Annotated in this window: 114 protein-coding genes and 1 tRNA gene (1 of these 115 cut by a window edge); 58 read left to right on the top strand and 57 right to left on the bottom strand. The window is 67.7% G+C overall.

The window, feature by feature from the left end; genetic code table 11:
• Positions 1-164: 164 nt before the first annotated feature.
• The 5 genes from dapB (at position 165) to HRV97_RS01700 (ending at position 3095) form a co-directional block, all read left to right on the top strand.
• Positions 165-893: a 4-hydroxy-tetrahydrodipicolinate reductase gene (gene dapB, locus HRV97_RS01720; protein WP_174191970.1), complete on the top strand. Its 729-nt coding sequence runs from the start codon at positions 165-167 to the stop codon at positions 891-893.
• Positions 894-896: 3 nt separating this feature from the next.
• Positions 897-1565 (top strand): endonuclease III, encoded by a 669-nt coding sequence (gene nth / locus HRV97_RS01715; protein WP_174191969.1) that lies wholly within the window; start codon positions 897-899, stop codon positions 1563-1565.
• A gap of 3 nt (positions 1566-1568) precedes the next feature.
• Entirely contained in the window at positions 1569-1955 is a 387-nt protein-coding gene (locus HRV97_RS01710; RefSeq protein WP_174191968.1) for a hypothetical protein, read from the top strand.
• Positions 1956-2001: 46 nt separating this feature from the next.
• Positions 2002-2078, top strand: a tRNA-Arg gene (locus tag HRV97_RS01705).
• A gap of 525 nt (positions 2079-2603) precedes the next feature.
• A complete protein-coding gene (locus HRV97_RS01700; RefSeq protein WP_174191967.1) occupies positions 2604-3095 on the top strand; it encodes a hypothetical protein in 492 nt (163 codons plus the stop codon).
• A 145-nt stretch (positions 3096-3240) separates the two neighbouring features.
• Here the strand turns inward: HRV97_RS01700 and HRV97_RS01695 are convergent, their stop codons facing one another.
• The 3 genes from HRV97_RS01695 to HRV97_RS01685 all read right to left on the bottom strand — a co-directional run bounded on the left by HRV97_RS01695 (position 3241) and on the right by HRV97_RS01685 (position 6435).
• On the bottom strand, positions 3241-4623 hold the full coding sequence (locus HRV97_RS01695) for a Coenzyme F420 hydrogenase/dehydrogenase, beta subunit C-terminal domain (RefSeq protein WP_174191966.1): 1383 nt from the start codon (positions 4621-4623) through the stop codon (positions 3241-3243).
• A complete protein-coding gene (locus tag HRV97_RS01690) occupies positions 4616-5686 on the bottom strand; it encodes a polysaccharide pyruvyl transferase family protein (protein ID WP_174191965.1) in 1071 nt (356 codons plus the stop codon). The genes HRV97_RS01695 and HRV97_RS01690 overlap by 8 nt, the downstream gene beginning before the upstream one ends.
• 83 nt (positions 5687-5769) lie before the next feature.
• On the bottom strand, positions 5770-6435 hold the full coding sequence (locus tag HRV97_RS01685; protein WP_174191964.1) for a nitroreductase: 666 nt from the start codon (positions 6433-6435) through the stop codon (positions 5770-5772).
• Positions 6436-6516: 81 nt separating this feature from the next.
• Between HRV97_RS01685 and HRV97_RS01680 the strand changes: the two genes are divergently transcribed.
• The 4 genes from HRV97_RS01680 (at position 6517) to HRV97_RS01665 (ending at position 10037) form a co-directional block, all read left to right on the top strand.
• A complete protein-coding gene (locus HRV97_RS01680; protein WP_174191963.1) occupies positions 6517-7698 on the top strand; it encodes an acetyl-CoA C-acetyltransferase in 1182 nt (393 codons plus the stop codon).
• A 21-nt stretch (positions 7699-7719) separates the two neighbouring features.
• On the top strand, positions 7720-8502 hold the full coding sequence (locus HRV97_RS01675) for an SDR family NAD(P)-dependent oxidoreductase (protein ID WP_174191962.1): 783 nt from the start codon (positions 7720-7722) through the stop codon (positions 8500-8502).
• A gap of 427 nt (positions 8503-8929) precedes the next feature.
• Entirely contained in the window at positions 8930-9391 is a 462-nt protein-coding gene (locus HRV97_RS01670) for an acyl-CoA thioesterase (RefSeq protein WP_174191961.1), read from the top strand.
• Between the two features lie 88 nt (positions 9392-9479).
• Positions 9480-10037 carry a hemerythrin domain-containing protein gene (locus tag HRV97_RS01665; protein WP_174191960.1) on the top strand — a complete coding sequence of 186 codons (558 nt, stop codon included), beginning with the start codon at positions 9480-9482 and terminating at the stop codon, positions 10035-10037.
• A gap of 24 nt (positions 10038-10061) precedes the next feature.
• On the opposite strand, the gene HRV97_RS01660 is transcribed toward HRV97_RS01665, so the two are convergent.
• Complete coding sequence (locus HRV97_RS01660; protein WP_174191959.1) at positions 10062-10868, bottom strand: crotonase/enoyl-CoA hydratase family protein; 807 nt, start codon at positions 10866-10868, stop codon at positions 10062-10064.
• A gap of 115 nt (positions 10869-10983) precedes the next feature.
• Here HRV97_RS01660 and HRV97_RS01655 point away from each other — a divergent pair, with 115 nt between their 5' ends.
• Both HRV97_RS01655 and HRV97_RS01650 read left to right on the top strand, forming a co-directional pair.
• Positions 10984-11466: a PaaI family thioesterase gene (locus HRV97_RS01655; RefSeq protein ID WP_246248476.1), complete on the top strand. Its 483-nt coding sequence runs from the start codon at positions 10984-10986 to the stop codon at positions 11464-11466.
• Positions 11463-11846, top strand: a complete 384-nt coding sequence (locus tag HRV97_RS01650) for a PaaI family thioesterase (protein WP_174191958.1) — start codon at positions 11463-11465, stop codon at positions 11844-11846. The genes HRV97_RS01655 and HRV97_RS01650 overlap by 4 nt, the downstream gene beginning before the upstream one ends.
• A gap of 20 nt (positions 11847-11866) precedes the next feature.
• On the opposite strand, the gene HRV97_RS01645 is transcribed toward HRV97_RS01650, so the two are convergent.
• Positions 11867-13102, bottom strand: a complete 1236-nt coding sequence (locus tag HRV97_RS01645) for a PQQ-dependent sugar dehydrogenase (RefSeq protein WP_174192600.1) — start codon at positions 13100-13102, stop codon at positions 11867-11869.
• Positions 13103-13321: 219 nt separating this feature from the next.
• Between HRV97_RS01645 and rimP the strand changes: the two genes are divergently transcribed.
• From rimP to HRV97_RS01610, 7 genes are all read left to right on the top strand, one after another.
• Positions 13322-13882, top strand: a complete 561-nt coding sequence (gene rimP, locus HRV97_RS01640; RefSeq protein WP_174191957.1) for a ribosome maturation protein RimP — start codon at positions 13322-13324, stop codon at positions 13880-13882.
• 1 nt (position 13883) lies between these two features.
• Positions 13884-15527, top strand: a complete 1644-nt coding sequence (gene nusA, locus HRV97_RS01635; RefSeq protein ID WP_174191956.1) for a transcription termination factor NusA — start codon at positions 13884-13886, stop codon at positions 15525-15527.
• The gene (locus HRV97_RS01630; protein WP_174191955.1) at positions 15527-15769 is read left to right on the top strand and encodes a tautomerase family protein; all 243 of its coding nucleotides are present in this window, start codon (positions 15527-15529) and stop codon (positions 15767-15769) included. Before nusA ends, HRV97_RS01630 begins: the two co-directional genes overlap by 1 nt.
• Complete coding sequence (locus HRV97_RS01625; RefSeq protein ID WP_223176538.1) at positions 15750-16481, top strand: DUF448 domain-containing protein; 732 nt, start codon at positions 15750-15752, stop codon at positions 16479-16481. The genes HRV97_RS01630 and HRV97_RS01625 overlap by 20 nt, the downstream gene beginning before the upstream one ends.
• Complete coding sequence (gene infB, locus HRV97_RS01620) at positions 16478-19333, top strand: translation initiation factor IF-2 (protein ID WP_174191954.1); 2856 nt, start codon at positions 16478-16480, stop codon at positions 19331-19333. Before HRV97_RS01625 ends, infB begins: the two co-directional genes overlap by 4 nt.
• 123 nt (positions 19334-19456) lie before the next feature.
• Positions 19457-19843, top strand: a complete 387-nt coding sequence (gene rbfA / locus HRV97_RS01615; RefSeq protein ID WP_174191953.1) for a 30S ribosome-binding factor RbfA — start codon at positions 19457-19459, stop codon at positions 19841-19843.
• Positions 19844-19855: 12 nt separating this feature from the next.
• Positions 19856-20434, top strand: a complete 579-nt coding sequence (locus HRV97_RS01610) for a thymidine kinase (protein WP_174191952.1) — start codon at positions 19856-19858, stop codon at positions 20432-20434.
• A gap of 499 nt (positions 20435-20933) precedes the next feature.
• Here HRV97_RS01610 and clpA read toward each other — a convergent pair whose 3' ends face one another.
• Both clpA and HRV97_RS01600 read right to left on the bottom strand, forming a co-directional pair.
• On the bottom strand, positions 20934-23243 hold the full coding sequence (gene clpA / locus HRV97_RS01605) for an ATP-dependent Clp protease ATP-binding subunit ClpA (protein WP_174191951.1): 2310 nt from the start codon (positions 23241-23243) through the stop codon (positions 20934-20936).
• Positions 23244-23595: 352 nt separating this feature from the next.
• Positions 23596-23793: a DUF1192 family protein gene (locus tag HRV97_RS01600; protein ID WP_174191950.1), complete on the bottom strand. Its 198-nt coding sequence runs from the start codon at positions 23791-23793 to the stop codon at positions 23596-23598.
• Between the two features lie 67 nt (positions 23794-23860).
• On the opposite strand from HRV97_RS01600, the gene HRV97_RS01595 reads away from it, so the two are divergent.
• Entirely contained in the window at positions 23861-24862 is a 1002-nt protein-coding gene (locus HRV97_RS01595; RefSeq protein ID WP_174191949.1) for an NAD(P)H-quinone oxidoreductase, read from the top strand.
• Between the two features lie 96 nt (positions 24863-24958).
• Here the strand turns inward: HRV97_RS01595 and HRV97_RS01590 are convergent, their stop codons facing one another.
• Complete coding sequence (locus tag HRV97_RS01590) at positions 24959-25219, bottom strand: hypothetical protein (protein ID WP_174191948.1); 261 nt, start codon at positions 25217-25219, stop codon at positions 24959-24961.
• Positions 25220-25504: 285 nt separating this feature from the next.
• Between HRV97_RS01590 and HRV97_RS01585 the strand changes: the two genes are divergently transcribed.
• The 8 genes from HRV97_RS01585 (at position 25505) to HRV97_RS01550 (ending at position 33852) form a co-directional block, all read left to right on the top strand.
• The gene (locus HRV97_RS01585) at positions 25505-26431 is read left to right on the top strand and encodes a UDP-2,3-diacylglucosamine diphosphatase (RefSeq protein WP_174192596.1); all 927 of its coding nucleotides are present in this window, start codon (positions 25505-25507) and stop codon (positions 26429-26431) included.
• A 7-nt stretch (positions 26432-26438) separates the two neighbouring features.
• Entirely contained in the window at positions 26439-27461 is a 1023-nt protein-coding gene (locus HRV97_RS01580; RefSeq protein ID WP_174191947.1) for a glycosyltransferase family 4 protein, read from the top strand.
• Positions 27462-27667: 206 nt separating this feature from the next.
• Positions 27668-28351, top strand: a complete 684-nt coding sequence (locus tag HRV97_RS01575) for a DUF1013 domain-containing protein (protein WP_174191946.1) — start codon at positions 27668-27670, stop codon at positions 28349-28351.
• A gap of 541 nt (positions 28352-28892) precedes the next feature.
• Positions 28893-29990 carry an MBL fold metallo-hydrolase gene (locus HRV97_RS01570; protein ID WP_174191945.1) on the top strand — a complete coding sequence of 366 codons (1098 nt, stop codon included), beginning with the start codon at positions 28893-28895 and terminating at the stop codon, positions 29988-29990.
• 17 nt (positions 29991-30007) lie between these two features.
• Positions 30008-30787, top strand: coding sequence for an exonuclease domain-containing protein (locus HRV97_RS01565; RefSeq protein ID WP_343044404.1), 780 nt, complete (start codon positions 30008-30010; stop codon positions 30785-30787).
• Positions 30788-30859: 72 nt separating this feature from the next.
• The gene (locus HRV97_RS01560) at positions 30860-32374 is read left to right on the top strand and encodes a sensor histidine kinase (protein ID WP_174191944.1); all 1515 of its coding nucleotides are present in this window, start codon (positions 30860-30862) and stop codon (positions 32372-32374) included.
• Positions 32371-32820, top strand: a complete 450-nt coding sequence (locus HRV97_RS01555; protein WP_174191943.1) for a response regulator — start codon at positions 32371-32373, stop codon at positions 32818-32820. The genes HRV97_RS01560 and HRV97_RS01555 overlap by 4 nt, the downstream gene beginning before the upstream one ends.
• Positions 32821-32826: 6 nt before the next feature.
• Positions 32827-33852: a response regulator gene (locus HRV97_RS01550; protein ID WP_174191942.1), complete on the top strand. Its 1026-nt coding sequence runs from the start codon at positions 32827-32829 to the stop codon at positions 33850-33852.
• 46 nt (positions 33853-33898) lie between these two features.
• On the opposite strand, the gene HRV97_RS01545 is transcribed toward HRV97_RS01550, so the two are convergent.
• From HRV97_RS01545 to HRV97_RS01515, 7 genes are all read right to left on the bottom strand, one after another.
• Positions 33899-35269, bottom strand: a complete 1371-nt coding sequence (locus HRV97_RS01545; RefSeq protein ID WP_174191941.1) for a cytochrome P450 — start codon at positions 35267-35269, stop codon at positions 33899-33901.
• 88 nt (positions 35270-35357) lie between these two features.
• A complete protein-coding gene (locus tag HRV97_RS01540) occupies positions 35358-35753 on the bottom strand; it encodes a cytochrome c-type biogenesis protein CcmH (protein ID WP_174191940.1) in 396 nt (131 codons plus the stop codon).
• Positions 35750-36217: a DsbE family thiol:disulfide interchange protein gene (locus tag HRV97_RS01535; protein WP_174192594.1), complete on the bottom strand. Its 468-nt coding sequence runs from the start codon at positions 36215-36217 to the stop codon at positions 35750-35752. Before HRV97_RS01535 ends, HRV97_RS01540 begins: the two co-directional genes overlap by 4 nt.
• 77 nt (positions 36218-36294) lie before the next feature.
• Entirely contained in the window at positions 36295-38229 is a 1935-nt protein-coding gene (locus HRV97_RS01530; RefSeq protein WP_174191939.1) for a heme lyase CcmF/NrfE family subunit, read from the bottom strand.
• Positions 38230-38617: 388 nt separating this feature from the next.
• Positions 38618-40036 (bottom strand): glycoside hydrolase family 130 protein, encoded by a 1419-nt coding sequence (locus HRV97_RS01525; RefSeq protein WP_174191938.1) that lies wholly within the window; start codon positions 40034-40036, stop codon positions 38618-38620.
• A gap of 180 nt (positions 40037-40216) precedes the next feature.
• Positions 40217-41557, bottom strand: coding sequence for an amidohydrolase family protein (locus tag HRV97_RS01520; RefSeq protein ID WP_174191937.1), 1341 nt, complete (start codon positions 41555-41557; stop codon positions 40217-40219).
• The gene (locus tag HRV97_RS01515) at positions 41554-42993 is read right to left on the bottom strand and encodes an amidohydrolase (RefSeq protein WP_425505712.1); all 1440 of its coding nucleotides are present in this window, start codon (positions 42991-42993) and stop codon (positions 41554-41556) included. The genes HRV97_RS01520 and HRV97_RS01515 overlap by 4 nt, the downstream gene beginning before the upstream one ends.
• A 300-nt stretch (positions 42994-43293) precedes the next feature.
• Here HRV97_RS01515 and HRV97_RS01510 point away from each other — a divergent pair, with 300 nt between their 5' ends.
• Positions 43294-43803, top strand: coding sequence for a Ros/MucR family transcriptional regulator (locus HRV97_RS01510; protein WP_425505711.1), 510 nt, complete (start codon positions 43294-43296; stop codon positions 43801-43803).
• 37 nt (positions 43804-43840) lie between these two features.
• Complete coding sequence (locus HRV97_RS01505) at positions 43841-44653, top strand: oxygenase MpaB family protein (protein ID WP_343044403.1); 813 nt, start codon at positions 43841-43843, stop codon at positions 44651-44653.
• 114 nt (positions 44654-44767) lie between these two features.
• On the opposite strand, the gene pal is transcribed toward HRV97_RS01505, so the two are convergent.
• The 8 genes from pal to HRV97_RS01465 form a co-directional block, all read right to left on the bottom strand.
• Positions 44768-45292 (bottom strand): peptidoglycan-associated lipoprotein Pal, encoded by a 525-nt coding sequence (pal, locus tag HRV97_RS01500; protein WP_174191935.1) that lies wholly within the window; start codon positions 45290-45292, stop codon positions 44768-44770.
• A 69-nt stretch (positions 45293-45361) separates the two neighbouring features.
• Positions 45362-46777 carry a Tol-Pal system beta propeller repeat protein TolB gene (tolB, locus tag HRV97_RS01495; RefSeq protein ID WP_425505725.1) on the bottom strand — a complete coding sequence of 472 codons (1416 nt, stop codon included), beginning with the start codon at positions 46775-46777 and terminating at the stop codon, positions 45362-45364.
• On the bottom strand, positions 46768-47877 hold the full coding sequence (locus HRV97_RS01490; protein ID WP_174191933.1) for a cell envelope biogenesis protein TolA: 1110 nt from the start codon (positions 47875-47877) through the stop codon (positions 46768-46770). The genes tolB and HRV97_RS01490 overlap by 10 nt, the downstream gene beginning before the upstream one ends.
• Positions 47877-48308 (bottom strand): protein TolR, encoded by a 432-nt coding sequence (tolR, locus tag HRV97_RS01485; protein ID WP_174191932.1) that lies wholly within the window; start codon positions 48306-48308, stop codon positions 47877-47879. Before tolR ends, HRV97_RS01490 begins: the two co-directional genes overlap by 1 nt.
• Before the next feature lie 12 nt (positions 48309-48320).
• A complete protein-coding gene (gene tolQ, locus HRV97_RS01480; RefSeq protein ID WP_174191931.1) occupies positions 48321-49013 on the bottom strand; it encodes a protein TolQ in 693 nt (230 codons plus the stop codon).
• Positions 49010-49483, bottom strand: a complete 474-nt coding sequence (locus tag HRV97_RS01475; protein WP_174191930.1) for a YbgC/FadM family acyl-CoA thioesterase — start codon at positions 49481-49483, stop codon at positions 49010-49012. The genes tolQ and HRV97_RS01475 overlap by 4 nt, the downstream gene beginning before the upstream one ends.
• 92 nt (positions 49484-49575) lie before the next feature.
• Positions 49576-50370, bottom strand: coding sequence for a hypothetical protein (locus HRV97_RS01470; protein WP_174191929.1), 795 nt, complete (start codon positions 50368-50370; stop codon positions 49576-49578).
• Between the two features lie 115 nt (positions 50371-50485).
• Positions 50486-51517: an NAD(P)H-dependent flavin oxidoreductase gene (locus HRV97_RS01465; protein WP_174191928.1), complete on the bottom strand. Its 1032-nt coding sequence runs from the start codon at positions 51515-51517 to the stop codon at positions 50486-50488.
• Positions 51518-51554: 37 nt separating this feature from the next.
• On the opposite strand from HRV97_RS01465, the gene HRV97_RS01460 reads away from it, so the two are divergent.
• Entirely contained in the window at positions 51555-51971 is a 417-nt protein-coding gene (locus tag HRV97_RS01460) for a secondary thiamine-phosphate synthase enzyme YjbQ (RefSeq protein ID WP_174191927.1), read from the top strand.
• Between the two features lie 246 nt (positions 51972-52217).
• Here HRV97_RS01460 and HRV97_RS01455 read toward each other — a convergent pair whose 3' ends face one another.
• Positions 52218-53486, bottom strand: coding sequence for an aspartate kinase (locus HRV97_RS01455; protein ID WP_174191926.1), 1269 nt, complete (start codon positions 53484-53486; stop codon positions 52218-52220).
• A 53-nt stretch (positions 53487-53539) separates the two neighbouring features.
• Between HRV97_RS01455 and ubiG the strand changes: the two genes are divergently transcribed.
• Positions 53540-54367 (top strand): bifunctional 2-polyprenyl-6-hydroxyphenol methylase/3-demethylubiquinol 3-O-methyltransferase UbiG, encoded by an 828-nt coding sequence (ubiG, locus tag HRV97_RS01450; protein ID WP_174191925.1) that lies wholly within the window; start codon positions 53540-53542, stop codon positions 54365-54367.
• A gap of 202 nt (positions 54368-54569) precedes the next feature.
• Here the strand turns inward: ubiG and HRV97_RS01445 are convergent, their stop codons facing one another.
• Entirely contained in the window at positions 54570-54803 is a 234-nt protein-coding gene (locus tag HRV97_RS01445) for a hypothetical protein (RefSeq protein WP_174191924.1), read from the bottom strand.
• A gap of 144 nt (positions 54804-54947) precedes the next feature.
• On the opposite strand from HRV97_RS01445, the gene HRV97_RS01440 reads away from it, so the two are divergent.
• Together HRV97_RS01440 and HRV97_RS01435 are read left to right on the top strand one after the other, a co-directional pair.
• The gene (locus HRV97_RS01440; protein ID WP_174191923.1) at positions 54948-56780 is read left to right on the top strand and encodes an ABCB family ABC transporter ATP-binding protein/permease; all 1833 of its coding nucleotides are present in this window, start codon (positions 54948-54950) and stop codon (positions 56778-56780) included.
• Positions 56781-57041: 261 nt separating this feature from the next.
• Positions 57042-59288, top strand: a complete 2247-nt coding sequence (locus HRV97_RS01435; RefSeq protein WP_174191922.1) for a M3 family metallopeptidase — start codon at positions 57042-57044, stop codon at positions 59286-59288.
• A gap of 54 nt (positions 59289-59342) precedes the next feature.
• Here the strand turns inward: HRV97_RS01435 and HRV97_RS01430 are convergent, their stop codons facing one another.
• Positions 59343-59615, bottom strand: coding sequence for a GNAT family N-acetyltransferase (locus tag HRV97_RS01430; RefSeq protein WP_174191921.1), 273 nt, complete (start codon positions 59613-59615; stop codon positions 59343-59345).
• A 103-nt stretch (positions 59616-59718) separates the two neighbouring features.
• Here HRV97_RS01430 and recQ point away from each other — a divergent pair, with 103 nt between their 5' ends.
• From recQ to HRV97_RS01410, 4 genes are all read left to right on the top strand, one after another.
• Entirely contained in the window at positions 59719-61488 is a 1770-nt protein-coding gene (gene recQ, locus HRV97_RS01425; RefSeq protein ID WP_174191920.1) for a DNA helicase RecQ, read from the top strand.
• A 250-nt stretch (positions 61489-61738) separates the two neighbouring features.
• Positions 61739-62185 (top strand): protein tyrosine phosphatase family protein, encoded by a 447-nt coding sequence (locus HRV97_RS01420; RefSeq protein ID WP_174191919.1) that lies wholly within the window; start codon positions 61739-61741, stop codon positions 62183-62185.
• Positions 62186-62207: 22 nt separating this feature from the next.
• Positions 62208-62555 carry a hypothetical protein gene (locus tag HRV97_RS01415; protein WP_174191918.1) on the top strand — a complete coding sequence of 116 codons (348 nt, stop codon included), beginning with the start codon at positions 62208-62210 and terminating at the stop codon, positions 62553-62555.
• Between the two features lie 62 nt (positions 62556-62617).
• Positions 62618-62788: a hypothetical protein gene (locus HRV97_RS01410; RefSeq protein WP_174191917.1), complete on the top strand. Its 171-nt coding sequence runs from the start codon at positions 62618-62620 to the stop codon at positions 62786-62788.
• A gap of 209 nt (positions 62789-62997) precedes the next feature.
• Here HRV97_RS01410 and HRV97_RS01405 read toward each other — a convergent pair whose 3' ends face one another.
• On the bottom strand, positions 62998-64617 hold the full coding sequence (locus tag HRV97_RS01405; protein ID WP_174191916.1) for a cisplatin damage response ATP-dependent DNA ligase: 1620 nt from the start codon (positions 64615-64617) through the stop codon (positions 62998-63000).
• A complete protein-coding gene (locus HRV97_RS01400; RefSeq protein ID WP_174191915.1) occupies positions 64584-65876 on the bottom strand; it encodes a glycosyltransferase family 87 protein in 1293 nt (430 codons plus the stop codon). The genes HRV97_RS01405 and HRV97_RS01400 overlap by 34 nt, the downstream gene beginning before the upstream one ends.
• Before the next feature lie 158 nt (positions 65877-66034).
• On the opposite strand from HRV97_RS01400, the gene HRV97_RS01395 reads away from it, so the two are divergent.
• Positions 66035-66898, top strand: a complete 864-nt coding sequence (locus HRV97_RS01395) for a metallophosphoesterase (protein ID WP_174191914.1) — start codon at positions 66035-66037, stop codon at positions 66896-66898.
• Here the strand turns inward: HRV97_RS01395 and HRV97_RS01390 are convergent.
• The 4 genes from HRV97_RS01390 to HRV97_RS01375 form a co-directional block, all read right to left on the bottom strand.
• Positions 66879-67064: a DUF1328 family protein gene (locus HRV97_RS01390; protein ID WP_174191913.1), complete on the bottom strand. Its 186-nt coding sequence runs from the start codon at positions 67062-67064 to the stop codon at positions 66879-66881. The genes HRV97_RS01395 and HRV97_RS01390 overlap by 20 nt on opposite strands.
• Positions 67065-67127: 63 nt before the next feature.
• Positions 67128-67568, bottom strand: coding sequence for a Dps family protein (locus tag HRV97_RS01385; protein WP_174192591.1), 441 nt, complete (start codon positions 67566-67568; stop codon positions 67128-67130).
• A 216-nt stretch (positions 67569-67784) separates the two neighbouring features.
• Positions 67785-68351: a TMEM165/GDT1 family protein gene (locus HRV97_RS01380; RefSeq protein WP_174191912.1), complete on the bottom strand. Its 567-nt coding sequence runs from the start codon at positions 68349-68351 to the stop codon at positions 67785-67787.
• Positions 68352-68368: 17 nt separating this feature from the next.
• Entirely contained in the window at positions 68369-68692 is a 324-nt protein-coding gene (locus tag HRV97_RS01375) for a hypothetical protein (protein WP_174191911.1), read from the bottom strand.
• A gap of 190 nt (positions 68693-68882) precedes the next feature.
• On the opposite strand from HRV97_RS01375, the gene rpmG reads away from it, so the two are divergent.
• Complete coding sequence (gene rpmG / locus HRV97_RS01370) at positions 68883-69050, top strand: 50S ribosomal protein L33 (protein ID WP_019516727.1); 168 nt, start codon at positions 68883-68885, stop codon at positions 69048-69050.
• 196 nt (positions 69051-69246) lie between these two features.
• On the opposite strand, the gene HRV97_RS01365 is transcribed toward rpmG, so the two are convergent.
• Positions 69247-69609 (bottom strand): response regulator, encoded by a 363-nt coding sequence (locus tag HRV97_RS01365; protein ID WP_174191910.1) that lies wholly within the window; start codon positions 69607-69609, stop codon positions 69247-69249.
• 40 nt (positions 69610-69649) lie between these two features.
• On the opposite strand from HRV97_RS01365, the gene HRV97_RS01360 reads away from it, so the two are divergent.
• The 4 genes from HRV97_RS01360 to HRV97_RS01345 all read left to right on the top strand — a co-directional run bounded on the left by HRV97_RS01360 (position 69650) and on the right by HRV97_RS01345 (position 72553).
• Entirely contained in the window at positions 69650-69940 is a 291-nt protein-coding gene (locus HRV97_RS01360; RefSeq protein WP_174191909.1) for a DUF3572 domain-containing protein, read from the top strand.
• The gene (locus tag HRV97_RS01355) at positions 69937-70584 is read left to right on the top strand and encodes an HAD family hydrolase (RefSeq protein WP_174191908.1); all 648 of its coding nucleotides are present in this window, start codon (positions 69937-69939) and stop codon (positions 70582-70584) included. Before HRV97_RS01360 ends, HRV97_RS01355 begins: the two co-directional genes overlap by 4 nt.
• A 32-nt stretch (positions 70585-70616) precedes the next feature.
• The gene (locus HRV97_RS01350; protein ID WP_174191907.1) at positions 70617-71087 is read left to right on the top strand and encodes a RidA family protein; all 471 of its coding nucleotides are present in this window, start codon (positions 70617-70619) and stop codon (positions 71085-71087) included.
• 335 nt (positions 71088-71422) lie between these two features.
• The gene (locus HRV97_RS01345; RefSeq protein WP_174191906.1) at positions 71423-72553 is read left to right on the top strand and encodes a GNAT family N-acetyltransferase; all 1131 of its coding nucleotides are present in this window, start codon (positions 71423-71425) and stop codon (positions 72551-72553) included.
• A gap of 73 nt (positions 72554-72626) precedes the next feature.
• On the opposite strand, the gene HRV97_RS01340 is transcribed toward HRV97_RS01345, so the two are convergent.
• Together HRV97_RS01340 and HRV97_RS01335 are read right to left on the bottom strand one after the other, a co-directional pair.
• Positions 72627-74285, bottom strand: a complete 1659-nt coding sequence (locus tag HRV97_RS01340) for a hypothetical protein (RefSeq protein ID WP_174191905.1) — start codon at positions 74283-74285, stop codon at positions 72627-72629.
• Between the two features lie 127 nt (positions 74286-74412).
• On the bottom strand, positions 74413-75630 hold the full coding sequence (locus tag HRV97_RS01335; RefSeq protein ID WP_174191904.1) for an argininosuccinate synthase: 1218 nt from the start codon (positions 75628-75630) through the stop codon (positions 74413-74415).
• 418 nt (positions 75631-76048) lie between these two features.
• Here HRV97_RS01335 and HRV97_RS01330 point away from each other — a divergent pair, with 418 nt between their 5' ends.
• Positions 76049-76603 carry an EF-hand domain-containing protein gene (locus HRV97_RS01330; protein ID WP_174191903.1) on the top strand — a complete coding sequence of 185 codons (555 nt, stop codon included), beginning with the start codon at positions 76049-76051 and terminating at the stop codon, positions 76601-76603.
• A 98-nt stretch (positions 76604-76701) separates the two neighbouring features.
• On the opposite strand, the gene HRV97_RS01325 is transcribed toward HRV97_RS01330, so the two are convergent.
• The 4 genes from HRV97_RS01325 to HRV97_RS01310 all read right to left on the bottom strand — a co-directional run bounded on the left by HRV97_RS01325 (position 76702) and on the right by HRV97_RS01310 (position 80244).
• Positions 76702-77316 carry a PAS-domain containing protein gene (locus HRV97_RS01325; RefSeq protein ID WP_174191902.1) on the bottom strand — a complete coding sequence of 205 codons (615 nt, stop codon included), beginning with the start codon at positions 77314-77316 and terminating at the stop codon, positions 76702-76704.
• A gap of 121 nt (positions 77317-77437) precedes the next feature.
• Complete coding sequence (locus HRV97_RS01320; protein ID WP_174191901.1) at positions 77438-78664, bottom strand: SAM-dependent methyltransferase; 1227 nt, start codon at positions 78662-78664, stop codon at positions 77438-77440.
• Positions 78665-78718: 54 nt separating this feature from the next.
• The gene (locus HRV97_RS01315; RefSeq protein ID WP_174191900.1) at positions 78719-79474 is read right to left on the bottom strand and encodes a molybdopterin-dependent oxidoreductase; all 756 of its coding nucleotides are present in this window, start codon (positions 79472-79474) and stop codon (positions 78719-78721) included.
• Positions 79471-80244 carry a cytochrome b/b6 domain-containing protein gene (locus HRV97_RS01310; RefSeq protein ID WP_174191899.1) on the bottom strand — a complete coding sequence of 258 codons (774 nt, stop codon included), beginning with the start codon at positions 80242-80244 and terminating at the stop codon, positions 79471-79473. Before HRV97_RS01310 ends, HRV97_RS01315 begins: the two co-directional genes overlap by 4 nt.
• A 27-nt stretch (positions 80245-80271) precedes the next feature.
• Here HRV97_RS01310 and HRV97_RS01305 point away from each other — a divergent pair, with 27 nt between their 5' ends.
• Positions 80272-80889, top strand: a complete 618-nt coding sequence (locus tag HRV97_RS01305) for a flavin reductase family protein (RefSeq protein WP_174191898.1) — start codon at positions 80272-80274, stop codon at positions 80887-80889.
• Between the two features lie 92 nt (positions 80890-80981).
• On the opposite strand, the gene HRV97_RS01300 is transcribed toward HRV97_RS01305, so the two are convergent.
• The 4 genes from HRV97_RS01300 to HRV97_RS01285 form a co-directional block, all read right to left on the bottom strand.
• On the bottom strand, positions 80982-81737 hold the full coding sequence (locus tag HRV97_RS01300; protein WP_174191897.1) for a sulfite exporter TauE/SafE family protein: 756 nt from the start codon (positions 81735-81737) through the stop codon (positions 80982-80984).
• A 250-nt stretch (positions 81738-81987) separates the two neighbouring features.
• The gene (locus HRV97_RS01295; protein WP_174191896.1) at positions 81988-82527 is read right to left on the bottom strand and encodes a DUF1003 domain-containing protein; all 540 of its coding nucleotides are present in this window, start codon (positions 82525-82527) and stop codon (positions 81988-81990) included.
• A gap of 146 nt (positions 82528-82673) precedes the next feature.
• Positions 82674-83882: a dual-specificity RNA methyltransferase RlmN gene (rlmN, locus tag HRV97_RS01290; protein ID WP_174191895.1), complete on the bottom strand. Its 1209-nt coding sequence runs from the start codon at positions 83880-83882 to the stop codon at positions 82674-82676.
• A 63-nt stretch (positions 83883-83945) separates the two neighbouring features.
• Positions 83946-84518 carry a hypothetical protein gene (locus HRV97_RS01285; RefSeq protein WP_174191894.1) on the bottom strand — a complete coding sequence of 191 codons (573 nt, stop codon included), beginning with the start codon at positions 84516-84518 and terminating at the stop codon, positions 83946-83948.
• A 66-nt stretch (positions 84519-84584) separates the two neighbouring features.
• Between HRV97_RS01285 and HRV97_RS01280 the strand changes: the two genes are divergently transcribed.
• Positions 84585-86231, top strand: a complete 1647-nt coding sequence (locus HRV97_RS01280; RefSeq protein ID WP_174191893.1) for a hypothetical protein — start codon at positions 84585-84587, stop codon at positions 86229-86231.
• Positions 86231-86539, top strand: coding sequence for a hypothetical protein (locus HRV97_RS01275; RefSeq protein WP_174191892.1), 309 nt, complete (start codon positions 86231-86233; stop codon positions 86537-86539). The genes HRV97_RS01280 and HRV97_RS01275 overlap by 1 nt, the downstream gene beginning before the upstream one ends.
• A 137-nt stretch (positions 86540-86676) precedes the next feature.
• Here HRV97_RS01275 and HRV97_RS01270 read toward each other — a convergent pair whose 3' ends face one another.
• From HRV97_RS01270 to HRV97_RS01255, 4 genes are all read right to left on the bottom strand, one after another.
• Positions 86677-87684 (bottom strand): zinc-dependent alcohol dehydrogenase family protein, encoded by a 1008-nt coding sequence (locus HRV97_RS01270; RefSeq protein WP_174191891.1) that lies wholly within the window; start codon positions 87682-87684, stop codon positions 86677-86679.
• Positions 87685-87894: 210 nt separating this feature from the next.
• Positions 87895-88563, bottom strand: a complete 669-nt coding sequence (rpiA, locus tag HRV97_RS01265) for a ribose-5-phosphate isomerase RpiA (RefSeq protein ID WP_174191890.1) — start codon at positions 88561-88563, stop codon at positions 87895-87897.
• A gap of 39 nt (positions 88564-88602) precedes the next feature.
• Positions 88603-89493, bottom strand: a complete 891-nt coding sequence (locus tag HRV97_RS01260) for a crotonase/enoyl-CoA hydratase family protein (protein WP_174191889.1) — start codon at positions 89491-89493, stop codon at positions 88603-88605.
• A gap of 73 nt (positions 89494-89566) precedes the next feature.
• Positions 89567-90646 (bottom strand): alcohol dehydrogenase catalytic domain-containing protein, encoded by a 1080-nt coding sequence (locus HRV97_RS01255; RefSeq protein WP_174191888.1) that lies wholly within the window; start codon positions 90644-90646, stop codon positions 89567-89569.
• A gap of 105 nt (positions 90647-90751) precedes the next feature.
• Here HRV97_RS01255 and HRV97_RS01250 point away from each other — a divergent pair, with 105 nt between their 5' ends.
• Positions 90752-91513 carry a helix-turn-helix transcriptional regulator gene (locus HRV97_RS01250; RefSeq protein ID WP_174191887.1) on the top strand — a complete coding sequence of 254 codons (762 nt, stop codon included), beginning with the start codon at positions 90752-90754 and terminating at the stop codon, positions 91511-91513.
• A gap of 9 nt (positions 91514-91522) precedes the next feature.
• Here the strand turns inward: HRV97_RS01250 and HRV97_RS01245 are convergent, their stop codons facing one another.
• The 3 genes from HRV97_RS01245 to HRV97_RS01235 all read right to left on the bottom strand — a co-directional run bounded on the left by HRV97_RS01245 (position 91523) and on the right by HRV97_RS01235 (position 95234).
• Positions 91523-91879, bottom strand: coding sequence for a hypothetical protein (locus HRV97_RS01245; protein ID WP_174191886.1), 357 nt, complete (start codon positions 91877-91879; stop codon positions 91523-91525).
• Positions 91880-91908: 29 nt separating this feature from the next.
• The gene (locus HRV97_RS01240; protein WP_174191885.1) at positions 91909-94056 is read right to left on the bottom strand and encodes a TonB-dependent receptor; all 2148 of its coding nucleotides are present in this window, start codon (positions 94054-94056) and stop codon (positions 91909-91911) included.
• A gap of 140 nt (positions 94057-94196) precedes the next feature.
• Positions 94197-95234, bottom strand: a complete 1038-nt coding sequence (locus HRV97_RS01235) for a bile acid:sodium symporter family protein (protein ID WP_174191884.1) — start codon at positions 95232-95234, stop codon at positions 94197-94199.
• 195 nt (positions 95235-95429) lie between these two features.
• Between HRV97_RS01235 and HRV97_RS01230 the strand changes: the two genes are divergently transcribed.
• The gene (locus tag HRV97_RS01230; protein WP_174191883.1) at positions 95430-97469 is read left to right on the top strand and encodes a DNA methyltransferase; all 2040 of its coding nucleotides are present in this window, start codon (positions 95430-95432) and stop codon (positions 97467-97469) included.
• 25 nt (positions 97470-97494) lie between these two features.
• On the top strand, positions 97495-98310 hold the full coding sequence (locus tag HRV97_RS17745) for a type IIL restriction-modification enzyme MmeI (protein ID WP_343044435.1): 816 nt from the start codon (positions 97495-97497) through the stop codon (positions 98308-98310).
• A gap of 58 nt (positions 98311-98368) precedes the next feature.
• Here the strand turns inward: HRV97_RS17745 and HRV97_RS01220 are convergent, their stop codons facing one another.
• The gene (locus HRV97_RS01220) at positions 98369-98548 is read right to left on the bottom strand and encodes a hypothetical protein (RefSeq protein WP_174191881.1); all 180 of its coding nucleotides are present in this window, start codon (positions 98546-98548) and stop codon (positions 98369-98371) included.
• 232 nt (positions 98549-98780) lie between these two features.
• On the opposite strand from HRV97_RS01220, the gene HRV97_RS01215 reads away from it, so the two are divergent.
• The 3 genes from HRV97_RS01215 to HRV97_RS01200 all read left to right on the top strand — a co-directional run bounded on the left by HRV97_RS01215 (position 98781) and on the right by HRV97_RS01200 (position 103479).
• Positions 98781-99065 carry a hypothetical protein gene (locus HRV97_RS01215; protein WP_174191880.1) on the top strand — a complete coding sequence of 95 codons (285 nt, stop codon included), beginning with the start codon at positions 98781-98783 and terminating at the stop codon, positions 99063-99065.
• Positions 99066-99159: 94 nt separating this feature from the next.
• Positions 99160-102069 carry an excinuclease ABC subunit UvrA gene (gene uvrA, locus HRV97_RS01210; RefSeq protein WP_174191879.1) on the top strand — a complete coding sequence of 970 codons (2910 nt, stop codon included), beginning with the start codon at positions 99160-99162 and terminating at the stop codon, positions 102067-102069.
• Between the two features lie 537 nt (positions 102070-102606).
• Positions 102607-103479 (top strand): Kiwa anti-phage protein KwaB-like domain-containing protein, encoded by an 873-nt coding sequence (locus HRV97_RS01200; RefSeq protein WP_174191878.1) that lies wholly within the window; start codon positions 102607-102609, stop codon positions 103477-103479.
• 17 nt (positions 103480-103496) lie between these two features.
• Here HRV97_RS01200 and HRV97_RS01195 read toward each other — a convergent pair whose 3' ends face one another.
• Positions 103497-103778 (bottom strand): BrnA antitoxin family protein, encoded by a 282-nt coding sequence (locus HRV97_RS01195; RefSeq protein WP_174191877.1) that lies wholly within the window; start codon positions 103776-103778, stop codon positions 103497-103499.
• On the bottom strand, positions 103738-104010 hold the full coding sequence (locus tag HRV97_RS01190; protein WP_174191876.1) for a BrnT family toxin: 273 nt from the start codon (positions 104008-104010) through the stop codon (positions 103738-103740). Before HRV97_RS01190 ends, HRV97_RS01195 begins: the two co-directional genes overlap by 41 nt.
• Positions 104011-104299: 289 nt before the next feature.
• Between HRV97_RS01190 and HRV97_RS01185 the strand changes: the two genes are divergently transcribed.
• From HRV97_RS01185 to HRV97_RS01170, 4 genes are read left to right on the top strand one after another with little or no spacing between them, the layout of a single operon-like run.
• Entirely contained in the window at positions 104300-104491 is a 192-nt protein-coding gene (locus HRV97_RS01185; protein WP_174191875.1) for a hypothetical protein, read from the top strand.
• Positions 104488-105951 (top strand): hypothetical protein, encoded by a 1464-nt coding sequence (locus HRV97_RS01180; RefSeq protein ID WP_174191874.1) that lies wholly within the window; start codon positions 104488-104490, stop codon positions 105949-105951. Before HRV97_RS01185 ends, HRV97_RS01180 begins: the two co-directional genes overlap by 4 nt.
• 9 nt (positions 105952-105960) lie before the next feature.
• Positions 105961-106572 (top strand): SOS response-associated peptidase family protein, encoded by a 612-nt coding sequence (locus tag HRV97_RS01175; protein WP_174191873.1) that lies wholly within the window; start codon positions 105961-105963, stop codon positions 106570-106572.
• A gap of 7 nt (positions 106573-106579) precedes the next feature.
• Positions 106580-106954 carry a hypothetical protein gene (locus HRV97_RS01170; protein WP_174191872.1) on the top strand — a complete coding sequence of 125 codons (375 nt, stop codon included), beginning with the start codon at positions 106580-106582 and terminating at the stop codon, positions 106952-106954.
• Between the two features lie 20 nt (positions 106955-106974).
• On the opposite strand, the gene HRV97_RS01165 is transcribed toward HRV97_RS01170, so the two are convergent.
• Complete coding sequence (locus HRV97_RS01165; protein WP_174191871.1) at positions 106975-107616, bottom strand: TIGR02117 family protein; 642 nt, start codon at positions 107614-107616, stop codon at positions 106975-106977.
• Positions 107617-107641: 25 nt separating this feature from the next.
• Here HRV97_RS01165 and phhA point away from each other — a divergent pair, with 25 nt between their 5' ends.
• Positions 107642-108511 carry a phenylalanine 4-monooxygenase gene (gene phhA, locus HRV97_RS01160; RefSeq protein ID WP_174191870.1) on the top strand — a complete coding sequence of 290 codons (870 nt, stop codon included), beginning with the start codon at positions 107642-107644 and terminating at the stop codon, positions 108509-108511.
• An 18-nt stretch (positions 108512-108529) separates the two neighbouring features.
• Here phhA and HRV97_RS01155 read toward each other — a convergent pair whose 3' ends face one another.
• The 3 genes in view from HRV97_RS01155 to HRV97_RS01145 are tightly spaced (at most 48 nt apart) and all read right to left on the bottom strand, a layout consistent with a single transcriptional unit that may run on beyond the window.
• Positions 108530-109474, bottom strand: a complete 945-nt coding sequence (locus tag HRV97_RS01155) for a 50S ribosomal protein L11 methyltransferase (RefSeq protein WP_174191869.1) — start codon at positions 109472-109474, stop codon at positions 108530-108532.
• Positions 109464-110162 carry an SDR family NAD(P)-dependent oxidoreductase gene (locus HRV97_RS01150; protein WP_174191868.1) on the bottom strand — a complete coding sequence of 233 codons (699 nt, stop codon included), beginning with the start codon at positions 110160-110162 and terminating at the stop codon, positions 109464-109466. The genes HRV97_RS01155 and HRV97_RS01150 overlap by 11 nt, the downstream gene beginning before the upstream one ends.
• A 48-nt stretch (positions 110163-110210) precedes the next feature.
• A protein-coding gene (locus HRV97_RS01145) for a methyl-accepting chemotaxis protein (protein ID WP_246248475.1) crosses the window boundary here: on the bottom strand, positions 110211-111543 show its 3' portion. Its footprint extends 44 nt past the window's final position; 1333 of the gene's 1377 nt are visible here — the last part of the coding sequence; its start codon lies off the right edge, out of view; its stop codon occupies positions 110211-110213.

The raw sequence follows: 111543 nt of genomic DNA, 5'->3' as shown, positions 1-111543 counted from the left end.
CGCTCGCCGACCTGACAGCGATGCCGCCCTCTCCACTTTCGCTCAACCACCGACTAATTTTTGCCGCCCCAAGTGTCGCTCGTGTCACATCGCTGTGCCATAGCGCGCGACATGACAGCGCTTCCCTGCTCGCCGCTCCGCAACCTTCTGCCGGTCGCGACGCGATGACCGCAATCGGCATCTACGGCAGCAACGGCCGCATGGGTCGCGCGATCGCGACGATCATCGGTGACGAGGGCGGCACGATTGCGGGCGGCGTCGACGCCGGCGGCGATCCCGCGCCGCTAGCAGGCGACGCCGACGTGCTGGTCGATTTCTCCACCCCCGCCGCGCTCGAGCCGCACCTCGCCGCCGCGGTCGCTGCCGGCACGCCGATCGTGATCGGCACCACCGGGCTGTCCGCGACGCACCAGGCGCTGATCGACGCCGCGGCGCAGCGGATCGCGGTGCTCCAGACCGGCAACACCTCGCTCGGCGTCACCTTGCTCGGTATCCTGGTGCGCGAGGCGGCGGCGCGGCTCGGCAGCGACTGGGACATCGAGATTGTCGAGATGCACCACCGCCACAAGGTCGACGCGCCGTCGGGCACCGCGATTCTGCTCGGCGAAGCGGCGGCGCAGGCGCGCGGCACCTCCTTGTCCGAGGTGCGCGTCGACGGGCGCGCGGGCCTGGTCGGCGCGCGCACGGAGGAAACGATCGGCTTCTCCTCGCTGCGCGGCGGCAGCGTGGTGGGCGATCATCAGGTGATCTTCGCTGGCGAAGGCGAACGGATCGAGCTCGGCCACCGTGGCGAGGATCGCTCGATCTTCGCGCGCGGTGCGGTCAAGGCGGCGCTGTGGCTCGCCGGCCGCGCGCCGGGACGCTACCAGATGGCCGAGGTGCTCGGGCTCTAGTTTATGAAGAAAGCCGACATCGTCGACTTCTACGCCCGATTGGCGGAGGCGAACCCGCATCCCGAAACCGAGCTGGAGTTCGTCAACGCCTACACATTGCTGGTCGCAGTGGCGTTGTCGGCACAGTCGACCGACGCGGGTGTCAACAAGGCGACGCGCGCGCTGTTCCGCATCGCCGACACGCCCGCCAAGATGGTCGCGCTCGGGCTCGACGGGCTGAAGGAGCACATCAAGACGATCGGGCTGTACAACAACAAGGCGAAGAACGTCATCGCGCTCAGCCAGATGCTGATCGACCATCACGGCGGCGAGGTGCCCGCGAACCGCGACGCGCTGGAAACGCTGCCGGGCGTCGGGCGCAAGACCGCCAATGTGGTCATGAACTCGGCGTTCGGCGCGGAAACCTTCGCGGTCGACACGCACATCTTCCGTGTCTGTAACCGCACGGGTCTCGCGCGCGGCAAGACGCCGCTGGCGGTGGAACTGAAACTCGACAAGGCGACGCCGCAGCCGTTCCGGCTTCACGCGCACCATTGGCTGATCCTGCACGGTCGCTACACCTGCAAGGCGCGCAAGCCCGAATGCTGGCGCTGCATCGTATCCGACCTGTGCGCGTTCAAGCCTAAGACGCTGCCGCCTCCCGTTAAGGGTGCGCCGCCACCGGGAGAGTGAACCATGCGCCTGCCCGTTCTCGCCGCCTGCTGCCTCCTCGCATGCGCCGCACCGGGTGCCGCGCGCGACCGCAATGCGGTGCCACCCGCGACCCCGACCGGCGCGCCGCGCAACTGCGTGCCGATCACGCAATTGCGCGAGAGCCTGGTGCGCAACGACCGCGTCATCGATTTTCGCACGACCGGCGGGCGCGATCGTTATTACCGCGTGACGCTGCCGCAATCATGCCCCGGCCTGGGGTTCGAACGCCGCTTCTCCTACGCCACCTCGCTCAGCCAATTGTGCGCGCAGGACATCATCACCGTGCTCTACCAGACCGGCCCGATGCGCGGCGCGAGCTGCGGCCTTGCCCCGTTCCAGCCAGTGACGATCGCGCGCACGCGCCGGTAGATTGTGGTGGCGCCGCGGTCGCCCGCCTGCTAACCGAAGCGCCCAGGCACCCGTAGCTCAGCTGGATAGAGCGCTGCCCTCCGAAGGCAGAGGCCACAGGTTCGAATCCTGTCGGGTGCACCATCTCAGACATGCACGTTCTCACGCGTGAGCGGTCGATTGCCGTTCGCGCACGCCGGTCCCGTGCCGATGCGCATGGGCGACGACGGCATCCATCGTTCCGACCACCGACGCGGACGCGGACACGCTGGCGCCACTGCTGCAACAAGTCATCGTCACTCGATTGGCGTCGCACGAACAACCCAGACACCTCCGCTTCGGCAACGCGCTGGGCGAGTCAAACGACTGGTCATGATACACGCTCTGATCACGGCGACGGTTGCGCGGCGCGCCACGCCGCTCGGGCTGGCCGACGCCTGTCACGGTTGCCGCACCAGTGCGCCGCTGCCGAGCGTCACGTGTCGCTCGACACCGCGCCCGTGGCTGACTGAGCCGCGCGGCGATAGCCCCGACCTCCCGACCTCCCGGCGTCAAAGGTGGCATCTGCGACACCCCATTAGGTGCCGCTGCGACCTGGACGTATATACTGTAAGGATCTGCGACTATGCAGATGATGAGCGCGCACAAGACCCGGTACCGGGATCGGCGATGGCAGCGAAACAGACCAGTGCCATATTCGTACCGTGTCGGATCACGGCCGGCACGACGTGGGGCAATGCCTGCATCCACGCGGTCGGGCCCAAGCTGGTGGTGATCTCCAGCACGTTGCCGCTGCCGGTCGGCGGCTACGTCGACATACGCCGGGGTACGTTGGTCGTCATCGGCCGCGTGCTGTTGTTGCGCGACGACCGGTTCGGCATCCGTACGCAGGACCCGGTCAGCGCCACTGCGCTCGTCAACGAACCGCGGCTGGCGCAGCGGCCGGCCGCCGGCGACCAAGTTGATCGTCGCCACGGATCACGCGAGCGACCGCCGCTCTCCCTTGCCGCGCAAGCCGAACGAAGCCGCCGCCTGTCCGCCACGCTGCAATTCGCCGCGCTGACCGCTGCCGCATCGGGTGGGGCGTACCTGCTTGCCTCGCATCTCTATCTCGCGCTGGCGGTGCCGTTCACGCGCATCTCGGCGGTGCTCGGCAGCTGAACGACGGACGACACGGTCGATCCTCGCGGGGCGGTGATGTTCGACTGTCGTGGCCAACGAACGACGCTGCTCGGCTATCGAAACGGCATCGTCGCGAACCGTCGTACCCGCGGCTGCAGGCGATCCGTCGCTATCGGCTTTCGTTCTAGCCGCGCTTCTCCAGCCGATCGAACCAGGCGCCCAACTTCCCCTGCGACCAGGCGAGCGCCTGGTAGAAGGTCAGCGCGCGCTTGGCGGGGCGCAGGTAGATGCCGTGCCAGCCGGTCGTGCGCCCGAGCCAGAACAGCCGATGGCTCCACCACGCGATCACCGCGCGCGTGCGGTACACCAGGCGGCGGCGCGGCGTGAGCGTGCCGACACCCGGCGCGACGCGCTTCACCGGCGTGATGCCGCGCCGCCGCCACGTCAGCCGGTAGGCCAGCCCCTCGCGCCGGTGGCGGAACCCCGCCGCCTGCGTGCCGACGATGTAATCTGCGTCGACTTGCCGGAGCGCGAGCCGCCCGTCCGCCACCGCGTCGGCGACCATGCGGCCGAGTTCTGCCGAGCGAACCACCGCAACGTTGCTGCCGCGGCCGTCCGAGGAATAAGGCTCGACCCAGGCGTCGCCGAACGCGATATCAGCGGTTTCCGCCACCACGTCGTCGCACATGTTGCACGCGGAGTTCTGGAAATAGCCCGCGCCCCAATCACCGTCGGCCAGATGCCACCAATCCTGTGCGCGCGCGCTACCATCGGCGAGTTCGAGGTGTGCGCGGTACCAGTTCGCCGGCCGCCCTTCGTCCTTGATGCGATAATCGACGCTGCGCACCTGCTCGATCGGCGTATCCAGCTGCCAGGCGAAGCTCTCAACCAACCGCGCGCTCTTCATGTGGCCGCAGAACAGCCCAAGCGTATGCGTCACCCGCTCGGCGATGACGGGATCGCTGCGACGGAGCAATTGTATCGCCTTGATGAAGCACGGTACGCCGACGATCGCATAGCGGCCCGGCGTTTCGCGGATCTCGGCGATGATCTCGGACAGGTCGATCGGGTAATAACGGGACTTGGCGCCTTCCGCGATCTCGGCACGGGTACGCGACAGGCGGTAACGGAAGAAGCGCGCGCCCTCGCCCGCCGGATCGGTCGCGACGACGTGCGCGACCGCGTCGACGCGGCCGGTGCGCAGCAGCTCGTTGGCGACCCAACTCACCATGCCACCCGAGCTGCCGTCGCTGCGGAACGTGTCCTCGGCCACGTGCCCGACCCAGGCATGCTCGTAGCGCCCGATCCGCGCGTCGCTGTGCGGTGCATCGGGCAATTGCGCGACCGCGATCACATCCTCGTTCGCGGCGCTGGGCGAGAAAGGACAGCGCGCGGCGAAGGTCACGCTCGGCTCGGCATACCAGTCCGCCGGCCCCTCGGGCTTCAACTGCCCGAACCGATCCCACGCCATCGTCGCGCGCGGCTCGTCCGCCGCGCAACCTCCGCAACCGATGCACAGGCCGGAGCGGACGATGTCGCGCGGGGCGAGCGCGGGTGCCTCAGCCAAGCGCGCGGTCCAGGAAGGCGTTCGACTGTTCCCGCAAGCCAGCGATCGCGGTGGCCACCTTGGGCGCGGGCGGCGTGCCGAGCAGACGGTCGAACGCGGTCGCGTCGCTGTCGGCGGTGACGACGTGCTCGCGCGCGTCGAGCGCGTTGGTCAGGTCGCGCACCTTGTTGAAGCGATACTCGCTCGGCGAGGTGACGAGCGGCTTGCCGCCCACCAGCGCGAAGACGCAGCCGTGGAAGAAGTTGGTTACCACCGCGCTCGCCCCCGCCATCATTTGCGCGAACTCCAGCGGCCCCGCCTCGATCAGGTGACGATCGACCCAATCGTTGCGATAGCCGAGACTCACCAGTTCGACGCCGCTGCGCCGGCTCCACGCGGTCACCTGCTCCTGCAACCACGTCGGGAATACGTGGCCGTAAACCAGCGCGTACGGCCGGTCGGACGCAGCCGGCGCGGCGCGCGCGACTTCGGGGAATTGCAGGCACGGATCGAGCACCATTGCGGGCTCCTGCCCCAGCGCCTCGACCACCAGCCGACGCGCATTCTCGTCGCGCACCGACACCGCGGTGAAGCGCGCCAGCCGCGCCGCCCACTCAGGACCGATCCCGTCGGTGGCATCGTGGTTGCCGAAGCTGGCGGCGTAGGAGACGAGCCGCGGCACGCGCAACCCTTCGCCGAAAAAGATCGACTTGCCGCCGTACCAGGGGTGGCGGAAATTCCACACCTCGTCGCTGCCGACAACGACCGCGTCATAGCCCGCCAGCGTCTCGGGCTGGTCGAGCCGGAAGCGCGCGCTCTGCGGCAACGCGTCGAATGCGGCGAGGAACTTGCGCCCTTTCTCCTTGTAGCGCGGCAGGTCTTCGATCCGCGAACGCTCGGGCAGGCTCGGCTGGAACGCGCAACGCCACTCGGCACGCGACACGTCGTCGTCGTGATGATCGAGCAGCACCGCGTCATGCCCGCGCGCGCGCAATCCCTCCACTAGGCAGCGCGCCTGCCAGTAGGAGCCGTAGTTGATGCAACGATGAAAGGTGAGAACGCCGACGCGCAGAGAAGAAGTCATTGCCGCCCTCATGGCAGCAAGTGTGTCGTGTTCCAACCGCGTCGGCGATCAGTCCGAAGCAAATTTCGCGCAGCTGGAAACCATCACGCGCGGATCGTCAGCCACTCCTCCTCGGGCGCGCGCGCCGATCGCGTCAGATTGGCGCTGTCGTCCACGTCCTCATATCCGATCGCGACGCCGCAGAAGAGCATCCGCTCCGCCGGCGTTTCCAGGAACGCTTCCACCGTCTGCGGGAACATCGCCCAGCATTCCTGCGGGCACGTCGCCAACCCGTGCTCGACGGCAAGCAACATCAAGTTCTGCAGGTACATGCCGAGGTCGGCCCATTGCGGCGGTCCCATGCGGCGGTCGACCGTGACGAAATAGGCGGCGGGCGCGCCGAAGAACTGGAAGTTGCGCGCGAACCAAGTCGCGCGTGCGCGCTTGTCCTCGCGCGGGATGCCGAGCCGGCCGTACATTTCCTCGCCGATCGCAAAGGTGCGCTGGCGATAGCGGTCGTCCATTGCCTTTGGGTAGATGTCGTAGCCCGGCGTCTCGGTTTCGCGGCGCGCGGTCTTGCCCGCCATGATCTCTTTGAGGCGCTGCATCGTCTCGCCGTGGATGATATCGACGTGCCACGGCTGGATGTTGCCGCCGGTCGCCGCGCGCGCCGACTTGATCGCGATGTCCTTGAGCAGCGCCGGGTCGACGGCGCGGTCGAGGTAGCCGCGTACGGAACGCCTGGCCGCGATCGCGTGTGTCACATCCATTCGCACCGTCTCCGCTCTTGCCGTTCGCGTCAATTTGCGTAACTAGAACGCGGGATAACATCTGTTATGGAGAGGCGGAAGATGGCCGAGGCTTTTATCGTCGATGCGGTGCGCACCGCCGGGGGGCGGCGCGGCGGCAAGCTGGCGGGGGTCCACCCGGTCGATCTCGCGGCGCACGTGCTCGACGCGCTGGTGGAGCGTAGCGGTATCCCGCCCGAAGCGATCGACGACGTCGTGATGGGCTGCGTCAGCCAGGGCGGCGAGCAGGCGGGACAGGTCGGGCGCAACGCGGTGCTCGCCTCGAAGCGGCTGCCGCAATCGACCCCGGCGGTGACGATCGACCGCCAGTGCGGCTCGTCGCAGCAGGCGATCCAGTTCGCGGCGCAGGCGGTGATGTCGGGCACGCAGGACGTGGTGATCGCGGCGGGCGTGGAAAGCATGACGCGCGTGCCGATGGGCTCGACGTACAAACTGTTCCACGACGCCGGGCTCGGCAAGAACAAGTCGCCGAGGCTGGAGGAGAAATACCCCGGCATTCAGTTCAGCCAGTTCACCGGCGCGGAGATGATCGCGCGCAAATACGGCTTCTCGCGCGAGGACACCGATGCTTACTCGCTGTCCTCGCACCGTAAGGCCATGGCGGCGAACGAGGCAGGCCGCTTCGCCGACGAGATCGTGGCGGTCGAGATCGAGACGCCGGAAGGCAGCGCGCAGCACGCCAGCGACGAGGGCATCCGCTACGACGCGAGCGCGGAGAGCATGGCGGGCGTCAAGCTGCTCAGCGAGGGCGGCGTGCTGACCGCAGCCTCCGCCAGCCAGATCTGCGACGGCGCGTCGGCGGTGCTGATCGCGAGCGGCGAGGCGGTGGCGAAGTATGGGCTCAAGCCGCTGGCCAGAATCGTCAACCTGACCGTCACCGCGGGCGATCCGGTGGTCATGCTCGAGGAGCCGCTGTTCGCGACCGACAAGGCGCTCAGCCGCGCCGGCCTCTCGATCAACGACATCGACCTGTACGAGGTCAACGAGGCGTTCGCGCCGGTGCCGATGGCGTGGTTGAAGCACACCGGCGCCGATCCGGACAAGTTGAACGTCAACGGCGGCGCGATCGCGCTCGGTCACCCGCTGGGCGCGAGCGGCACGAAACTGATGGCGACGCTGGTGCACGAACTGAAACGCCGCGGCGGGAAATACGCGCTGCAGACGATGTGCGAGGGCGGCGGCGTCGCCAACGTCACGATCATCGAACGCGTCGACGCGGCCTGAAAACACGAGGAAGAGGACAAGATGAAACTCGACAACAACGTATCCGCGGTCATCACCGGCGGTGCCTCGGGCTTGGGCGAGGCGACCGCGCGCGCGCTGGCGGCGAAGGGCGTCCGCGTCGCACTGTTCGACCTGAACGAGGCCAAGGGCGAAGCGGTGGCCGCGGAACTGGGCGGCGTGTTCTGCAAGGTCAACGTCATCGACGAGGCGTCCGTCGACGCCGGCTTCGAGAAAGCGCGCACCGCGAACGGGCAGGAGCGCATCCTGGTCAATTGCGCGGGCACCGGCAACGCGATCAAGACCGCGAGCCGGTCGAAGGAAGACGGCTCGATCAAGCACTTCCCCCTCGACGCATTCAACGCGATCATCCAGATCAACCTCGTCGGCACGTTCCGCTGCATCGCGAAATCGGCGGCGGGGATGATGACGCTCGACCCGCAGGAAGACGGCGATCGCGGCGTCATCATCAACACCGCCAGCGTCGCGGCGGAAGACGGGCAGATAGGTCAAGCAGCCTATTCGGCGTCGAAGGGTGGCGTCGTCGGCATGACGCTGCCGATCGCGCGCGACCTGATGAACGAGGCGATCCGCGTCAACACGATCCTGCCCGGCATCTTCAACACCCCGCTGCTCGCCGCCGCGCCGCAGAACGTGAAGGACGCGCTGTCGGCGTCGGTCCCCTTCCCCAAGCGGCTAGGCAACCCGCCCGAATACGCCAGTCTCGCGCTGACGATGATCGAGAACGGCTACTTTAACGGCGAGGACGTGCGGTTGGACGGCGGGATTCGGATGGCGCCGCGGTGAGCCGCAGCGCGGGCCCGGTCGCAGGCGCAGCCTGTGCCGCCCTCGCGCAAGGCCGGCCGGCGGGTCGGCCCCGCCGAACCCGTCCGACGGCGCGGGGCTTGCTCCCGCGCCGGTCCGCCCGGAGCGCTGCCGATCAACTGTTCGCTTTGATCGTCAACCGGAGCGCTCTTTCACCAACTCGACGCGCATCCTCTCGTCACCCCGGACTTGATCCGGGGTCCCGCTTCTTGGATGGAGCGGAAGCAGGCAGCGGGATCCCGGATCAAGTCCGGGATGACGATGAGGTAAGTGGTTCGGAAATCGCTCTAGCGACACCCGACAATCTGTGCTGCGCCAGTGACTGCCGCGCCGAACCACCCAAGCAGCCCCCCGCTCAACGCCGGGGTGACCAACCAAGCTCCCGCCCCACCCCAACCAGAAAGCCGCCATGCCCCGCCCCGCACCCTACCGCCTCGACCTCGCCAGCTATCCCGTCCGCGAGACGGTACCGACGCGCTACGGCGATCTCGACGCGATGGGGCACATCAACAATGTCGCCTTCGCCGGCTTGTTCGAGACCGCGCGGGTGCGGTTCAACTGGACGCTCGGCCACATCAATCGCGAGAATGGCTTTCGCGCGGTGGTGGCGATGAACGCGGTCAATTACCTGGCGGAAGGCAGCTTCCCCGCCGACGTCCAGATCGCGACCGGGATCGGCAAGGTGGGTCGCCGGTCATGGGAAATCCTGGCAGTCATGCACCAGAACGGTCGCGCGATCGCGACGTGCGACACCGTGCTCGTTATGACCGATCCGAAGGACGGCAGCCTGCCCGACGACTTCCGCCAAGCGCTGGCCGCGAAGACGATGCTGGCTCAGCCGGATGGCCCGGGAGCGAACAGTGCAGACTAATCTCCATCAATACATCGGTCGCCTGGTGCCCGGAACGTGCATCTAACCGCTTCGTTCGACTGCCGATTCCTTGATCGGGAGATGCACCATGACGAGCGAAACGAACAGCACCGGCCGCACCATCGCGATCGGCGCGGCGGCAGGCGTGGCAGCCGGCCTGGCGGTCAACCTCGTGCGCAAGGCCGCGGTGCAGGCGCCGACCGTCATGGCGGGCAATTGGGACGAGGCGCTAGCGGCGGAGCATGCCGCGGCGCTCAAGCTGTTCGACCTGATCGAAGCGAGCGATGACAGCGATCCCGGCCGGCGCGCGGTGCTGCTGATGCAGTTGAAGCACGCGATCGGCAAGCACGCGTTCCAGGAAGAGAATGTCGTCTACGCGATGATGCGCGACCAGGGACTGACCGAGGCGGCGGATCACCTCAATCACGAGCACGGCTACGTGAAGCAGTATTTCTTCGACCTGACCGAGATGCCGAAGAGCGATCCCGCCTGGCTGCCCAAGGTCAAGGAGTTCCGCGCGATGATCGAACAGCACATGCGCGAGGAAGAGGACGACCTTTTTCCCAAGATGCGCGCGAAACTGAGCGACAAGCAGAACAAGCACATCACGCGCGCGATGAACAAGGAAGGCCTGAAACTCGCCTGACGCGCAACGCTGCGACGGCGCGCGTCAGTCCTCGAACACGGGCGCGCGCTTCTCCATGTTGGCGCGCACGGCCTCGATCTGCTCGGGCTGGCGGATCAGCGCGACCTGCTCCTCGCTCTCCGCCAGCAGGATCGCGGCGGCGTCCATGTCGGGGACGGCGTGGAAGATGCGTTTCGATGCACGCACCGCCTTGGGGCTCCGCACGGCGATCTCGCGCGCGATGCTCATCGCGCGGGCGTGCGGATCGTCGTCGAGATGCGTGACGAGGCCCCAGCCCTGCGCCTCCGCCGCAGTGAACTCCCGGCTGGTATAGACGAGCTCGCGCAGCACGTCCTCGCGCGCGGTGCCGCGCCACAGCACGAACCCGCCCATGTCGGGAACGAGCCCCCAATAGGTCTCGCGGATCGCCATGCGCGTGGCCGGATGCGCGACGCGGATGTCGGCGCCCGACAGGAGCTGGAACCCGCCGCCCATCGCGACACCGTGGACCGCGGCGATCACCGGCGCACCCAGGTCGCGCCAGCCGGTGCAGACATATTGCGCAGTATTGGCAATACCGTGCGTCCGCTCGTCGAGTTTCAACCCCGATCCGCCGCCCGCCATCGACGCCATGTCGAGCCCGGCGCAGAAGGCACGGCCCTCTCCCGACAGGACCACCGCGCGCACCCCGCGCATCGTCTTCAACCGCTCGATCGCGTCGATCAGCGCGGCGAACATCGCGGGGTCGAGCGCGTTCATCTTGTCCGCGCGCGTCAGGCGCACGTCGGCAATGCCGTCTGCAAGCGTGATCGAGACGCGATCCGCGACCTCGCTTGGCTCAATATCGGTCATCGGCGTGGGTCCCCCGCTTAAGTCTGACGGCTTAACGGCTAGCGCGTGGGCGTGCGCGTCGCAACCGCGGCGGCGCGATGTTGCGCGGGCGCGGCAGCCGTGTAGGTGACGGCGCATGAAATGGGACCCGTTCTCGATGACGCTCGATCAGCTCGACGTGACCAGCTTCGGCGGGCACGGCGGGCGGCTCGGCATCCGCTTTCACGCGCGCGGCGATGATTGGATCGAACTTGCGCTGCCCTACTCGCCGGAGTTGATCGGCGATGAGGAAAGCGGCGTGATCGCGTCGGGGCCGATCATCGCGATGATGGACATGGCGACGAGCTTCGCGATCTGGAACGAGATCAAGGTGTTCGTGCCGCAGGCGACGCTCGACCTCCGGATCGATTATCTGCGCCCCGCCCGCCCGGAGCGCACCGTGATCGGCCGCGCCGAATGCCTGCGCGTCGCGCGCTCGATCGCGTTCACGCGCGGCATCGCGCACGACGGCGACCTGGACGACCCGGTCGCGCACGTCGCCGCCACCTTCATGATCCCGAGCGGGCAATATCCGCGCCCGACGCGCGCCTCCGCGCCGGCGAAGGAGCAGCAGGCATGAAGCTGCCGCCCTATGCCGCGGTGCTCGGCGCCGAACTGGAACATGCCGAGGACGGCACGCCCGTCATGATGATGCCGTTTCACGACGGCGTCGTCGGCCGCCCCGGCTTCCTGCAAGGCGGCGCGATCTCCGGCCTGCTCGAGGTTGCGGCGATCGCGGCGCTGCACCACGCGCTCGCGGAGGAAGGCGGCGGACGGATCAAGCCGATCAACGTCACGATCGATTTCATGCGCGGCGGGCGCGACCGCGAGACGCGCGCGGCGGGCACCATCACCCGGCTGGGCAACCGCGTCGCCAACGTCGAGGCGTTCGCGTGGCAGGACGACCGCGCGAAGCCGATCGCGGCGGCGCGGATGAATTACCTGATCGAGCGCGACTGACGCCAACGGGGACGCGCGCGTCAGCGCTTCGGGGTCAGCCGCAGCAGCTTGCCGTCGTCCTGGATCACCCAGATCGCGCCATCGGGCGCTTGCGCCACGTCGCGGATACGCTCGCCCATGGTCCACTGCTCGGCGGCGCGGGCCCGTTCGCCGTTCACCGCGACGCGGACCAGCGACTTGCTCGATAGTCCGGCGATGAACAGCGAGCCGCGATAGGCCGGGAACATCGCGGCGGTGTAGGCGATCATGCCGCCCGGCGAGATCACCGGGTTCCACCACGCGACCGGCGCCTGGAATTCGGGGCGCGAGGGGTGATCGGGTATCTCAACCCCCGAGTAATTGTCGCCGTTCGACACCAGCGGCCAGCCGTAATTTTTGCCCGGCTGGATCAGGTTGAGCTCGTCGCCGCCGCGCGGGCCCATTTCCTCCTCCCACAACCGACCGTCGGGCGTGAAGACGAGGCCGTAAGGGTTGCGATGCCCGCTCGACCAGGTCATCGCGCGCACCCCGCCCGCCTTGTACATCGGGTTGCCCGGCCATGCCGCGCCGTCGAGCGTCAGGCGCATGATCTTGCCGAGCGCTTGCTCCGGGTCCTGCGCGGGAGTGAAGCGCTGGCGCTCGCCAGAGGTCAGGAACAGCGACTTGCCGTCGGGCGCGAAGGCGATGATCGCGCCGAACTGCCCGCCCGGACCGTCCGAGCCCGCGCGCCAGATCACGCGTTGATCGCGCAGGCTAGTGCCATCGAGGCGCGCACGCATCAGCGCGAGGCTCGACCCGCCGTTGGGGCGCGGCTCGGCATAGCTCAGGTAGATCGTGCGGCTGGTCGCGAAATCGGGCGCGGGCGCGACGTCGAGCAACCCGCCCTGCCCGCCGCCCGCCACCGCGGGGACGCCCGCGATTTCGGACACGCGCCCGTCGGCGGCGCGCAGCTTGAGCGCGCCCGCCTTCTCGGTCACCAGCAGGCTCGCGTCGGGCAGGAACGCGATCGAGAACGGGTCGCCGAACTGGCCCATCACGGTGATCGTGACGGGCGGCTCGGTTGCGGCAATGTTGGCGCGTCCGGTGGTCGCGGGCACGTTGCGCGCCGTTGGTGCCGGCGCGTTCTTCGGCACGGGAGCGTTGCTGCCGGCGACTTGAGGACCTTGCGGCCCCTGCGTCACGTCGCCGGGCGCAGCGGCGGTGTTCGCGCCGGCCTGTGCCTGCGGCTCGGCGGAGCAGGCGGTCGAGGCGAGCAGCGCGGCGGTGAAGGCGATCAGGCGCACGGATTTGTTCCCCCAAGTAGCAATGTTTCTTCCGCCACAAAGACGAAGGCTACATACTTGTTCCGGCGCGGGCCTGTCACGAAGCCCCGTCACGAAGCGTTGCCGGGTTGCGAGGTAGCCGCGATCGGTCTATATCAATCGTGCTTTCTCTTACATCGCGAGGTGCAAGGGGCTGCGGGGCTCGCTCCGCGGCGGCAAGAAACGCATGTTCGGATGATCCGCTTGGACGATGTAACTGCTCTATCCACCATGATCGCGCCCGAGGCCGAGGCACTCGGTTTCGCGCTGGTGCGCGTGCGCCTGTTCGGCAAGGGCGACGAGCGCACGTTGCAGGTGATGGCCGAGCGTCCCGACACGCGCCAGTTGACGATCGACGATTGCGCCGATCTGTCGCGCCGCATCTCCGACCAGCTCGACGCGGCGGAGGAAGCCGGGCGCGATTACATCGACGGCGCCTATCGGCTCGAGGTGTCGAGCCCCGGCATCGACCGCCCGCTGACCCGGTTGCAGGATTTCGAGGATTGGAAGGGGCATGAGGCCCGCATCCACCTGACCGCGCCGGTCGATGGACGCAAGCAATTGACCGGCGACCTCGTCGGCACCGACGGCGACCGGATCACGATCGACGTGCGCAAGCATGAGGCGATGACGATCGGGTTCGACCAGGTCGCCGACGCGAAGCTGCTGCTCACCGACCGGCTGATCGCCGCCACCGTTCCGCTCTCGCTCGAGGGCGCGGAAGAAGAAGAATTCGAAGAAGAGGACAGTCAGTAAGATGGCCACGGGCGTCACTGCGAACCGCGCGGAACTGATCGCGATCGCCAATTCGGTCGCGTCGGAGAAGATGATCGACAAGGGCATCGTCATCGAGGCGATGGAGGACGCGATCCAGCGCGCGGCGCGCACGCGCTACGGCCAGGAGATGGACATCCGCGCCAAGCTCGATCCCAACAACGGCGACCTGCGCTTGTGGCGCGTCGTCGAGGTGGTCGAGCTGGTCGACGACATCTACAAGCAGGTCGACCTGAAGGGCGCGCAGAAGCTTCAGGCTGGCGCCGAGCTGGGCGACTTCCTGGTCGATCCACTGCCCCCGATCGAGTTCGGCCGCATCCAGGCGCAGGCCGCCAAGCAGACGATCTTCCAGAAGGTGCGCGACGCCGAACGCGAGCGCCAGTTCGAGGAATATAAGGACCGCGCGGGTGAGATCATCACCGGCGTCGTCAAGCGCGTCGAGTTCGGCCACATCGTCGTGGATCTCGGCCGCGCCGAGGGCGTGATCCGCCGCGACGCGCAGATCCCGCGCGAGGTGGTGCGCGTCAACGACCGCATCCGCTCGCTGATCCTGAAGGTGGTGCGCGAGAACCGCGGCCCGCAGATCTTCCTGTCCCGCGCGCACCCCGACTTCATGAAGAAGCTGTTCGCGCAGGAAGTACCCGAAATCTACGACGGCATCATCGAGATCAAGGCCGCGGCGCGTGATCCGGGCAGCCGCGCCAAGATCGGCGTCATCAGCCATGATTCGAGCATCGACCCCGTCGGCGCCTGCGTCGGCATGAAGGGTAGCCGCGTGCAGGCGGTGGTGCAGGAGATGCAGGGCGAGAAGATCGACATCATCCCCTGGTCGCCCGACACTGCGACCTTCGTCGTCAACGCGCTGCAGCCCGCCAATGTCGCGCGCGTCGTGATCGACGAGGAAGAGGACCGGATCGAGGTCGTCGTGCCCGACGATCAGCTCTCGCTCGCGATCGGTCGTCGCGGCCAGAACGTCCGCCTCGCATCGCAACTGACCGCCAAGGCGATCGACATCCTGACCGAGACCGACGCCAGCGAGAAGCGCCAGGCCGAGTTCGTCAAGAACACCGACACGTTCCAGAACGAGCTCGACGTCGACGAAACGCTGTCGCAGCTGCTGGTCGCCGAAGGCTTCACCGAGCTGGAGGAGGTCGCCTATATCGAGCTCGACGAGCTGGCGAGCATCGAAGGCTTCGACGAGGACCTCGCGCAGGAACTCCAGAGCCGCGCGCAGGAAGCGCTCGAGCGCCGCGAGACCGCGCAGCGCGAGGAGCGCCGCGCGCTGGGTGTCGAGGACGCCCTGGCCGAGCTGCCGTACATGACCGAGGCAATGCTGGTGACGCTGGGCAAGGCGAAGATCCGCACGCTCGACGACCTTGCCGACCTCGCAACCGACGAGCTGATCGAGAAGAAGCGCCAGGAACCGCGCCGCCGCAACGAGGACGCGCCCAAGCGCCCCGAGCACAAGGGCGGCGTGCTCGGTGCCTATGGCCTGACCGAGGAACAGGGCAACGAGATGATCATGGCGGCGCGCGCGCACTGGTTCGAGGACGAGCCGGCGGCCGAGGCTTCGAGCGTGGCCCATGAGGATGCCGAGCCCGCGGTGCAGGAGGCGGCGCGCGACTGATGCCGTTCGTGTCGATCAGGGTGTCGGGCTCCGCCACCAAGGAGCAGAAGGCGGGGATCGTGGCCGACGTCACGGCCTCGCTGGTCGCGCGGCTGGGCAAGAACCCGGCCGCGGTGCAGATCGTGATCGAGGAAGTGTCGACGGAGAATTACGGCGCGGGTGGGCAGTTGATCGCCGACCGCGACTCGCCCGCTCATGCTGCCGCTGCAAAGGGAGACGCGCATGCGGAACCCCGACCATGAGGCAATAGACGGCCCCACCCGCTCCTGCATCCTGACCCGCGACCGTGCGCCGCAGCACGCGCTGGTACGGTTGGTGCTCGGCCCCGATGGGCAGGTCTACCCCGACGTGCGCGCGAAGGCGCCGGGTCGCGGTGCCTGGATCGGGGTGACGCGCGGCGAACTGGAGCAAGCGCTGCCTAAGGGCCGGCTGCGCGGGGCGCTCGCGCGCGCGTTCAAGTCGAACGACGTGCAGGTGTCCGACACGCTACCCGCGGCGATCCAGGCCGCGTTGGAAAAGAACGCGCTCGACCGATTGGGGCTGGAGGCGCGTGCCGGCACGCTGCTGACCGGTGCCGAGCGGATCGAGAATGCGGCGCGCAGCGGGCAGTTGCGCGCGCTCTACCACGCCGCCGACGCGAGTGCCGACGGCGCGCGCAAGCTGGCACAGGCGTGGCGCGTCGGCTCGGAGCGTGAAGGAAGCGACCTCAAGGGTCTGGTTCTCGCCCTCCCGCGCCCCATATTGTCGTTGGCGCTGGGCCGCGAGAATGTGGTACACATCGGTGTCACCGACCGCGCGGCGGCCGACCGACTGGGCGAGGCGCTCGGTCGCTGGCTGCACTTTATCGGCCCTGATCCTATCCCGGCACCTTGCGAAACGGCCTCGCAAGGCGCATCGGCGCCCGGTCCCGACCGGATGCCTACGGCCGTGACGATGAACGAGGAATTTGAGTGAGCGAGACCGACAACGACAAGCCGAAGCTCGGAATGCGCGCGCCGCTGGGCGTGAAGCGCACGGTCGAGACCGGCAAGGTGAAGCAGAGCTTCAGCCACGGCCGTAGCAATACGGTGGTGGTCGAGGTGAAGCGTCGCCGCGTGCTCGGTCCGCAGGGTGCGGCCGAGCAGGCCCCGGCGCCTGCGCCCGAGCCGACCCCGGTCGCGGCACCCGCGCCCGCGCCGACGCCGCCGCGCGCGCCCGTCAGCAACGAGAGCGCGCAGGAGCGCCAGGCCCGCATGCTGCGCGAGGCCGACGAGCAGCGGATGCACGCGCTCGAGGAAACGCGCCGCCGCCAGGAGGTCGAGCGCCAGCAGGCCGCCGAGGCCGAGCGCGCGCGCGTCGAGGAAAAGCGCCGTGCCGAGGCGGAAGCCAAGGCAGCACCCGCGCCCGCACCGGTCGAGACGCCGGCGCCCGTCGCCGCACCGACGCCTGCGCCCGAGCCGACGCCCGCACCCGCCGCGCCGGCGCTGACCGTCGCCACCCCGATGGGTGCGCGCGGCTTCCGCCCGGTAGTCCGCGAGACGCCGCCTGCGCCGCAGCCCCAGGCAGAGGCGACCCCGGCTCCCGCGCCGACGCCCGCACCCGCGCCCGTCGAGGCAGCAAAGCCCGAGCCGACTCCGGCGCCCGCACCTGCACCGACCCCCGCACCCGCGCCGCGCCCGGCGACGCTCGCGCCGCGTCCGGTGGTGGAGCTCGGCCGCGATCCTTCGATGCCGGCACCGCGCCGCTTCTCGCCGGTCGCTCGGCCCGAAATCCCCAAGCCGCAGCCCAAGCCCGAGCCCGTGCAGCAGCCCGCGGCCGCCGCGCCGACGACCTCGTCGGCTGGTCAGACCGCACGCCCGACCGCTGGCGGTCTGTCGCCCGCGCGCACCGCGCCGCCGTCGCGCCCGACGCAGCGCGACCGCAAGTCGGACGAGCGCCGCGGCGGCAAGCTGACCGTCAACCGTGCGCTCAATGAGGACGGCGCCCGCGCGCGCAGCCTCGCCGCCTTGAAGCGTGCACGCGAGAAGGAGAAGCGTGGCTTCGGCGGTCCGCGCGAGGCGCAGGCCAAGCAGGTCCGCGACGTGCAGGTGCCCGAGGCGATCACGGTGCAGGAACTCGCCAACCGCATGGCGGAAAAGGGCGCCGACCTCGTCAAGACGCTGTTCAAGCTCGGCATGCCGGTCACCATGACGCAGACAATCGACCAGGATACCGCGGAACTGCTGGTGACCGAATTCGGCCACAACATCGTCCGCGTGTCCGACGCCGATATCGATCTGCAGGTCGACACGGCCGAGGACGTCGACACCGATCTGCAGCCGCGTCCGCCGGTCGTGACCATCATGGGCCACGTCGACCACGGCAAGACCAGCTTGCTCGACGCACTGCGCGGCACCGACGTGGTGCGCGGTGAGGCCGGCGGCATCACGCAGCACATTGGTGCCTATCAGGTGACGCTCAAGGACAAGTCGAAGATTACCTTCCTCGACACGCCGGGTCACGAGGCGTTCACCGCTATGCGTGCGCGCGGCGCCGACGTCACCGACATCGTGGTGCTGGTGGTCGCGGCCGACGACGGGCTGATGCCGCAGACGATCGAGGCGATCAACCACACCAAGGCGGCGGGCAAGCCGATGATCGTGGCGATCAACAAGGTCGACAAGCACGACGCCAACCCGCAGCGCGTGCGCGAGCGTCTGCTCGAGCATGACGTGCAGGTCGAGGAAATGGGCGGCGAGACGCAGGACGTCGAAGTCTCCGCATTGAAGAAGACCGGCCTCGACGAGCTGATCGAGAAGATCCAGCTTCAGGCCGAGTTGCTCGAACTGCGTGCCAACCCCGATCGCGCGGCCGAGGGCAGCGTGGTCGAGGCCAAGCTCGACAAGGGCCGTGGTCCGGTCGCCACCGTGCTCGTCACGCGCGGCTCGCTCAAGGTCGGCGACGTGTTCGTCGTCGGCGCGGAGAGCGGCAAGGTGCGCGCGATCGTCGACGACAAGGGGCGTCAGCTCAAGGTCGCGGGTCCGTCGATGCCGGTTGAGGTGCTGGGCATCACCGGCACACCGTCGGCAGGCGACCAGTTGCAGGTGGTCGAGAACGAGCAGCGTGCGCGCGAAGTGGCGGAATATCGCCAGGGCGTGCTGACGCAGAAGCGCACCACCTCGGCCCCGGCGAGCCTCGAGAGCATGTTCTCGGCACTCGCCGCGAACAAGGCGATCGAATACCCGCTGGTCGTGAAGGCGGACACGCAAGGCACGGTCGAGGCGATCGTCGCGTCGATCAACAAGATCTCGACCGACCTGATCCGCGCGCGCGTGCTCCATTCGGGCGTCGGTGGCATCACCGAGAGCGATGTGACGCTGGCGGGTGCGAGCGGAGCCCCGATCATCGGCTTCAACGTCCGCGCGAACGCCAAGGCACGCGAGATCGCCGAGCGGCAGAAGGTGGCGTTGAAATATTACGACGTCATCTACGACCTGATCGACGAGATCCGCGCCGGCATGGCGGGCGAGCTCGGGCCGGAAGCGTTCGAGACCGTCGTTGGTCGCGCCGAGATCCGCGAGGTCTTCTCGGCCGGCAAGCACGGTCGCGCGGCGGGTCTGCTCGTCACCGACGGTGTTATCCGCAAGGCGCTCAAGGCACGCATCACGCGCCAGGACGTCATCATCTACCAGGGCGAGATCGCGTCGCTTCGTCGCTTCAAGGACGACGTCGCCGAGGTCCGCGCCGGTCTGGAATGCGGTGTGACGTTCACGCAGAACTTCACCGACATCAAGGCAGGCGATTACCTGGAAACCTACGAAGTCGAGCTGCGCGAGCGCACGCTGTAAAATCATCTAGCCCTCTCCCCGCCGGGGAGAGGGTTGGGAGAGGGGCCGAGCTAGGCGTTGTCCTCTGCGAGGCATCGTCCCCTCACCCCACCCCTCTCCCCAGAGGGGAGAGGGAGTTTTGAAATGAACAAAGAACCGCAGGAAAAGTCCGTCCGTACGCTGCGCGTCGGCGAGCAGGTGCGCCACGTCCTGTCCGAGATTCTCCAGCGCGGCGACGTGCACGACGAGACGCTCGCCAAGCACGTCGTGAGCGTGACGGAAGTGCGCATGTCGCCCGACCTGCGTCACGCGACGGTGTTCGTAAAGTCGCTGCTCGGGCGCGATGAGGAAGCGGTGCTGAAGGCGCTGCGCACCAACACCGCCTATCTCCAGCGCGAGGTCGCGCACCGCGTGCAGAACAAATATGCCGCCAAGCTGAAGTTCCTCGCGGACGAGAGCTTCGACGAGGGCAGCCACATCGACGCGCTGCTGCGTCGCCCGGAAGTCGCGCGCGACCTCGACGCTGAATAACGCGCGCCTGCCGTGGCCAAGCTGTATTTCTACTACGCCAGCATGAACGCCGGCAAGTCGACGAACCTGCTCCAGGCCGACTTCAACTACCGCGAGCGCGGCATGGCGACGATGCTGTTCACCGCCGCGATCGATGACCGCTTCGCCGCGGGCACGATCACCTCGCGCATCGGCCTGTCCGCGCCCGCGACTCCGTTCGACGCGGCGACCGATATCGCTGCACAGGTCGCCGCACGACACGCCGACGCGCCGGTCGCGTGCGTACTGGTCGACGAGGCGCAATTCCTCACCGACGCGCAGGTCGACCAGCTCGCCTGGCTCGCCGACACGCTCGGCGTGCCCGTCCTCGCTTATGGTCTGCGCACCGACTTCCAGGGTGCGTTGTTCCCCGGCTCGGCGCGCCTCCTCGCGCTCGCCGATTCGCTCATCGAGATCAAGTCGGTCTGCGCGTGCGGGCGCAAGGCGACGATGAACCTGCGCGTCGACGATGGCGGTCGCCCGATCGCGCAGGGGCAGCAGACCGAGATCGGCGGCAACGACCGCTACGTCGCGCTGTGCCGCCGTCATTTCACCGAGGCGCTAGCGGGCTGATCGGCGGGAACGCTCGCACCGGCGAACCCGCGGTCCGACACACCGCACCAACCCTATCCACTCGTCACCCCGGACCTGACCCGGAGTCCCGCTTCTCAGCGGCGCCGCGCACAAGAAGCGGGATCCCGGATCAAGCCCGGGATGACGGTTTATGAAGGCGCAGCGTTGGTGGCGCGGACAGCCGAGTTCACGGGATCGTGGCGAACAAGGGCTTGAGCCTCGTTCTGCTCACACTGTCATAGCAGCCGCTCGATTGAGCCCGGCACAGACATCGCATCGACACGCAAGCACACTAAGCCTCGGCGCTGTTACGTTCGACACAGCCCATCATCCGACCCAATCGTCACCCCCGACCTGATCCGAAGTCCCGCTTCTCAGCGGCGCCGCGCACAAGAAGCGGGATCCCGGCTCAAGGGCGGCATGATGGCGGATCAAACAAAAGAAAGCCCCGGCCAGTTTACCCAGCCGGGGCTCATCTCACGTGTCGCTACGGCGCAAGTTACGCCTTGACCGTCTCCGCCTTGCCGCCCTTCTTCTTGGGCTTGGGCGCCGCTGGCTCGATCGCGAACGACAAAGCATTGTCCTTGAGAGTCACCGTCACCTCGCCGCCGTGGACCAGCTTGCCGAACAGCAGTTCCTCGGCGAGCGGCTGCTTGATCTTTTCCTGGATCAAACGGCCCATCGGGCGGGCGCCGTACAGCTTGTCATAGCCCTTGGTCGTCAGCCACGTCTTCGCCTCGTCATCGAGCTTGATGTGGACGTCACGGTCGGCCAGCTGCAGTTCGAGCTGGAGGATGAACTTGTCGACCACCCGGGCGACGACCTCAGGCGGCAGGTAACCGAACGGCACGATCGCATCGAGGCGGTTGCGGAACTCGGGCGTGAACATCTTCTGCACCGCCTGCTCGTCCTCGCCCTCGCGGGTCAAATTGCCGAAGCCGACCGTCTCGCGCGCCATGTCGCTCGCCCCCGCATTGGTCGTCATGATCAGGATGACGTTGCGGAAGTCGACCGTCTTGCCGTGCTGGTCGGTTAGGCGACCGTTGTCCATCACCTGCAACAGGATGTTGAACAGATCCGGGTGCGCCTTCTCGATCTCGTCGAGCAGCAGCACGCAATGCGGGTTCTGGTCGACCGCGTCGGTCAAGAGACCACCCTGGTCGAACCCGACATAGCCCGGGGGCGCGCCGATCAAGCGACTAACCGAGTGGCGCTCCATATATTCCGACATGTCGAACCGCTGGAGCGGAATGCCGAGGATCGTGGAAAGCTGCTTTGCCACCTCGGTCTTGCCGACGCCGGTCGGACCCGAGAACAGATAGTTACCAATCGGCTTCTCCGGCTCACGCAGGCCGGCGCGCGCCAGCTTGATCGCGCTCGACAGCTTCTCGATCGCCGCATTCTGCCCGAACACGACGCGCTTCAGGTCGGTTTCGAGATGCTCCAGCACCTTCTTGTCGTCGGTCGACACCGACTTGGCCGGGATGCGCGCCATCGTCGCGATGACCTGCTCGATCTCCTTGGCGGTGATCGTCTTCTTGCGCTTGTTCGGAGCCACCAACATCTGCATCGCGCCGACCTCGTCGATCACGTCGATCGCCTTGTCGGGCAGCTTGCGGTCGTTGATGTAGCGCGCCGACAGTTCCACCGCCGACTTGATCGCCTCGGGCGTGTACTTGACGGAGTGATGCGTCTCGAACGCGCTGCGCAGCCCGGCGAGGATCTTGATCGTGTCCTCGACCGACGGCTCGTTGACGTCGATCTTCTGGAACCGGCGCAGCAGCGCGCGATCCTTCTCGAAGTGGTTGCGGAACTCCTTGTAGGTGGTCGAACCGATGCAGCGGATCGTCCCGCCCGACAGCGCCGGCTTGAGCAGGTTCGACGCGTCCATGGCTCCGCCCGATGTCGCGCCCGCACCGATCACCGTGTGGATTTCGTCGATGAAGAGCACCGCGTCGGGCATCTTCTCCAGCTCGTTGACGACTGCCTTCAACCGCTCCTCGAAGTCGCCGCGGTAACGCGTGCCGGCGAGCAGCGCGCCCATGTCGAGCGAGTAGATGACGGCAGGTAGCAGCACCTCGGGCACGTCGCCCTCGACGATCTTGCGCGCCAGTCCTTCCGCGATCGCGGTCTTGCCGACGCCGGGATCGCCGACATAGAGCGGGTTGTTCTTGGAGCGGCGGCACAGGATTTGCACCGTCCGATCGACCTCAGCCGAGCGCCCGATCAGCGGATCGACCTTGCCGGTCTTCGCCTTCTCGTTCAGGTCGACGGTGAATTGCTTGAGCGCGCTCTCGCCCTTCTTGCCGTCGGCCTTTTCCTTTTTCTCTTCCTCCGCACCCTTCACGCTGGTCGCCTCCGGGGTGGCGTTGCCCTTGCCAACGCCGTGGCTGATGAAACTCACCGCATCCAGCCGGCTCATGTCCTGCTGCTGGAGGAAGTAGACCGCGTAGCTCTCGCGCTCGCTGAACAAGGCAACGAGCACGTTGGCGCCCGTCACCTCGTCGCGGCCCGAGGATTGGACGTGGAGGATTGCGCGCTGGACGACGCGCTGGAAGCCGCTGGTGGGCGACGGATCGGTGGCGGCGTCGACCTTCAACGCGCCGAGTTCGGTGTCGAGGTAATGCGCGACGGTGGTCTTGAGCTCACCCGTGTCGACGCCGCACGCGCCCATTACCTGGGCGGCATGCTCGTCGTCGATCAACGCGAGCAACAGGTGCTCGAGCGTCGCATATTCGTGGCGACGCGAGGACGCGGCCTCGAGCGCCTTGTGCAGCGTGGTCTCTAGTGCGCTGGCAAAGGAAGGCATCAGTTACTTACTCCTGTCGGACGCCGCCCGAACAGGCGATGCCCTTTCAACCCATGTCGGGAGCCGGACCGTCCGCATCAAGCCGCACCCGATCCACGCCGTGAGGAAGTTAAACTTGGGGCGCCGCCACTTGGCTCCACGATGCGCGTCACGGTTCGTCGCAACCCGCCTGTGCCCTGCAGCCATCCCTGCTGGCCGCGTCTGTCGCAGACGCCCGACGCTCACCTCCACCCGTGTCCGTCGTGACCGGGTAGAAGCGCGCTGCCGCATCATCGCGTGATGGGGTGCTTCGGCTGGGCTCTGACGGCACGCCCGTTCATGACTTGAACCCCGTTCATGACTTAAACCCCGTTCATGACTTGAACAGGGCATCCGCACTGGCGCGGTGGCTGACCGCGCCGTCGATCTTGGCGCGGCACCGCGCGATCTCGCCTTCCAGAGCCGCAACGCGCGCCTCCAGCTCGGCGACCGACAGCCGATCGAGGTCCTCGCGCAGCAAGGCCGTCAGCGGGTCGTCGCCGCGGCGACCGAGGATATCGTCCAAGTCCACGGCGATGAACGTTGACCGTGCCCGACGCGAAGTCAATAAGACCGCCGCAAAATGGGGGAAATCGGTAATGGGTGACGTGCCCGAGACGATGCTGGCGATCGACCCGGATACGCCGGGCGGACCCGAGGTGCTGGTGCCGGGCGAGCGCCCGGTCCCGTCCCCCGCGGCGGGCGAGGTGCTGATCCGCGTCGCGGCGGCGGGGGTCAACCGCCCCGACGTGCTCCAGCGCAAGGGTGGCTACCCGCCCCCGCCGGGCGCGCCGCGCACGCTCGGGCTCGAACTGTCAGGCACGATCGTCGCGGTCGGCGACGAGGTCGACGCGGCGATGATCGGCCAGCCGGTCTGCGCGTTGGTCGCGGGCGGCGCCTATGCCGAATACGCCGTCGCTCCTGCCGCGCAGTGCCTGCCCGTTCCAGAATCGCTGTCCATGGCCGAGGCCGCCGCGCTGCCCGAGACGTTGTTCACCGTGTGGACCAATTTGTTCGAGCGCGCCTTCGCGGTCGAGGGTGACACCGTGCTGGTGCACGGCGGCACGAGCGGCATCGGCACGATGGCGATCGCGCTCGCTCGACTGTTCGGCCTGACCATCATCGTCACCGCCGGGTCGGACGCCAAGTGCGAGGCCGCACGCACGCTCGGCGCGCACCACGCGATCAACTACCGCACGCAGGATTTCGTCGCCGAGGTGAAGGCGATCACCGGCGGCAAAGGCTGCGCCGCGGTGCTCGACATGGTCGGCGGCGATTACGTGCCGCGCAACCTGCAATGCCTGGCGGACGACGGCCGCCACGTCTCGATCGCGGTGCAGGGCGGCGCGACCGCGACCGTGCCGATCTTCGAGATCATGCGCCGCCGCCTGACGCTGACCGGCTCGACGCTGCGCGCGCGCGACGCGGCGTTCAAGGGCCTGGTCGCCGACGAACTGCACAAAACGGTATGGCCGCACGTCGAGGCGGGGCGCCTCAAGCCGGTGATCGACCGCAGCTTCCCACTCGCCGACGCGGCCGAGGCGCACCGCCGGATGGAGGCGGGCGACCATGTCGGTAAGATCGTGCTGACGCTCGACTGATCCTGCAACAACAAGGGCGGCGCACCCGATCAGGTACGCCGCCCACTTTGTTCGGGTCGACAATAGCCAGCGCGTCTCCGCGCCGGCCCGCGCCGATCAGTTGCTGTCGCTGTTGTCGTCGTCGTCGCCGCCGGTCGCAACCAGCACCACTGCGACGATCACCGCCAGGATACCGATGTTGATCAGCGTCGTGCCAGGTACCTGCGCGCCGATCTTGCTCGCCTTCGCGGCCGGCGTCGCGGCACGGACCGACAGCGACGCCGCCGGGTTGGTGGGCGCGGGTGCCGCGGCAGCGGCGGTGGACACGGTGAGCATTGCGGCTGCGACGCTGCCACCCAGCATGGACTTGAACGACATGATGATTTCCTCCTGTTTGTGTTCGCTTTCGCCGCGCGGCCGCGCAAGTCAACGCCGCCGCGCGCCCCTCAAGCGCTTGAGGGCGTAAAAGCAGATCGATGTTGCAAGCGTGAGACAGTTCCGCGTGGCATTACCGGCCGACGGGCCCCACCAACCGACAGTGACGCCGAACCGTCATGCCCCTGTCGTGCCGCCGTCACGGCCCTGTCGCGCCCGCGTCACGCGCCCGAGACGCGCACGTAACATGGTTGGTTTATGACCTTTCCCGACCGGGAGAGCCTCGCCATGACCGCCAAGACGATCGCGCGCCTACGTTCCGTTGCTGCACGAGACGGCAGCAGCGCCGACATCACCGACCTGCTCGATTTCGCCGCCGCACGCCCTGCGCGTCCCGAACCCGAGGGCCCAGAGGCCGAGCGGGCGCGCCGCCGTTATCGCACGATCTGGATCAGCGACGTGCATCTGGGCACGCGCGGCTGCAACGCCGACCTGCTGATCGACTTCCTCGACCATGTCGACAGCGACACGATGTACCTGGTCGGCGACATGATCGACGGCTGGCGGCTGAAGAAGCGCTTCTACTGGCCCGCGGCGCACAACGATGTTGTCTGGCGCCTGATGAAGCGCGTGCGTCGCGGCACGCGGATGATCTACATCCCCGGCAACCACGACGAGATGTTTCGCCAGTTCGCGGGCCTCGACTTTGGCGGCATCCAGATCAGGCGCAAGGCGATCCACGAGACCGCCGACGGTCGCCGCCTGCTCGTCCTCCACGGCGACGAGTTCGACGCGATCACGCTGGCGCACACCTGGCTCGCGCACGTCGGCGACGTCGCCTATCACGCGCTGATGGAGGTAAACCGCTGGGTAAACGCCTTCCGCCGCCGCGCCGGCATGCCTTATTGGTCGCTGTCGAAACACGCCAAGGCGAAGGTCAAGAACGCGGTCGCCTTCATCTCGCGCTTCGAGGAAGTCGTCGCACAAGCCGCCGGCTCGCGCGGCGTCGACGGCGTCGTGTGCGGGCACATCCACACCGCCGAGATCCGCGACATCGCCGGGGTCGCTTATTACAATGACGGCGACTGGGTGGAGGGCTGCACCGCGCTAGTCGAACATCACGACGGCCGCATGGAGCTGCTCCACTGGGCCGACGAGATCGCGCGCCGCCCGCGCGTGACGAGCGAGCCCGCACCCCTCACACTCGCGGCCTGAGCACCTCATGCGGATCGCGATCGTCACCGACGCCTGGGCGCCGCAGGTCAACGGCGTGGTGCGCACGCTGGAGGCGACGCGCGCGCACCTGCTCGCGGCGGGGCACGACGTGCTGGTGGTCGCGCCTGACGCCTTCGCCAGCCTCCCCTGCCCGACCTACCCCGAAATTCGCCTCGCGCTCGCCGGGCGTTCGGCGGTCGGCCGCCGCCTCGCCGCCTTCGCGCCGCACGCGATCCACATCGCGACCGAGGGCCCGCTCGGGCTCGCGGCCAGGCGTTGGTGCGGCGCGCGCGCGCTGCCGTTCACCACCGCTTATCACACGCAATTCCCCGATTACGTGTCCGCGCGCACCGGCATGGATCCCGAATGGGTGTGGCGCTACGTCCGCTGGTTCCACGCCGCGGCCGAGGCGGTGCTCGTCTCCACCCCGACGATCGCCGATACGCTCCACCGCCACGGTCTGCCGCATACCCGGCTGTGGGGCCGCGGCGTCGACCTCGACTGCTTCACGCCCGACGGGCCAATCGACCCGGCGATCCGCGCGCTGCCCGGCCCCGTGCTGCTCTACGTCGGCCGCGTCGCGGTGGAGAAGAATTTGGAGGCGTTCCTCAGCGCCCCTGCCGCGGGCAGCAAGGTCGTGATCGGCGACGGCCCCGCGCTCGCCCCCCTGCAGCAACGCTTTCCCGCCGCGCATTTCCTCGGCCGCCGGTCGGGCGACGCGCTTGCCGCGGCGTATCGCAGCGCCGACGCTTTCGTCTTTCCCAGCCGCACCGACACGTTCGGACTGGTGATGATCGAGGCGATCGCCTGCGGCACGCCCGTCGCCGCTTTTCCGGTGCCCGGTCCCGTCGACGTGCTCACCCCTGCCACCGGCGCGATCCACGCGGACATGACACGGGCAATCGCCAGCGCGCTGACGCTCGACCGCCACCCCTGCGCCCACGCCGCGCAACGCTTCACCTGGACCGCCAGCACCGAACAGTTCCTCGCCGCGCTGCAACCGATCGGATCAACACGGCTAGCCGCCTGACTCGTCATCCACGGCTCACCCAGCCTCACCGTCATCCCCGGCTCCACCCGGGATCCCGCTTCTTCTCTTCCGGCATCGCCGACCCGATCCGCCGCAACCGCGCCCCGCACACCCCGCTTGCCCTCGCGCGCGCCACGCACTAAGTCCGTCGGCATCATGCGGCCGCTCCGGTAAGGGGCGGCCCTTTGCATTTATGGAGTTCCCGCATGGCCCAGCCGCTCATGCCCCACGCCACCGCTTCCTGGCTGGTCGACAATACCGCCCTCTCCTTTGAGCAGATCGCCGACTTCTGCGACCTCCACATCCTCGAAGTGCAGGCGATCGCCGACGACACTGCGGCAAGCAAGCTGACCGGGCGCGATCCCGTCCGCGCGCACGAGGTGACGCAGGAAGAGGTCGATCGCGCACAGGCCGATCCCGACTACCGGATGCAGATGACCAAGGGCCCCGAGCAGGTCCGCCGCACCAAGGGCCCGCGCTACACGCCCGTATCGAAGCGGCAGGACAAGCCCGACGGCATCGCCTGGATCATCCGCAACCATCCCGAAATCTCGGACGGGCAGATCTCGCTGCTGATCGGCACCACGCGCACGACGATCGCCGCGATCCGCGACCGCAGCCACTGGAACATCGCCAACATCACGCCGAAGGACCCGGTTACGCTCGGCCTCACCAGCCAGCGCGAACTCGACGCCGCAGTCAACAAGGCGGCAAAGGCGGCTGGCATCGAGCAGCAGCAGACCGACACCCGCCTCGACGGCGATCGTCAAGCGCTGATCGCGAGCCTTCGCGCCGAGCGCGACCAGGCCGCACGCGACGCGGAGAATGGCGAGGGCTTCGACGAGGGCGCGACCGCCCGCCCGGCGTTCGAGGACCCATTCCGCCGCTGAGCCACGCGCCGGCTGTCCTACAGCCCGGCCGCGCAATACAGCGAGAGCCGCGACCGGAACCTCCGGCCGCGGCTCTTTTCATGGTCGATCCAAGCGGACCGTCATCTCGGTCCGCCGCGAACAGCAGCACCGGGTAGGAGTGTCGTACCCACCCTACCACTACCGTCATCCCGGACTTGATCCGGGATTCCGCTGCCTTCTCCTACGGTTCCCAAGAAGCGGGACCCCGGATCAAGTCCGGGGTGACGCAAGGAAAAGCGCCAAACTGTCGCAGAACGCTTCGAAGCCATCTTCCGCCCGTCAGAAACCCTCGTTGGTGTGACCTTCGCGTGACCTTCCGATCGTCCAACACCCCACGACGGTGTGACCTTCGCGTGACCTTCCGGCCATCCACACCCCGCGTTGGTGTGACCTTAGCGTAACCTTCCGCACCGCCGACCCAGCCGACACGCCTTTCCGCCACGTCACCCCCGCCCACATTAAGCCGCCCGCTTCATTATCTACGTGACGCCGCCCGCCCCCGCCCGCTAGCGTCGGGCGCATGGCGACACATCACCAGCGCGGACTGATCGGCCACGAGGGGCTCACCCCGACCAGCGCCGCCGGCCTCACCTATCCCTTCGGCGACCGCGCGCCGCAGCCGGGCGAGCTGGTGACGATCGCGCCCGGCATCCGCTGGTGGCGCGTGCCGATGTCGGGACCGCTCAAGCACGTCAACGGGCTGATCCTCGACGACCAGGACGCGAGCGGCCCCTGCCTGCTCGCGATCGACACCGGCACCGCCAGCCCGCGCACCACCGAGGCGTGGCGCACGCTGCTCGACGGACCGCTGGCAGGCGAACGGATCGGCCGCATCCTGTGCACCCACATGCACCCCGACCATCTGGGGCTCGCCGGCTGGCTGTCGCGCCGCTTCGACGACGCGCCGATCCTGATGACCCGCACCGAGTGGCTGACCGCGCGAATGCTGTCGTCGGATGCGCGAGCGGAGATGCCGGACGAGCAGCTCGCCTTCTGGCGCGGCGCGGGCTGGAACGCGGAACAGATCGCGGAAGCGAGCAAGGGCGGATCCGCGCGCTTCGCCAAGATGATCGCCGGCCTGCCGCTCGGCTACACCCGCATCCGCGACGGCGAGGTGCTGCGGATCGGCGGCGCCGACTGGCACGTCGTGGTCGGCAGCGGCCACTCGCCCGAGCACGCCTGCCTGGTCGACTATGACCGCCGCATCCTGATCGCGGGCGATCAGGTGTTGCCGCGGATCAGCTCCAACATCTCGCTTCACGCCGGCGAGCCCGGCGCCGACCCGCTCGGCGACTGGCTGGCCTCGATCGAGCGGTTCCGGCAGTTGCCCGACGACCTGCTCGTTCTGCCGGGCCACGGCGACCCGTTCCACGGCCTCCACGCGCGGCTGAATGCGTTGGAGCAGGAGCACCGCGAACGCCTCGATGCACTCGTCGCGCACATGACCGAGCCGCGCCGTGCGGTCGACTGTTTCACCCAATTGTTCCGCCGCCCGATCGGCCCCGACGTGATCGGCATGGCGACCGGCGAGGCGCTCGCGCACCTGCGCCACCTCGAAGTCACCGGCCGCGCGGTGCGCACCACGCAAGACGGCGTGTGGTGGTATTCGCGCGCCTGAACGCCCATTTACGACCCGTGTCCAGCTTCACCACCCGCCCCCGCCCGCAACCGCAGATCGTTCGCGTCATTGATCTCGAAACCACCGGCTCCGCCCCGCCCGCGCACGCGGTATGCGAGGTCGGCTGGCAGGACGTGGCGCTCGGTCAGGACGGCCGCTGGGAACTCTACGGCGACGGCGGTAACATCCTCGTCAATCCCGGCCGCCCGATGCCCCCGGTCACGCAGGCGATCCACCACATCCGCGACGAGGACGTCGCCGACGCGCCCTGGTGGCACGACGTCGCACGCCAGGTGCTCGATCCCTATCCGCGCCGCCTCGCGCTCGCCGCGCACCGTGCCGCGTTCGAGGAGCAATTCTGTACGCCGTCGTTCACGCGCAACGCCGACTGGATCTGCACCTGGAAATGCGCGCTCCGGCTCTGGCCCGACAGCCCGTCCTTCTCCAATCAGGTGCTGCGTTACTGGCGCAAGCCCAGCGGCCTCGAACATGAGCGCGGCCTGCCTGCGCACCGTGCCTTTCCCGACGCCTATGTCACTGCGCACCACCTGCGCGATCAGTTGAACGAGGCGAGCCTCGCGCAACTCGTCCAATGGTCCAACGAGCCCGGCCTCCTGCCACGCGTGCGCTACGGCCCCGACCGCGGCAAGGAGTGGCGCGAGATCGAGGAGGAGAGCCTCGTCAAGTTCATGACCGACCGCGATCCCGACATCCGCTTCACCGCCGAGACCGAGATGGCGCGGCGGCGCGGTGGCGGCCACGTCGGGCGCGCCACTGCGCAGGAATTGCTGCTTTGAGCACCGGAACCGGCGACGGGCCTAATCTATCGCACTTGTGATAGGTCCGTTTAGCTGCTTATCGCGGGCGCGATGGCCCGCTCGTCCACCTTGTTCGTGTCCCCCGCCGAGAGCCCAATTGGCAAGCGGCTCACCGCGTTCATGTCGCTCGGCTTTCTCGCGCTCGTCGCCGCCGGCATCGCCGCCGCCTGGATGACACAGCGCAATCAGGTCCACGCACGCTGGGTCGAGCACACCTACCGCGTCGAGAACACCATCCTCGACCTGCGTCGCCTGATCGAGGAAGGCGAGACGACGCGGCGCGGCTATCTGCTCGCCCCCGACGTTTCGATCCTCAAGGATGCGTATCGAAAGGCCGCGACGGCATTGCCGCAGCGACTCGCCGCGCTCAACGATCTGATCGCTGACAACGACCTGCAGCGCCGAAATCTGGTGACGCTCAACCAGCAACTCGTGCCGATCGTCGCTGCGCGAGCGCGCTCGATCGCGCTGATCGATGGGGGCGACATCGCTGAGGCACGCGCCCTGTTCCGTGCCGAAACCGCCTCGCGCCGCATGATCGGCGTGCGGCGCACGATGGACCGCATGATCGGGATCGAGCGCGTGCTGCTCGCACAGCGTGATCGCGAACTGCAGAACGCGATCCGCACGTTCTACGTCATGCTCGCCCTGACAGGCGTGCTGCTGGTTCTGGTTGCCGCAATCTCACTCGCAGCCGTCTTGTCCTATACCCGCGATCTCGCCCGCTCGCGCGACACCTTGAATGAACTCAACGCCAACCTCGAGACGATCGTGCAGGATCGCACCGCCGACCTGACGCGCGCGAATGAGGAGATCCAGCGCTTCGCCTATATCGTCAGCCACGACCTGCGCTCCCCGCTCGTCAACGTCATGGGCTTCACCGCCGAGCTCGAAGCCTCGACCCAGTCGCTCACCACGCTGATCGACCGAGCCGACGCGGAGGCGCCGCAGCTCGTCAGCGAGGACGCGCGGCTGGCGGTGCGCGAGGATTTGCCCGAGGCGATCGGTTTCATCCGCACCTCGACGCAGAAGATGGATCGGCTGATCAACGCCATCCTGATGCTGTCGCGCCAGGGCCGCCGCGTGCTGTCACCCGAACCGCTCGACATGGTCGCGCTGATGGAGAACATCCGCGACGCCATGACGCACCGCCTGACCGAGGCGAATGCCGAGGTAGTGATCGAGAAACCGATGCCCGACCTGGTCAGCGATCGCTTCTCGCTCGACCAGATCCTGTCCAACCTCGTCGACAATGCGGTCAAATACCTCAAGCCCGGCGTGCCCGGCCGGATCGTGGTGCGCGGCCGCCGCCAGGCATCGCGCGCCGTCATCGAGGTGGTCGACAACGGCCGCGGCATCGACCCGCGCGATCATTCGCGCGTGTTCGACCTGTTCCGCCGCTCCGGCACGCAGGATCGGCCGGGCGAAGGGATCGGGCTTGCCACGGTGCGCGCGCTGGTGTTCCGTCTCGGCGGACATATCGATGTATCATCGACACTTGGCGAAGGCGCCACCTTCCGCCTAACGCTTCCGCTCACGCTCGAACCGCAGGACCGCGCAGAATGAACGCTCCCCAATCCGTCAATATCGTGATGATCGAGGATGACGAGGGCCACGCCCGGCTGATCGAGAAGAACATTCGCCGCGCCGGCATCCTGAACGACATTCGCCATTTCACCGACGGCACCAGCGCGCTCGACTATCTGTTCAAGGCTGAGGACGGCCCGCAGCGCAATGGCCCCGCATTGGTCCTGCTCGACCTCAACCTGCCCGACATGAGCGGCACCGACATCCTGGCGCAGATCAAGGGCAGCGACGGTCCGGTGCGCCGCACTCCCGTCGTCGTGCTGACCACCACCGACGACAAGGTGGAGATTCAGCGCTGCTACGATCTGGGCGCCAACGTCTACATCACCAAGCCGGTGAACTATGAGAGCTTCGCGCAGGCGATCCGCCAGCTCGGCCTGTTCCTGTCGGTGATCCAGGTGCCCGACCTGGGCGACGGCGGGTAAGCGCGCGTGAGCGTCCGCCGCGTCCTCTACATCGACGACGACGCCGGTATCCGCCGGTTGGTGTCGCGCGCGCTGCAACGCCGCGGCTACGCGGTGACCACCGCCGACGGCGGCGAGGCAGGCGTGGCGGCGGCGGAGAGCGAGCCATTCGATCTCGTCGCGGTCGACCATTACATGCCCGGCATCGACGGGTTGGAAACGCTGAGCCGGCTGCGCGCGCTGCCCAATCCGCCCGCGGTCGTGTACGTCACCGGGTCGGAGGAAAGCCGCGTCGCGATCGCCGCGCTGCGTGCCGGTGCCGCCGATTACGTCGTGAAGACGCCGGGCGAAGACTTCTTTGACCTGCTCGAGGCCAGCTTCGCGCAAGTGATCGAGCGTCGCGACCTGGAGCGTCAGACCAGGCGCGCCGAGGACGATTTGCGCGCCAGCAACGCGCGGCTCGAGGCATTGCTCGCGGAGGTCAACCACCGCGTCGCCAACTCGCTCCAACTCGTCACCGCGATGGTGCGGCTGCAATCGAGCGCGCTGACCGACGCCGCCGCGCGCGCCGCGCTGGAGGATACGCAGCGCCGCATCACCGCGATCGCGCAGGTCCACCGCCGCCTCTACACCGGCGCCGCGGTCGAGAGCGTCGACATGCACGAATATCTGACCGCGCTGATCGACGAACTCACCACCACTTGGTCGACCCCCGCGACGCCGCGCGCACTGACGCTCGCCGCCGAACCGGTGCGCCTGCCGACCGACCGTGCGGTGTCCTTGGGCGTGATCGTCACCGAACTCGTCAGCAACGCGTGCAAATACGCTTACCCCAGCGGCGCGGGCGAGGTGCGGATCATGCTGATGCGTGAGGGCGATGCGCGGTACCGGCTGCTGGTCGAGGATGACGGCGTCGGCATCGGGGATGCCGCGCCCAAGGGCACCGGCGTCGGCACCAAGCTGATCCGCGCGATGGCCCAGAGCCTCGACACGAGGGTCGAATATGATCCCCATCACCGCGGCACCCGCGCGATCCTGGCCGGCGCGCTTTAGTGCTTGCCTGATTCCAGGTGACGGTGCGCGCTGACGCGCAACGGCACTAGGCTGCGCGCACCTGCCGCTCCGGGGTAAACGCCACCTCTAACCGCCGAAGCGCGTGAACGAAATTGTTGGGCGCAATGTCGATCCCGCCCGACCAATGGATGTCGGGGAAGCGGGCGAAGATCTGCCGATACGCTTCCTCCAGCTGCACCTGCGCGGTCATCCGCCCGATGCACAGGTGCGGGCCGTAGCCGAAGGCGATGTTCTTCCCCGCGTTCGCCCGCGCGATGTCGAACCGGTCGGGGTCGGCGAACATCGCGGCATCGCGGTTCGCCGCGCCGTAATACATGATGACCTTCTCGCCCTCGGCGATCATCTGCCCATTCAACTCGACGTCGCGGGTGGCGGTACGGCGCATGTAGATGACCGGCGACACCATGCGCGTGATCTCGTGCACCGCGTTGGTCAGCAGGCCGCCGTCTGCTTGCAGCCGCACTTTCTGATCAGGGTGTTTGGTAAACAGCTTCATCGCGCCCGACAGCGTGTTGCGCGTGGTGTCGTTGCCGGCGAACACGATCAGCAGCCACGCACCGTCGAGATACTCGCCCGGCAGCCGCTTGCCCTCGACCTCGGCATTGGCGATCGCACTCATCAGATCGTTCTGCGGATTGGCGCGGCGCTTCGCCAGCATGTCGCGGCCGTACTCGAACATCTCACCGACGTTCTTGTTGAACAATTCGATGAACGCCGCGATCTGCGGGCTCGGCTCCGACAGGCCGGCGAGCTGCTCGATCTGCTCGGCCGCGACCTGCTGCGCCAATTCGAGGAAGTGGATCCAGCCGACGAACCGCTCGCGGTCCTCCGCGGGCACGCCCAGCATCTCGCATAATGTGAAGATCGGCAGCCGCTGCGCAAACTTCTCGACAAAGTCGCACTTGCCAAGCGTCGCCATCGCGTCGAGCAACCGCGTCACCTCCGCCCTCACTCGTTCGCGCAGCCCCCTCATGTAGCTGGCGGTGAAATAAGGCATGTGCTCGCGGCGGAGTTGCCGGTGCGGTCGCCCGTCGAGGTTGATCATCGAGTTGGTCGAGGCGGAGAAGAGCGTCGGGTGGCGCGTCTCCTCCGGTCCCAGCCCCATCAGGATGCCACCCGCTTCCGAGGAAAAGGTGTCGGGGTCGCCGTTGACGCGCTTGACGTCCTCGTACCCGGTCACCGCCCAAAAACCGACGCCCGCGCTACCGCCACTCGTGCGTGGCCCCTCGTGCCACATCACCGGCGCCTGCGCGCGCATCGCGGCGTAATCGGCCCAGGGCTGCCCACCGGTGAAAGCGCGAATGTCGGTCAGCCGCACGCCCGGCAAGGTCGGATACGCTTGCGGAAAGGTCGGGCCATGCCGCCCCTCGACGATATGGTCGCTCACCAGATGCATGCCGCTCTCCTGTTCGCCCGGCAGTGCGCCTGCTGTAACTTTTGTTCTGGCGAACCTTAGCGTGTTTGCCGCACTGGCAAAACGCTTTCTAACGGCGGCGGAACGAGGCGCGCGCGATCACCGCCCCGACACCTAGCAGCACGAGCGGGGCGAGCCATAATGGCCAGGTCTTGCCCCCAATCGGCGGGTCGAAGGTGACGTAATCGCCGTAGCGCGCGATCAGCCACTGACGTACCTGGTCGGGCCGCTCGCCGCCCGCGATCCGCTGTCGCACCAAAGCGCGCATGTCGCCCGCCATGTCGGCGTCCGAATCCGCGATCGACTGACCCTGACAGACGAGGCAGCGCAGCGTCTCCATCAGCGCGCGTGCCTGCGCCTCCTGCGCTGGGTCGCTGAGCTGCGTGTAGGCGAGCGCCGCGGGTGGGCGCTGCGCGCTCGCGGGCGCGGCCACCAACGCCAGCGCGAGCAACAGACGCGTCCTCACTCAGCCGCTGCCAACGCCTGCTGCAACGTGGCGACATCCTCCGCGCGAATGTCGCCGACGTGCTGCATCCGGACCACGCCCCGTCCGTCGATCACGAACGTCTCAGGCACCCCCGACGAGCCGAGTGCCAGTTGCAGCCGGCTGGTCGCGTCATCGCCGATCCGCGAGTACGGGTCACCGTTGCGGCGCAGGAAGCCGGTGATCGCGGGACCGGTATCGCGGATCGCCACCGCGTCGATCGGCACGCCCGCCGCCTTTAGCGTCATCAACTGCGGTGCCTCGGCGACGCATGGCACGCACCAACTCGCGAAGACGTTGAGCAGCCGCGGCTTGCCCTGGCGGAAGTCCTTGTCGGACAGCCCCGGCTTGCCCGCCGCGATCGGCGGCAGCGTGAAGGCGGGCAGCGGCTTGCCGAGCATCGCGGAATAAACAGTACGGTCGGCGGGCAGGTACAGGCCCCACATCACCACCGCAACGATCACGCCGAACGCGCACAGCGGCAGCCAGACGAGCCAGCGTCTGCCCCCGCTCGCTGCGCCGCTCACGCGAACCACTCCATGTCCGCGCGCCGCCGCCGTCGCTGCCACCCGCGCCACTGATGCCCGACGATCGACAGCGCGCCGCCCAGCGCGATCATCGCGCCGCCCAGCCAGATCAGCGTCACGAACGGCTTCCACCACAGCCGCAACTGCCACCGCCCATCGTCACCCAGTGCGCCCAAGACGGTGTAGAGCTGCCCGCCGCCCAGCGTCGCGATCGCGCTCTCGTTGGTGGTCGTCATCGGCGTGGTGAAATAACGCACCTGCGGGTGGAGCACCAACGGCGCATCGTCGCCGTCCCTCACCAACAGCCTCGCCTCCAGCGCGGTCCAATTGTCGCCGATCACCGGGCGCACGCCGTCGAGCGTGACGGTGAACCCCGCCACCCGCACCGGATCGCCGACGTAGACCGCCGCCAGCCGCTCGGTGGTGAACGCACTCGACGCCGCCATGCCCGCCAGGCTCACCGCCACGCCCAGATGCGCGACCACCATGCCCCACAAGGTCAGCGGTGCGCGGCGCAGGTTGCGCTTCGCGAGCGGCGCGACGCTCGCCACCGCCAGCCCCGCCGCCAGCCCCAGGCCGGCGAGCGACAGCACCCCGATCCAGCCGCCGAGCACGAACACGCCGACGACCGCGAACAACGCGGCGGCGATCGGCCATTGCAGCCGCTCGATCACCGCCGCCGCCTCGTCGCGCCGCCACCGCATCAGCGGCCCTGCCGCCATCACCGCCACCAGGATCAGCGCGAGCGGCCCGACTGTCTGGTCGAAGAACGGTGCGCCAACCGACAATTGCGTGCCCATCGCGCCCGCGACGATCGGGTAGAAGGTACCGATCAGCACCACGCCCAGGATCACCGACAGCAGCAGGTTGTTGACCACCAGCGAGCCCTCGCGGCTCAGCGGATCGAACACGTTCCCCTGCCTGACGGTGCCGACGCGCGCGCCGAACAGCGCCAGCGCGCCGCCGATGTAGATCACCAGCAGCGCCAGGATAAAACTGCCGCGCGTCGGGTCGACCGCAAAGGCGTGGACGCTCGTCAGGATGCCCGATCGCACCAAGAATGTGCCGATCATGCTCATCGAGAAGGCGACCACCGCCAGCATGATCGTCCAGGCGCGCAAGCCATCGCGCGTCGCCAGCACACTAACCGAGTGGAGCAAGGCGGTCGCCGCCAGCCACGGCATCAGGCTCGCGTTCTCGGTTGGGTCCCAGAACCACCACCCGCCCCAGCCGAGCTCGTAATAGGCCCAATAGGACCCCGCAGTGATCCCCAGCGTTAGGAACACCCATGCGCCGAGCACCCACGGCCGCATCGCGCGCGCGAACACCGGCCCGACGTCACGCGTCACCAGCGCGCCGACCGCGAAGGAGAAGGCGACCGACAGCCCGACATAGCCGGCGTAGAGCGTCGGCGGATGAAACGCGAGGCCGGGGTCCTGCAACAATGGATTGAGCCCCGCACCGTCACGCGGCGCCGGGTCGAGCCGTGCAAAGGGATTCGAGGCGAACAGCAGAAAGGCGTAGAAGCCGAGCGCGATCGCGGCCTGCGCTCCCAGTGTCGCGATCAGCGTTCGCTCGGGCAGACGCTGCTCGAACTGCGCGACGCCTGCGCCCGCCAGCCCCAGGATCGTCACCCATAGCAGCATCGAGCCTTCGTGATTTCCCCACGCGCCCGCGAACTTGTACAGCCACGGTTTCGCTGAATGGCTGTTGGTGGCGACCAGCGCCACCGACATGTCCGAGCCTAAGAAACACGCGATCAGCGCCGCCATCGCGAGCGCGACTAGCGCCCCCTGAATGATCGCGACCGGCCGCATCGCCGCCGCCACGTCGGCGCGCCCGCGTCGCAATGCGATCACCGACAGAGCGATCTGCAACACGGCAAGCGTGGCCGCGAACCAGAGCGCGGCGAGGCCGAATTCGGCAGTCATGCGGGATGTCGGAGCTGAGGCACGGCGACCCCCGCCTTAGCCGGACGCGGCCGGGAGGGCCAGAAGGCGCGAAAGGTCACGCGAAGGTCACGCCAATACGAAAGGCACGAACCGTGGAAGGTCACGCTAAGGTCAGCCCAACGCGCAAACACGACCGGCGAAAAGGCCAGGCGAAGGTGAGGCCAATGCGTCGTATCGGCCGAGGGTGCCGGGCTGCATGTTGCGGCAAGGCTGACGTGAAAGGATAGGGTTATGTCAAAGGATCGTACGCGGGTGGGTTGATAGTGGCCAAACCGTCGCTGCTCCCGCGCACGACCAGGCACCGGCCCAGTTCCGCGCACCTGAGTGACATCGCCCTACCCGGCCGGAACTGTGTAGGACAGCCGGCTCACGCCGGCTCCATCACCGACAGGATGTCGTCGACCTCCGCGACCGCGAAGGCGCTGTATTCGTCGCCGATCGCGTAAGGCAGCAGCACGCGTCGCCCGTGCAGCAACCCGCCGCAGCTATAGGTCACGTTGGGCACGTAGCCGCCGCGCTGCTCGGCGCTCGGGAACAGCAGCGGCGAGGGCGTGCGCATCAGCACCTTGGACGGATCATCCTTGTCGAGCAGGCATGCGCCGACGCAGTAACCGCGCACCAGGCCGACGCCGTGCGTGAACACCAGCCAGCCCTCGTCGATCTCGATCGGCGAGCCGCAATTGCCGAGTTGCACGAACTCCCACGGATATTTGGGCGCCATGATCAGCTCGCCCGTTTCCCACGTGTCCATGTCGTCGGAGCGCAGCAGCCAGATGTTCTCGCTGTCCTGCCGCCCCAGCATGACGAAGTCGCCGTTGATGCGGCGCGGGAACAGCGCCATGCCCTTGTAGCCTGTCATCCGGCCGGTGAGCGCACGCATCTCAACGGTGCGCAGGTCGACGCCGCGCAGCATTTCCTGTCGCGCGTTCTTCCCGTCGAACGCTGTATAAGTGCCCAGGATGCTGCGCGTGCCGTCGTCGTCGGTGAAGTTGACGAGCCGCACGTCCTCGATGCCCTGCCGCTGGCTCGGTAACACCGGAAAGATCACCGTTTCCGACGGGTCCTGACTGTCCTCGCAGATCAAGCGCAGCCAATCGTCGTGGTGCTGCTCCACGCGCGGCGGCACGCCGTGGGAACTCGGTGGATCGAGCGTCACGCCGTGCTCCCCGTCCCACTCACCGGTGCGGAACGTCACGGACGAGATATGCCCTTCACCGATTCCGCGCAGCGACAACAGGAAACGGATCGCGCCCGGTCTGGACGGCGCTTCCTCGGTTAGTGCAACCATGCTTGGGTTGAACAGCGCGGCCGATTCGAACGCATATTCCTGGCTGAAATACGCGCCGATCAGCACGCGGTCGGTTTCGTCCGCCGCTACGTCGCCGATCTCGCCGCGCATCTCGTCGTAGCGGCGCAGGAACGTGTCTTTCACGTTGCGGTGTCGCTCGCACATCGGTTTCATCAACAGGTCGCGCATCCGCGATCGCATCTCGGGCGACAGTGCCATGACGCGTTCGGCCGCCGCCTTGACGCGCGGGGTGCGCCCTTCGGCGAAGGCGTCGGGATAACCGAACGAGAACGGCCGCACCACCGTACGCGAGGGGTCGGGCTTGAGCTCGAGGTCGAGCTTGGTGAACACCTCGGCGGCGGTTTTCGCGTGTGGGTGGATGCGTTCTAGCTCGGCCGTGGTCACGTTCGCCGGCTGTCCCGTCAGCGGCAGCTCCACGCCCCGATCGTCGGCGGGCGACTCCACGGACAGCGTGGCGGTATTGAGCAACTGCGACATGGGCGGGTGTTCTCCGACGGCGCGAGCGCGAAACGCGGCCCGCACAGCGCACCCAACGGCGGCAACCGCATTCCGCTCCCGGCGCGACACAAATCGTCGCGGTCGGTAACGGATCGATACAGATCAGGTTCGTTCGCCAAGTGGGCGGGCCGGCACGCCAGCCGTCCCGCCCCGCTGGAATCAGCGCCGCTCGTACGCCTTGGGCAGTGCGCCCTCGGTCGGGATGAGGTAACGGTCGCGCAGCTCGGTCTGACGCGAGCGCATCGGCTGCGGCTTGCCGTCGATCCAGATCGCGACCGGCTTAGACGACAGCTCCAAGGGATCGCCGTCCCACATCACCACGTCGCCGCGTCGGCCAGGGCGAAGCGACCCGATCTCGCCGTCCATCCCCAATGCCGCGGCCGGCGCGCTGGTGATGGTGGCGAGCGCGCGGCCCCAATCGAGCCCGGTGGCACCCGGCACGCGCGTGATCGCGACCAGATTTCCGGCGAACTGCTTCACCACATGCTCGCCCGGCGCGTCATTGTAGCCGAGCGTCGAGATCGCGACCGTCACGCCCGCCGCCGCCATCCGCCCGACGTTCGACTCGGTCGCCGCGACCTGCTCGAACGAGGCGGGCAGGTCGGCCAGCGCCTGCGCGATGACGGGGACGCGCGCCGCCGCAATCTCGCGCGCGACCAGCCAGCCTTCGGCGACGCCGACCAGCACCAGCTTGACCTGCGGGTAATCGCGCTTGAGCGACAGCACCGAGCGGATGTCGCTCGCGCGCTCGACATGGACCAGCAGCGGCACACGCCCGTCGAGCACCTGCACCAGCGCGGCCGCGTCGCCGCGCTTGATCAGCGCATCGCGGCCACGCCCGTCGAACGTGGCGGGTGAACGGCGGTAATCCTGCGCCTGCGCGAAGGCGTCGCGAAGTGCTGCATAGGCGGCAGGGCGGCTGCCGCCCGACTGCTGCGCGCCCTCCTCGCCCATCTCGACGTACTGGAACGCACGCGGGCGGATCACCGCCTCCGCGTCGCCCGCCAGCCCGATCACCGCACCCTGCCCCGCGAAGATCGACCCGGCCGAGCGCGGCGAGACGATCGCGCGGGTGACGCCGCCCAGCCGCTCGTTGGCGATGATGACGCTCGACGGGTTGATCGCGGGCGCGATGTCGATCGCGGCGTTGAACGGCGATTGCCGTGCGGTGACGTCGTTGCTCTCCTCGACCCCGTCGGCGTCCTCCAGCCCCATGTTGGAGAAGCCCGCGACGAAGCCGGGCGCGACCCACTTGCCGGTCGCGTCGATCACTTGCGCGCCCGCGGGTACCGCGACACCGCGCCCGGCGGCGACGATCCGGCCGTTCTGCACCACGACGGTGCCGCCCTGGATGGGCGCGGAGCCGTCACCGATCGCGACGGTGCCGCCGGTGATCGCGACGGTCCCACCCCGCAAAGTGGTACTTTGCGGGGACCTCGTTTGCGCAGCCGCCTGCCCCGCGAGAACAGCAGCGGCGGCGAGAAGGAAAGCGCGCTTCACTTGACGTCTCCCGAACCCGGCTGTCCCAACTCGAAGTCGCTCACCGGCCGCAGCCGCGGATTGTCGGCATCGTACAGCAGCGCGCCGTCGATCCACACCTTCTCCGGCCGGGTATAGACGCTGAACGGATTGCCGTTCCACAGCACCACATCCGCCATCTTGCCCGGCACAAGGCTGCCGGTGCGGTCGGCGATGCGCAGCGACTTGGCGGGGTTGAGCGACAGCCACTTCCAGGCCGCCGCGTCGCTGATCTCGATGCCCGAATGGCGCGCGGAGGCGAGTACCTTGGCGACTTCCTGGTTCAATCGCTGGATGCCGTTCTCGTCGTCGGAATGGATCATCCCGCACGCGCCCGATTTCTCCAGGATCGCCAGGTTCTCGCCGATCCCGTCGTAGCTCTCCATCTTGAACCCGTACCAATCGGCCCAGACAGCGGCGCAGGTGTTGTTGGCGCGCAGCAGGTCGGCGATCTTGTACGCCTCGACCGCGTGGTGGAACGCCTCGACGTGGTAGCCGAACTCCTTGGCCATATCGAGTACGTTGGCCATCTCGTCGGCGCGGTAGCAGTGGTTCTGCACCAGGATCTCGCCCGACAGCACGCCGCGCAGCGTGTCCATCGCGATGTCGCGGTCGGGCATGTCGCCGCCGTCGGCGTCGTAGCGATCCCACTTGCGCTTGTACGCCGCCGCCTTCGCCCAGGTCGCGCGATCGACCGCGATGTTGCCCATCCGCGTCGAGGGCTCGCGCCCCTTGCCGCCGTAGACACGCTTCGGATTCTCGCCGCACGCCATCTTCAGCCCGTAGGGTGCGCCGGGGAACTTCATCGCCTGCGTCGTGCGCGCGTAGACGTTCTTCAGCACCACGCTGCGCCCGCCGAACAGGTTGGCGGAGCCGGGCAGGATCTGCAGCGTGGTGACGCCGCCGTTCGCCAGCGCGCGAGAAAAGCCGGGGTCTTGCGGCCAGACGCTGTGCTCGGCCCAGACGTCGGCGGTGACGGGCGCGGTCGCCTCGTTGCCGTCACTCAGCGCGCGCACCTGCGGGCTGGGGTAATCGCCCAGGTGGCTGTGAATGTCGACGATGCCGGGGGTCACGAACTTGCCGGTGCCGTCGATCGTGGTCACACCAGCCGGCGCGGAGACGGTTTGCCCCACCGCGACGATCTTGCCATCGGCGAACAGCACCTGCCCGCGCTCGATCCGGTTGCCCTCGCCGTCGAACACGGTGACGTTGGTGAGCAGCGTCGGCACGCCGGGATAGACGCGGTAGGTCGAAGGGTATGGATCGCGCGAATAAGGCTTGGGCGCCGCCTTGCTCGTGCCCCGCGCATCGCCGCGCGAGGCGGATTGCGGACGCGTTCCTGCCTGCGTGCACGCCGGCAGCACCAATGCCAGCGCCGCGACCATCCCCAGCGCGCTGCCCGCGCTCCCCCTTGCCATGTTTCGCCCCCATTATGCTTGTGTCAGCGATCCTGACGCGCCGGCCAGACCCACGCAAGCGGTAAACCAACCGATCGACGCGGTAACAGGCAGTCAATCCGCACCCGACCGGCGCTTCATCGCCGATCTTCGGCACCGCGATACTTGCGCGCACGATGACGGGTTAACTCATGATCATCGAAAGAATTGTGCAACCATGATGTCGTTATGTTGATTTTTACAACACGGCGTGTTGACCACCCGCGAGCGAGTGATATCTACACCCGTGTAAAGAAGGAGCCAGGTTCAGTGAATGAAGATGTGACGACCAACAACACCGTGGAGCTTGCAACCGAGCTTACCATCGCCTGGCTTTCCAATCCGAACACGCGTGCCGCCAGTGAAGACGTGCCCGCCTTCCTGCAGCAGATGCATCAAGCGGTGAGCAACCTGACCGGCGCCGCCACGCCCGAAAGCACCGAAGAGCCCGAGACCGAGTACACGCCCGCCGTGTCGGTGCGTAAGTCCTTGGCGTCGAAGGATCACATCATCTCGCTGATCGACGGCAAGCCGTACAAGACCTTGCGTCGTCACCTCGCCGGACAGGGCCTGACCCCCGACGAGTATCGCCAGCGTTACGGCCTGAAGCCGGACTACCCGATGGTGGCCGAGAATTACTCGGAAGCGCGCCGCGACATGGCGAAGAAGATCGGCCTTGGCCGCAAGGCGAAGGCCGACGCCGCCGAGCCCGCAGCCACCACCGACGAGGCCGAGGCACCCGCGCCGCGCCGTGGACGCAAGGCGGCCGCTGCTGCCGCGACCGAGGCCTGACCTCTCGCCACGTTTACCCTCGCCCCTGACCGACAATGTGCGCGCCGCACTCGCCACGCGGGTGCGCGCGCTGGTCGGCTCGGGCGAGGTCGACCTGACGCGGCCACCCGGTGACGACGGGCTGTTCGGCCCCGCATCGCCGACGTGGCGCGTCCACGGTGATTTTTCCGCCATGATGATTGGCGGCATCTCGGCGCTGCTGCTCCAGATGCTCCACCCGCTGGCGCTCGCGGGCGTGTGGGATCACTCGGGCTTTCGCGACGACCGGCAGGGTCGGTTGAAGCGGACGGCGCGCTTCATCGCCACCACCACCTTCGGTTCGACCGAGCGCGCGCGCGCCTCGATCGCGCAGGTTCGCCGCATCCACGACCGCGTCCACGGCACGCTGCCCGACGGCACGCGCTACGACGCCAACGATCCGCACCTGCTCACCTGGGTCCATGTCGCCGAGGTCGACAGCTTCCTGCGCGCCTATCTGCGTTATCGCGACCCGGCGATGAGCGCCGCGGACCAGGACCGCTATTTCACCGAGACCGCCGGCATCGCCGAAGCACTCGGCGCGACCGACGTGCCGCGCTCGCGCGCGGAGATCGACCGCTATCTCACGCGCATCCGCCCCGAGCTGCGTGCCGATCACCGCACGCGCGAAGTTGCCGCGGCGCTGCTCGCGCCGGGCGACGACCGCGCGACCACCTCGGCGATGAACCTCGCGGTCGCCGCCGCGATCGACCTGCTGCCGCCCTGGGCGCAGGCGTTGCACGGGCGGAGTCTCCCCGCCTTCGCGCGACCGGCGCTGCGGTTCGGCGCGAACCGCATGGGCGGCGTGCTGCGCTGGGCGCTAAAAGCCTAGCCACTTTCACTTCAACCGATCGTCACCCCGGACTTGATCCGGGGTGACGGACGTTGCGCTTAACTGCTTACCCTAACCGTTCCAGCAAGCGTCAGATGACTGCACCAATCTTCGTCAGTTCACCACCACCGTCACCGCGCGGCGGTTCTGCGCGTAGCTCGCCTCGTCCGAGCCGAGTGCGGCTGGGCGTTCCTTGCCATAGCTGATGACGCTCAACCGCGACGGCGAGATGCCGCGCGCGGCGAGATAATTCTTCGCCGCATTGGCGCGACGGTCGCCGAGCGCGAGGTTGTACTCGCGCGTGCCGCGCTCGTCGGCGTGGCCCTCGATCGTCGCGCGCACGTTGGGGTAGCGCGTCAGCCACTGCACCTGCGTGTCGAGGATCGCGCGCGCCTCGCTGTCGATGTCGTACATGTCGAGCGCGAACAGCACCGTGTCGCTGGTCACCGAGCGTTTGAAATCGGCCGCCGATCCCGGCGTCACTGCGCCCGCGCCGCCGTTCAACCCGCCGTTCGGGTCCTGATAGGCGGGGGGCGCGTCGCCGGCGGCGGGCGGCAGCACCGCGGGCCGCTTCTTCGAGCAAGCCGTGCTCGCGGCGAGCGCGCCCACCAGCAGGATCGTCGTCGTCAGTCGTGCCATGGTCTTTACTCCCGTGATGATCCCTGGAGAAGCCCAGGGGTAATGCGCGGAACCCACGCGATAAAGCAGTTACGGTTGGAGCGGTCCCCACGCCGGATCGGAGCCGTCGAGTGGCGTTGGAATACGCCGCGCGTTGACGCCCGTCAGGTCGACCGACCACAAATCCGCCTTGCCCGCGCTGCCGCGGCCCGAGCGGAAGAAGGTGATGACGCGGCCGTTGGGCGACCAGCTCGGCCCCTCGTCCTGGTTGCCGTCGGTCAGCAGTTTCTCGCCGGAACCATTGGGGCTCATCACGCCGATGCGGAACGATCCCGCCAGCTTGGTAAACGCGATCAGGTCGCCGCGCGGGCTCCACACCGGGGTCGCGTAGCGCCCGCCGCCGAAGCTGATCCGCTGCTGGTTCGATCCGTCGGCGTTCATGACGTAGATCTGCTGCCCACCCGATCGGTCGCTCTCGAACACAATACGGCTGCCATCGGGCGAGTAGCTGCCGCCGGTGTCGATGCCGGGGGAGTTGGTCAGCTTCTGCGGCGTCCCGCCGCCCGCGCTCGACACGCGGTAGATGTCGGTATTGCCGCCGTCCGCGCGCGAGAACAGGATCCAGCGCCCATCGGGTGAGAAACGCGGCGCGAAGGTCGTCGCCGCATTCTGCACCACCAGCCGCTGCTTGCCCGTGCCGATGTCGTAAACGTAGATCGCCGGGTTCTTGCCGACATAGCTCATGTAGACGATCGACTGCTGATTGGGCGCGAAGCGCGGCGTCAGCACGATCGACGATCCCGCGGTCAGGAAGCGGTGATTGGCACCGTCCTGGTCCATGATCGCCAACCGCTTGATCCGGTTCCCCTTCGGGCCCGTCTCCGAGACATAGACCACGCGGCTGTCGAAGTACGGCCCTTCGCCGGTCAGGCGCGCGTAAATCGCGTCGGCGCATTTGTGCGCGGCGCGGCGCCACTGCGACGGCGGCACAACGAAGCCCTGCCGCACCAACTCCGCGCGCGCGGTCACGTCGTACAGATAGCAGCCGACCGTCAGCGACCCGTCGCCGTTGGCGCGGATATAGCCCTGCACCAGCGCCTGCGCGCCGGTTCCGCCCCAGTAATCGTACGCCGGCGCGGTCACTTCGGGGAACATGATGGTGCGCAGTTGCGCCGGCGGGATTGGCGTGAACAGCCCCGACGCGCGCAGGTCGTTGGCAATGATGTCGGAGAGCTGACGCCCCAGCGCGTCGGTCGACCCTGCGGCGGTGCTGGTGACCGCGGGCGTCGGCATCGCGGGGATCGCGATCGGCATCGGCGCGGAGATGCCGCCGGTCACGTCGACTTCCAGCGGCGGCGGCGTTTGCCCCGGCGCGGCTTGCGCGGGTAACTGTGGCGGTTGGGCCCCGGCAGGCGGGTTGAGCGTGACGGGCGGCACGTCCTGCGCCAGCGCCGGCGCGGCAAGACAGGTCAGCCCGAGAAGAAGCGCGCGAATCCTCACCGCAATTTCCAATTATAGTTGATGTTGCTCCACCCCCCGTTGGCGGTGGCATAATATTCGGCCGGCAATTTCAGCGGCGAACAGCCCTTAAACGCTGCGATCCCCAGGTCGACCACGCGGCGCGCGTAACGCTCATTATCCTCGTCGACCCCGCGCTGGCGCACCATCGTCGGCGTCGCCGACAAGGTGCCGTCGCGGTTGAGCCTGAGGTTGAGCGTCGTCACGATCTGGTTCGCGCCGGGACCGGGGTCGACCTGCCGATCGGCGCACGGCTGGATCTGCCGCGCGATCGCCTGCTGGATCGCGGCGAGCGCGGCCCCGTCGACGCGCGCGGCCGATGGCGGTGCATCGCTGTTGCGCGCCTTGCTCGGCTCGGCAGACAGGCCTTTGAGGAAGTCGGAACCCAGCCGCCCGCCGCGTGGCCGCTCGGCCTTGGCCGTCTCGGTCGCGCCGCTGCCGCGGTTGGCAGCAGGCTTTGCCGCGGGCTTGCCCGACGATTTGGCGTCGCTGGTCGCGTTGCTCGGCTTGGACGCACTCGCCTTACCGCTGCCGGTCTGCGCCGCGGGTTTCTGCGCCGGTTTGGCAGCAGGTTTCGCCGGGGCCGGCTTGGCCGCGGGTTTCGCCGGCGCCTTCTGCTCTGCCTCGCGCACCGCGGGCTTGGGCTTCGGCTGCGGCTTGGGCGCGGGGACCGGCTTCGGCTTGGGTTGGGGCTTCGGCGGGGCGGGCTTGGGCGCAGGCTTCGCGGGCGCGGGCTTCGGCTCCGGGCGTGGCTCGGGCTTAGGCTCGGGTTTCGGTGCCGGCTTGGGTGGCGGTGCTGGCGCGGGAGCGGGCGCAGGCGCCGGCTCTGGCGCGGGCTCCGGTTCGGCGGCGGGTGGCGCCGCGTCCTCGGGCTCACCTTCTTCCGGCGAAACGCGCTCAGACGGTGCCTCGCTGCTCGCCGGCGCTGCCGCCTCCAGCGCTACGTCGGGCACCAGGCTGACCTCGACCGGCGTCTGCTTCAGCTTGACCGGATTGGGACTGTCGAGAAAGCCGAGCGACATCGCGCCGAACAGCAGGACGTGTCCTGCGGCGGCGACGCCAAGACCGACCTTCTCGGTGCGGTCCATCAATCCTCCCCGACCGTCACCAGCGCCACGCGGTTCAGCCCGGCGCGGTTAAGCTCGCCCATCACGCGCATCACCTGCCCGTAATCGAGCTTGCGGTCGGCGCGCAGGTACACCTGCGGCGGCTCAGACCCTTGCGCCGCGGCAGCGATCGCGTCGAGCCGCGCCGACAGCGTGTCGAACGACATCTCTTCCTTGGCGATAAAGATGCGGCCCTGCTCGTCGAGCGAGATCTCGGTCGGCTGCTTTTCCTGGTCGAGCGGCTTGGCCCGGCTGTCGGGCAGGTTCACCGGCACCCCCGCGGTCAACAGCGGTGCGGTCACCATGAAGATGATGAGCAGCACCAGCATGACGTCGACCAGCGGGGTCACGTTGATGTCCGCCATCGGCGCGCGCCGCCCGCGGCTCCGCCCGGAAGGGAGATGCATCGCCATCGCGTCGGCCCCTCAGCGCTCGCGGTCGAGCTGGCGCGACAAGGTCGCGTGGAAGCCGTCGGCGAAGCGGTTCAGCCGCGCCTCGATCCGGTTGATGCCGTGGCTGAAGCGGTTGTACGCGATCACCGCCGGGATGGCGGCGAACAGGCCGATCGCGGTCGCGAACAGCGCCTCCGCGATACCTGGCGCCACCACCGCCAGGCTCGTGTTCTGCTGGCTCGCGATCGAGGTGAAGCTGCGCATGATGCCCCAGACGGTGCCGAACAGCCCCACGAACGGCGCGACCGACCCGACCGTTGCCAGCACGTTCAGCCGGTCGGACAATTCGTCGATCTCCTTCGCGACCGCCGCGCCCATCGTGGTCGCCAGCCGGTCGCGCGTGCCCTCGCGGTCGATCACCTGCCCCTGCGTCGATCGGCGCCATTCCGCGACACCCGCCGCCAGCACGCGCGCCGACGGCAGATCGGCATTGCCCTTCGACTTGTAGAAAGCGTCGATATCCTCCGCCTTCCAGAAATCGCGCTCGAACGTCTCGGTCGCCTTGCGCGTGCGCCCGACCTTCAGCCAGAACATGACAATGATCGCCCAGGTCCAGATGCTGGCGAGCAGCAGCCCCAGCATCACGCCCTTCACCACCCAGTCGGCCTGAAGGAACAAGGCGATCGGCGACAGCGTCGCCGCGTCGGTGTTCACGATCGGGTTCAAGTGACAGGCTCCCCAGTGTCGGTATGAGTATCAAGGTCGTTGAATGGCATCAGCGTGCGGTACAGGTCGAGCCACGCCGCCGGTTGCCGCCGCGGTCGCCCATCGGGTCCGACCAGCGCCGCGGTGACGACGCCGCGCGTCAACAAGAGCGCGTCGCGCCTGACTGTCTGATGAATGACGACGCGCGCAGGCGTCACCGCCTCCACGGTGGAATGGACCACCAATGCATCGTCGAGCCGTGCCGGCGCGGCGTAGCGGATCTGCAGGTCGTGGATCGCGTAGGCGGCGCCTTCGCCCTCGAAATGCGCGCGCTGATCGATGCCGGCGACGCGCAGCATGTCCGACCGGGCGCGCTCCATGTAGCGCAGGTAATTGGCGTGGTAGACGACACCCGAGAGATCAGTATCCTCGAAATAGACGCGCAGCGGGAACAGGTGCACCCTGCCCTCGAAGCCTCCACTCGCGGGCATTGGTCCGCCATCCGACATTCGTCGGGCTTTAACCAAGACCAACGCGCGACGGAAGCCCGCTCGCGGGCCAGGTCGATCCTACTCGACTTAACCTAGTTGAGCGACGACGCGTCCACGCTGATCCGCGGCAGGTCCTTTGCCACCAGCGGCGTCGCGGTCGCGCGCGCGGGCACCGCCTGCGTCACGACCTGCGGGCGCGGCTCGGCACCCGGCACCGCCTGCACCGTGGCCGCGGTCGCGACCACTGGTGCCGCCAGCGGTCGCGGCGCGACCGGCACAAGCGCGGACTGCGTCCGCCACGCATCGTACGCGCGGAAGAAATCGGTGAAGGGCTGGTCGAGCGCGACGAGCTGCACGCTCGCGAATTGCGCGAACTCGGCATCGGGCACGGCCGGCGCGGCGGTCAGCGCCTGCTTCGCCGCGGCGCAGAAGCCGGCGCGCGCGAAATCCTGCGACCAGTAATTGTACAGTCGCGTCATTGCGTCGTCGTAGCTGTCGCGCCAATCGCCGCCGCGCGCCTTGAACTCCGCCGACAGGCTCGCCTCCGCCTTCGCCAGCGCCGGCTTTCGCGCGGTCAGCATCGCGTTGTAGGCCGCCGTCGTCTGCGCTTCCTCACCGTCACGACACGCGAGCGCGGCGACGTTCAGCGCGGTGCGCAAATGCCACATCGTCGCAGCCTCGGTCAGCGCGCGATTGGGCGTGGCGTAGCTGCCGTCGGCCATCCGGATCGGGATCACCATGCCCGGACGTCCGCCCTTGGGCATCTGCGCCACGACCGGCGCGGGCGGCGGCAGCGTCGCGACGACCGGCGGCGGCGCGACCTTGGCGCAGCCGGCGAGCGCCAACGTGCTCACGACGACGATCTTGTGGAGCGGCAACCTACGCATCACGAATCCTTCCGGCCCCCCGGTCGGATCGCTTGTAGGCGGCGATTGGTTAACGCGCGGTAATCATGCGGCGGACCGTGCGCGGTTCACCCTGTTCACGCCGTCATTGGTCGCGTCACGCCGCGCGGGCGCGCAGCGCGTCGGCCGCCTCGGTCATCAATTGCGCGATGATGTCGGCGATCGGCTCCTCTTTGGTCACCATGCCGACCGACTGGCCCGCCATCACGCTGCCGTGCTCGATGTCGCCGTCGATCACCGCGCGGCGCAGCGCACCCGCCCAATAATGCTCGATCTCGAGCTGCGCTTCGGCCATCGCGACCACGCTCTCGTCCAGCCGCTGTGCGACCTCGCGCTGCTTGGCGGTAAACAATTCGCCGCCGGCATTCTTCAGCGCGCGTACCGGAATGACCGGCAGACGCGGGTCGATCTGCACGCTCGCCACCGCGTCGCGCGCCGAGGCACGGATAAACGCGCGCTTGAAGTTCGGGTGCGCCACGCACTCGGTCGCGCAGACGAAGCGCGTGCCGAGCTGCACCCCCGCCGCGCCCATGTCGAGGTAACCCGCAATCGCCTCGCCGCGCCCGATCCCGCCGGCGACGAACACCGGCACCTTGTCCGCGATCTCGGGCAGCATCTCCTGCGCCAGCACGCTGGTCGAAACCGGACCGATATGTCCGCCCGCCTCCATCCCCTCGATCACCAGAGCGTCGACACCGGAGCGGATCAGCTTCTTCGCCAGCGCCAGCGTCGGTGCGAAGCAGATGACCTTCGCCCCCGACGCCTTGATCGCCTCCAGCGAACCCTTCGGCGGCAACCCGCCCGCCAGCACGACGTGGCCGACGTCGTGCGCCGCGCACACCGCGATCAATTCGTCCAGCTGCGGGTGCATCGTGATCAGATTGACCCCGAACGGCCGCTCGGTCAGCGCCTTGGTGCCTGCGATCTCCGCGTCGAGCAGCGCCGGCGTCATCGCGCCGCACGCGACCACCCCGAACCCGCCCGCGTTCGACATGGCGGCGACCAGGTTGCGCTCCGACACCCACGACATCGCGCCCGCCATGATCGCGACCTCGGACCCGAGAAAGGCGCAGCCGCGTTCCATGCGGCGGGACAGGCGATCGGCGCCGACGTTGTTCATCTCGTTCATGGACCGGCCCTAGCGCGGGCGGCGCAATGGAGAAAGCATGAAGCAGGCATCGGGCGAACTGGCGATCCAGACCCGCGGACAAGGGCTGGTGGAGATCACCGACGAGGTTACGCGTTGGCTGGACGGGCAGGCGATCGAGACCGGGCTGCTGACGGTGTTCTGCCGCCACACCTCGGCGTCGCTGCTCATCAACGAAAACGCCGCCCCCGCCGTCCGCCGCGATATCCAGCGCTATTTCGCGCACGTCGCGCCGGAAGCCCGCGATTACGAACACGACGACGAAGGCCCCGACGACATGCCCGCCCACCTGCGCACCGCGCTGACCGACGTGTCGCTGTCGGTGCCCGGCGCGCGCGGCGAGCCCGTGCTCGGCACCTGGCAGGGCATCTACCTGTTCGAACACCGCGCCGCACCGCATCGCCGCCGCGTCGCACTTCACGTCATCGGGGAGTAGCCGCCGCATTCGTCATCCCGGGCTAGCCCCCGGATCCCGCTTCTTCGCACCCGGCCACCAGAAGCGGGACCTCGGATCAAGTCCGGGGTTGACGGTGATGAAGCGCGCCGCTCAAGCGACATGCATCATCCTAATCTCCCCTCCCTGACAAGGGAGGGATCGGGGGTGGGTCGGCTCGACACGACAGGTCACCTCCTGCCTCAACCCACCCCCAGCCCCTCCCTTCCAGGGAGGGAAGCAGGTCGCCTACGCCGCCTCAGCGTCCAACCCGTACGCCGTGTGCAGCACACGCACCGCCAGCTCGGTCTCGTCCTCGTGGATCAACACGCTGACCTTGATCTCGCTGGTCGAGATGGCGAGGATGTTGATCCCGCGCGCGCCCAGCGTCTCGAACATTGTCGAGGCGACACCCGCGTGGCTGCGCATGCCGACGCCGACGACGCTGATCTTCGCCACCCGCGTGTCGTGGATCAGCTCGCCGAAGCCGATCTCGCCCCGCGCCTGGTTGAGCGCCTCGATCGAGCGCGGCAGGTCGGCCGACGGCACGGTGAAGGTGACGTCGGTCGCGCTGGTCGATCCGCTGCTGCGGTGTGCGATGTTCTGGATGATCATGTCGACGTTGATGTTCGCCGCCGACAACGGCGCAAAAATCGCCGCGACCGAGCCGGGCTTGTCGGGCACGCCCGTCAGCGTGATCTTGGCCTCGTTCTTGTCGTGTGCGATGCCGGTGATGAGCTGGCGTTCCACGTCTTCGATCTCCTCTTCGCCCACGATCATCGTGCCGGGCAATGTATCCGCCGCGGGCGCATCGTCGCCGGTCAGCGACGACAGCACCTGAACGCGCACCTGTTCCTTCATCGCGAGCCCGACCGAGCGCGTCTGCAACACCTTCGCGCCGACCGACGCCAGTTCGAGCATCTCCTCGTACGTCACCTGGCGTAGCTTGCGCGCGCGCGGCACGATGCGCGGGTCGGTGGTATAGACGCCGTCGACGTCGGTGTAGATGTCGCACCGATCCGCCTTCATCGCCGCCGCGACCGCCACCGCCGAGGTGTCCGAGCCGCCGCGCCCCAGCGTGGTGATCCGCCCGTCTTCGCTGACGCCCTGGAAGCCGGGGATCACCGCGACCTCGCCCGCCGACAGGCTCGCGTTCAGCGCCTCGGTGTCGATCTCCCCGATCCGCGCCTTGGCGAACGCCTGATCGGTGTGGATCGGCAATTGCCACCCCAGCCACGACCGCGCGCTGACCCCGATCGCCTGTAGGGCGATCGCGAGCAATCCGCTCGTCACCTGCTCGCCAGCAGCCACCACCACGTCATATTCGCGCGGATCGTAGAGCGGCGACGCCTCGCGGCAGAAACCGACCAGCCGATCGGTCTCCCCCGCCATCGCGGAGACGACCACCGCCACCTCGTTGCCCGCGTCATGCTCGCGTTTGACGCGCGCGGCGACCGAACGGATGCGCTCGATGCCCGCCATCGAGGTGCCGCCGAACTTCATCACGATGCGCGCCATGCCGCTGGTCCAAACGCCTTGGGGTAAGAGGGCGGTCCTGATAGGATCGCGCCATGACGACCGCAACCGTAACAACCGCGACGACTTCCAGCCCCGTTCACGCATCGGTGATCGACCGCGAGGCGGCGCATTTCGGGCGTATGGCGGCGGAATGGTGGGACCCGAAGGGCTCGTCGGCGATGCTCCACCGTCTCAACCCGGTGCGGCTGAAATATCTGCGCCAGCGCGTCGACAGCCACTGGGACCTCGACGATCATAGCTTCCAGGCGCTCCGCGGTAAACGCGTGCTCGACGTCGGTTGCGGCGCCGGGCTGCTCGCCGAACCGCTCGCGCGACTAGGGGCAAGCGTCACCGCGATCGACGCCGCGGGCGAGAGCATCTCGGTCGCGCGCGACCACGCTTCACGCCGCGGGCTCGCGATCGACTACCGCGTCGGCGGAATCGAGGCCGCGGCGGGCGAGCGCTTCGATCTCGTCACCTCGATGGAGGTAATCGAGCACGTCTCCGACCCCGCCGCCTTCGTGCGCGGCCTCGCGGACGCGGTCGCGCCCGGCGGATTGCTCGTCATGTCGACGCCCAACCGCACCTGGCTGACCCGCCTGGCGCTGGTCGAGGGGGCGGAGCGCACCGGCATCATCCCGCGCGGCACGCACGATTGGGACAAGTTCCTCACCCCCGACGAACTCGCCGCGATGGTGCGCGAGGCTGGGCTGGAAGTGATCGACACGACCGGGCTGATTCTGTCGACCAACGGTTTCGCGCTCGGCCAATCGACGACACTCGATTATTTCCTGACTGCGCGGCGAGTGGAGGACTCGCCACAAGGGCAGAACATGGTCACGCTACCGAACCCCGCTGCCCTGCCAAAGCCTGCCGGCTGAGCAACCGCGCCTGAGTCTGCGCTACGGCGGTGCTGCTACCCTATCGCCTAGAGAGTCCATGCTCGATAGGCTGACTTCGCCTGACCCAACATGCGTGGACATGTGTCCTATAGCTACTGGAAGGTCGCGACAGGTCACCAGACCCTAAACAAACCAACCAACCTCAGCAGTTCGTCCTGTGATGAGCGGTCGATGCGCGCGCTTACCCGCGTGGCGAAGTCTTAGCCGTAGCCTTCACCCACTGCTGTCCGTTAGAGCGGCAGGTCGCGCTGATCACCGGGAACAACAGATCGTTGTTGCGCGCGAGGGCGGCGGGCATCGCCGCCTGACACTGCGCCACGTTGCTGTAACGGACCGGATCGACGCGCGCCTCGGTGCAAGCGGTATTCGCGTCACCGCAGCCCATGATCGCCATGACAAAGAATGCTGCTTCCATGATCCGGCCTCCCTTATGTCGTGTAAAACGAGGCAGTTGGCCGGTAGTTCCACTTAGGCTATTGACAGACTTTCGCGTTCGCGCCGTTTTGGATCAACCGCCGCTACATTGACGCGAGCACCCGCGCGCACGACATCGCTGGCAATGCCCCCGCAATCTTTCACGACCCCCGGCACCGAGCGTCCGCTGCTGCCGACGATCCGCCGCTTCCTCCCCGATCTGTGGCCCAGCGACGCACCCGGCATGAAGCTGCGCGTCGCGGGCGCGATGGCGCTGGTGATCGCGTCCAAGCTCGTTCAGGTCTATGGCGCACCGTTCGCGCTCCAGGGCGCGATCGACGGCATGGCCGGCGGGTCGGGCGGCATCGCGCGCACCCCCGTCTCGCTCGTGGTGCTGCTGATCCTCGGCTACGCCGCCGCGCGCTTCGGCTCGACGCTGTTCGACAATTTGCGCAACACCGTGTTCGAGCGTGTCGGACAGGAAGCCACCCGTCGCCTCGCCGCGCGCGTGTTCCGCCACCTCCACCAACTATCGCTGCGCTTTCACCTCGAACGCCGCACCGGTGCGGTCACCAAGGTGGTCGAGCGCGGCACCAAGAGCATCGACACGATGCTCTACTTCCTGCTGTTCAACATCGCGCCGACAATCCTCGAACTCGCACTCGTGCTCGGCATCTTCTGGGTGAAGTTCGGCTGGCCGCTCGTTGCCGCGACATTGGTGATGGTCGCGGTTTACATCTGGTTCACGCGCATGGTCACCGACTGGCGCTCGTCGTTGCGCGAACGGATGAACGACCTCGACACCGGTGCGGTCGCGCACGCGGTCGACTCGCTGCTGAACTTCGAGACGGTGAAGTACTTCGGGGCGGAGGAGCGCGAGGCACGCCGCTACGACAATGCGATGCGCTCCTACGCCGACGCCGCGGTCAAGTCGGAGAACAGCCTTGCCTGGCTCAACGTCGGGCAGGCGCTCATCACCAACCTGATGCTCGGCGCGGGGATGGCCTATGTCGCCTGGGGCTGGAGCCAGGGGCGCTTCACCGCGGGTAACGTCGTGCTCGTCTCGACACTACTGTCGCAGCTGTTCCGCCCGCTCGACCTGCTCGGCATGGTGTATCGCACGATCCGGCAGGGCGTGATCGACATGGGATCGATGTTCGACCTGATCGACACGCCGTCCGAGGTCACCGACGCGCCCGCGGCGCAGCCGCTGTCGGTCGCGCGCGGCCATGTCCGGTTCGAGGACGTCCGCTTCGGCTATGACGACGGCATGCCGATCCTGAAGGGCATCGACCTAGACGTCGCGCCCGGCAGCACGGTCGCGGTGGTCGGCCCGTCGGGCGCGGGCAAGTCGACGCTCGCGCGGCTGATGTACCGTTTCTACGACCTGACCGGCGGGCGCATCACGATCGACGGGCAGGATATCGCGCAGGTGACGCAGGCGTCTTTACGCGCCGCGATCGGCATCGTGCCGCAGGACACGGTGCTGTTCAACGACACGATCGGCTACAACATCGCCTACGGCCGCGCCGACGCGACGCAGGCCGACATCGAGGGCGCGGCGAAGGGTGCGGCGATCGCGGGCTTCATCGAACGCCAGCCCGACGGCTATGCCACGCGCGTCGGCGAACGCGGGCTGAAACTGTCGGGCGGCGAGAAGCAGCGCGTCGCGATCGCGCGTACCCTGCTCAAGAACCCCCCGGTCCTGATCCTCGACGAGGCGACCAGCGCGCTCGACAGCCGCACCGAGGCCGAGATCATGGATACGCTGGAGGCGATCGAGCGCGGGCGCACCACGATCGTTATCGCGCACCGCCTGTCCACCATCGTCCACGCCGACCAGATCGTCGTGCTGGAGGCCGGACAGGTCGTCGAGCGCGGCACCCACGCCGACCTACTCCGCCGCGGCGGGCTCTACGCCGAAATGTGGGACCGCCAGGCCAACGAACGCGAGGAAGCCGAAGCCGAGGCAGCCTGACCCCCCAGCCCATCCCAAATCTGCTCCCCTCCTTGGAAGGGAGGGGTCGGGGGTGGGTAGGTGCGACACGAGACGCCACCGCGCGCAAGAGGCCTCTAACCCTTCCTTGCCAGGGAGCAGGACTGCTCCCCGTACGCTGCCGATCGTTCACCGCCACGTCAGCCGCGCTGCCCTAATCGTTGCACAACGTTGCGCGCACCCTTGAAGCGCACCGCGCCCGGGTGCATCACGCGCACCATACACGCCCCAAGAGGATCACCGATGCGTCTGCTCGCTGCCACTGCCCTGATGACCCTGATGTCGACCACCGCAATCGCGCAAACCACGCCGGCACCTGCCGCGCCCGCGAGCACCACGCTGCCCGCCTCCAACCCGTTCGCGCAACCCAGCACTTTGCCGCTCCAGGCGCCGCCGTTCGACCGCATCAAGAGCAGCGACTATGCCCCCGCGCTCCTCGCCGGCATGGCGCAGCAGCGCGCCGAGATCAACGCGATCACCCGCGCGCGCTCGGCCCCGACGTTCGAGAACACGATCGCCGCGATGGAGCGCTCGGGCCGCCTGCTCGAGCGCGCCAGCATGGCCTTCTACGGCGTCGTCGGCGCCAACACCGACGATACGCTGCAGAAGACGCAGGCCGATCTCGCGCCGAAGTTCGCCGCGCATCAGGACGCGATCAACCTCGACCCCGCACTCTTCGCGCGCGTGAAGACGCTGTACGACCAGCGCCGGTCGCTCCGCCTCGATCCCGAGCAGTTGCAGGTCCTGACGCTCACCTACGAGGGGATGGTCCGCGCCGGCGCGCAGCTCTCGGCGGCCGACAAGCAGACGCTCAGCCAGTATAACAGCCAGCTCTCGACGCTGGAAACCGCGTTCCAGCAGAAGCTGCTGGCCGCCGCGAAGGCCGGCGCGCTGGTGGTCGACGACAAGGCGAAGCTCGCCGGACTGTCCGACGCGGAGATCGCCGCCGCCGCCGATGCCGCCAAGGCGCGCGGGATGGACGGCAAGTACGTGCTGACGCTCCAGAACACAACGCAGCAGCCCGAACTCGCGACAATGAAGGACCGCGCAACGCGCGAGGCTTTGTTCAACGCCAGCTGGAATCGCGCGAGCAAGGGTGACGCGAACGACACCCGCGACACGATCTCGCAGATCGCATTGCTGCGCGCGCAAAAGGCCAAGCTGCTCGGCTTCCCGACATGGGCCGACTACGTCCTCCAGGACCAGATGGCGAAGAACCCGAAGACCGCATTGGGCTTCATGCAGCAGCTCGGCACGCCCGTCGCTGCCGAGCAGCGGCGCGAGGCCGCCGAGCTCCAGGCGCAGATCAAGGCGACCGGCGGCAACTTCCAGTTGAAGCCGTGGGACTGGGACTTCTACTCGGAACAGGTCCGCAAGGCGAAGTACGACCTCAACCAGGACGAGCTGAAGCCGTATTTCGAGATCAACAAGGTGCTGACCGACGGCGTGTTCTACGCCGCCAACCAGCTCTACGGTCTGAACTTCAAGCGTCGCACCGACATTCCCGTCTATCAGCCCGACGTGACGGTCTATGAAGTGACGGAAGAGAATGGCACGGTCGTCGGCCTGATGTACTTCGACTATTGGAAGCGCGACAACAAGAACGGCGGCGCGTGGATGTCGAACTTCGTCAATCAGTCGCGGCTGAACGGCACCAAGCCGGTGATCTACAATGTCGGCAACTTCACCAAGCCCGCCGCCGGCCAGCCCGCGCTGGTCAGCTTCGACGACGTGGTGACGATGTTCCACGAATTCGGCCACGCACTCCACGGCCTGTTCGCGAACCAGACCTATCCGAGCGTCTCGGGCACCAACACCGCGCGTGATTTCGTCGAGTTCCCGTCGCAGTTCAACGAGCACTGGGCGCTCGATCCCAAGGTGCTGCCGCACTATGCCGTCAACTACAAGACCGGCGCGGTGATCCCGCAGGCGCTGGTCGACAAGATCAAGCGCGCCGGCACGTTCAACTCGGGCTATTCGTTCGGCGAGGCGCTCGCCGCGGCCGAGATGGACATGAGCTGGCACTCGCTGACCGCCGCACAAGGCAAGCAGAACGCCGACCAGTTCGAGGCTAAGGCGCTCGCCGCCACCGGGCTCGACGTCGCCGACGTGCCGCCGCGCTACCGCTCGCCCTATTTCCTCCACATCTGGGGCAACGGCTATTCGGCGGGTTACTATGCCTATAGCTGGACCAAGATGCTGAGCGCCAACGCGTTCAATTGGTTCGAGCAGCACGGCGGGATGACGCGCGCCAACGGCCAGCGTTTCCGCGACATGATCCTGTCGAAGGGTCACACGATGGATTACGCGCCGATGTTCCGCGCTTTCAACGGCGCCGACCCGCAGGTCGCACCGCTCCTCGCGGACCTCGGCCTCAACGCCGACGGCTCGCGCATCGCACCCAGCACCGGCGCCACGCCCAACAGCGACGGCCCGGTCCCGACCACGCCCGCCCCGCGCCCCGCCGCACCGGGCAAGATCGGCAAGTAACGCCTAACCAGCGACCGTCATCCCGGGCTCGACCCCGGGGTGACAGCAGGCTCCTCACCCCAGCATGTCGCGCGTCTCGGGGTGCTTCTCCATATAGGCCCGCACGAAACGGCACTGCGGCACCACCTTCAACCCGCGATCACGCGCTGAATCGAGCGCCGCCTGGATCAGCTTCGTGCCCACCCCGCGCCCCTCGATCTCGGGCGGCACCTCGGTATGGGTGAAGACGATCGTGTCGCCCTCCAACTGATACGCCGCGATCGCGCGGTAGCCGTCCACGGTCAGCTCGAATTCCTGCTCGGCCTTGTTGTCGATCACGCTCTTCATGTTCGCTCCATCACCGCGAGCACCTGCCCGCTTCGTCGCGAGCCCCAACGCCCCGCCCCGCTCGCCTGTTGCGCGACACGCCCGCAATACCGATAGGGGCTGGGTGAACGACCCCAGGCACGAACTACAACGCATCTTCGGCTTTCCCGACTTCCGCGGCGTCCAGCGGCAGGTCGTCGACCGCACGCTTGGGCACCAGCGCACGCTCGCGGTGATGCCGACCGGCGCGGGCAAGTCGCTGACCTATCAGCTCCCCGCCGCGATGCTGCCGGGCACCTGCGTCGTCGTGTCGCCGCTGATCGCGCTGATGCACGACCAGCTCCGCGCCGCCGAGGCGGTCGGCCTCGCCGCCGCGACGCTCACCAGCGTCGACGAGAACCGCGCCGAGACGATGCAACGCTTCCGCGACGGCCAGCTCGACCTGCTCTACGTGGCACCCGAGCGCGCCTCGAACGCGAGCTTCCGCGACCTGCTCTCCGCCGCCCCCCTCGCGCTGTTCGCGATCGACGAGGCGCATTGCGTCAGCGAATGGGGCCACGATTTCCGCCCCGACTACCGCCTGCTGCGCCCGCTGCTCGACAGCTTCCCAGACGTGCCGCGCCTCGCGCTCACCGCCACCGCCGACGCGCACACCCGCGCCGATATCCTCGAACAGCTCGGCATCCCGACCGAGGGGATGATCGTCGCCGGCTTCGACCGCCCCAACATTCGCTACACGATCCAGCCGAAGGACAATCTCACCCGCCAGATCGCCGACGTGGTGCGCGACACAGCGGGGCCCGGCATCGTCTACGTCCAGACCCGCGCCGCGACCGAGAAGATGGCCGCCGCGCTCGCCGCCACCGGCCGCCCGACGCGCGCCTATCACGCCGGATTGGACCCAGCGATCCGCGCCAAGAACCAGCGCGATTTCGTCGCTTCCGAAGACATGGTGATGTGCGCCACCGTCGCGTTCGGCATGGGTATCGACAAGCCCGACGTCCGCTTCGTCGCGCACGCCGGGCTGCCCAAGTCGATCGAGGCCTATTACCAGGAAACCGGCCGCGCCGGGCGCGACGGCGACCCTAGCGTCGCGCACCTGTTCTGGGGCGCCGAGGACTTCGCCCGCGCGCGACAACGCATCGCCGAGATGGAGCCCGAACGCCACTCAGGCGAGCGCCAACGCCTCGCCAGCTTGGGCGCGCTGGTCGAAACCGCCGGCTGCCGTCGCGCGATCCTGTTGCGCCATTTCGGCGAGGACCCGCCCGCAACGTGCGGCAATTGCGACAATTGCCTCTCCCCCCCGCGCTCGACCGACGCCACCGAGGTCGCGCGCAAATATCTCTCGGCCGTGTTCCGCACCGGTCAGATGTTCGGCATGGGCTATATCGAGAGCGTGCTGACCGCGAAGTCGAGCGAGCGCAGCCTGATGAACGGGCACGAGCAACTCTCGGTCTGGGGCATCGTCGAGGGCGACGACGCCGCACTGCTCAAGCCGGTCGGGCGTGCACTCCTGCTGCGCGATGCGCTGCGTACCAACGAACACGGCGGCCTCGAGTTCGGCCCCGGCGCGCGCGCGATCCTGAAGGGCGAGGCCGACGTCGCGCTGCTGGAGGCACCCGCCCGGCCTAAACGCCGCCGCGGGAGCGGCTCGGGCGCCACCGCCAACCCGACCGACGATCCGCTGTTCGAGGCGCTCCGCGCGCGCCGCCGCGATCTCGCCAAGGAACAGGGCGTGCCCCCCTACGTCATCTTCCACGACTCGGTCCTGCGCGAGATGGCGGAGGCACGCCCGCGTGACGCCTGGGCACTCGGGCGCATCACCGGCATCGGTCAGCGCAAGCTCGACGCCTATGGCGACGCCTTCCTCCAGGTCATCCGCGACCAGGGCTAACCCGCCTAAGCTCCCTCCCATCCAAGCTCCCCTCCCTGAAAGGGAGGGGCTGGGGGTGGGTCGGTTGCGGAGGTGACGTATCGCGCCGGGCCCACCCACCCCCGCCCTTCCCTTCCCGGGAGAGAGAGCCCGCGGAGCCGTACCCCCGATACCTTCTCCCCGCCCAGAACAAGCCCGAGCCCGGCACGACAGGCAATTTGTCCCTCACACCCCCGTGACGCACGCCCCGCCATCCCCTATCGCCACGCGCATGGACATCCGCCGCATCGACGCGCGCATCGCCGTCTCGCCCCAGATTGACCCCGCCGACATCGCCGCGATCAAGGCGGCGGGCTTCACCGCGATCGTCAACAACCGTCCCGACGGTGAGGAACCCGCGCAGCCGAGCGGCGACGCGGTCCGCGCCGCAGCGGAGGACGCCGGGCTCGCCTATACCTCGATCCCCGTCACCCACGCAGGCTTCTCACACCCGCAGGTCGCCGCGATGATCGACGCGATCGCGCAGGCGAACGGCCCGGTCCTCGCCTACTGCCGCTCGGGCACGCGCTCGTGCAACCTGTGGGCGCTCGCCGCCGCCGGGCTGGGCGAGGATCAGGACGAGCTCGTCGCCAAGGGTGCGGGTGCCGGTTACGACCTGAACAGCTTGCGCCCGCTGATGGACGCGGTCGCGCCGAAACGGAGTGACGAGGCGCAGTGATCGCGTGCCAGTGGAGGGCCGCGTGATGTTCGGGTTCGGCCGACCCAATCGCCTGCTGCGCTCCCCCGACGAGGTGATCGCGGCGATCGCGGAAACGGACACCGCCTTTCCCGCAATCGACGCGCTCGTCTCCAACGACGGTCGCTCAGGGCTCGCGATCGACGGCGCGGGTCGCGTGCTCGCGATGCGACTGCGCGGCGCGCGCGTGATCGCCCGCGTGGTGCCGTGGACCGCGCTGCGCCAGACGGTCGAGGGCATCGTGATCGACAGCGGCGAGCGTCGCTTCGGCACGGTCACGCTGATCGGCATCAGCGCGCTCGACGTCCGCCGCCTGGGACAACCGACCGCCGAAACCCTCGACGTGCCGTAACCGGCACCCGTACCCTTCGTCGCGCCTCGCGCGTTTACCGCGCGCAACAAGGAGAGCAGACGATGGCGACCACTCCCGATCCCCTCCCCGATCACGGCGAACACGACCCAGCGCAGACCGGCGTCGAGCCGACCGAAGCCGATGGCATCGCCAACCCCGAGCAGCCGCCGATGGACGACGAGCCCTCCGGCCTGCCCGATAAGGAAGGCGACGAGCTCGGCGACTTCGCCTGATCATCGGCCCCGTCGCGGCCCGCCGCCGCGATGGGGCCGCTTCCGTGCGGCGCGCGCTTGATGAGCGCCATGACATCGGAGGGAACGATCTGCGCCGCGGCAACGGTTCCGCGTCGAACAGCGGGATGACCGAGGCTACCCGCTCCGAACACCAACGATGCTGCGGGATACCTGGGATCAGGCTCGCGTCCCGAACGTGCCTCGGCGTTTCACGTCACCAGCTTGCGCAAGCCTTCGATCGTGTCCGCCTCGTGTGCGGGCTTGTCGGTGCGGATGCGCGCGATCCGGGGAAAGCGCATCGCCAGCCCCGATTTGTGCCGCTTCGATTCGTGGATCGAATCGAACGCGATCTCCAGCACCATCGACCGCTCGACCTCGCGCACCGGCCCGAAGCGGTTGGTGGTGTGGTGCCGCACGAAGCGGTCGAGCTGGCGAAGCTCCTCGTCGGTGATCCCCTGATACGCCTTGCCGACCGGCAGCAACTCGCCCTCGCCTGCCGCCCCGCCGGTCCAGCAACCGAAGGTATAATCGCTGTAATAGGATGATCGCCGCCCATTGCCGCGCTGCGCGTACATCATCACGCAATCGGCGGTCAGCGGATCGCGCTTCCACTTGTACCACAGCCCCGCGCGCCGCCCGGCGACGTAGGGCGCGTCGCGCCGCTTGAGCATCATGCCCTCGATCGCCGCGTCGCGCGCGCCCATGCGGATGGCTTCGAGCACGGTGAAATCCTCCGCCTCGACGACCGCCGACAGATCGAACCGATCGGGATCGAGCCGCGGCATGAACGCCTCCAGCCGCGCGCGCCGCTCGTTCCAGCCGAGCGCGCGCAGATCCTCCGTGCCGTCGAACAAGATGTCGTACAGCCGCACGAATGCCGGGCTTTCTTCCAGCATCTTCGCCGACACGACCTTCCGCCCCAGCCGCTGCTGCAGCGCGTTGAAGCTCGCCGCACCCCCGCCGTCCTCAAGCGTGCCACCCTGCACGTCGCCCTTCACCATCAACTCGCCGTCGAGCACGCCGGGGGTGCGGAACGCCGCCGCCACGTCCGGGAATGCGCGCGTCACGTCGTCGCCGGTGCGGCTGTAGAGCCGCGTCTCGCCATGCCCGTCCGCACCCACGACGTGAACCAGCTGGACGCGAATACCGTCCCACTTCCACTCCGCGACATAGTCGGACAGGTCGACGCGCAGTTCTTCCAGCGGGTGCGCCAGCATGAACGGGCGGAACACCGGCACATCGGCAGGCGTCGGCTGCTCGCCCGATCCTTCCGCCCAGGCGAACAAGGTCGGGTACGGCGGCTCCAGCCCGTGCCAAACCTCCTCTACCGCATCGACGTCGAGCCCGAACGCGTCCGCTAGCGCCTGTTTCGCCAGCCTGGACGACACACCGACGCGCAACGATCCCGTCGCCATCTTGAGCAGCGCGAATCGCTCCTCCGCGTCCAACCGGTCGAGCATTCCGGCGAGCACCCCGCCCGCGTCCGACCGCGACAGGTGCATCAGCGCGTCCACTACCGCCGACACGGAGAGCGGCGCCGCCTCCACCACCCCCGCGGGCTCCGGCCACAGCAGCGCGATCGTCTCCGCGGTATCGCCGACATACTCCCGGCTCATCCGGAACAGGACGGGATCGAACCGCTCCTCGATCAACGCGCGCAGCAGCGCCGGCTTGACGCCCGGCAGGTCGAGGTCACCCGTCAACGCCGCCATCGCCCAACCCCGATCCGGGTCGGGTGTCGCGCGCAGGTAATCGCCGATCAGCTTCAACTTGGCGTTGCGCGACCGGGTATAGATCAGCGAGTCGAGAAGCTGCGCGAAGGCGTGCATGGGGGCGTAACGATCGGCGCGCGACTGGGCTCCCGCGCGTGTTCGGTTACGCCAATGCCGCGTTCCGCGAGGAGTGGACCGCACCACCTGAGCGACACCGCGAACACCGCGACGATCGACAGCAGCCCGACGGGGATCGTCGTCACCTGCATCATCGCACGACCAAACAGCGGCACGATCCACGCGACCGCCAGCAGCGTCCGGTCGTACCGCCGAAAACCATGCTTCACACCATCGGCGACCAGAAAGGCGATTCCCATGCCCAAGGGCACCAGGTCATAGTCGAGCAGATAGGGTGTCGAGAGCAGCCCGGCCGCGATCACCGCGGCGTTGCGCACGAACGGCCTCGCTCGGCTTGCCGCCAGCATCGCACCCGCGATCGCCAGCATCGCCGTCGCGCTCTGAACCACCCAGGCCGGTCCGGTCCCCAGCCCCCAGTTGCGCGCGGCGGCGAACACGCTCTGTATCTTCTCCCATCCGGTCGCGCCGGCTTCGATCACGAGCGCTTGCGTCAGCGGCAATGAGTGGAAAAACGCGACCCATACGGGCAGGCCCCAGATCACCAGCGTCAGCGCACAAAGCAGTGCGGCCGACGCCAGCGCGCCCATGATCGCGCGCCCGTGCCCGCCGACGATCAGCACCGCTGGCAGCGCCAGCCCGAACTGCGGCTTGTACACGATACACCCCAGCAGCATGCCGGCGACCATCGGCCGCTTGTCGAGCAACAGCAATCCGCCGCCCAGCAGCGCCGCGGTCAGGAAGCCGTTGTGCCCGTGCCCCAGACAGACCAACACCACCGGCGCACCGATCGCCGCCAGCATCGTGCCGCGCCCTGGCAGGATCGCACGAACGGTGATCAGCGCCAGCGCCAGCGTCGACGCCTGCCACACGATCAGCGCCGGCAGGTATTGCAGCAACGCCAGCAACGACGCGACCAACAGGAACGGTGGTGGATAATGCCAACCGTAGAAGGGGATGTCGCCGCGCCCGTGGACGACGCGCTGTACCGCGAGTTGCGCCGACCAGTCCCACGCGAGCGCGGCGCGCCCGTCCAGCGCCATTCGCCCTGCGGTCCAGACGTTGGAGAAATCGGTGCCCAGCGGGCGACCAAAGGCATCAACCGTGCCGTGCGCGGTGGCGAACAGATAGCCGATCACCGCGACCGTCGCCACGAGCGAGAAGAACGCGACCATCCTGACGCGCGCCGCGGTCAGCCACGCCCCGCTCGCCAGCACATTCTCCCTCGCCCATTCGACCATGCGGGGAAGTCTAGCCCAAGCGGTACAAATTCGACGTTAACGATGTTCGGCGAACGCCGCGGCGCGCGCCGAACATCGCTTCACGCCATGACCCGGTCCGCTGCAGCGGGCGAGCACGACCCTTGCGTCGCCGATCGCCCCCGCTACACCGCCGCGCCATGCGTCGCCGCCTGCTTCTCCTGCTCGCCCTGCTGATCGCGCTCGGTGCCGCGGCGTTCGCACTGGCCGTGTGGAACGCCCGCGCCGACCCGGTCGTGCGTCGCGCGACCATTGGCCTCGCCGATTGGCCCGCCGGTGCCGCGCCGATCCGCATCGCGGTGATGAGCGACATTCACATCGGCAGCCTGGCGATGGACGAAGCGCGGCTGGCGCGCATCGTCGCGCAGGTGAACGCGCTCCGCCCCGATCTCGTGCTGATCGCGGGCGATTTCATCAACGGCTACGGTGCCGAGGATGCGTTGGAGGTCCAGGCGCCGCTCACCCGCGCATTGTCGCAACTGCGCGCGCCGATGGGAGTCGTCGCGGTGCCGGGCAATCACGACCACGGCACCAGCATCGCCGTGGTCACCACCGCGCTGGAGCGTGCGGGCATCACGGTGCTCGCCAATCACGCAGTGCGGCGCGGTCCGTTGGCGATCGGCGGGGTCGACGACGATTACAGCGGCGCGGACGATCTGCCGGCGACCGCGGCGGAACTCGCGCGGATCGGTGGTGCGGCGCTGCTGCTCACCCACTCGCCCGATCTGGCGACCAAGCTGCCGCCGCGCGCGCCGTTCATGATCGCGGGTCACACGCATTGCGGGCAGGTGCAATTGCCGCTGATCGGGCCGCCGTTCCTGCCCGTCCGCACGCACCGCCGCTATTTGTGCGGGATCGTCGAGGATCGCGGCCACCGCGTGCTGGTGACCGCGGGGCTCGGCACCAGCGACCTGCCGATCCGCTGGCGCGCGCCGCCCGACGTCTGGTTGCTGACGCTCGGCCCCGACCGCGGAGCGCCGCGCGTCAATCGACCGCGTTCTTGACCGCCTTGCCCGTCACCAGCGCGACGATCAGGAAGATCGCGAACAACGCCAGCGCGACGAAGAACAAGATCTTGGCGATGCCGACGAACGCGCCGCCAATGCCGCCGAAGCCGAGCAGACCGAGCACCAGCCCGATAACGAGAAACGTGAGTGCGAGCTTGAGCATGGTTCAGCTCCTTCGATTCAGGCAGACGGCGCGCTGCTCATAGCGAGCGCGCCGCATAACGGCTCAACCCTTGCGGCTTGCCTCGAACAGGAACCAGGCGCGCTCCTCGGCCTGGTCGATCCAATCGTCCGCCAGGCTGGACGTCGCGGTATCGTTGGCTTCCTCGGCCTTCTCGCGCGCGCGGCGCAGTGCCTCGACGAGCTTGAGATTATCCTCGCGCAACTCGGCCAGCATGTCGTCGGGCGATACGAAATCGCGGTCGTTGTCGGCCACGCCCTGACGCCGCGCGATGTCGCCGATCGAGCGCAACGTGGTGTTGCCGGTCTTGCGCACGCGCTCGGCTATCGCATCGGTCACGCCCAGAATCTGCGCCGCCTGATCGTCGAGCATCAGGTGGTAATCGCGGAAATGCGGGCCGGAGACGTGCCAGTGGAAGTTCTTCGTCTTGAGATAGATGGCGAAACAATCCGCCAGCGCGACGTTCAGCGCGTCGGCCGCAGTCATCGTGTCGTTGCGGGCGAGGTCGGTCGGGGTAGCGAGCTTGGGGTCGATGTCGGCCACGGCGCGTTTGTCTCCGTTAATGCGATGATTTCGCGGGCACAACGAAGCGTCGGGTGATTGGCTCCACACCGCGCGCCCTGCTCACGACGGCGGCTGCGCGCGAACAACGCCGCTACTTGCCTCACATCGCCGACCTCACGCTCGTCGATCAACGCGTCGCTAAATCAAACGCAGCGCGTTCAGCCCGGTCACTACCCCAGCGATGAGCAGGATCGCCGATGCCGCGATCCGCAACGCTTTCAGCGGCAGCCGCAGCCACGCCGCCTCGCCCAGCGCCACCGCCACGACGTTGACCGCCGTGCCGCCGATCACCGCGCCGACCATCGCCGCCCATGGCAACGTGCTTCGCCCCGCGAGCGCCGCGACGACGAACTGCATCCGGTCGCCGAACGCCATGATCGCCAGCCCCGCGATGCTGGTAAAGGCGGGGCCGGTCCGCCACCCGTCCAGCGCGTCGGGCCGCTTGAACCGGAACCCCGTCCCAGCGCCCGCCAGCATCAGCGCCAACGCCAACAGCAGCAACCGCGCCTCCGGCGTCAGCAGCGCGGTCACCGCGAGTCCCGCCGCCACCCCGATCGCGTAGTTGAACGAAAGCGCCAGCACCGCCGCCAGCACCACCAGCGCCGGCGAACGGAACCGATCGGCGAAGATCGCCGCCAGCCACGGTGTCTTGTCGGATATCTGACAGATCGCGCCCAGCACGATCGCCGCCATCAACGCGTCCACTCAGCGATCCGCGTGCGTCACGCCGCGAACCGCACCTGACACGCCGCGGCGAACGTGTCGGACGCCGCCGCGTCCTGCCGCTCGCTGGAGATCGCCTCGCTCAGCATCGCCAGCCACCCGTGCACGATCGGTCCATGGTCGCCGCGCGCTACCGCACGCTCCAGTTGCTGCGCGACCACCAGCGCGGGCAGCATCCCGTGCGCCTTTGCGAGCCGGCGGATCTGGTCGACCTCGCCCGCCAACCGCGCCGGACCGCCGCGCCATTCGATCGCCGCCACGCGCCGCGTCAGATCGGCCTTGATCGCCGCGATCCCTTGCGCTCCCTGCTGTTCGACGCTCATGTCCGCTCTCCTGCCCCTCGCGCACAGCTTGCCTCCGCCAGGGTTAACGCACGGCTAAAAGCAACGCCTTGTCGAGCGCGCCTTGACTTACGGTCACGAATCCGTCATTCGCCCCTCCCAGACGCGGCAAGGCAGCCCAGCGGGCACGCCTCGCCGCTTTTTGTTTTCTATTCGTGCACAGGATACGGTCATGGCAAAGCCGACCACCGTCAAGATCAAGCTCGTCAGCTCGGCCGACACCGGGTTCTTCTACGTGACCAAGAAGAATCCGCGCACCCAGACCGAGAAGCTCTCCTTCCGCAAGTACGACCCCGTCGTGCGCAAGCACGTCGACTTCAAGGAAGCCAAGATCAAGTAATCCGCCCCGGCGGCCACGCGCCGCCCACGCGATTACCTCCGGGTTCCAAAACCGCGGTGGAGCGATCCACCGCGGTTTTTGTCGTACGCACAAAGAGCCCCCCCCTCTGGGGAGAGGGTTGGGTGAGGGGCCGATCTGGGCGTTGCTCTCTGTGAGACACATACCCCACCCTCTCCCCGGCGGGATGAGGGAGCAACTAAACCAACGCCCCCACCGCCTGCATGAACCGCGCGAGGCTGATCGGCTTCGCCACATACGCATCCGCCCCCGCCGCGCGGATCCGCTCCTCGTCCTCGCGCCCCGAATAAGCGGTCACCGCCATGATCGGGATGTGCCGCAGCGCCTCGTCCGCCTTCAATTCCAGGATCAGCTCGTATCCCGTCACGTGCGGCATCTGGATGTCCATGATGATCAGCTCGGGCATCACCTCGCGCGCGCGCGCCACCGCCTCGCGCCCGTCGCGCACCGCCTCGGCCGCGAAGTCGTGCGCGCGCAACAGGTCGCAGAACAGCTTCAGGTTCAGTTCGTTGTCCTCGACAACGAGCACCCTTTTTGCCACGCGATCATTCATCCCCATCGAACCGTTCGAGAGATAGGCAATGCGTGAGCCGCTGACAAATAGGAACGCGGCCGATCCCGACGCCGCCGCCGCACTGGCGCTGTCCGCGCTCGCCTGGGTCCTGTCGGACGACGACCGCGCCGGGCGGCTGCTGACGCTGACCGGCCTGGCTCCCGGCGACCTGCGCGAGCGATTGGGCGAGCCCGCGGTGCTCGCCGCGGTCCTCACCTATCTCGAAAGCTACGAACCCGATCTGATCGCCTGCGCGCACGAGCTCGATGTCCGCCCCGAGACACTGGTCGCCGCGCGCGCGACGCTGGAGCATCCATGACCCGTCCCCTGCTCATCACCGACTGCGACGAGGTCCTCGTCCACATGGTCCGCCACTTCGCCGACTGGCTCGGCGAGGCGCACGAGGTCGACTTCACCTTCGGCTCGTGGGAACTGGCGAAGAACATGCGCCGCCGCTCGGGCGAGGCACTCAGCCAGGAGGAGATGTACGGCTTCCTCCACGGCTTCTTTCCCGAACAGATGCACCGCCAGACGATCGTCCCGCACGCGCGTGAGGCGATCGCGGCGCTCGGGCGTCAAGCCGACGTCGTCATCCTCACCAACCTGCAACAGCAATGCCAGACGCACCGCGTCGAACAGCTCGCCGCCTTCGGGATCGAGCACCGCGTCGTCTGCAACCAGGGGGGCAAGGGCGGCCCCGTCGCCGCGCTCGTCGCCGAATACGCGCCCTCGGTTACGGTGTTCGTCGACGACCTGCCCGTCCATCACCAATCGGTCGCCGATCACGCGCCGGAGGTCTGGCGGCTCCACATGGTGTCCGAACCGCAACTCGCCGCCGGCATCGCGCCCGCGCCCGCCGCGCACGCGCGCATCGACGATTGGCAGGAGGGACAGGCGTGGATCGAGGCGCGCTTCGTCGCTGCCGAGCCAGCCCCGCCGGTCGAGGCGTTCGCCACCACTTGACCTCCCGGGTCACCGCGCCCAATCCGCAGCCCATGACCGATCAGATCGACCGCAAACTCGCCGACCTCGGGCTCGAACTGCCCCAGGCCGCCGCCCCCGTCGCCTCCTACACACCCGTCGTGGAAGCCGGCGGGCTGCTCCACATCTCGGGCCAGCTCCCCTTCAAGGACGGCCAGATCATCACCGGTCGCCTGGGCGACGATGTCAGCCTTGAAGCGGGTCAAGAGGCGGCACGCGCCTGCGGCCTGATGCTGGTGGCGCAGATCCGCCAGCACCTCGGCAACCTCGCCCACGTCAAGCGCATCGTGAAGCTCGGCGTGTTCGTCAACTCGACCCCCGATTTCACCGATCAGCCCAAGGTCGCGAACGGCGCGTCCGACCTGATGACCGCCTTGTTCGGCGACGCCGGCAAGCACGCCCGCTCCGCCGTCGGCGTCGCGGTCCTCCCGCTCGGCGCCGCGGTCGAGGTCGACGCCATCGTCGAGATCGAACGCTCGCTGTAAGCTGCCTACTCCCTCGCGAGGGAGAGAAACGGTCAGCCAGACCGATGCTCCCCTCCCTGACAGGGAGGGGCCGGGGGTGGGTCGGTTGCGCACGAAGCGTCCGCGAGGATCGCGCACCACCCGTCGACCCGGAGCACTCACCCTCCCGTCATCCCGGGCTCGACCCGGGATCTCCGCTTCTTCTCGTTCGATGCTCAACAAAGCGGGACCCCGGATCAAGTCCGGGGTGACGAAGAAGTAGTTCGGCTGGCGTAGTCGGCACCCGATGAGGAAGCCGGCTCTCGCGCCATGCACCCCCTACCCCTCACCCCCACCCGCCCCTATCTTGGCGCGCAATGACCGCCATCACCGCACGGATCGCCGACGGCGTCGCCCAGATTCCCGCCGCCCAGTGGGACGCCTGCGCCGGCACCGCCAATCCGTTTACCAGCCACGCGTTCCTAAAGGCGCTGGAGGACTCGGGCAGCGTCGGCGGACGCACCGGCTGGCAACCGATCCCCCTCATCGTCGACGGCGACGACGGCACGCCGATCGCGGTCGCGCCCGCTTATGCCAAGAGCCACAGCCAGGGCGAGTACGTCTTCGACCACGCCTGGGCCGATGCTTGGACCCGCGCCGGCGGTGATTACTACCCCAAGCTACAGGTCGCCGCCCCCTTCACCCCCGTCCCCGGCCCGCGCCTACTCCTGCGCGACGCGTCAGCCGCACCGTCGCTGATCGCCGCTATTGAAGCGGTGACGCAGCAACACGACCTCTCATCCGCCCACGCGACCTTCGTAGCTCTCGACCAACTCCCGCTGTTCGAGGCCGCCGGCTGGCTGATCCGCGAGGGCACGCAATTCCACTGGCAGAACGAGGGCTACGCGACCTTCGACGACTTCCTCGCCGCGCTCGCCAGCCGCAAGCGCAAGGCGATCCGCAAGGAGCGTGCGACCGCGGTCGAGGGCCTGACGATCCGCCACCTGACCGGTGCGGAGATCGGTCGGCGCGAGTGGGACGCCTTCTGGACCTTCTATCAGGACACCGGCAGCCGAAAGTGGGGCACGCCCTACCTCAAGCGCAGCTTCTTCCCGCTGCTGGGCGAGGCGATGGGCAACCGCGTTCTCCTGATCCTGGCCGAGCGCGACGGCGTCCCGATCGCGGGCGCACTCAACCTGATCGGCGACGACGCGCTTTACGGGCGCTACTGGGGCTGCACCGAGGACGTGCCCTTTCTCCATTTCGAGCTGTGCTATTACCAGGCGATCGACGCCGCGATCGCGCGGGGGTTGAAGACCGTTGAGGCAGGCGCACAGGGCGAACACAAGCTCGCGCGCGGCTATTCCCCCGTCCCCACCTGGTCGGCGCATTTCATCCCCGATCCCGGCTTTCGCCGCGCGGTCGCCGACTTCCTGGTACGCGAACGCGCCGCGGTCGAGCGTGACCAAGAGTTCCTCGGCCAGATGACCCCGTTCAAGCGCGGCTGATCGCAACAAGCTCCCTCCCTAAAAGGGAGGGGCTGGGTAGGGCCAACACGAAACTCCGCGCCGGAAGCGCCGCTTACCTCCCGATCGCCCCGCTCGCGATCAATCGCTCGCGCCGCCGCCGCATGAACTCGACGACGTAGTGCGGGATACCGAGCTCCTCATCGCTCGCGACCGGTGCCGGCACCGAATGATCGATCCGGAACAGCACCGACGCGCTCGTCGGCGAGCGCCACACCGGCACCAGCCCCGGCGCGAAGCGCGCGTCCCACTTGGGCGGACGGATCAACCATACGTAATCGAACGCATCGCGCGGCAGTCGCGCGATCGCGTAATTGACCGGCCGCCACCATTCGCCGCGGCAGCGCACCGGCGTCACGATCTGCGTCGGATCGTGCGAGTAGCCGCCGGCCTGCGTGTAGCGCACCGTCATCAACTGACCGCCCGCCATCGACCATTGGTCGTCGGTATAGGCCAGCCGCCGCTCCAACGCGATCGCGGGTAGATGCTCCAGCCGGCTCATCCGCCAGTCGTTGTGGCAATTGTGCCCAACGAACGACACCAACCGCGCGCCCACCGGCACGTGGTTCAGCGCCGCCAGTTCCTCGTCGTAATCGCGATCGAATTGCACGAAGCTGATCGTTCCGGCGACGATCCGCACCACGAAAAAGGCGAAGCCCACCGCCGCCAGTACGCTCGCGTGGCGGAACGACTGGCCAGGCTTGGGCCGGATCGCGATCACCGCGATCGCCAGCATGAACGGCGCCAGCCGCATATCGGCATAGGCCGATCCGAACACGATCCGCGGCAGCAGGATGAACACCACCAGCATGAACAGCGCCGACAGCCCCAGATGCCGCGAATAGGTGATCCGCGGATCGCGCACCGCCTTGAACAGCACCAGATAGATCACCGCCACGCTCGCGACGTCGAACCACAGCCAGCGGTCGCGCAGCGCCATCAGCACCCACATGATCTTGGTGCGCCAGTAGAAGAAGTCGGCGGTCTGCCCGGTCACGTCCGCGCCCGATCGCCACGCCACCATTAGCACCATCGGCAAGGCGAGCGGCACGCAGCCGAGGCCAGCGCGGAACCAGCTCGCCACCCAATGTCCCGACTGGCGATCCTTGCGCAGATCGTGCTGCCGGATCATCTCGGCCGAGAAGGCGAGCACCCCAAGCACGCCCCAGCCGAAGGTGTGAACCACCCACAGCAAGCACGACAGCGGCACGAACACGATCGCGCGCAATCGCAACCGCCCCAGCCGCGCCATCCGCAGCCACAAGGCGAACAGGCACAGCGCCAGCCCCATCGACAGCGCAAAATTCACGAACCCGAACTGGAACGGGTAACCGTAAGCGAGAGGCAGCGCGAACAGCGCCGTCGCTGGAATACGCCCCTGCACCTCGCGCGCGATCCACAATAGTCCCGCGACCGTCAGCGCGGGGATCGCCATCACGATCAGCTTGACCGCCGGCTCCAACCCGATGATCGGCGCCAGCGGCTCGATCAGCAGGTCGACGCCCAGATTACCGATCAGCGACCATTCGAACTTGTACCAGTCCGCCAGCCACGCGTGCGCGCCGCGGTCGAGCTGGACGCGGTAGCGCCCCATGTGCCCAGGCAGGTCGACGATCGGCGGGATATCGGGCCAGATCAGCGGCACGCACGCGATCAGCGCCGCCAGGACGACGAACCACCTAGTCTGCCACCAGTGCCGCTCCCCCGCGTTCATCGGCAACGCCTTACGGGCGACAGGCCCCCGCCCGCAAGGCTGTCGTCACCCACATGGATCGGACAAGGCGCCGTGGACAGGGGGGGGCGGGGCGATCAGCGCTCGTCCGACCGCCACGGGCACGCGATCAGCGATCGCGCCGTCCGAGCAGACGCAGCCTGAGCGCGTTCAGCTTGATGAACCCGGCGGCGTCGCGCTGGTCGTAGGCGCCCTGATCGTCCTCGAACGTCACGACCTTTTCCGAATACAGCGTGTTGGGCGACTTGCGCCCGGTGACCGACGCCAGCCCCTTGTAGAGCTTCAGCCGGACGGTCCCCGACACCTTCTCCTGGCTCAGGTCGATCGCCGCCTGCAGCATTTCGCGCTCGGGCGAGAACCAGAAGCCGTTGTAGATCAGCTCGGCATAACGCGGCATCAACTCGTCCTTGAGGTGCGCCGCCCCGCGATCGAGCGTGATTGCCTCGATCCCGCGATGTGCCTCCAGGTAGACCGTGCCGCCCGGCGTCTCGTACATCCCGCGCGACTTCATGCCGACGAAGCGGTTCTCGACCAGATCGAGCCGCCCGATGCCGTGCTTGCGCCCTAGCTCGTTCAGCGCCTCCAGCAGCGTCGCCGGCGACATGCGCTCACCGTTCAGCGCGACGCCGTCGCCGCGCTCGAACTCGATCTCGATCGTCTCCGGCGTATCAGGCGCGTCCTCCGGGTTAACCGTGCGCGAGTAAACGTAATCGGGCACCTCGTCCCACGGATCCTCCAGCACCAGCCCCTCGGACGAGGTGTGGAGCAGATTGGCGTCGGTCGAGAACGGCGCTTCGCCGCGCTTGTTGTGCGGGATCGGCACCTGCCGCGCTTCGGCCCATTCGATCAGCTTGGTGCGGCTGTTCAGATCCCACTCGCGCCACGGCGCGATCACCTTGATGTCGGGGTCGAGCGCATAGGCCGACAATTCGAACCGCACCTGGTCGTTGCCTTTGCCGGTCGCGCCGTGGGCCACCGCGTCCGCGCCCGTCTCGCGCGCGATCTCGATCAACCGCTTGGAAATCAACGGCCGCGCGATCGAGGTGCCGAGCAGGTACAGTCCCTCATATTGCGCGTTCGCCCGCATCATCGGGAACACGAAATCGCGCACGAACTCCTCGCGCAGATCGTCGATGTAGATGTGCTCAGGTCTGACCCCCATCAGCTCGGCCTTGGCGCGCGCGGGCTCCAACTCCTCGCCCTGCCCCAGGTCGGCGGTAAAGGTCACCACCTCGCAGCCATAGGTTTCCTGCAACCATTTCAGGATCACGCTGGTGTCCAACCCGCCGGAATAAGCGAGAACGACCTTCTTGATCTCATCGGACATGCGTGAACGGCTCCTGGGAAACGAATTGGCGCGCACCTATGCGCGTGCGTTCCGGCGTGCAACCGTCAAGGCGCCCGCGAGGGTCCGCACAATCGTCGCGCACGCACGAGATAAATGAACGCCGGGTACGGCTTCCCACTAGACAGCAAGTAACCCTACCATCCCGTCCTGTCATGGCTGCTCCGGGTCGCGGGCGTCGATGAAGCCGTTACTCGTTCGCTCTGCCCCAGCTAAGCAGCGTCATAGCGCTCTCGCCCCGATTCAACTCACCGTCATTTCGGACGTGGTCCAGGATCCCGCTTCCCTCGTCTGCCTTCTCCATGGAGTTAGACCCTTCGATCGGGCCGAGAGTGGCGGGAGAACGTACCTCAAGCTGGTCGCAAACCGCTCCTATCCTTGCGACCTTGCCGCAATGCACGTGCCTCATCCCGCCCTCGCCGCGTTGAACCCCGCATCACCGCTCGCGTTCATCCGCGGTACAAGCTTCCAGCGCCAACACGGCGCCCGTTTTCCGTGGAAAGATCCAGACACCGTGCTCAGCAACTGCGCCCTGCTCCTCCTCGCCCTCGCTGCCCCGACGCTCGCCGTGACGCAGGTCGCGCCCGCCGCCGCGCAGGAAACCCGCCGCAGCGCCGAAACCAAGCTTGATGGCGAGTTCGCCGCGTCCGACACCAATAAGGACGGCTTCCTCAGCCAGGCCGAAATCCAGGCGCGCATGAGCCGCATGAAGGTTTCCGGCGGCAAGACGCTCGACCCCGCACAGGCGAAGAAGATCGCGACCCTGTTCATCGCCCGCGCCGACACCAACAAGGACGGCAAGGTCAGCGAAGCGGAATCGCAGGCGCTGATGAGCAACGTGTTCGCGCGTTACGACCTCAACAAGGACGGCCGCGTCGACGGCCAAGAAGCCGCTGCCGCCCGCGCCGCAGCCCGCGGCGCCACGACCAAGAGCGGCCCGCCTGCCGGGCGGTGAGGCACAAACGGCAGTGACGTCAGGGAACGACGCTGCCGCCTCGCATTCGGCCTGACTGTCTCGTGCGCGGGTGGCGCTGTATCAGAGGCACGCCGACGTCAGCTCGTGGCGAGCGACGCGTCGATGATTTGTCGGAGATCCGACAGGACCTCCGACATCTGGTTCGACAGGTTGCGCACCTCGTCCGCCACCACCGCGAAACTGCGTCCCTCGCTGCCCATCCGCGCGGCCTCGATGCTAGCATTAAGGGCGACGATCCGGTTGTGCGCCGAGATGCTCGCCACTCGTTGCAACATTGTGCCCGCCTGCGTCGTCAACCGCACGCGGCGTTCGCTGACCCGCTCCAGGTCGCGCGCGTCGGTGACATCGACGAAGGTCAGAACCGAGGCTCCGTTATCTACCGGGTTGAAGGTGATCTCGAATGTTTTGCCGTCATCGAAATGATGATCGAACCGCTTGGGCACACCCTGCTGGCGCCATGAGCGGTGATTGTCGATCACGTGCGTCGTCCGCTCTAGCGACCAGCCGACCGTCGCGCCGACGCATCGCAGATAGTCAGCTAGGCTCGACCCGGCGGTGACCAGCGTTTCGGCAAAACCGAAAATCTGACTGACGTGCGCGTTGATCAGCCGGATCGTCTCGTGGCGATCATACATCACCATGCCGTGACGCATGTTCGCCATCACCAGCTCGATCTGCGCCGTGGGCGTCATCTACCGCGTCACTCGTTCGACTTATAACCTAGATTACTTCGTGCAGCCTTTCCGCGTCGCTGACAAGCCGTGAAGCGGCGCACGTCGGATGCGGATACGCCGGCGGCGGCATGGTTGCGTCTCACCCCCGCAACCCCCGCTCCCCTTCAACCATGTAATCGCGCGTCAGCGGCAGCGCTTCGCGGTCGCGGGTGAATTGGATCTGGAAATTGACCAGCGGCCCGTTGGTGAACGACACGATCGCACCCGCCAGATAATAGGTCCACATGGCGTAAAACCGCTCGTCGTAGAGCGCGACGATCGCATCGCGGTTCGCCACCGTCCGCGCATACCAGTCGCGCAGCGTGAAGGCGTAATGCAGCCGCAGCACCTCCACGTCGCTGACGAACCAGCGGATGTAGTTGTTCGCGTCCAGCACCTCCGACAGCGCCGGAATATAGCCGCCCGGGAAGATATACTTGTCGGTGAACTGGTCGGTGAACCCCGGCCCGTCCGCGCGTCCGATCGTGTGCAGTAGCATCACGCCCGTGGGGGTGAGCAGGTCGCGGCATTTCTCCAGATAGGTGCGGAAGTTGCGTGACCCCACATGCTCGAACATGCCGACCGACACGATGCGGTCGAACGTCTGGTCTAGCGCGCGATAGTCGATCAACTGGAACTTGACCTTGTCCGCGAGGCCCGCTTCTTGGGCGCGGGCGCGCGCCACCTTCAACTGCTCCTCCGACAGGGTGATGCCCAGCACTTCGGCGCCCGTTTTCGCGTGGATGTACAGCGCCATCCCGCCCCAGCCGCAGCCGATGTCGAGCACCCGCATCCCCGGCTGAACCGCGAGCTTGGCGACGATATGCGCCTTCTTGTCCGCCTGCGCCTGCTCGAGCGTGTTGTCGCGCTCGGTGTAGTAAGCGCAGCTGTACTGTTTGTCGGCGTCGAGGAAGAGGTCGTACAGCCGGTCGGACAGATCGTAATGGTGCGCGACGTTCTTCTTCGATTCCAGCGCCTTGTTGAGCCTCAGGAAGCGGTGGCGGAACACGCCCTTGATCGTGCGCCAGCGGTTCGCGCCCAGGTGGTTCGCGCCATTCTCCCAGCGTGAATTGGCGGTGGCGAGCGTCAGCAGGTCGAGGATGTCGCCCTGCTGCAACGTCACGCGCCCGTCCATGAACGCTTCCGCCAGCCCCAGCGCCGGGTCGGCCAGGATCGCGCGGTACACGTCGCGCGAGTGGATCGTGAACGTAACGGGCTTCAACTCCGCGTCGGGCGCGCCGAACCGGGTGCTGGAGCCGTCGGGTTTGATAAGGGTCAGGTCGCCGCGACGGATCGCGCGGCGGAGGAAAACGTCGATCAATGCCATGCTGCGGCTGCTAACGGATGGTCGCCCGCGACACCAGCAACGCAGGTGAAACGGTCAAATTCCGGCATACCAATCGTAATCGACGTTATCTTCCCAATAACCGCCCCGCCCCTTGCCGATCCCGGCCAGACTATCGACTGCGTTGATTTTCATCAGATATTTCGCGTGCTTGTATCCCAATTGCCGCTCGACCCGCAGCCGGCACGGCGCGCCATGCCCGACATCGAGGAAACGGTCGTTCAACGCCCAGGCGAGGATCGTTTGCGGGTGGAACGCGTCAACCATGTCGACCGACTCGTAATAAGGCGCGCCGCCGTACAGGTCCGCACAGGTGAACACGACGTAGCGCGCGGCGCCCCGCACCCCCGCCTGTTTCAGCACATCGCCAAGCTTCGGCCCCTGCCATTTGCCGATCGCGCTCCACCCCTCGACGCAATCGTGCCGCGTGATCTGCGCACGCTGCGGAAACTGACCCAGGTCGCTGAGCGACAGCGACAACGGCCGCGCCACCAGCCCGTCGACCTGCAACCGCCAGTCGGCGAAACGCCCGGCGCGAAGCGCGTGGTACGCCGCCGTCCCCGGATCACGCGTCCCGTTGGTGCGGAAGTACGGCGAGCGCTGGTCGGCCGAGAACTCGGGCGCCAGCGCGTCACGGTTCATCAGCGCGCGCTGCAACCCGCGCTGCATGTCCTCGCCCCTGAAGATGATGTCGCGCACCTGCGGCTGCGCGATCACGCGGTCGCACCCCGACAGCAGCAGCCCCGCGCCACCGCCCGCCAGTGCACCGATCAGTCCACGACGCCGGATCATCGCCCCACCTCCTGCGCCTTGGCAGCACCCGCAGGCGTCTCCGCGCGCGCGTCCGCCATCGTCCCCTCGATCCGCCACTTGCCCGAAATCATCGACCATAATTCGCGCCGCCACCCAGCCAGGATGACGAGCACCAGATGCACCACCACGAATGCGGTGATCGCCGCCATCGTGATAAAATGGATCGACCGCGCCGATTGCCGCCCGCCGAACACGTCGAGCAACCACGGCCACGCCGCGTTCATTCCCGGCGACAGCGCGATGCCGGTCAGGATCACCAGCGGCAGCGCGACGAACACGACCCCTGCATAGGACAGTTTCTGCAACGGATTATACGCACCCGGATGCGCCTCGTCGTGGAACCGGAATTGCAGATGCGCGCGCACGTCGGCGGCGAGATGCGCCGGGCTCAAATCCTTCGCCCGCAGCCGCAAGTCACGCTGGAAATGCCGATTGATCAGGCTCGCGATCATGTAGCCGAGCAGTCCGAAAGCGAGCACCAGTGCGAAGAACAGGTGCCAACGCCTGGAAATCGCCAGATTGTAGCTCTGCGGTATCGTGATCCACGCCGGAAAGCGCGGCAATGTCGCCCACGCCGGATCGAAGTTCGCCCCGTACCGCCCCCAGTACAGCCTGGGGTGCGCGTTGCTGATCCCCAGCCCCGATCCGATCAGCACGAAGATCGCGACCGCGTTGATCCAGTGCCACACGCGCGTGGCGAGCGAGTGGCGCCGGATGATGACAGGATCCTTGATCGGCGTTGCGTCCATATTCAACCCATATCAGTTAACGCGCGCATGACCGAATGGCATTTCTACGAACCTGCGAACGGCCACGGCCTGCCGCACGATCCCCTGAACGCGATCGTAGCACCACGCCCGATCGGCTGGATCGGCAGCGTCTCGGCCGCGGGCATCCGCAACTTGGCACCCTACAGCTTCTTCAACCTGCTCAACTACCGTCCGCCGATCCTCGCCTTCTCCTCAAACGGCTGGAAAGACTCGGTCGCCAACATCAAGGAAACGCGCGAGTTCACCTGGAACCTCGCCACCCGCCCACTCGCCGAACAGATGAACGCCAGCGCCGCAACGGTGGCGGGCGAGGTCGATGAGTTCACGCTCGCCGGCCTTGAGGTTGCACCCTCCAACACAATCGCAGCGCCGCGCGTCGCGCTCAGCCCCGCCTCGTTCGAATGCGTCCTCACGCAATTGGTCCAGCTCGAGACGCGTGAGCACGAGCTGGTCGACACCTGGCTCGTCATCGGAGAGGTCGTCGGCATCCACATCGACCGCGCGATGTTGGACAACGGCATCTATCAAACCGCCCGCGCCCACCCGATCCTACGCGGCGGCGGCCCCGCCGATTACTTCGAGATCACTGAAGCGGCTAGATTCGCGATGAAACGTCCCGGCTGAGCGGAGCCAAATTCCCTCTCCCCTTCCGGGGAGAGGGAGGGAGCGGCGCAGCCGCGGAAGGGTGAGGGGCCGCCCGGAAGCGCCCGCTCCCCTCACCCATAAGCCCGCCAGAAGAACACCGCCGCCGTCACCCCCGTCACCGCCAGCGTCCACACCCTCACCGCGCGCTCGGGCAGCCGCCGCCCGACAAGCGCCCCGCCCCAACCGCCGACCACCGCCCCCACCAGCATCGGCACGCAATACCGCCACTCGACCATGCCGAAGCCCACGAACACCACCGCCGCCGCCGCATTCGCCACCGCCAGCATCAGCGTGCGCGGCGCGAACATCGCGCGCGGCGTAATGCTCGCCAGCAGGCCGTAGGTCGCGGTCGTCATCAACCCCACGCCGCCGCCGAAATAACCGCCGTAGACGCCCAGCAGCGCTTGTGCGACCAGCAGCGTCCGCGTCCCAATCGTCACCCGCTTGGCCAACCACGCCGACGCGCCGCGCCCAAACGCCAGCACCACGAAGGCGTAGAGCACCAGCCAGGGCACGATCGCGTCGAACGTGCGCCCCGGCGTCACCACCAGCAACCAGCTGCCCACCAGCCCGCCAACAAAGGTGATCGCCGCCAGCAACCGGTGGTCGACACCACCGACCGGCCCCAACTCGCCACGGAACGCCCAGGCGCTCGTCGCCGCACCCGGCAGCAGCGCGACGTTGGAGGTCGCATTGGCGATGTTCGCCGGCACCCCCACCGCCAGCAACGCCGGCAGCGTCGCGAACGTGCCGCCCCCCGCCAACGCATTCATCGCGCCGCCCGCCACCCCTGCGAGCGCGACCAGCGCCAGCGTCGTCACGTCCATCGCTCATGCTCCCGCGCACCAGCCCCGCCGCTTGCCCGCGCACCCGAGCGCTGTCGAGTGTGCCCGCCGACTGCACCGACGTTCACGCACACGACACGCGTCGCATACGGCTAGACAGTTCCCGACCATGTCACCTTCGTCATCCCGGACTTGATCCGGGATCCCGCTGCCTTGTGCCTTGTCTAAGAAGCGGGACCCCGGATCAGGTCCGGGGTGACGGAAGAGTCAACCGACACCCGCCGCCCGTCACCTACTGACGCGCCGCATCCTCCAGCCCGTCGAGCACCGCCTCGGGCGACACGTCCTGCTTGATCTCGTCCAGCTCGCCATGCGCGTCGGGGTCGATCCCCATGTGCCGCGCCATCCGGTCGACCAACCCGATCAGCCGCGTCAATTCGTGCTCCGCCAACAGGTTGATCTGCAGGTCGAGGTCGGACTGTTTCGCCGCCGCGCTCATCATCCGGTTCTGGCTGATCAGCACGAAGGTCGACAGAAAGATCGCCTCGACGCTCGCCTCCATCGCGAGCATCACGAAACTCGGATCGAACGGCCTAATGCCCGGCACCGCGCCCACATTGACCGCGATCCACGTGCCGTAGGCGACCGCGTGGATCGCGACGAACGTCATGCTGCCTGCGAACGCGGTGATGCGATCCGACACCCGCTCGGACCAGCCCGCCTCCGCCTCCTCGCGCGCGCGCCGCTCGCGCATCCGCTCGATATTGCGCTTCAGCACCGACCCCATACGGGGAGGCTCGGGCGCAGGGTGGGTCAAGGCAGCGTCGCTCATCCGCCCGATCTAGGGCTGCTGTCCGGGTGACACCACCAACCCACGCTAAGCCGATGCGTAAATACCGCGCGGTTTACGGTCACCGATGCGCCGGGCACATCCGCCACCGGTCTGCCGCCTCCGCGGTGGGCGCACAGACCGCCGCCTCAGCCCGCCGTGACCAGCTCTGCCGCCGCTTCACGGTCCAACTGCGCGCGGCTCTTCTTCTCCGCCGCGGTCTTCAACTGCCCGCACGCCGCGTCGATGTCGCGGCCGCGCGGGGTGCGCACCGGCGCCGAGATGCCGCCCGCGAACACGATGTCGCTGAACGCCCGCACGCGCTCGGGCGTCGAGCATTCGTACGCCGCACCCGGCCACGGGTTGAACGGGATCAGATTGACCTTGGCCGGCAGCTTGTAGTGCTTGAGCAAGCGGACCAGCTCGTGCGCGTGCGCGTCGCTGTCGTTCTTGTCGCGGAGCATCACATACTCGAACGTGATCCGCCGCGCGTTGTTGGCGCCGGGATAGTCCGCGCACGCCTGCAACAACTCCTCGATGCCGTATTTGCGGTTCAAGGGCACGATCTCGTCGCGAATCTCCTTGGTCACCGCATGGAGCGACACCGCCAGATTGACCCCGATCTCCGCCCCCGCGCGCGCCATCATCGGCACCACGCCGCTCGTCGACAAGGTGATCCGCCGCTTCGACAGCGCCAGTCCATCGCCATCCATCACGACGGAAAGCGCATCGCGCACGTTGTCGAAATTATACAACGGCTCGCCCATCCCCATCATCACGATGTTGGTCAGCATTCGCCCCTCGGGCTGGCTCGGCCATTCGCCCAGCGCATCGCGCGCCAGCATCACCTGCCCGACGATCTCGCCTGCCGTGAGATTCCGCACCAGCCGCATCGTGCCGGTGTGGCAAAAGGTGCAGTTGAGCGTGCACCCCACCTGGCTCGACACGCACAAGGTGCCGCGATCAGCGTCGGGGATGAACACCGCCTCGTAATCCTGCCCGTCGGGCGAGCGCAGCAACCACTTGCGCGTCCCGTCCGACGACACCTGCGCCTCGACCACCTCCGGCCGCCCGACGACGAAGCGCGCCTCCAGCCACGGATGCTGCGCCTTGGCGATGTCGGTCATCGCCGAGAACTCGGTCGCACCCCGATTGTAGATCCAATGCCAGATCTGCTTCGATCGCAGCTTCGCCTGCCGCGGCTCCATGCCCGCGCCGAGCAACGCCTCGCGCAACTCCGCCTTGTTCAACCCGACGAGATCGACCCGCCCATCCTCCCGCGGCGCCACCGCCCGCGGCACGGGCACAGGGTCGATGTGCCCGGCAATGGGCATGATGGCAGCAGCGATCTCAGGCATGCGCGCGTATATAGCCGATCCGTCGAGGTTTTTCCACTCACGCCGCCGCAGCCGCGCGCCTGCCTAGCCGACCCGCTCCACCCGCCACTTGCGCCACGCCTGTACCGCGCTCATCCCCATCAGGCCGACCGCCGCGACGAGCCACAACGCGGACCAGCCGTGCACGCCGTCGTCGCCCCATGCTCGCGATCCCAACACCAGCGCGAACACCGGACTCAGCGCCAAATTGCCCCATGTCACCTGCGACAGGTTCTTGCGCCGCGCCGCTCCCCGGTCGAGCGCGGGCAAGCTCGGCACCCGCAGCGCGAGCGCGCGCTCGGGCCGACGCCACGCCCACAGGTGCAACAAGGTCAGAAATCCGATCAGCACAATTGTGGCCGCGATTGTCACACCTTTGTGCGGTTCCTCGAACAAGGCCACCATCGCGCCGACCACGACCACCACACCCAGGATCGCCGCCCAGAAGATCCGACGCCATTCGCGCCGATGCGCAGCAACGAACGCGTCGCGCTCGGCCACGCTGACCAGATAGCCCGCACCAACCTGATTGCGTCGGTACAAAAAGCCGCTGCCCTCAGGCGTGAACTGCGCGGCAAACAGATCGATCAGCCGCTTCGAATGGTCACTCCCGAACATGGTGCACAGCGTAGCGCATCGCGCCCTTCTGCCAAGCGCTTGCGCTGCTCAACGCCCTCCGCCACGATGCCGACCGAGGACCGCCGCACCGGCGACACGAAATCGGGGAAGATCATCATGCGCCGGCCACTCGCCACTGCGTCGCTCGCCGCCGCGCTATTCGCCGTTGCCATGCCGATCGCACTCGCCGCCCCGCCCGCCGCCGCGCAGGTGAGAAGCCCGCTCGATCTCACCACCGATCCGGCCGACAAGGCCGTCATGGCCGAGGCCGCCGCCGCGGTCGCCGATCGCCCACCCAGCCTCGCCAAGCTCGACGCCGTGCTCGCCAAGCTACCCCGCCCCACGCCCTTGCGCGGCATGATCCAGTCGACGCGCGCCACGCTGCTCATCGCCCAGCCCGACAGCAAGCCCGCGGTCGCCGCGATCGACGAAGCGCTACGTCTGCTGCCCGATCATCCGGTGCCCAAGATGATCGCGACCGAGGTGTTCACCTTTTCCGGTGCGCCGCAACGCGCCGCCGACCTATGGCTCGCGCTCAGCCAGCAGGCACCCGCCCTCGCACGCGGAAGCCAACGCTATACCATGATGGCGCTGGTTGGACGATTGCGCGACATCGGCGACCGCGCCCGCGCCGATCGCGTCTCGGCACGGCTAGGCGAGATCGGGTTCGCCGCCGCGCTCGCCCCCGAACGGTCGAGCTACGCCACCGCGCAGATCCGCGACGCAATGCGCGCCGGCCGCACCACCGACGCGATCACCGCCGTTCCCACGGTCGGCGACCCCGACGACCTCGTCGCGATGTTCATCGACAAGCGCTACGCCGCGCTCTGGCCGCGGATCACCGAATGGTCGGGCGGCAGCTTCGATGCGCCCGCGCGCCGTTATCTCGAAGAACTGCGCTCCGACTGGGCCGCCGCCGACGATTTCCAGACCGCGACACCCTATGCGCGCGAACTGGCGGGCAGGCAGGCCTATGACGCGGTCGTTGCGTTGTTCCTGCCCATGTTCGACCAAGCGCCTTCCGTAGGCTTTGCGCAGGGCGCCGACACGCTCGCCCCGCTTGTTGCACGCGCGCTCACCGCTACCGGGCGCGCGGCCGAGGGGCAGGCGCTGCTCGCGCGCGTCGCGGGCACGCTTTCGCCGGAGGCGGGCGCCAATGCGCTCAACATTGATGCCGCTTATCTGACGCTCGCGGCCCTGAACGGCGATTGGGCGCAGGCGGTGACCCGCGCCGACACCTTCCTCACCCGCGCCCGCACCTTCGGCAGCGCCGTCAACACCGGTGCGATGATCGGCGTCCAATCGTATCGAGCCTGCGCGCTCCACCAACTCGGCCGTACCGCGGAGGCCGAACGCACCAAGGCGGAGGTGATGCTCGCTGCCGTCACCAACCCGTCGCGCGTGGCCAACATGCTCGCGTGCATGAACGACGCCGCCGCGCTCCGCACGCTCTTGGTCGCCCGGCTCGCCGACGAGAATACGCGGCCCTGGGCGCTCAACTACGTGCAACCCTTTACCCGCGACACCCACTTCGCGCTCGATCGCCTGACCGACCCGGTTCACGAGGCGGTGCGTACCAGTCCGGAGGTCGTCGCCGCCGCGACCACAGTCGGTCGCATCCTCCCCGCTCCGATCGGCGGCACGCTGCCGACCGGGTTCGAACCTTATCGCACCCCACCCTCGGGCAAGCCGCTCGGCAAGGACGCGGTGTGATGCGCTCGGACCCCGCGTTTGGCCGAGCCAGACGCGCGGCCAATGCGGATCTTGCGCCCACCGCGCTGACAATATCGCGCAGCGCGATCCTGTTGGCGCTGACCCTCACCGCTTGCTCGACCCACGACCGGGCCTTGAAGGAAGAGGTGGCACGCTTCTGCAACATATCGCCGCGCGCGATCACCTTATGGGAGGTGCAACGCGATCCGAACACGCGCGAGCCGATCGCGATCGCCTCCTCCGGCGACCACAATGATTGCGTGGAGGATTGGAAGTCCGCGAAAGGCATCATGACCAAACATTATTGAACCCAATCCAGCGCCCGTTGGCCACCGCTGCTAGCAGGGATCCACCGTCGTCCGGATCCCTGCACGCCACACGCGAGCCGCCCTGGCCCTCCGAAACTTATCGAGCCAGGGCGCGCCTCCGTTCCACCGCCGTCACCTCACCACTCAACGCCGATCTTGCCGAAATGGCTCGCCCCCGCCTCATACGCGAACGCGTCGGCCAGTTCGGTCATCTTGAACCGGCGGTCGATCACCGGCTTGATGCCGTTCGCCTCGATCGCGCGAACGAAGTCCTGCTGCTCGCGCCGGCTGCCGACGATCAGCCCCTGCAACCGCGCCTGCTTGCCCATAAGCGCCGCGGTCGGCACCTCGCCGCCGATGCCGGTCAGCACGCCGATCAGCGAAATGTGCCCGCCGACGCGCACCGCCTCGATCGACTGCGCCAGCGTGCCCGGTCCGCCGACCTCGACCACGTGATCGACCCCGCGCCCGTCCGCCCACTCATACACCCGCGCGCCCCAATCCTCGTGCGTGCGATAGTTGAGCGTGAAATCGGCCCCCAGCTCGGTCGCGCGCGCCAGCTTCTCGTCCGACGACGAGGTGATGGCGACCACCGCCCCCATCGCATGCGCGATCTGCAACGCCCAGATCGACACGCCGCCGGTGCCGAGCAGCAGCACGCGGTCGCCCGCCTTCAACTTGCCGTCGACCACCAGCGCGCGCCACGCGGTCAGCCCCGCGGTGGTGATCGCCGCCGCCTCGACCGCGTCATAACCGGCCGGCGCGCGCGTGAAGGCGCTCGCGGGCAGCACCACATGCTCCTGCGCGAAGCCGTCGATCCCGTCGCCCGGCGTGCGGCTGAAATCGCCGATCGTCGGCGCACCGTCCTGCCAATCGGGGAAGAAGCATGACACCACGCAGTCGCCTGGCGCGAACTCGGTCACACCCTCGCCTACCGCCTCGACCACGCCCGCGCCGTCCGACAAGGGCACGCGGCCGGGCGAACTCGGCATCGCGCCCGTCGCCACGCCCAGATCGTGGTAATTGAGCGAGCTGCCCTCGATCCGCACCCGGATCATCCCCGCGCCCGGCTGTCCCGGATCGGCGCGCTCCGCCTGCGTCAGTCCGTCGAGCCCCGGCGTATCGCCCAGCACCATTACCTTCATCGCACGATCTCCTTTGCCGCGCCCAACGCACGACAATCGCGACTTCTCCGCGGTTTAGCGCCCGCCGTCACACGATTGACCCGATCCTCGGCTCGTCCGATCGACGCGCCAACATGCGGCCGGCCGCCGCGCTCGCGCGATGTCCGACCTGAAAGCCGCGCACCGTCGCTACCAGAGCGCCGAGCCGACCGCGCTATCTCGCCCGCGCGCTCAATCCGCCCCGCGAGTCATCCGCGTGACCACACCCGCGTCCGCAACATAGGCCGCATCTACCTCGTCCAGGAACAGCCCATGCCCCAGCGCGCCCGGCACCGCGTCGATCGCCGCCGCGAGCGCACGCGGATCGTCGATCCGGCCGAACCGCGCGTCGAGGATCAGATTGCCATTGTCAGTCCCGCCCTCCCGCACCGCGACCGCCGCCGCGCCCAGCGCCTCCAGCCGCGCGGTCACGAAGCTGCGCGCGAACGGCAGCACCTCGACCGGCAGCTTCGCCGCGCCGATCGCGTCCACCCGCTTCGTGCCATCAGCGATCACCACCATCCGGTCGGACGCCGCCGCCACCACCTTCTCGCGCAGCATCGCCCCGCCCGCACCCTTGATCGCGTACAGCCGCGCGTCGACCTCGTCCGCACCGTCGATCGTCAGATCCACCAGCGACACGCCCGCGAAGTCGCGCACAATGATCCCTTGGCCCTCCGCCGCGCGCGCGCTCGCAATGCTGGTCGCGACCGCCTCGATCCTGAGCCCCGCGCGCACCCGCTCGCCCAGCGCCGCGATCAGGAACGCGACCGTCGATCCCGTCCCCAGCCCGACGAGCATCCCGTCTCGCACCTCGTCCAGCGCTGCCTCGGCCGCCAGCCTCTTGTCATCGTCCGCCATGCCGCCCTCGACGCGACAGCCGCGGCAACGTTCCCGGCTTCACCGATATGCCGGCTCCTCCCACCACGGATAGAAGTCGGGCATGTCCGCGCTAACCCGATCGGGATAGGCGGGCGCGCGCTTCTCCAGGAAGCTCGTCACCCCCTCGCGCGCGTCGCCCGATCGCCCGCGCGACAGGATTGCGCGGCTGTCGACGCGGTGCGCCTCCATCGGATGTTGATAGCCGAGCCCCCGCCACATCATCTGCCGCGTTAGCGCGACCGACACCGGCGCGGTATTGTCCGCGATCTCGCGCGCGATTGTCGTGGCGCGCGCCAGTAGCGCATCCGCCGGCACCACCTCCCGCACCAGCCCGCCCGCCTTCGCCTCGGCGGCGTCGAACACCCGGCCCGAGTAACACCATTCCAGCGCTTGGCTGATGCCCACGACGCGCGGCAGGAAATAGGACGACGCCGCCTCCGGCACGATCCCTCGGCGCGCGAACACGAAACCGAACCGCGCCGCCTCGCTCGCCAAGCGAATGTCCATCGGCAGCGCCATCGTCGCGCCGATCCCCACCGCCGCACCGTTGATCGCCGCGATCACGGGTTTGAGGCATTGAAAAATGCGCAAGGTCAGCCGCCCGCCCCCGTCGCGCGCGCGTTCGACACCGTAGCGCAACTCACCATCCGGCCCGACCGGCGAGTCCGCGCCCGCATCGGCATAATCGAACGTCCCCGCCCCGCTCGACAGGTCGGCTCCGGCGCAGAACGCCCGCCCCGCACCGGTCACGATCACCACACGCACGTCGTCGTCCGCGTCGACCCGGTCGAACGCCGCGATCATCTCCGCCATCATCTGTGACGTGAAGGCGTTGAGCTTGTCGGGTCGCGACAAGGTGATCGTCGCCACCCCGTCCACCACCGCGTAACCGATCTGCTCGAAGTCCATCGCCGCTCTCCCTCGCGTCCGGGTCAGCATAACAGCAGTTATGCTGTGCGGCGCAACGGCTTTTCGCGCGCGATCAGGGCAGCAACACCGTCTGCCGAAACGGTCCCGCGTTCGCCGCGGCGTGCGCCACCGCCTCGTTCGCCTGCTCGAGCGGAAATCCGGACACCGCCCAATGGTCGAGGTTGACCAACCCAGCGCGGATCAGCCCAATCAGGCCCGGGATCGCCGCCGTGTCGTACATCCATTGCCCGCGCACCGTGATCAGGTTGCGCATAATCCACGGATACGGCAGCGACAGCTCCTCGCCGCCCATCATCCCCACGCCTCCCATCAGCACCGCGCGTCCGCCCTGGCGCAGCGTCATGATCGCCGCGCGCGCGACGCCCGCCTCAGCCGACGGCGGCAGGAAATCCTGTACCGCGTCGATCCCCGCCGGGGCCGCCGCCTGCATCGCCGCGGTGTCGGCGGCACGATCCCCCGTCAGCACGACCGGGACCAGCCGCTCGCCGAACCGTTGTCGCAGGTCGCCTAGCACGCGCGTATTGCGCCCCGGCGCGACGACGCAGCGCGCCCCCATCCCGAGCGCGAGCGCGACCGTCGCCGACCCGAAATTGCCCGTCGCCCCGCTCACCAGCAACGTCTCGCCGGCGCGGAACTCCATTGCCAGCAATCCGCCATACGCCACCAGCAGCGTCGTCGCCGCGCACCAACGCCCCGCCTCGTCCGGCTCGATGTCGCCGATCGGCGCGGCATTCTCGGTCGGCAGGCGCATCTGCTCGGCGAAGCTGCCGTTGCGGTGATAACGTTGCAGCAACTGCCCGCCCGCGCCGCGCGCGCTCGCCCCCTGCAAGGTGATGTCCGGCGTGACGCCCCCGTCGCGCGATCGGACGGTCGGATCGCACAACACCCAGTCCCCCACCTGCAGCCGCGTCGCGTCAGGCCCGACGCGGCGCACCCGCCCGATCGCGCCCGCACCCGGCACGACCGGCGTCGGCAGCAGATAGCCGCGCGCGCCGCTCATCACCTCCGCGGTATAGGACAGCACCGGCGCGGCGACGACGTCGACCACCACCTCGCCGGTGCCGATCACCGGATCGGCGACGTCCTCGACGTGCAACGTCTCGCCGAACGCATTCAGAACAGCAGCCCGCACACCCGATCTCCCTCATCGTCTCGGGCAACAGATAACGAGCCGCTGGGCGGCAGGAAGGAACGGGCTTATACTGGTAGCCGGTACCACCACGCTGGAGCATGCGTCATGCCGGGCAATCACGCGCTGGGTGAATTCCTGCGCTCGCGCCGCACGCGGCTTCCACCGAGCGACGCGGCGCGCACGCGCCGCCGCACGCCCGGCCTGAAGCGCGAGGAGGTGGCGCAACGCGCCGGCATCAGCGTCGAATGGTATGTGAAACTCGAACAAGGCCGCGGGGTCTCGCCCTCCCCCGGCACGGTCGACGCGCTCGCCCGCGCGCTCATGCTCGACCCGGCGGAAACCACGCACCTGCGCGCGCTCGCCGACACCGCACCGTCCCGCACCTTCGATCGCGAGGTCGTCCCCGATCTGCTGCGCGCGCTCGTCGCAGGGATGGCCGAACCCGCCTATGTCACCGGGCGGCGCTTCGACGTGCTCGCCTGGAACGCGGCGGCGAGCGCGCTGTTCGGCGATTTCGCGCACCTCGCCGACGACGATCGCAACATCCTGCACTGGATGCTGACCAACCCCGCCGCCCTCACGCTGTTCGGCGACGGCTGGTCCGACGAGGCGCGCCGCGTCGTTGACCTGTTCCGCGTCAGCCACGACCTGTGGCGCGGCGATCCCGCCTTCACCGCGCTGGTCGCGCGCGTTCGCGCCGCTTCGCCATCGTTCGCTTCGTGGTGGGACGACCACAACATTCGCGCGCCGCGCTCAGGCATCAAACGGCTTCACCACCCGGTGCTCGGGCCGGTGTCATACGCGCACGCCAGTTTTCAGGCCAACGACGACCCGTCGCTCCGCCTCACCATCTACACGCGCGCATGAGACACCCGCTCAGGCCCGTCGCCCAAACAACCGCCCGAGCACCTGCTCCACCGCTTGACCGATCGCGTCACCGTCGATCCCGCTCGCGCCCGGCTGGCGCGGTGCATCGGCTTTGGCGTCGTTCGCGGGCGCAGGCTTCTCGGTCGCCCTCGCCCCAGTCTCTTTCGGCCCGGCCGCCTTCGCCTCCGCCGCCTTCATCGCCGCGGCCGCCGCCATCGACAGGCCGGTCGCGATCATCGCCTTGCCCTGCGGTGAATTCGCGGTGGTGATCGCCTGATCGATGATCGCCTCGCCCGCGCGGCGCAGTTCCTTGGGCAGCTTTACCCCGCCGATCGTCTTGGGGATGCGTTTCTTCTTCTTGGCCATGCGCGTCGCTCCTGTGCGTGTCTATATGGTCAGCCAAACGTCCGCTTGAAGGTCAGCAGCGGCACGATGAAGCCGTTGCGCCGCCGGAACTCGCGCGTGACGGGCGTGGTCGAGGTGCGATCGGGCGCGTAGAACAACCGCTCGCGATACGCCGGCCGCGCCAGCGCATTCTCCAGCGTGAAGGTGACCACGCTGGTCTTGGTCGGCCGCCATTCGGCGAACACCTGCGTGTACAGCCCGCGAAAGCTCCGGTCGGTCTCGTCGCGGCGGAACTGCGTCGAACTGGTCGCATTCTCGACGTACAGCCCCCAGGCGAAGCTGCCCAGATCCTGCCGGAACTCGGCCGACCCGTAGAAATCGCTGTTGCCGGTGAACCGCCGCGTGGTCAGCGTGTAGGGATCGGTCACGAACGTCGGCACGTACGACCCGTATAGCGTCAACCGCCCGCCCTTCACGCCCAGCGTCTTGAGCGGCGCCTCCACCCGCGCGCGCGCGATCGCCACCGTGCCGTCGCCCAGATTGCCCGGCGCGTCGAACCCTTCGGGCGTCGGCACCCGGTCCTGCACCAGGCTGATCCGCGTGTACCCCGCCTCCAGCCGAACCAGCCCGTCGCCCAGGATCGGATGCTCCAGCGTGCCGAGCAGCTCCCAGCTGCGCTGCGGCACCAGTTGCGCGTTGCCGCCATTCACCCGGTCGCTGCCCAATTCGGCGACCGAGATGAAGTCGGTGAACTGCAACTGGTTCACCGTCCGCTGCGCCGAGATCTGCGCGCGCCAACCGGGCGCGAACCGCCAGTCGAGTACCAGCTTGGGTTTCAGGAACGACAGCGTGCGCCGCGCCTCCACGTCGCCCGACACGGTCAGCCGCGACCCCTCGATCGTCATGCCGCCGTCGAGCCGGATCGTCGGCGACAGCGCGCGTCCGACGTTGACGAACGCCTCGCCGCGCACCTCGCGGACGGTCGCGTCGTCGACCGGCAGGTCGATCCGCGTCCGCGCGCCGCCCGCTTCCAGGTCGAACAAATTCACCCGACTGCGCAACTCGTTGATCACGCCCTCCGCGCCGATCTCCACGTTCCAGCCGTTCCACGCCGACCGGTTCCACACCAGCCGCGCCAGCGTCTCCGACTGGCGATCGTTCAGCGTCTGGCTGAACCCGGTCGGCCCGGGGCCGTTCGATGCGAACACGTCCACCAGCGACAGATCGTCATTGTCGCGCCGCCGCCTCGTTGCCAGCCCGATCAGCTTGATGCCGCCCCCCGCCAGCGGCCGCGTCACATCGCCGCCCAGCTCATATTCGGTCAAATCGTAGCGCTGCGTCAGCGCGTCCTCACGCCTTGGCGCTCCGACGCGGTCGACCCGGTTCGACTGGTCGAGCGCGAAGTGGTTGGTCGCCGCGCGCGCGTTCAGGTGCGCGGTGCGATGGGCACCGTCATTATACTCCCACGATCCAGACAGCGCCGCCGCCGGCTCGCGGAACCGGTTCACGCGGTAGCGATATTCGACCAGTTGGTCGTCGGGCAACGAGGTGACGCGGTCATACCCCTCCTGCGCCGATTGCGCGTTGTCGATGTTCAGCGCCAGGTTGAACGTCGACTTGCCCGACCGCAGCAACGCCGACGCGCTCCCCTCGGGATAGAATTTCCCCAGGTAATCGCGCCGCACGCTGCCCGTCAGCGTTCCCGCCAACCCGCCGCTCGCCGAGGTGACGAGGTTCAGCACCTGCGGCTTGCCGGTGAACTCCGCGCCGTACAGGTCGCCCGGCCCCACCTCGACGCGCACCACCCGCCCCGCCGGGATGCGCGACAGGATCGTCTCCACCGTGTCGCTCTTGGCCGACGCGCGCTGGCCGTTGATGACGACATTGCCTGCCGCCCCGCCGAAGCCGCGCACCGATTCGTCGATCCGCTCGATCGTGAAGCCGGGCACGCGCTGCACGATCTGCAGCGCGGTCGCGGGCGCGAAGGTGGCGAACCACGCGGCATCATAGCTGCGCCGCCCCGTCACGCGATCGGGCTGGCCGGCGGGCTGCGGTCCCTCGGTCGCGACCGGCTTGGGCGCGGCGATCCCCGCGGGCGGCGGCACCGCCTGCGCGGCCGCGCCCGCCGGCGTCAGCAGCACCGCCAGCGTCCCCGCCAGCAGCGGCGCGCCCGCGCCGCGACCTGTCGACCGGCCCACTGCTCGCTCCCCGTACCGCCACCGCACCGGCATCTTTTGTCCCCCAATGATGCCGCTCGACTACGATTGTAGTCGTTCTACGTCAACGCTTGTTTTCGCACCACTGTATTACTGCACCATAACACCAGGCACAAGCCCGCTCAACGATCGTCCACCGCCGCCGCCACGACCCGCTCGTCGGCACGCGCCGGGTCCACCCCCGCGCTCACCTGCGCCGCATAACGCCGCGCCAGCACCGCGCAGACGAACAACTGCACCTGGTGGAAAATCATCAACGGCAGCACGATCAGGCTGACCGACGAGCCCGCGAACAGGATCGTCGCCATCGGGATGCCGCTCGCCATGCTCTTCTTCGATCCGCAGAACACGATCGCGATCTCGTCCGCCTTGCTGAACCGAAGCGCTCGAGCGCCCCAGGTGGTCAGCCCCAGCACCGCCGCCAGCAGCAATCCGTCGCACAGCAGCACCAGCGCCAGGTCGCCCGCCCCCACCGCCTGCCAGATGCCCGCCACCATGCCCTCGCTGAACGCGGCATAGACCACCAGCAGGATCGACCCGCGATCGACCAGCGTCGTCGGCCCCTTGTGCCGCGCGATCCACCCGCCGATCACCGGCCGCGCGATCTGGCCCGCGACGAACGGCAGCAGGATCTGCGCCGCAATGGCCTCGATCGCCGACCACGACACGCCCCCGCTCGCCCCCGGCAGCCCCATCAACGGCAACAACAGCGCCACGATCAACGGCGTCAGCACGGTGCCGACCAGGTTCGACACCGACGCTGCGCACAAGGCGGCGGGCACATTGCCCCCCGCGATACCCGTGAACGCGATCGACGATTGCACGGTAGAGGGCAGCAGCGTCAGAAACAGGATGCCGACCGCGATCTCGCCCGGCACCCAGGCCCGCGCAACGCCGCTCACCGCCAGACCCAACAGCGGAAACAGCACAAAGGTGCTCAGGAACACCAGCCCCTGCAACCGCCAATGCGTCAGCCCCGCCCAGATCGCCGCCGGCGCCAACCGCGCGCCATACAGAAAGAACAACAACGCCACCGCCACCGTCACCGCGGTGTCGGCAACCCGCGCCCCCTCCCCCCGCGCCGGCAACACCGCCGCCAGCACCACGGTGCCGAGCAGCAGCAGCAGGTAGGGATCAACGAAACGGCGGATCAGGGTCATGGGGAAAGCTCCGGTGAGCGCCGCCCATGCCACGCCCACTCGCCCGACGCGACCGCTCCCACCCGCCATCGCGCCCGCACCTCGTTCGAGCGTTGAACCAACGCGGCTTCTTACACCCGTGAACGGTTTCGCTATCGACGCAGGCCCCGGCCCGGTACACCCCGTTCGCCCGCTTACCCGCCACAGGACCCCCGCATGCGCCTTTCATGGCCCGAAATCCGCGCCAACGCCGCCCGTTTCAGCGAGGATTGGGCCGGCAAGGGTTACGAGAAAGGCCAGACGCAAAGCTTCTACGACGAATTCTTCGCGATCTTCGGCGTGCCGCGCAAACAGGTCGCGGTGTACGAACAACGCGTCCGCGCGCTCGATGCCGGGCGCTCCAACGGCTTCATCGACCTGTTCTGGCCCGGCACGCTGATCGCCGAGCAGAAAAGCATCGGCCGCGATCTCACCCGCGCGATGGACCAGGCGCTCGATTATTATTCCTGGCTGCCCGAGGTGCAGCGCCCGCGCTACATGATGGTGTGCGATTTTCAGCGGTTCGAGCTGGTCGATCTCGAAACCCGCCGTGAATGGCGCTTCCCGCTCGCCGACCTCAAACGCCATGTCGAGGCGTTCGGCTTCATCATCGGCGTTCAGCCGCGGTTGTTCCGCAACCAGTCGCCCGTCAACCGCCGCGCGTCCGAGCTGATGGGCCGGCTCCACAATGCGCTCGCCGCCGACGGCTACACCGGCCATGCGCTCGAACGCCTGCTCGTCCGCCTGCTGTTCATCCTGTTCGCCGACGACACCGGCATCTTCGAGCGCAAGGACCAGTTCCTCACCTTCCTCGAACAGCGCACCGCCGCCGACGGCCGCGATCTCGGCCGCTGGCTGGGCGAGCTGTTCCAGGTGCTCGACACCCCGCCCGATCGGCGTCAGCGCGGGCTCGACGCCGATCTCGCCGAATTCCCCTACCTCAACGGCGAGCTGTTCCGCGAACGCATCGACATGCCCGCGTTCGACCACGCGATGCGCGACATGCTGCTCGATGCCAGCATGTTTAATTGGGGAGAGGTCAGCCCCGCGATCTTCGGGTCGCTGTTCGAAAGCGTGATCGACCGCGTCACCCGCCGCCGCCAGGGCGCGCATTATACCCCCGAACAGGCGATCCTGAAGGTGATCGAGCCGCTGTTCCTCGACGATCTGCGCGCCGAGTTCGACCGCGCCCGCGCGCTCCGCTCGGGCCGCGAGCGCGCCCTCAGGTCGCTGCACGAACGCATGGCCGCGCTCACCTTTCTCGATCCGGCGTGCGGCGCGGGCAATTTCCTCGTCGTCGCCTACCGCGAATTGCGCGAGCTCGAACGCGAGCTGTTGAAGGAGCTGCTCACCGTCAACGGCCAGGTCGAGCTCGTCACCGACGTGTCGCTGCTCTCGCGCCTCAACGTCGACCGTTTCTTCGGCATCGAGATCGACGAGTTTCCCGCCATGATCGCGCAGGTCGCGCTGTGGATGACCGACCACATCGCCAACACCCGGCTGGCGGAGGATTTCGGCCAGCATTACGCGCGCATCCCGCTCGTCACCGCGCCCGGCATCCGCCATGCCGACGCGCTGGAAATCGACTGGAACGAGGTGCTGCCCGCCGAGCGATGCAGCTTCGTGTTCGGCAACCCGCCGTTCGTGGGCGCCAAATATCAGACCGAGCAGCAACGCGCACAGGTCCGCCGCCTCGCCGCGCTGCCGGGCAGCGGCGGCACGCTCGATTACGTCGCCGCCTGGTTCATCAAGGGCGCGCACTACGTCGCGCCGCACGATGCGCACCTCGGCTTCGTGTCCACCAACTCGATCGTGCAGGGCGAACAGGTGGCGCAGCTATGGCCGACGCTGTTCCGTGCCGGGGTCGAGATCGCATTCGCGCACCGCACCTTCGTCTGGCCCGGACGCGCCGCTGTTCATTGCGTCATCGTCGGCCTAGCCCCGCGCGGCAACGAGCCCGCGGAAAAGCGGCTTTACAGCTACGTCGATGGTAAAGGCGAACCAGCAGAAACGCGCCATAGCGCATTAACGGCTTATCTATTCGAAGCCAGAGAAGTCGATCGACATCTCGTTATCAAGGAGGAAAGTCGCCCCATCAACGGCGCAGCAAAAGCAAAAACCGGCGTTCAAATGATCGACAACGGTCTTTACACGTTCGATAGCACAGAACGTGCACGCTTTTTGACAGAAGAACCGGAAGCGGCCCCCCCTATTTAGACGGTTCGTCGGTGGCGATGAATATATAAATGGGTTTCATCGCTGGATACTCTATTTGGCTGAGGCTACTCCCGCGCAACTTCGCCAACTGCCACTCGTGCGGCAGCGCGTCTCGTCGGTTCGTGATTATCGAGCCAGCAGTTCCCGCCTAAGCACTGTCAAGATGGCCGATGATCCGCTACGGCTTGGTGTTGATGAACGACTTTCCACTGACTACCTTGTAATACCCAATACCAGTTCAGAGCGACGTGAATATGTTCCGATAGGATGGCTCTCGCCGGACGTAATCGCCAATCAGAAGCTACGTATTCTCGCAAATGCATCCACATGGCAATTTGGTATTCTAACCAGCCGGATGCACATGGCGTGGATGCGGCAGATCACTGGCCGCATGAAAAGCGACTACATGTACTCGGTTGGCGTCGTCTACAACACCTTTCCCTGGCCCGACGCCACCCCGACGCAACGCGCGCAGGTAGAGGCGCTGGCACAGGCCGTGCTCGACGCGCGCGCGCTGCCCAAGAACGCGACCTCGACGCTCGCCGACCTCTACGATCCCGACACCATGCCCGCCGAGCTGCGCCGCGCGCATCGCGAACTCGACCTCGCGGTCGACCGGCTCTATCGCCGCGCGCCCTTCGCCTCCGACCGTGAGCGCGTCGAACATCTGTTCACGCTCTACCAGCGGCTGGTCGATCCGCTCGGCAACGACGGCGCGCGCCAGAACCGCCGCGTCGCCCGCCGCCGCACCCGCTCCGATGCCGACACGGCCGACACGTCGCCGCCGCCCGCGCCCGACGCGCCGCCGCGCGATGACGCCGGTCCGCCGGGCGCTCCCTGACACGCGCCCGGCCTCACACCGCCCGCCGCTGCCCCGCGTCCGTGCGGCCCGCCACCGCTCACCGCGCCGTCGGGCTCGGCCGGTCCTCGCCCATCGGGCGGTCGTCTTCGCTTTTGACGTGGTTGATGTTGGTGCCGATGAAGATCACCGCGATCAACGCCAGCACGATCAGCGTCACCGTCAGGAAGCGCGCGCGGCTCTTGGGTCCGGGGTTCTTGCGTGGGGGCAGGTCGCTCATGTCAGTCGCACTCCTTGGCCCTTCAACGCGCCGCGACGCGTGGCGCTCCGCACGGCGGACTCGCCAATCGCGCTCACCTGCATCAGCGCCCCCACACCGCGCATCACCGCTCACCGCTGAACGGGGCGCAGCTCGCCCCGCGCGCGCCCGGCAACCCGCGTTCACGCGCCCGCTTCCCCGCGCGCCCGCGCCGTGGCACCGTTGCCCGCACGTCCGTTCGAAAGGCTTCGCCATGGTCACCGCCCCCGCCCCGCTCGCACACGCGCGTCGCGCGATGTGGCTCGCCTTCGCCGCGCTCCTGATCGCCCCGCTGATCGCGATGCGCCTCACGCCCGAGGTCAACTGGACCACCTCGGACTTCGCCGCCGCCGCGCTGCTGCTCGGCACGCTCGGCCTCGCGGTCGACGTCGCGACGCGCCTCCTCCACCGCCCCCATGCGCGCCGCCTCGCCATCGCCGCCGTCACCGCCGCGGTCGCGCTCGTCTGGGCGGAGGGTGCGGTCGGCCTCTTCCACTAAACCTCCACCCGCCCACGAACCTCGCAAGCCCCTTCCCGCGTTACTATCTCCCGCATACTGGCATCCGCTGCGGAACGAAGGTAGAACGCCCCACATGGCTTTGACGACGATTTCGGTGCGCGGCGCGCGCGAGCACAACCTCAAGGACGTGGGCGTCGACATCCCGCGCGACACGCTGACCGTCATCACCGGGCTGTCGGGCTCGGGCAAATCGAGCCTCGCCTTCGACACCATCTATGCCGAGGGGCAGCGCCGCTACGTCGAGTCATTGTCGGCCTACGCGCGCCAGTTTCTCGAGCTGATGCAGAAGCCCGACGTCGACCATATCGAGGGGCTCAGCCCCGCGATCTCGATCGAGCAGAAGACCACCAGCCGCAACCCGCGCTCCACGGTCGCTACCGTCACCGAAATCTACGATTACATGCGCCTGCTCTGGGCGCGCGTCGGCGTGCCCTACTCGCCCGCCACCGGAGAGCCGATCGCCGCGCAGCAGGTCAGCCAGATGGTCGACCGCGTCATGTCGCTGCCCGAGGGGACGCGCCTCTATCTGCTCGCCCCCGTCGTCCGCGCGCGCAAGGGCGAGTATCGCAAGGAGATGCTCGAGTGGCAGAAGGCGGGCTTCACCCGCGTCCGCATCGACGGCGAGCTCTACGAGATCGACGAAGCCCCCGCGCTCGACAAGAAGTTCAAGCACGACATCGAGGTCGTCGTCGACCGCCTCGTCGTCCGCGGCGACATCGCCACCCGCCTGGCCGAGAGCTTCGAGACCGCATTGAAGCTCGCCGACGGCCTCGCCTATGTCGACCCCGCCGACCCTGTCGAACCCCGCACGCCGCAGAGCGCCGTTCTCGGCGATCACGCTCCCGACGGCCGCATCGTCTTCTCGGAAAAGTTCGCCTGCCCCGTCTCGGGTTTCACCATCCCCGAGATCGAGCCGCGCTTGTTCTCGTTCAACGCGCCGCAGGGCGCCTGCCCCGCGTGCGACGGCCTCGGCGAGAAGCTGATCTTCGACGAGGACCTCGTCGTCCCCAACCACGAACTGTCGCTTAAGAAAGGCGCGGTCGTGCCTTGGGCCAAGTCCAACCCGCCCTCGCCTTATTACATGCAGGTGCTCGGCTCGCTCGCGCGCGAATTCGACTTCGCGCTCGACACCCCCTGGGGCGAGCTTCCGCCCGAGGTGCAGAAGACCATCCTCCACGGCACCCGCGGCAAGCCCGTCACCTTGACCTTCGTCGACGGCAAGAAGTCCTACGACGTCAAGAAACCGTTCGAGGGCGTCATCGGCAACCTCAACCGCCGCATGCTCCAGACCGAGAGCGCGTGGATGAAGGAGGAACTGTCCAAATATCAGTCCGCCCAGCCCTGCGAGACGTGCCACGGCGCACGCCTCAAGCCCGAGGCGCTCGCGGTCAAGATCGCACGCCAGGACATCAGCCACGCCACCCACCTCTCGGTCGTCGACGCGCTCGCCTTCTTCACCGATCTGCCCAACCACCTGGGCGATCAGCAGCGCGCCATCGCCGAGCGGATCCTCAAGGAAATCGTCGAGCGCCTGGGCTTCCTCAACAACGTCGGCCTCGACTATCTCAACCTCGACCGCACCAGCGGCACGCTATCGGGCGGCGAGAGCCAGCGCATCCGTCTCGCGTCGCAGATCGGCTCAGGGCTGTCGGGCGTGCTCTACGTGCTGGATGAACCGAGCATCGGCCTTCACCAGCGCGACAACGACATGCTGCTCGCCACGCTGCGCCGCCTACGCGACCTCGGCAACACCGTGCTCGTCGTCGAGCATGACGAGGACGCGATCCGCACCGCCGACTACGTCATCGACATGGGGCCGGGCGCGGGCGTCCACGGCGGGCAGGTCGTCGCCGCCGGCACGCTGGCCGAGGTGCTGGCGACCGAGGGCAGCGTCACCGCCGATTACCTGAACGGCGTGCGCGAGGTGCCCGTGCCCGCCAAACGCCGCAAGGGCTCGGCCAAGAAGCTCACCGTCCACAACGCCACCGCCAACAACTTGACCGGCGTCACCGCGTCGATCCCCTTGGGCACCTTCACCTGCATCACCGGCGTGTCGGGCTCGGGCAAGTCGAGCTTCACCATCGACACGCTGTTCGCCGCCGCCAGCCGCACCTTGAACGGCGCGCGCATCCTCGCGGGCAAGCACGACAAGATCACCGGGCTGCAGCATCTCGACAAGGTCATCGACATCGACCAGTCGCCGATCGGCCGCACGCCGCGCTCCAACCCCGCGACCTACACCGGCGCGTTCACGCAGATCCGCGACTGGTTCGCCGGCCTCCCCGAGTCACTCGCGCGCGGCTACAAACCCGGCCGCTTCTCCTTCAACGTGAAGGGCGGGCGGTGCGAGGCGTGCCAGGGCGACGGCGTGCTCAAGATCGAGATGCACTTCCTCCCCGACGTCTACGTCACCTGCGACGTCTGCCACGGCCAACGCTACAACCGCGAAACGCTGGAGGTGAAGTTCAAGGGCCATTCGATCGCCGACGTGCTCGACATGACGGTCGAGGACGCGGCCGAGTTCTTCAAGGCCGTGCCCCCGATCCGCGACAAGATGGCGATGCTGGTCGAGGTGGGCCTCGGCTACGTCAAGGTCGGCCAACAGGCGACCACGCTCTCGGGCGGCGAGGCGCAGCGCGTCAAGCTCGCCAAGGAACTCGCCCGTAGAGCCACCGGCAACACGCTCTACATCCTCGACGAGCCGACCACCGGCCTCCACTTCGAGGACGTGCGCAAGCTCCTCGAAGTGCTCCACGCGTTGGTGGAACAGGGCAACACCGTGGTCGTGATCGAGCACAACCTCGACGTCATCAAGACCGCCGACCACATCATCGACATGGGACCCGAAGGCGGCGTCAAGGGCGGCCGCGTCGTGGCGGAAGGCACGCCCGAGCAGGTCGCCAAGGTGAAGGGAAGCTTCACCGGGCATTACCTCGCGCCGTTGCTTAAGCAGCGGGCTGTAGTACCAGTAGCAGCAGAATAGGCCAAATTAGGAGCGTGCAATGTTCAGCGCAGCCGCGCGCTTCATCCTTACCCTTACGGCCTTAGCCCCAGTTGCTTTCACTTATGCTTGGGCCTTTTGGAGTCAGGACAAAAGATTGTCATTGGGATTGGGCTGCATCTGCGCTATTATGATCGTCGCTTGTATAACTTTACTTAATAAAGCACGATCTTTGGTTGAAGAAGTCTCCGTCGACATCTCTTCCGCCGAGACAGCCGACCGCGAAAACTTCTCCCTTCTTCTTCTGTATATATCCCCGTTATTCGCCGACAAGATATCAGACTTAAACTGGTCTTTATGGGCGCCAATTATAATTGTCTTTGGCGTTATAACGGCGACCGGTTACAACTACCATTATAGTCCTCTACTTGGCATGCTAAAGTGGCACGCTTATCGCGTCACTGCAAGTAACGGTATAACTTACGCCCTATTGACAAAAAGGCAGCTGCGGTCTGCATTGGGGACAATCAAAGTCAGGCAACTTACCGAATACGTACTGATCGAGTTTAAAGGATAGAGATGTCTAACAATCTTTACGCACTCGTCGGCCAGCGTGGCTCCGCCGATCTTAGGCGCGTTCGGGTCAGCCATGACGTACAGTCGCAACTCGCCGAGCTTTTTAGCGCCTACTATGCCAACTTTCACCAAGGCATAGATGAAGAAGTAACCTTTAGTCGCGATTGGAAACCGGACGATGATCAAATTCTAACATTACCGCTTAATGAGGAGATCACAGCGCTAATGGATACGGTCAGGGCCGGCCCACTCTCACTGACCGAAATTGATCCGAACGATTTTCAAAATGAAAATATTAGAGCAATAGCATTCGCTGCTGATGGGGTCGATGAGACATTGTACATCCAGTATTTTTTTGCTCATCAAAGGCTAGCTCAAAGAGCGATGGCGCTTGTCCTTTTGGAAGGGAATACCTTCACTCGGCTCACTGGGCCGGCATTCTCGATTGGCAGTAAAATTGACGCAATCATTGAGAATGGGTTAGTAAAGTTTAAAAACTTTACGATCCTTAAACGTATTTTTGATGTTTTCTCACATTACACTATCGCCTCTGATCAAGAGGTAATTGCTTTCTCGCAGCTTAATATGGTTGTTGCTGAAGACATCAACCACATACTTTCAAATATTACACAAACCACTCGAAAACTGGTGTCCGCCGTCTCAGACTCTGGCATCTTACATCGAATTACAACGGCCGAGATCGTCGCCGCAGCACAGAGTGTGCAAGTCGAAGTTAGTTTAGTAGATGATAAAATCCTCCTTCCAAGAGACAAAGCCAAGCTAAAAACACTGCTTCGCTTTCTTGATCATGGTATTTATCAGTCTCGATTGGGGGCATTCACATTTATGACAAACTCGAAACTCAGATTGAGTTAAGGATGCTGCAAACCTGACTACAGTCCCACCGCCTTCCGTAACGCCTCGTTCATCCGCCCCTGCCACCCCGGCCCGCCCTCGCGAAACCGCTCGATGACATCCGGATCAAGCCGCAGCGTCACCTGACGCTTGGCCGCCGCCCCCAGCGGCGGGCGGCCCGCCTTGGTCAGCGTGCCGATCGCCGGGCGCACCACCTTGCCGCCGATCGAGAACTCGGCGCGGTCGAGCTGATCGTCGGTCCACTCTGGTAGATCGTCGTCATCCCAGACGGGGAGCGATGCGGCGGGTTTCCTTGTCATGACAATTCCTCATCGAGATCACGCGGATGCCTTCCGCTGTCGGCGTCCACGCGAACATCACCATGCGTCCGCCCAACCAGCCGTAGGTCTGATAACGCGGCTCGGGATAATCGAACCGGTCATCCTCCTGCGTCAGCGTCGGTCCCTCCACCACCCGAACGGCATCGGCGAAGTCGAGCTTCCGCTCGGCCAGCGTCCACGCACGCTTCTCGGGATCGAAGCTGATTTCCACATGACCAATATGTAACTACGATAATCGTACTGGCAAGTGGGTTGTCGTGCCGCCGCGGCAAAGCCGCGCCTTCGGGCGTCGCGCTGGCGGCGATGTTGCCAAGGTAGGAACAACCAAGCCCCGCCGCGGCGAAGCCGCGTCGTCAGTCGGCGCTGCTGGCGCCGCTGGCCGGGCCGGCGCTCGTTCGCTCGTCGGTAGCTTCGCTACCGGCTCGCCGCGCCGGCCGCTGTCCTACACGCGCCATCCCTGCCTATCTCCCCGGTCCCCCCAACCAACGGGACCCACGCGCATGGACACGCTACCGCTCTACCCCGCCTTCCCCATCGACTCCTCCCCCGACAGCGGCGAGCAGCCGTGGCGCGAGTGGCAGGCGCACGTCGACGCCGGCCGCATCGCCACCGCACCCCTCGCGCCCGAACACATCGCCGCCGCGCGCGCGATGGAGGCGCTGTTCCGCTCGGGTGGGCTGTGCCGCCGATGACCCTGCTCACCCCCGCCCGCCTGCCCGCCGCCGGTCAGCCACCCGCCGTCCACGCGCACGCCGAGCCCACCCCGCCCCCCGGTCGCCACGACGGCTGGACCCCCGACCGCCAGCGCACCTTCGTCGAGGGGATCGCCGGCGGCGACACCGTCGAGCAGGCGTGCCGCCGCGTCGGCCTCGCCGTCTCCTCCGCCTACGCGCTGCGCCGCCGCGCCAACGGTGCCGCCTTCGCGCTCGCCTGGGACGGCGCGCGGCTCTTGGCGCGCGAGGCGCTCGCCGACACGCTCCTCACCCGCGCATTGGAAGGTCAGGAGGAGACGATCACCCGCGCCGACGGCTCCACCGTCACCCGCTATCGCCACGACAATCGCCTCGCGACCCACATGCTCCACCGGCTCGATCGCTTCGCCGACGCCGCCTCCGCCAGCGCGCACGGCACCGCCGCGCGGCTCGTCGCGGGCGAGTTCGACGCCTTCCTCGACCTGCTCGGCACCCACGCCGCGCCCGCGCGCGCCGGGCTGTTCCTCGGCACCCGTCTCGCGCCCGAGACGGTAGACGGCGAGAGCAATACGCGCGCCGATCTCGCCCCCGTCCTGGCACTCGCCCGCGCCGACCGTTACCTGCGCACCCGCGCCGCCCACGCCGCCGAGGTGTCCGTCGCCGACCTCGACCCCGCCAACCGCGCCGCGTGGAGCGCCGAGCAATGGACCCGCGCCGAGGCCGCCGGCCTCGTCGCGCTCGCCCCACCCCCGCCGCGCGCGGAAAGCGCGTGTGAACCTCCACTTCCTCCACTTCGCCCCAACCTGCCCGAGTTTTTGAGCCCCGCCGACCGCCCCGACCCCGTCTGGTGGTGCGACGACGCCGACGCCTGGCGCACCCGCTTCCCCCCGCCCGACTTCTTCTTAGGGAAGGAGGACGGCGAGTGGGGCGACCCCGACTATCAGCGCGAACTCGACGACGAGGAGATCGAGCAGCTCGAACGCCCCCACCACATCCAATCCGCCGTCCGCCACATCACCGAAGGCCGCGCGCGCGACGCCTGGTTCGCCGACGCCGCCCGGCTCGACCCGGATGACGATGGCGAGCAGCCAGACACGCCCGAACGCGTGCACCCCAGCGACGACGAAGCGGGCGAAGCGCCGATGATCGTCCCCGGCTGCGACGATCACGCCGAGCCTGCGCCGCTCGGACCATCGACCCACCCCGCCGTCGCCGCGCATGACGAACCGGATCAGCCGATCGCCGAGCCTGCCCCGACCCACCCCGCTGCCATCCAACCGCCCGCTGCGACCGTCTCACCGTCATCGGACACCCACCAGCCACCGCCGCCGCATGCGCCCGCTGCCCCGCCCGCCAAACTCAATCGGAAACAGCGCCGCGGCAAAGCCGCGTCGTCAGCCGGTGCGAATGCACCGCTGGCCGATCGGGTGATGCTCGCCCGCGCTTGCGCGCCGGGCTAGTATCACCCGATGTGCAACGAAGCCGCCCGCCGCATCGACCTCGGCCTGTTACGCGAGGATTTCGCCCACCTCCGCATCCCGCTGCGTTTTCCCGAAGGCGCGCCCAACATGGCGCCGCTCCCCTCGGTCCGCATCACCGACGCGACCGTGATCGTCCGCGCGGTCGAGGAAGGGAGCAACGAGGCCGAACTCGTCACCCGCCGCTGGAGCTGGCCGGGTGCGCACGGAAAGCCGGTCTACAACTACCGCTCCGACGGCCGAAACATCGCGCGCGGACGCTGCCTCATTCCGGTCGACGGCTTCTACGAATTTACCGCACCCCCACCGGGTCAGAAGCGCAAGACCAAGTGGATTTTCACCCATGCCCGCCACTCCTGGTTCTGTATCGCCGGTGTGTGGAAACACGACGATCAGGTCGGCGAAGCCTTCTCGATGCTCACGGCCGAACCCGGACCCGATATCGCCCCCTACCACGATCGTCAGGTCGTGGTGCTCGACCGCACCGACTGGAGCCGCTGGCTCGATGGCTCAGCGCCCTCCGCCGAACTCTGCCGCCCCGCTCCTGCGGGCACGCTGTTGCCCGCACGCGTCGACGGAACGCCAGCCTTGTCCGTAAGTTGACCCGCGCATGACCCAGAACAATCCCGCAACCCGCCGCAGCGCGAACCGCAAACCCGCCGACAAGCCGGTCAAGAAGACCAGCCGCGTCGCCGTCGCCGCCGGCATCGGTGCCGTCGCTGCCGGTCTGTTCGGTGCGCTGCGCTTCGGCCTGTTCGACAAACTTCTCGACAAGCGCACCAGCGGTGGCGAACACCCCGCCCCCGACCTCAAGCCCAGCGCGCCGACGCCGGGCACCACCCGCGCGCCCGTCGACTTCCGCCCCGATCCGACCGCCGCCGTGCCGGAAAGCGAGCGCGAATCGCTCCGCCCCGCCACCGGTCCCGCCCCCACGCTCGCCGCCACCCGCGGAGAGATCGCCAACCAGACGGGCGCCGCCAACTGACCAACTGCGCGCGCATCGGGTCAGAGCCACCAGCTCACGGGTGCGGAAAACGGGGTCCACCGCCCCACCCGCACCCCGGCTCGGGCAAGCGCGCGCCCAGTCCACGCATTGCAGGTGTTGAGCGCATCGTAGCGCCCATGCGCCGGATAAAACGCATCATGCCCGGCATAACCGCGGACCGGATCACCCGCTGCCAGACTAGCGCGCACCACCCGCGCCAACGCCCGGTACTGCGCGGGCGTCAACACTACCGCCCGCACCCGCTCGCCCACCACCGGTTGCGCGACATGCTCGACGTGCAGCACGGTGTCGTCACTCCCCAGCGCCGCCGCGAACACGGTACCGGGCCTCAGATCCCACCACGTCGGTGTGCCGACGAAAAACCCGCGCTCGCCCCATCCCACCGCAACATGAGCGAACCGCGCGTAACCCGGCTCACGCAACGCTGTGCCTGCGAAAACCGGTCGCCAATCCACCCCCGCCGCGTGCTTGGGGATGACCAGATCGGTGTGGATGCCATTGTCCTCGACCCAGATCGTCACACCCTGCTCCGGGGGACGCCAGTCGCGGTTGACCGCCCACGCCGCCCCGACCAGACCCGCGACGAGATAGCTCGCTAGCACAACCAGCAACACGAAAGAAAGACGACGGACTTGGCGCATCACCCGCTCATGCTAGAACAAGCCCATGACTGAGGAAACGCACGTCCTGACCGCCCCGCCCGCCGACGCCTCCGCCGATTGGACGATCGCGCAGAATTGGGCGACCTACACGCCCGAGGAACACGCAACTTGGGACACACTGTTCGCCCGCCAGTCGAAACTGCTGCCCGGCCGCGCCAGCGACGCCTGGCTGCGCGGGCTGGACGTGCTGCGCCTCGATAAACCAGGCATCCCCGACTTCGCCGAACTTTCCGATCGCCTGATGAAGCTGACCGGCTGGCAAGTCGTCGCCGTGCCCGGGCTCGTTCCCGACGACGTGTTCTTCGACCACATGGCCAATCGCCGCTTCGTCGCCGGAAACTTCATCCGCCGCCCCGATCAGCTCGACTATCTGCAGGAACCCGACGTCTTCCACGACGTCTTCGGCCACGTACCGATGCTCGCCGACCCGGTGTTCGCCGATTACCTCGAAGCCTATGGCAAGGGCGGGCAGCGCGCGCTCGGCATGGATGCGCTGAAGTATCTCGGGCGTCTCTACTGGTACACGGTCGAGTTCGGATTGATCCAGGAAGACGACGGCCTGCGCATCTACGGCTCGGGCATCGTCTCCTCCGCCTCCGAAAGCCGCTTCGCGCTCGACGATCCGAGCCCCAACCGCATCGCCTTCGACCTCGCCCGCGTCATGCGAACCGAGTACCGGATCGACGATTTCCAGCAGAATTACTTCGTCATCCCCAGCTTCGACGAACTGCTCCGCGCTACGGTCGAAACCGACTTTGCGCCGCTCTACACCGAACTGAAGCAGCTACCCGACATCCCCGTCGCGCAGATCGTGCCCGAAGATCGCATGCTGACGACAGGCACGCAGGACTACGCCCGCAGCAAGGCAACCTGACCGGAAGGGGGCGCTCGCCTAAAGGTCGAGCGCCCAGCCGTCCCGACCCTTGGGGTCGATCGGCTTGCTCGGAACGTAGCGCTCCGCACCGGCACGCAGCCGCAGGATCGTCCAATCACCGCGCCGGTCAACCGCCTCCAGCACGCACCCGCACGCCTCGAACGCCGCGACCACCTCACTCCGCTGCGTCTCCAGCAGCCCCGCCAGCACGATCGCCGCACCCGGTGCCGCGATCGCCGCCACCTCCGGCGCCATCGAGATCAGCGGTCCGGCGAGGATGTTGGCGATCAACAAATCATAAGGAGCCCGGCTCGCGATCTCATCGCTCAGCGCGCCATCGGCCACCACCAGCCGCAGCCCCGCGACGCCGTTCGCCGCCGCATTCTCCTGCGTCACCACGATCGCCGCCGGGTCGATATCGGTCGCGGTCACCGCCGCGGTCGGCCACAGATGCTGCGCGGCAAAGGCGAGCAACCCCGTCCCCGTCCCCAGATCGATCACTTGCGCGAACGACCGCTCGGCCAATCCGTCGAGCATCGCCAAACACCCCGCGGTGGTCGCATGGTGCCCGGTCCCGAACGCCTGCCCCGCATCGATCAGGAACGCGCGACCGCCCGCAGGCGCGGCGATCGGATGCGCGCTGGTGTGTACGGCAAAGCGTCCCTCGCGGATCGGCTCCAAACCAGCTTGGCTCATGGTTACCCAATCCTGCGCGATCAGCGGCTCGACCAGCGGGGCTGTATCGCCTGCGCTCGGCACCAGCGCGCGCAAGGCGGCGATCACGCCAGCATCGGGTTCGTGCTCGCAATAAGCGTCGAGCCGCCAGCGCTCGCGATCGTCCTCGACCTCCTCGGTGGTCATCAGCACCGCGTCGATCGCCAAGTCGTCCGCCGCGTCGATCGCCTCCGCCTCCGCGCGCGTACACGGCAAGGTCACGCGCCAGCTCTCGATTTCACCGGACATAGCTGGCGCCGTTCACGTCGAGCACTGCCCCGGTCATCGACGCCGGCGCGTCGAGCGCCAGCCACCGCGCCGTTTCCGCCACCTCCTCCGGCATCGCCACGCGGCCGAGCGGGATGTCGGCGAGCAATTTGTCGCCACCACGACTTTCCAGGTAATCCTCCGCCATCCCGGTCATCGTAAACCCGGGGCAGATCGCAAAGGCGAGGATACCCTGCCCGGCATAACCGCGCGCGATCGTCTTGGTCATTGCGACCATGCCGGCCTTTGACGCCGCGTAATGCCAATGCGCCGGGCTGTCGCCGCGATATGCCGCGCGGCTCGCCACGTTAACGATCCGGCCCCCACACCCGCGCTGCTGCCAATGTTTGACCGCGCGCCGGCACAATATCGCCGATGCGGTCAGGTTGACCTGCATCGTCCGCTCCCACCCCGCCAGCCACGCGTCATCATCGCCGTCGAGCGGATTGGCCTCGAACACGCCGGCATTGTTGATCAGCACGTCGATACGCCCGCCCAACTGGTCGAGCGCCGCCTGCCACAGTCGATCGGGGGCAGCCGGATCGGCGAAGTCGGCCGGGATGCCGCTGGCGGTCCCGTGTCCGACAACGTTGCTGTCAGCAGCGGTCAGCGCGCTGGCGATCGCCGCGCCGATGCCGCGGCTCGAACCGGTAAGAAGGACGTTGGTCATGACGCGCGTCTAGAACGCGGTCGTGCGCGCAGCAACGTCGGCCAGGCGTCAGGCAACGTTTCGCGCGAACTCCTCCGCCGACCCGCGCAGCGTTTCCAGCAGCGCCTCCACGCTCGCGAACTCATCCTCCAGCGTGTCGATCTCGGAGGCGACACCCTCCGTATCGGCGCGGATCGCGGCCACGGTGTGCGACATCGAATCGGCCGCGAGCGCGGTTTCGTCCACCGCCGCGGTGATCGCGGTGACCGTATGCGCCTGCGCTTCCATTGCGTGGCGAATGCGCGTCGCCGAATCCTGCACCTCCAGCACCGTGGATCGGATCGAGGCGGAGGTATCCACCGTCACCTTGGTCGCCGCCTGGATCGCCGCGATCTTGCCCGCGATATCGTCGGTCGCGCGCGCGGTCTGGTTGGCCAGGCTCTTCACCTCCTGCGCCACCACCGCAAACCCGCGTCCCGCATCGCCAGCCCGTGCAGCCTCGATGGTCGCGTTCAGCGCCAACAGGTTGGTCTGCCCCGCAATGTCGCGAATCAAGCCCAGGATCGACTCGATCGATTTCGCGTGCTCACTCAGCGCTCCCGATACGGTCACCGCGTCGCCCGCCTGCACGCCCGCGCGCGTCGCGATCTCGGCGGCTGCCTCGACCTCGACCCGCGCATCCTCGATCGCGCGGATCAGCCCCGCAGCGGTCGAGGCCGCGTCGCGCATCGCCACCGCCGACTGCTCGGCCGCGGCCGCTACCTCGCTCGTCTTGCCCAGCATCCCGCGCGCCGAGGCCGATGCGCCCGCGGCCTGCACGCGCAGGTGGCTGCCGTCCTGCGTCGCCGCCTGCACCGTTGCCGCGATCCCGTCGCGAAACGCGGCCGCCAACCGGTCGCGCGCGAGTTGCGCACTATGCTCGCGATAAGCATTATACAGTTCGACCGTGATCTCGCCTTCCAGCGCCGACAGCCGCATCAACGTGTCGACCATTTCGGTCAACTGCGGATCGCCTGACGTGGCACGCTGCATCAGGCTGTTGAGCGCGGCGCGGTCGCTGGCGCTGATCATCGACAATAGCGCCATCGGCGTCACGCCCGCGGCGTACGCCGATGCGACCGAGCGCTCGACCGATTCGACCCACGCCCGTTCGCGCGTCCGCAGAAAACGGTTCTCCAGAAAGCCGCAGCCCAGCTCGATCATCCGCTCGACGTCGTGCGGCGCCCACATTTTCGTGCTCTCGAAACAGCGTTGCCACTGCCCCCAATACGCGCCGGAAATCGTCTTTACGTCGCCCGCGATCGCGTCCCAGGTCGTGCGGCTCAGCGCCGCCAGCCGACCATCGGTGTCGAACACGCGAAAGCGCGCGTCGAGGTCCAGTCTGGCCGCGACCGATCCGGGC

This window comes from Sphingomonas hominis, from assembly GCF_013328205.1.
In the GTDB taxonomy this organism is placed as follows: Bacteria; Pseudomonadota; Alphaproteobacteria; order Sphingomonadales; family Sphingomonadaceae; genus Sphingomonas; species Sphingomonas hominis.
Note: the sequence above shows the minus strand (reverse complement) of the source record. Positions and strands in the feature narration are given on the sequence as shown.

Bases quoted from the DNA above. Each gene is read 5' to 3' on its own strand.
- dapB (WP_174191970.1), top strand. From the start codon at position 165: ATGACCGCAATCGGCATCTACGGCAGCAACGGCCGCATGGGTCGCGCG.
- nth (WP_174191969.1), top strand. From the start codon at position 897: ATGAAGAAAGCCGACATCGTCGACTTCTACGCCCGATTGGCGGAGGCG.
- HRV97_RS01710 (WP_174191968.1), top strand. From the start codon at position 1,569: ATGCGCCTGCCCGTTCTCGCCGCCTGCTGCCTCCTCGCATGCGCCGCA.
- HRV97_RS01700 (WP_174191967.1), top strand. From the start codon at position 2,604: ATGGCAGCGAAACAGACCAGTGCCATATTCGTACCGTGTCGGATCACG.
- HRV97_RS01690 (WP_174191965.1), bottom strand. From the start codon at position 5,686: ATGACTTCTTCTCTGCGCGTCGGCGTTCTCACCTTTCATCGTTGCATC.
- HRV97_RS01685 (WP_174191964.1), bottom strand. From the start codon at position 6,435: ATGGATGTGACACACGCGATCGCGGCCAGGCGTTCCGTACGCGGCTAC.
- HRV97_RS01680 (WP_174191963.1), top strand. From the start codon at position 6,517: ATGGCCGAGGCTTTTATCGTCGATGCGGTGCGCACCGCCGGGGGGCGG.
- HRV97_RS01675 (WP_174191962.1), top strand. From the start codon at position 7,720: ATGAAACTCGACAACAACGTATCCGCGGTCATCACCGGCGGTGCCTCG.
- HRV97_RS01670 (WP_174191961.1), top strand. From the start codon at position 8,930: ATGCCCCGCCCCGCACCCTACCGCCTCGACCTCGCCAGCTATCCCGTC.
- HRV97_RS01665 (WP_174191960.1), top strand. From the start codon at position 9,480: ATGACGAGCGAAACGAACAGCACCGGCCGCACCATCGCGATCGGCGCG.
- HRV97_RS01660 (WP_174191959.1), bottom strand. From the start codon at position 10,868: ATGACCGATATTGAGCCAAGCGAGGTCGCGGATCGCGTCTCGATCACG.
- HRV97_RS01655 (WP_246248476.1), top strand. From the start codon at position 10,984: ATGAAATGGGACCCGTTCTCGATGACGCTCGATCAGCTCGACGTGACC.
- HRV97_RS01650 (WP_174191958.1), top strand. From the start codon at position 11,463: ATGAAGCTGCCGCCCTATGCCGCGGTGCTCGGCGCCGAACTGGAACAT.
- rimP (WP_174191957.1), top strand. From the start codon at position 13,322: ATGATCCGCTTGGACGATGTAACTGCTCTATCCACCATGATCGCGCCC.
- nusA (WP_174191956.1), top strand. From the start codon at position 13,884: ATGGCCACGGGCGTCACTGCGAACCGCGCGGAACTGATCGCGATCGCC.
- HRV97_RS01630 (WP_174191955.1), top strand. From the start codon at position 15,527: ATGCCGTTCGTGTCGATCAGGGTGTCGGGCTCCGCCACCAAGGAGCAG.
- HRV97_RS01625 (WP_223176538.1), top strand. From the start codon at position 15,750: ATGCGGAACCCCGACCATGAGGCAATAGACGGCCCCACCCGCTCCTGC.
- rbfA (WP_174191953.1), top strand. From the start codon at position 19,457: ATGAACAAAGAACCGCAGGAAAAGTCCGTCCGTACGCTGCGCGTCGGC.
- clpA (WP_174191951.1), bottom strand. From the start codon at position 23,243: ATGCCTTCCTTTGCCAGCGCACTAGAGACCACGCTGCACAAGGCGCTC.
- HRV97_RS01595 (WP_174191949.1), top strand. From the start codon at position 23,861: ATGGGTGACGTGCCCGAGACGATGCTGGCGATCGACCCGGATACGCCG.
- HRV97_RS01590 (WP_174191948.1), bottom strand. From the start codon at position 25,219: ATGTCGTTCAAGTCCATGCTGGGTGGCAGCGTCGCAGCCGCAATGCTC.
- HRV97_RS01585 (WP_174192596.1), top strand. From the start codon at position 25,505: ATGACCGCCAAGACGATCGCGCGCCTACGTTCCGTTGCTGCACGAGAC.
- HRV97_RS01580 (WP_174191947.1), top strand. From the start codon at position 26,439: ATGCGGATCGCGATCGTCACCGACGCCTGGGCGCCGCAGGTCAACGGC.
- HRV97_RS01575 (WP_174191946.1), top strand. From the start codon at position 27,668: ATGGCCCAGCCGCTCATGCCCCACGCCACCGCTTCCTGGCTGGTCGAC.
- HRV97_RS01570 (WP_174191945.1), top strand. From the start codon at position 28,893: ATGGCGACACATCACCAGCGCGGACTGATCGGCCACGAGGGGCTCACC.
- HRV97_RS01560 (WP_174191944.1), top strand. From the start codon at position 30,860: ATGGCCCGCTCGTCCACCTTGTTCGTGTCCCCCGCCGAGAGCCCAATT.
- HRV97_RS01555 (WP_174191943.1), top strand. From the start codon at position 32,371: ATGAACGCTCCCCAATCCGTCAATATCGTGATGATCGAGGATGACGAG.
- HRV97_RS01545 (WP_174191941.1), bottom strand. From the start codon at position 35,269: ATGCATCTGGTGAGCGACCATATCGTCGAGGGGCGGCATGGCCCGACC.
- HRV97_RS01535 (WP_174192594.1), bottom strand. From the start codon at position 36,217: ATGTGGGGCCTGTACCTGCCCGCCGACCGTACTGTTTATTCCGCGATG.
- HRV97_RS01530 (WP_174191939.1), bottom strand. From the start codon at position 38,229: ATGACTGCCGAATTCGGCCTCGCCGCGCTCTGGTTCGCGGCCACGCTT.
- HRV97_RS01525 (WP_174191938.1), bottom strand. From the start codon at position 40,036: ATGTCGCAGTTGCTCAATACCGCCACGCTGTCCGTGGAGTCGCCCGCC.
- HRV97_RS01515 (WP_425505712.1), bottom strand. From the start codon at position 42,993: ATGGCAAGGGGGAGCGCGGGCAGCGCGCTGGGGATGGTCGCGGCGCTG.
- pal (WP_174191935.1), bottom strand. From the start codon at position 45,292: ATGGCACGACTGACGACGACGATCCTGCTGGTGGGCGCGCTCGCCGCG.
- HRV97_RS01490 (WP_174191933.1), bottom strand. From the start codon at position 47,877: ATGGACCGCACCGAGAAGGTCGGTCTTGGCGTCGCCGCCGCAGGACAC.
- tolR (WP_174191932.1), bottom strand. From the start codon at position 48,308: ATGGCGATGCATCTCCCTTCCGGGCGGAGCCGCGGGCGGCGCGCGCCG.
- HRV97_RS01475 (WP_174191930.1), bottom strand. From the start codon at position 49,483: ATGCCCGCGAGTGGAGGCTTCGAGGGCAGGGTGCACCTGTTCCCGCTG.
- HRV97_RS01470 (WP_174191929.1), bottom strand. From the start codon at position 50,370: ATGCGTAGGTTGCCGCTCCACAAGATCGTCGTCGTGAGCACGTTGGCG.
- HRV97_RS01465 (WP_174191928.1), bottom strand. From the start codon at position 51,517: ATGAACGAGATGAACAACGTCGGCGCCGATCGCCTGTCCCGCCGCATG.
- HRV97_RS01460 (WP_174191927.1), top strand. From the start codon at position 51,555: ATGAAGCAGGCATCGGGCGAACTGGCGATCCAGACCCGCGGACAAGGG.
- HRV97_RS01455 (WP_174191926.1), bottom strand. From the start codon at position 53,486: ATGGCGCGCATCGTGATGAAGTTCGGCGGCACCTCGATGGCGGGCATC.
- ubiG (WP_174191925.1), top strand. From the start codon at position 53,540: ATGACGACCGCAACCGTAACAACCGCGACGACTTCCAGCCCCGTTCAC.
- HRV97_RS01445 (WP_174191924.1), bottom strand. From the start codon at position 54,803: ATGGAAGCAGCATTCTTTGTCATGGCGATCATGGGCTGCGGTGACGCG.
- HRV97_RS01440 (WP_174191923.1), top strand. From the start codon at position 54,948: ATGCCCCCGCAATCTTTCACGACCCCCGGCACCGAGCGTCCGCTGCTG.
- HRV97_RS01435 (WP_174191922.1), top strand. From the start codon at position 57,042: ATGCGTCTGCTCGCTGCCACTGCCCTGATGACCCTGATGTCGACCACC.
- HRV97_RS01430 (WP_174191921.1), bottom strand. From the start codon at position 59,615: ATGAAGAGCGTGATCGACAACAAGGCCGAGCAGGAATTCGAGCTGACC.
- HRV97_RS01420 (WP_174191919.1), top strand. From the start codon at position 61,739: ATGGACATCCGCCGCATCGACGCGCGCATCGCCGTCTCGCCCCAGATT.
- HRV97_RS01410 (WP_174191917.1), top strand. From the start codon at position 62,618: ATGGCGACCACTCCCGATCCCCTCCCCGATCACGGCGAACACGACCCA.
- HRV97_RS01405 (WP_174191916.1), bottom strand. From the start codon at position 64,617: ATGCACGCCTTCGCGCAGCTTCTCGACTCGCTGATCTATACCCGGTCG.
- HRV97_RS01400 (WP_174191915.1), bottom strand. From the start codon at position 65,876: ATGGTCGAATGGGCGAGGGAGAATGTGCTGGCGAGCGGGGCGTGGCTG.
- HRV97_RS01395 (WP_174191914.1), top strand. From the start codon at position 66,035: ATGCGTCGCCGCCTGCTTCTCCTGCTCGCCCTGCTGATCGCGCTCGGT.
- HRV97_RS01390 (WP_174191913.1), bottom strand. From the start codon at position 67,064: ATGCTCAAGCTCGCACTCACGTTTCTCGTTATCGGGCTGGTGCTCGGT.
- HRV97_RS01385 (WP_174192591.1), bottom strand. From the start codon at position 67,568: ATGACTGCGGCCGACGCGCTGAACGTCGCGCTGGCGGATTGTTTCGCC.
- HRV97_RS01375 (WP_174191911.1), bottom strand. From the start codon at position 68,692: ATGAGCGTCGAACAGCAGGGAGCGCAAGGGATCGCGGCGATCAAGGCC.
- rpmG (WP_019516727.1), top strand. From the start codon at position 68,883: ATGGCAAAGCCGACCACCGTCAAGATCAAGCTCGTCAGCTCGGCCGAC.
- HRV97_RS01360 (WP_174191909.1), top strand. From the start codon at position 69,650: ATGCGTGAGCCGCTGACAAATAGGAACGCGGCCGATCCCGACGCCGCC.
- HRV97_RS01355 (WP_174191908.1), top strand. From the start codon at position 69,937: ATGACCCGTCCCCTGCTCATCACCGACTGCGACGAGGTCCTCGTCCAC.
- HRV97_RS01350 (WP_174191907.1), top strand. From the start codon at position 70,617: ATGACCGATCAGATCGACCGCAAACTCGCCGACCTCGGGCTCGAACTG.
- HRV97_RS01345 (WP_174191906.1), top strand. From the start codon at position 71,423: ATGACCGCCATCACCGCACGGATCGCCGACGGCGTCGCCCAGATTCCC.
- HRV97_RS01340 (WP_174191905.1), bottom strand. From the start codon at position 74,285: ATGAACGCGGGGGAGCGGCACTGGTGGCAGACTAGGTGGTTCGTCGTC.
- HRV97_RS01335 (WP_174191904.1), bottom strand. From the start codon at position 75,630: ATGTCCGATGAGATCAAGAAGGTCGTTCTCGCTTATTCCGGCGGGTTG.
- HRV97_RS01325 (WP_174191902.1), bottom strand. From the start codon at position 77,316: ATGACGCCCACGGCGCAGATCGAGCTGGTGATGGCGAACATGCGTCAC.
- HRV97_RS01320 (WP_174191901.1), bottom strand. From the start codon at position 78,664: ATGGCATTGATCGACGTTTTCCTCCGCCGCGCGATCCGTCGCGGCGAC.
- HRV97_RS01315 (WP_174191900.1), bottom strand. From the start codon at position 79,474: ATGATCCGGCGTCGTGGACTGATCGGTGCACTGGCGGGCGGTGGCGCG.
- HRV97_RS01310 (WP_174191899.1), bottom strand. From the start codon at position 80,244: ATGGACGCAACGCCGATCAAGGATCCTGTCATCATCCGGCGCCACTCG.
- HRV97_RS01305 (WP_174191898.1), top strand. From the start codon at position 80,272: ATGACCGAATGGCATTTCTACGAACCTGCGAACGGCCACGGCCTGCCG.
- HRV97_RS01300 (WP_174191897.1), bottom strand. From the start codon at position 81,737: ATGGACGTGACGACGCTGGCGCTGGTCGCGCTCGCAGGGGTGGCGGGC.
- HRV97_RS01295 (WP_174191896.1), bottom strand. From the start codon at position 82,527: ATGAGCGACGCTGCCTTGACCCACCCTGCGCCCGAGCCTCCCCGTATG.
- rlmN (WP_174191895.1), bottom strand. From the start codon at position 83,882: ATGCCTGAGATCGCTGCTGCCATCATGCCCATTGCCGGGCACATCGAC.
- HRV97_RS01285 (WP_174191894.1), bottom strand. From the start codon at position 84,518: ATGTTCGGGAGTGACCATTCGAAGCGGCTGATCGATCTGTTTGCCGCG.
- HRV97_RS01280 (WP_174191893.1), top strand. From the start codon at position 84,585: ATGCCGACCGAGGACCGCCGCACCGGCGACACGAAATCGGGGAAGATC.
- HRV97_RS01275 (WP_174191892.1), top strand. From the start codon at position 86,231: ATGCGCTCGGACCCCGCGTTTGGCCGAGCCAGACGCGCGGCCAATGCG.
- HRV97_RS01270 (WP_174191891.1), bottom strand. From the start codon at position 87,684: ATGAAGGTAATGGTGCTGGGCGATACGCCGGGGCTCGACGGACTGACG.
- rpiA (WP_174191890.1), bottom strand. From the start codon at position 88,563: ATGGCGGACGATGACAAGAGGCTGGCGGCCGAGGCAGCGCTGGACGAG.
- HRV97_RS01260 (WP_174191889.1), bottom strand. From the start codon at position 89,493: ATGGACTTCGAGCAGATCGGTTACGCGGTGGTGGACGGGGTGGCGACG.
- HRV97_RS01250 (WP_174191887.1), top strand. From the start codon at position 90,752: ATGCCGGGCAATCACGCGCTGGGTGAATTCCTGCGCTCGCGCCGCACG.
- HRV97_RS01245 (WP_174191886.1), bottom strand. From the start codon at position 91,879: ATGGCCAAGAAGAAGAAACGCATCCCCAAGACGATCGGCGGGGTAAAG.
- HRV97_RS01235 (WP_174191884.1), bottom strand. From the start codon at position 95,234: ATGACCCTGATCCGCCGTTTCGTTGATCCCTACCTGCTGCTGCTGCTC.
- HRV97_RS01230 (WP_174191883.1), top strand. From the start codon at position 95,430: ATGCGCCTTTCATGGCCCGAAATCCGCGCCAACGCCGCCCGTTTCAGC.
- HRV97_RS01220 (WP_174191881.1), bottom strand. From the start codon at position 98,548: ATGAGCGACCTGCCCCCACGCAAGAACCCCGGACCCAAGAGCCGCGCG.
- HRV97_RS01215 (WP_174191880.1), top strand. From the start codon at position 98,781: ATGGTCACCGCCCCCGCCCCGCTCGCACACGCGCGTCGCGCGATGTGG.
- uvrA (WP_174191879.1), top strand. From the start codon at position 99,160: ATGGCTTTGACGACGATTTCGGTGCGCGGCGCGCGCGAGCACAACCTC.
- HRV97_RS01200 (WP_174191878.1), top strand. From the start codon at position 102,607: ATGTCTAACAATCTTTACGCACTCGTCGGCCAGCGTGGCTCCGCCGAT.
- HRV97_RS01195 (WP_174191877.1), bottom strand. From the start codon at position 103,778: ATGACAAGGAAACCCGCCGCATCGCTCCCCGTCTGGGATGACGACGAT.
- HRV97_RS01185 (WP_174191875.1), top strand. From the start codon at position 104,300: ATGGACACGCTACCGCTCTACCCCGCCTTCCCCATCGACTCCTCCCCC.
- HRV97_RS01180 (WP_174191874.1), top strand. From the start codon at position 104,488: ATGACCCTGCTCACCCCCGCCCGCCTGCCCGCCGCCGGTCAGCCACCC.
- HRV97_RS01175 (WP_174191873.1), top strand. From the start codon at position 105,961: ATGTGCAACGAAGCCGCCCGCCGCATCGACCTCGGCCTGTTACGCGAG.
- HRV97_RS01170 (WP_174191872.1), top strand. From the start codon at position 106,580: ATGACCCAGAACAATCCCGCAACCCGCCGCAGCGCGAACCGCAAACCC.
- HRV97_RS01165 (WP_174191871.1), bottom strand. From the start codon at position 107,616: ATGCGCCAAGTCCGTCGTCTTTCTTTCGTGTTGCTGGTTGTGCTAGCG.
- phhA (WP_174191870.1), top strand. From the start codon at position 107,642: ATGACTGAGGAAACGCACGTCCTGACCGCCCCGCCCGCCGACGCCTCC.
- HRV97_RS01155 (WP_174191869.1), bottom strand. From the start codon at position 109,474: ATGTCCGGTGAAATCGAGAGCTGGCGCGTGACCTTGCCGTGTACGCGC.
- HRV97_RS01150 (WP_174191868.1), bottom strand. From the start codon at position 110,162: ATGACCAACGTCCTTCTTACCGGTTCGAGCCGCGGCATCGGCGCGGCG.